This is a genomic window from Bacillus massiliglaciei, assembly GCF_900098925.1.
In the GTDB taxonomy this organism is placed as follows: domain Bacteria; phylum Bacillota; class Bacilli; order Bacillales; family DSM-1321; genus Peribacillus; species Peribacillus massiliglaciei.
Map to the genome: position 1 here is coordinate 1 of NZ_LT622352.1, position 115,343 is coordinate 115,343.

The 115,343-nt window shown below is 44.2% G+C and carries 103 protein-coding genes, 5 pseudogenes and 3 riboswitches (1 of these 111 running past the window's edge); of the genes and pseudogenes, 34 read left to right on the forward strand and 74 right to left on the reverse strand.

Annotated features, from left to right (window positions below):
- Window positions 1–6 precede the first annotated feature (6 nt).
- The 4 genes from ltrA to BQ4305_RS01500 all read right to left on the reverse strand — a co-directional run bounded on the left by ltrA (window position 7) and on the right by BQ4305_RS01500 (window position 3,497).
- Window positions 7–1,266, reverse strand: a complete 1,260-nt coding sequence (gene ltrA / locus BQ4305_RS01485; RefSeq protein WP_110926134.1) for a group II intron reverse transcriptase/maturase — start codon at window positions 1,264–1,266, stop codon at window positions 7–9.
- Window positions 1,267–1,424: 158 nt separating this feature from the next.
- A complete protein-coding gene (locus BQ4305_RS21190; protein ID WP_199880500.1) occupies window positions 1,425–1,595 on the reverse strand; it encodes a hypothetical protein in 171 nt (56 codons plus the stop codon).
- A 504-nt stretch (window positions 1,596–2,099) separates the two neighbouring features.
- Window positions 2,100–2,933 carry a YihY/virulence factor BrkB family protein gene (locus BQ4305_RS01495; protein ID WP_110926135.1) on the reverse strand — a complete coding sequence of 278 codons (834 nt, stop codon included), beginning with the start codon at window positions 2,931–2,933 and terminating at the stop codon, window positions 2,100–2,102.
- Between the two features lie 18 nt (window positions 2,934–2,951).
- Entirely contained in the window at window positions 2,952–3,497 is a 546-nt protein-coding gene (locus BQ4305_RS01500) for a YtxH domain-containing protein (RefSeq protein WP_110926136.1), read from the reverse strand.
- 224 nt (window positions 3,498–3,721) lie between these two features.
- On the opposite strand from BQ4305_RS01500, the gene BQ4305_RS01505 reads away from it, so the two are divergent.
- From BQ4305_RS01505 to BQ4305_RS01520, 4 genes are all read left to right on the forward strand, one after another.
- A complete protein-coding gene (locus BQ4305_RS01505; protein WP_110926137.1) occupies window positions 3,722–3,946 on the forward strand; it encodes a DUF1128 domain-containing protein in 225 nt (74 codons plus the stop codon).
- A 145-nt stretch (window positions 3,947–4,091) separates the two neighbouring features.
- Window positions 4,092–5,342 (forward strand): molybdopterin molybdotransferase MoeA, encoded by a 1,251-nt coding sequence (locus tag BQ4305_RS01510; RefSeq protein ID WP_110926138.1) that lies wholly within the window; start codon window positions 4,092–4,094, stop codon window positions 5,340–5,342.
- Window positions 5,336–5,863 carry a molybdopterin-guanine dinucleotide biosynthesis protein B gene (mobB, locus tag BQ4305_RS01515; protein WP_110926139.1) on the forward strand — a complete coding sequence of 176 codons (528 nt, stop codon included), beginning with the start codon at window positions 5,336–5,338 and terminating at the stop codon, window positions 5,861–5,863. Before BQ4305_RS01510 ends, mobB begins: the two co-directional genes overlap by 7 nt.
- Before the next feature lie 2 nt (window positions 5,864–5,865).
- A complete protein-coding gene (locus BQ4305_RS01520) occupies window positions 5,866–6,108 on the forward strand; it encodes a DUF2164 domain-containing protein (RefSeq protein WP_110926140.1) in 243 nt (80 codons plus the stop codon).
- A 119-nt stretch (window positions 6,109–6,227) separates the two neighbouring features.
- On the opposite strand, the gene map is transcribed toward BQ4305_RS01520, so the two are convergent.
- The 7 genes from map to BQ4305_RS01555 all read right to left on the reverse strand — a co-directional run bounded on the left by map (window position 6,228) and on the right by BQ4305_RS01555 (window position 12,749).
- Entirely contained in the window at window positions 6,228–6,977 is a 750-nt protein-coding gene (gene map / locus BQ4305_RS01525) for a type I methionyl aminopeptidase (protein WP_110926141.1), read from the reverse strand.
- A gap of 219 nt (window positions 6,978–7,196) precedes the next feature.
- Window positions 7,197–7,712 (reverse strand): type 1 glutamine amidotransferase domain-containing protein, encoded by a 516-nt coding sequence (locus BQ4305_RS01530; RefSeq protein WP_110926142.1) that lies wholly within the window; start codon window positions 7,710–7,712, stop codon window positions 7,197–7,199.
- Between the two features lie 72 nt (window positions 7,713–7,784).
- Window positions 7,785–8,108, reverse strand: coding sequence for a late competence development ComFB family protein (locus BQ4305_RS01535; protein WP_324611553.1), 324 nt, complete (start codon window positions 8,106–8,108; stop codon window positions 7,785–7,787).
- Between the two features lie 55 nt (window positions 8,109–8,163).
- Entirely contained in the window at window positions 8,164–8,931 is a 768-nt protein-coding gene (gene motB / locus BQ4305_RS01540; RefSeq protein ID WP_110926143.1) for a flagellar motor protein MotB, read from the reverse strand.
- The gene (gene motA, locus BQ4305_RS01545; RefSeq protein ID WP_110926144.1) at window positions 8,924–9,712 is read right to left on the reverse strand and encodes a flagellar motor stator protein MotA; all 789 of its coding nucleotides are present in this window, start codon (window positions 9,710–9,712) and stop codon (window positions 8,924–8,926) included. The genes motB and motA overlap by 8 nt, the downstream gene beginning before the upstream one ends.
- 274 nt (window positions 9,713–9,986) lie before the next feature.
- Window positions 9,987–11,639 carry a M20/M25/M40 family metallo-hydrolase gene (locus tag BQ4305_RS01550; protein WP_110926145.1) on the reverse strand — a complete coding sequence of 551 codons (1,653 nt, stop codon included), beginning with the start codon at window positions 11,637–11,639 and terminating at the stop codon, window positions 9,987–9,989.
- Window positions 11,640–11,663: 24 nt separating this feature from the next.
- Window positions 11,664–12,749 (reverse strand): AbrB family transcriptional regulator, encoded by a 1,086-nt coding sequence (locus tag BQ4305_RS01555; protein WP_110926146.1) that lies wholly within the window; start codon window positions 12,747–12,749, stop codon window positions 11,664–11,666.
- A gap of 266 nt (window positions 12,750–13,015) precedes the next feature.
- Here BQ4305_RS01555 and mreBH point away from each other — a divergent pair, with 266 nt between their 5' ends.
- Window positions 13,016–14,023, forward strand: coding sequence for a rod-share determining protein MreBH (gene mreBH, locus BQ4305_RS01560; protein WP_110926147.1), 1,008 nt, complete (start codon window positions 13,016–13,018; stop codon window positions 14,021–14,023).
- A gap of 227 nt (window positions 14,024–14,250) precedes the next feature.
- Window positions 14,251–15,129 (forward strand): YihY/virulence factor BrkB family protein, encoded by an 879-nt coding sequence (locus BQ4305_RS01565; RefSeq protein ID WP_234396843.1) that lies wholly within the window; start codon window positions 14,251–14,253, stop codon window positions 15,127–15,129.
- A 100-nt stretch (window positions 15,130–15,229) separates the two neighbouring features.
- On the opposite strand, the gene BQ4305_RS01570 is transcribed toward BQ4305_RS01565, so the two are convergent.
- The 8 genes and pseudogenes from BQ4305_RS01570 to BQ4305_RS01605 all read right to left on the reverse strand — a co-directional run bounded on the left by BQ4305_RS01570 (window position 15,230) and on the right by BQ4305_RS01605 (window position 23,527).
- The gene (locus BQ4305_RS01570) at window positions 15,230–16,393 is read right to left on the reverse strand and encodes a DHH family phosphoesterase (protein ID WP_110926149.1); all 1,164 of its coding nucleotides are present in this window, start codon (window positions 16,391–16,393) and stop codon (window positions 15,230–15,232) included.
- 230 nt (window positions 16,394–16,623) lie between these two features.
- A complete protein-coding gene (gene ribH / locus BQ4305_RS01575; RefSeq protein WP_110926150.1) occupies window positions 16,624–17,094 on the reverse strand; it encodes a 6,7-dimethyl-8-ribityllumazine synthase in 471 nt (156 codons plus the stop codon).
- 58 nt (window positions 17,095–17,152) lie between these two features.
- Window positions 17,153–17,779 (reverse strand): annotated as a pseudogene (gene ribB, locus BQ4305_RS01580) (3,4-dihydroxy-2-butanone-4-phosphate synthase); the annotation flags it as partial.
- A gap of 13 nt (window positions 17,780–17,792) precedes the next feature.
- Window positions 17,793–18,434: a riboflavin synthase gene (gene ribE / locus BQ4305_RS01585; RefSeq protein ID WP_110926152.1), complete on the reverse strand. Its 642-nt coding sequence runs from the start codon at window positions 18,432–18,434 to the stop codon at window positions 17,793–17,795.
- A 161-nt stretch (window positions 18,435–18,595) separates the two neighbouring features.
- Window positions 18,596–18,724, reverse strand: a riboswitch (FMN riboswitch).
- Between the two features lie 286 nt (window positions 18,725–19,010).
- A complete protein-coding gene (locus tag BQ4305_RS22065) occupies window positions 19,011–19,184 on the reverse strand; it encodes a polysaccharide deacetylase family protein (RefSeq protein ID WP_324611554.1) in 174 nt (57 codons plus the stop codon).
- 523 nt (window positions 19,185–19,707) lie between these two features.
- Window positions 19,708–20,886, reverse strand: coding sequence for a methionine gamma-lyase (gene megL, locus BQ4305_RS01595; RefSeq protein ID WP_110926359.1), 1,179 nt, complete (start codon window positions 20,884–20,886; stop codon window positions 19,708–19,710).
- Between the two features lie 131 nt (window positions 20,887–21,017).
- On the reverse strand, window positions 21,018–22,163 hold the full coding sequence (locus BQ4305_RS01600; RefSeq protein ID WP_110926153.1) for a DEAD/DEAH box helicase: 1,146 nt from the start codon (window positions 22,161–22,163) through the stop codon (window positions 21,018–21,020).
- Between the two features lie 77 nt (window positions 22,164–22,240).
- Window positions 22,241–23,527 (reverse strand): ATP-binding protein, encoded by a 1,287-nt coding sequence (locus tag BQ4305_RS01605; protein WP_110926154.1) that lies wholly within the window; start codon window positions 23,525–23,527, stop codon window positions 22,241–22,243.
- Between the two features lie 285 nt (window positions 23,528–23,812).
- Here BQ4305_RS01605 and BQ4305_RS01610 point away from each other — a divergent pair, with 285 nt between their 5' ends.
- The 4 genes and pseudogenes from BQ4305_RS01610 to BQ4305_RS01625 all read left to right on the forward strand — a co-directional run bounded on the left by BQ4305_RS01610 (window position 23,813) and on the right by BQ4305_RS01625 (window position 29,235).
- Window positions 23,813–25,861 (forward strand): molybdopterin oxidoreductase family protein, encoded by a 2,049-nt coding sequence (locus BQ4305_RS01610; protein WP_110926155.1) that lies wholly within the window; start codon window positions 23,813–23,815, stop codon window positions 25,859–25,861.
- Window positions 25,858–26,495 (forward strand): annotated as a pseudogene (locus BQ4305_RS01615) (pyridoxamine 5'-phosphate oxidase family protein). The gene BQ4305_RS01610 and the pseudogene BQ4305_RS01615 overlap by 4 nt, the downstream one beginning before the upstream one ends.
- Before the next feature lie 149 nt (window positions 26,496–26,644).
- Window positions 26,645–27,807 (forward strand): IS3 family transposase gene (locus BQ4305_RS01620; RefSeq protein WP_110926156.1). Its coding sequence is split into 2 segments (ribosomal slippage): window positions 26,645–26,921 and window positions 26,921–27,807, totalling 1,164 coding nucleotides; the frame shifts between segments, so codons are not numbered across the junction.
- Between the two features lie 99 nt (window positions 27,808–27,906).
- Entirely contained in the window at window positions 27,907–29,235 is a 1,329-nt protein-coding gene (locus BQ4305_RS01625; RefSeq protein WP_110926157.1) for an IS3 family transposase, read from the forward strand.
- Window positions 29,236–29,313: 78 nt separating this feature from the next.
- Here BQ4305_RS01625 and BQ4305_RS01630 read toward each other — a convergent pair whose 3' ends face one another.
- From BQ4305_RS01630 to dacB, 3 genes are all read right to left on the reverse strand, one after another.
- A complete protein-coding gene (locus tag BQ4305_RS01630) occupies window positions 29,314–30,750 on the reverse strand; it encodes an NAD(P)H-hydrate dehydratase (RefSeq protein ID WP_110926360.1) in 1,437 nt (478 codons plus the stop codon).
- Between the two features lie 167 nt (window positions 30,751–30,917).
- Window positions 30,918–31,463, reverse strand: a complete 546-nt coding sequence (lepB, locus tag BQ4305_RS01635) for a signal peptidase I (RefSeq protein WP_110926158.1) — start codon at window positions 31,461–31,463, stop codon at window positions 30,918–30,920.
- Window positions 31,464–31,567: 104 nt separating this feature from the next.
- Window positions 31,568–33,043: a D-alanyl-D-alanine carboxypeptidase/D-alanyl-D-alanine endopeptidase gene (gene dacB / locus BQ4305_RS01640; RefSeq protein ID WP_199880505.1), complete on the reverse strand. Its 1,476-nt coding sequence runs from the start codon at window positions 33,041–33,043 to the stop codon at window positions 31,568–31,570.
- Window positions 33,044–33,260: 217 nt separating this feature from the next.
- On the opposite strand from dacB, the pseudogene BQ4305_RS22150 reads away from it, so the two are divergent.
- From BQ4305_RS22150 to BQ4305_RS01665, 6 genes and pseudogenes are all read left to right on the forward strand, one after another.
- A pseudogene (locus BQ4305_RS22150) lies at window positions 33,261–34,307 on the forward strand (cache domain-containing protein); the annotation flags it as partial.
- Between the two features lie 123 nt (window positions 34,308–34,430).
- Window positions 34,431–35,249 carry a methyl-accepting chemotaxis protein gene (locus tag BQ4305_RS22155; RefSeq protein WP_407640127.1) on the forward strand — a complete coding sequence of 273 codons (819 nt, stop codon included), beginning with the start codon at window positions 34,431–34,433 and terminating at the stop codon, window positions 35,247–35,249.
- A 156-nt stretch (window positions 35,250–35,405) separates the two neighbouring features.
- A complete protein-coding gene (locus BQ4305_RS01650) occupies window positions 35,406–36,479 on the forward strand; it encodes a M20 family metallopeptidase (RefSeq protein ID WP_324611555.1) in 1,074 nt (357 codons plus the stop codon).
- Window positions 36,480–36,776: 297 nt separating this feature from the next.
- On the forward strand, window positions 36,777–37,358 hold the full coding sequence (locus BQ4305_RS01655; RefSeq protein ID WP_110926162.1) for a 3D domain-containing protein: 582 nt from the start codon (window positions 36,777–36,779) through the stop codon (window positions 37,356–37,358).
- Window positions 37,359–37,534: 176 nt separating this feature from the next.
- The gene (locus tag BQ4305_RS01660; RefSeq protein ID WP_110926163.1) at window positions 37,535–38,446 is read left to right on the forward strand and encodes a ketopantoate reductase family protein; all 912 of its coding nucleotides are present in this window, start codon (window positions 37,535–37,537) and stop codon (window positions 38,444–38,446) included.
- 125 nt (window positions 38,447–38,571) lie between these two features.
- Window positions 38,572–39,846: a dicarboxylate/amino acid:cation symporter gene (locus BQ4305_RS01665; protein WP_110926164.1), complete on the forward strand. Its 1,275-nt coding sequence runs from the start codon at window positions 38,572–38,574 to the stop codon at window positions 39,844–39,846.
- 198 nt (window positions 39,847–40,044) lie between these two features.
- Here BQ4305_RS01665 and BQ4305_RS01670 read toward each other — a convergent pair whose 3' ends face one another.
- Window positions 40,045–41,145, reverse strand: a complete 1,101-nt coding sequence (locus BQ4305_RS01670) for an AI-2E family transporter (RefSeq protein ID WP_110926165.1) — start codon at window positions 41,143–41,145, stop codon at window positions 40,045–40,047.
- Window positions 41,146–41,343: 198 nt separating this feature from the next.
- Between BQ4305_RS01670 and BQ4305_RS01675 the strand changes: the two genes are divergently transcribed.
- The gene (locus tag BQ4305_RS01675) at window positions 41,344–41,772 is read left to right on the forward strand and encodes a DUF5392 family protein (protein ID WP_110926166.1); all 429 of its coding nucleotides are present in this window, start codon (window positions 41,344–41,346) and stop codon (window positions 41,770–41,772) included.
- A gap of 41 nt (window positions 41,773–41,813) precedes the next feature.
- On the opposite strand, the gene BQ4305_RS01680 is transcribed toward BQ4305_RS01675, so the two are convergent.
- The 9 genes and pseudogenes from BQ4305_RS01680 to BQ4305_RS01720 all read right to left on the reverse strand — a co-directional run.
- Complete coding sequence (locus tag BQ4305_RS01680; protein WP_110926167.1) at window positions 41,814–43,346, reverse strand: acetyl-CoA hydrolase/transferase family protein; 1,533 nt, start codon at window positions 43,344–43,346, stop codon at window positions 41,814–41,816.
- A 131-nt stretch (window positions 43,347–43,477) separates the two neighbouring features.
- The gene (locus BQ4305_RS01685) at window positions 43,478–44,128 is read right to left on the reverse strand and encodes a LytTR family DNA-binding domain-containing protein (RefSeq protein ID WP_110926168.1); all 651 of its coding nucleotides are present in this window, start codon (window positions 44,126–44,128) and stop codon (window positions 43,478–43,480) included.
- A 514-nt stretch (window positions 44,129–44,642) separates the two neighbouring features.
- Window positions 44,643–45,113: an IS200/IS605 family transposase gene (tnpA, locus tag BQ4305_RS01695; protein ID WP_110926170.1), complete on the reverse strand. Its 471-nt coding sequence runs from the start codon at window positions 45,111–45,113 to the stop codon at window positions 44,643–44,645.
- Between the two features lie 181 nt (window positions 45,114–45,294).
- Window positions 45,295–45,468: a hypothetical protein gene (locus BQ4305_RS21195; RefSeq protein WP_199880506.1), complete on the reverse strand. Its 174-nt coding sequence runs from the start codon at window positions 45,466–45,468 to the stop codon at window positions 45,295–45,297.
- 44 nt (window positions 45,469–45,512) lie between these two features.
- Complete coding sequence (locus BQ4305_RS01700) at window positions 45,513–45,875, reverse strand: P-II family nitrogen regulator (protein WP_110926171.1); 363 nt, start codon at window positions 45,873–45,875, stop codon at window positions 45,513–45,515.
- 15 nt (window positions 45,876–45,890) lie between these two features.
- A complete protein-coding gene (locus tag BQ4305_RS01705; RefSeq protein WP_110926172.1) occupies window positions 45,891–47,105 on the reverse strand; it encodes an ammonium transporter in 1,215 nt (404 codons plus the stop codon).
- Window positions 47,106–47,302: 197 nt separating this feature from the next.
- Entirely contained in the window at window positions 47,303–47,506 is a 204-nt protein-coding gene (locus BQ4305_RS01710; RefSeq protein WP_110926173.1) for a YbdD/YjiX family protein, read from the reverse strand.
- A gap of 13 nt (window positions 47,507–47,519) precedes the next feature.
- A complete protein-coding gene (locus BQ4305_RS01715) occupies window positions 47,520–49,571 on the reverse strand; it encodes a carbon starvation CstA family protein (RefSeq protein WP_110926174.1) in 2,052 nt (683 codons plus the stop codon).
- Between the two features lie 266 nt (window positions 49,572–49,837).
- Window positions 49,838–51,406 (reverse strand): annotated as a pseudogene (locus BQ4305_RS01720) (ABC transporter ATP-binding protein); the annotation flags it as partial.
- Between the two features lie 87 nt (window positions 51,407–51,493).
- On the opposite strand from BQ4305_RS01720, the gene BQ4305_RS01725 reads away from it, so the two are divergent.
- A protein-coding gene (locus BQ4305_RS01725; RefSeq protein ID WP_110926156.1) for an IS3 family transposase occupies window positions 51,494–52,656 on the forward strand; the annotation gives its coding sequence in 2 pieces (ribosomal slippage) (window positions 51,494–51,770 and window positions 51,770–52,656; 1,164 coding nt in all).
- Between the two features lie 59 nt (window positions 52,657–52,715).
- Here BQ4305_RS01725 and BQ4305_RS01730 read toward each other — a convergent pair.
- The 6 genes from BQ4305_RS01730 to queF all read right to left on the reverse strand — a co-directional run bounded on the left by BQ4305_RS01730 (window position 52,716) and on the right by queF (window position 59,148).
- Entirely contained in the window at window positions 52,716–52,907 is a 192-nt protein-coding gene (locus BQ4305_RS01730) for a hypothetical protein (RefSeq protein WP_110926175.1), read from the reverse strand.
- Entirely contained in the window at window positions 52,879–54,636 is a 1,758-nt protein-coding gene (locus BQ4305_RS01735) for an ABC transporter ATP-binding protein (RefSeq protein ID WP_110926176.1), read from the reverse strand. Before BQ4305_RS01735 ends, BQ4305_RS01730 begins: the two co-directional genes overlap by 29 nt.
- Before the next feature lie 367 nt (window positions 54,637–55,003).
- Window positions 55,004–55,168 carry a hypothetical protein gene (locus BQ4305_RS21200; protein WP_199880507.1) on the reverse strand — a complete coding sequence of 55 codons (165 nt, stop codon included), beginning with the start codon at window positions 55,166–55,168 and terminating at the stop codon, window positions 55,004–55,006.
- A 141-nt stretch (window positions 55,169–55,309) separates the two neighbouring features.
- Window positions 55,310–56,761: a DHA2 family efflux MFS transporter permease subunit gene (locus BQ4305_RS01740; protein ID WP_110926177.1), complete on the reverse strand. Its 1,452-nt coding sequence runs from the start codon at window positions 56,759–56,761 to the stop codon at window positions 55,310–55,312.
- Between the two features lie 213 nt (window positions 56,762–56,974).
- The gene (locus tag BQ4305_RS01745; RefSeq protein ID WP_110926178.1) at window positions 56,975–58,321 is read right to left on the reverse strand and encodes an aspartate kinase; all 1,347 of its coding nucleotides are present in this window, start codon (window positions 58,319–58,321) and stop codon (window positions 56,975–56,977) included.
- A 329-nt stretch (window positions 58,322–58,650) separates the two neighbouring features.
- Window positions 58,651–59,148 (reverse strand): preQ(1) synthase, encoded by a 498-nt coding sequence (gene queF / locus BQ4305_RS01750; RefSeq protein ID WP_110926179.1) that lies wholly within the window; start codon window positions 59,146–59,148, stop codon window positions 58,651–58,653.
- A gap of 329 nt (window positions 59,149–59,477) precedes the next feature.
- On the opposite strand from queF, the gene BQ4305_RS01755 reads away from it, so the two are divergent.
- The 5 genes from BQ4305_RS01755 to qoxD all read left to right on the forward strand — a co-directional run bounded on the left by BQ4305_RS01755 (window position 59,478) and on the right by qoxD (window position 63,823).
- Window positions 59,478–59,618: a BA3454 family stress response protein gene (locus BQ4305_RS01755; RefSeq protein WP_234396844.1), complete on the forward strand. Its 141-nt coding sequence runs from the start codon at window positions 59,478–59,480 to the stop codon at window positions 59,616–59,618.
- Window positions 59,619–59,997: 379 nt separating this feature from the next.
- Complete coding sequence (gene qoxA / locus BQ4305_RS01760) at window positions 59,998–60,927, forward strand: cytochrome aa3 quinol oxidase subunit II (RefSeq protein ID WP_110926180.1); 930 nt, start codon at window positions 59,998–60,000, stop codon at window positions 60,925–60,927.
- Window positions 60,928–60,990: 63 nt separating this feature from the next.
- Window positions 60,991–62,937, forward strand: coding sequence for a cytochrome aa3 quinol oxidase subunit I (gene qoxB, locus BQ4305_RS01765; RefSeq protein WP_110926181.1), 1,947 nt, complete (start codon window positions 60,991–60,993; stop codon window positions 62,935–62,937).
- The gene (gene qoxC / locus BQ4305_RS01770; protein ID WP_110926182.1) at window positions 62,937–63,533 is read left to right on the forward strand and encodes a cytochrome aa3 quinol oxidase subunit III; all 597 of its coding nucleotides are present in this window, start codon (window positions 62,937–62,939) and stop codon (window positions 63,531–63,533) included. The genes qoxB and qoxC overlap by 1 nt, the downstream gene beginning before the upstream one ends.
- A gap of 2 nt (window positions 63,534–63,535) precedes the next feature.
- On the forward strand, window positions 63,536–63,823 hold the full coding sequence (qoxD, locus tag BQ4305_RS01775; protein ID WP_110926183.1) for a cytochrome aa3 quinol oxidase subunit IV: 288 nt from the start codon (window positions 63,536–63,538) through the stop codon (window positions 63,821–63,823).
- Between the two features lie 127 nt (window positions 63,824–63,950).
- Here the strand turns inward: qoxD and BQ4305_RS01780 are convergent, their stop codons facing one another.
- Window positions 63,951–64,187, reverse strand: a complete 237-nt coding sequence (locus BQ4305_RS01780; RefSeq protein WP_234396845.1) for a hypothetical protein — start codon at window positions 64,185–64,187, stop codon at window positions 63,951–63,953.
- Between the two features lie 305 nt (window positions 64,188–64,492).
- Here BQ4305_RS01780 and BQ4305_RS01785 point away from each other — a divergent pair, with 305 nt between their 5' ends.
- Complete coding sequence (locus tag BQ4305_RS01785) at window positions 64,493–65,821, forward strand: IS3 family transposase (protein ID WP_110926184.1); 1,329 nt, start codon at window positions 64,493–64,495, stop codon at window positions 65,819–65,821.
- Between the two features lie 54 nt (window positions 65,822–65,875).
- Here the strand turns inward: BQ4305_RS01785 and BQ4305_RS01790 are convergent, their stop codons facing one another.
- The gene (locus tag BQ4305_RS01790; protein WP_234396846.1) at window positions 65,876–67,117 is read right to left on the reverse strand and encodes a S1C family serine protease; all 1,242 of its coding nucleotides are present in this window, start codon (window positions 67,115–67,117) and stop codon (window positions 65,876–65,878) included.
- Between the two features lie 176 nt (window positions 67,118–67,293).
- Between BQ4305_RS01790 and BQ4305_RS01795 the strand changes: the two genes are divergently transcribed.
- Window positions 67,294–67,650, forward strand: a complete 357-nt coding sequence (locus BQ4305_RS01795) for a hydrolase (protein WP_110926186.1) — start codon at window positions 67,294–67,296, stop codon at window positions 67,648–67,650.
- 154 nt (window positions 67,651–67,804) lie between these two features.
- Here the strand turns inward: BQ4305_RS01795 and BQ4305_RS01800 are convergent, their stop codons facing one another.
- From BQ4305_RS01800 to BQ4305_RS21205, 8 genes are all read right to left on the reverse strand, one after another.
- Window positions 67,805–68,809: an ABC transporter permease gene (locus tag BQ4305_RS01800; RefSeq protein WP_110926187.1), complete on the reverse strand. Its 1,005-nt coding sequence runs from the start codon at window positions 68,807–68,809 to the stop codon at window positions 67,805–67,807.
- Window positions 68,757–70,313 carry a sugar ABC transporter ATP-binding protein gene (locus tag BQ4305_RS01805; protein WP_199880508.1) on the reverse strand — a complete coding sequence of 519 codons (1,557 nt, stop codon included), beginning with the start codon at window positions 70,311–70,313 and terminating at the stop codon, window positions 68,757–68,759. Before BQ4305_RS01805 ends, BQ4305_RS01800 begins: the two co-directional genes overlap by 53 nt.
- A 57-nt stretch (window positions 70,314–70,370) precedes the next feature.
- Entirely contained in the window at window positions 70,371–71,480 is a 1,110-nt protein-coding gene (locus BQ4305_RS01810) for a sugar ABC transporter substrate-binding protein (protein ID WP_110926188.1), read from the reverse strand.
- Between the two features lie 141 nt (window positions 71,481–71,621).
- Window positions 71,622–71,737, reverse strand: a riboswitch (SAM riboswitch).
- A 78-nt stretch (window positions 71,738–71,815) separates the two neighbouring features.
- Window positions 71,816–74,572, reverse strand: coding sequence for a P-loop NTPase family protein (locus BQ4305_RS01815; RefSeq protein ID WP_110926189.1), 2,757 nt, complete (start codon window positions 74,570–74,572; stop codon window positions 71,816–71,818).
- 586 nt (window positions 74,573–75,158) lie between these two features.
- Complete coding sequence (locus BQ4305_RS01820; protein WP_110926190.1) at window positions 75,159–76,127, reverse strand: DMT family transporter; 969 nt, start codon at window positions 76,125–76,127, stop codon at window positions 75,159–75,161.
- A 217-nt stretch (window positions 76,128–76,344) separates the two neighbouring features.
- Entirely contained in the window at window positions 76,345–79,458 is a 3,114-nt protein-coding gene (locus BQ4305_RS01825; protein ID WP_110926191.1) for an MMPL family transporter, read from the reverse strand.
- A 56-nt stretch (window positions 79,459–79,514) separates the two neighbouring features.
- Window positions 79,515–80,075 (reverse strand): TetR/AcrR family transcriptional regulator, encoded by a 561-nt coding sequence (locus tag BQ4305_RS01830; protein WP_110926192.1) that lies wholly within the window; start codon window positions 80,073–80,075, stop codon window positions 79,515–79,517.
- A gap of 276 nt (window positions 80,076–80,351) precedes the next feature.
- A complete protein-coding gene (locus tag BQ4305_RS21205) occupies window positions 80,352–80,525 on the reverse strand; it encodes a hypothetical protein (RefSeq protein WP_199880509.1) in 174 nt (57 codons plus the stop codon).
- A gap of 165 nt (window positions 80,526–80,690) precedes the next feature.
- On the opposite strand from BQ4305_RS21205, the gene BQ4305_RS01840 reads away from it, so the two are divergent.
- Window positions 80,691–81,629 carry an aldo/keto reductase gene (locus BQ4305_RS01840; RefSeq protein ID WP_110926194.1) on the forward strand — a complete coding sequence of 313 codons (939 nt, stop codon included), beginning with the start codon at window positions 80,691–80,693 and terminating at the stop codon, window positions 81,627–81,629.
- 200 nt (window positions 81,630–81,829) lie between these two features.
- Here the strand turns inward: BQ4305_RS01840 and BQ4305_RS01845 are convergent.
- Window positions 81,830–82,992 (reverse strand): IS3 family transposase gene (locus BQ4305_RS01845; protein WP_110926156.1). Its coding sequence is split into 2 segments (ribosomal slippage): window positions 81,830–82,716 and window positions 82,716–82,992, totalling 1,164 coding nucleotides; the frame shifts between segments, so codons are not numbered across the junction.
- A 199-nt stretch (window positions 82,993–83,191) separates the two neighbouring features.
- A complete protein-coding gene (locus tag BQ4305_RS01850) occupies window positions 83,192–83,602 on the reverse strand; it encodes a ClpX C4-type zinc finger protein (protein ID WP_110926364.1) in 411 nt (136 codons plus the stop codon).
- A gap of 174 nt (window positions 83,603–83,776) precedes the next feature.
- Here BQ4305_RS01850 and BQ4305_RS01855 point away from each other — a divergent pair, with 174 nt between their 5' ends.
- Window positions 83,777–84,679 carry a DMT family transporter gene (locus BQ4305_RS01855; protein ID WP_110926195.1) on the forward strand — a complete coding sequence of 301 codons (903 nt, stop codon included), beginning with the start codon at window positions 83,777–83,779 and terminating at the stop codon, window positions 84,677–84,679.
- Between the two features lie 109 nt (window positions 84,680–84,788).
- Window positions 84,789–85,496: a 23S rRNA pseudouridine(2604) synthase RluF gene (rluF, locus tag BQ4305_RS01860; protein ID WP_110926196.1), complete on the forward strand. Its 708-nt coding sequence runs from the start codon at window positions 84,789–84,791 to the stop codon at window positions 85,494–85,496.
- 35 nt (window positions 85,497–85,531) lie between these two features.
- Here the strand turns inward: rluF and BQ4305_RS01865 are convergent, their stop codons facing one another.
- The 3 genes from BQ4305_RS01865 to BQ4305_RS01875 all read right to left on the reverse strand — a co-directional run bounded on the left by BQ4305_RS01865 (window position 85,532) and on the right by BQ4305_RS01875 (window position 88,200).
- Window positions 85,532–86,353 carry a uroporphyrinogen-III synthase gene (locus BQ4305_RS01865; RefSeq protein ID WP_110926197.1) on the reverse strand — a complete coding sequence of 274 codons (822 nt, stop codon included), beginning with the start codon at window positions 86,351–86,353 and terminating at the stop codon, window positions 85,532–85,534.
- Between the two features lie 120 nt (window positions 86,354–86,473).
- Window positions 86,474–87,313 carry an SAM hydrolase/SAM-dependent halogenase family protein gene (locus BQ4305_RS01870; protein WP_110926198.1) on the reverse strand — a complete coding sequence of 280 codons (840 nt, stop codon included), beginning with the start codon at window positions 87,311–87,313 and terminating at the stop codon, window positions 86,474–86,476.
- Window positions 87,314–87,474: 161 nt separating this feature from the next.
- A complete protein-coding gene (locus tag BQ4305_RS01875) occupies window positions 87,475–88,200 on the reverse strand; it encodes a MerR family transcriptional regulator (RefSeq protein ID WP_110926199.1) in 726 nt (241 codons plus the stop codon).
- A 299-nt stretch (window positions 88,201–88,499) separates the two neighbouring features.
- Here BQ4305_RS01875 and BQ4305_RS01880 point away from each other — a divergent pair, with 299 nt between their 5' ends.
- Together BQ4305_RS01880 and BQ4305_RS01885 are read left to right on the forward strand one after the other, a co-directional pair.
- On the forward strand, window positions 88,500–88,769 hold the full coding sequence (locus BQ4305_RS01880; protein ID WP_110926200.1) for a CD3324 family protein: 270 nt from the start codon (window positions 88,500–88,502) through the stop codon (window positions 88,767–88,769).
- Window positions 88,770–88,951: 182 nt separating this feature from the next.
- Window positions 88,952–89,602, forward strand: coding sequence for a FusB/FusC family EF-G-binding protein (locus BQ4305_RS01885; protein WP_110926201.1), 651 nt, complete (start codon window positions 88,952–88,954; stop codon window positions 89,600–89,602).
- Between the two features lie 223 nt (window positions 89,603–89,825).
- On the opposite strand, the gene BQ4305_RS01890 is transcribed toward BQ4305_RS01885, so the two are convergent.
- The 12 genes and pseudogenes from BQ4305_RS01890 to gnd all read right to left on the reverse strand — a co-directional run bounded on the left by BQ4305_RS01890 (window position 89,826) and on the right by gnd (window position 102,570).
- Window positions 89,826–90,794, reverse strand: coding sequence for a sugar phosphate isomerase/epimerase family protein (locus BQ4305_RS01890; RefSeq protein ID WP_110926202.1), 969 nt, complete (start codon window positions 90,792–90,794; stop codon window positions 89,826–89,828).
- Window positions 90,795–90,836: 42 nt separating this feature from the next.
- Window positions 90,837–91,877, reverse strand: a complete 1,041-nt coding sequence (locus BQ4305_RS01895; protein WP_110926203.1) for a Gfo/Idh/MocA family protein — start codon at window positions 91,875–91,877, stop codon at window positions 90,837–90,839.
- Window positions 91,878–91,893: 16 nt separating this feature from the next.
- The gene (locus BQ4305_RS01900; protein WP_110926204.1) at window positions 91,894–92,916 is read right to left on the reverse strand and encodes a Gfo/Idh/MocA family protein; all 1,023 of its coding nucleotides are present in this window, start codon (window positions 92,914–92,916) and stop codon (window positions 91,894–91,896) included.
- Window positions 92,917–92,930: 14 nt separating this feature from the next.
- On the reverse strand, window positions 92,931–93,656 hold the full coding sequence (locus BQ4305_RS01905; RefSeq protein WP_110926205.1) for a ThuA domain-containing protein: 726 nt from the start codon (window positions 93,654–93,656) through the stop codon (window positions 92,931–92,933).
- 235 nt (window positions 93,657–93,891) lie between these two features.
- On the reverse strand, window positions 93,892–94,926 hold the full coding sequence (locus BQ4305_RS01910; RefSeq protein ID WP_110926206.1) for a LacI family DNA-binding transcriptional regulator: 1,035 nt from the start codon (window positions 94,924–94,926) through the stop codon (window positions 93,892–93,894).
- Between the two features lie 46 nt (window positions 94,927–94,972).
- Window positions 94,973–95,797: a carbohydrate ABC transporter permease gene (locus BQ4305_RS01915; protein WP_110926207.1), complete on the reverse strand. Its 825-nt coding sequence runs from the start codon at window positions 95,795–95,797 to the stop codon at window positions 94,973–94,975.
- Window positions 95,797–96,657 carry a carbohydrate ABC transporter permease gene (locus tag BQ4305_RS01920; RefSeq protein ID WP_110926208.1) on the reverse strand — a complete coding sequence of 287 codons (861 nt, stop codon included), beginning with the start codon at window positions 96,655–96,657 and terminating at the stop codon, window positions 95,797–95,799. Before BQ4305_RS01920 ends, BQ4305_RS01915 begins: the two co-directional genes overlap by 1 nt.
- A gap of 177 nt (window positions 96,658–96,834) precedes the next feature.
- Window positions 96,835–98,118 (reverse strand): ABC transporter substrate-binding protein, encoded by a 1,284-nt coding sequence (locus BQ4305_RS01925; protein ID WP_110926209.1) that lies wholly within the window; start codon window positions 98,116–98,118, stop codon window positions 96,835–96,837.
- 482 nt (window positions 98,119–98,600) lie between these two features.
- On the reverse strand, window positions 98,601–99,419 hold the full coding sequence (locus BQ4305_RS01935; RefSeq protein WP_110926211.1) for an SDR family oxidoreductase: 819 nt from the start codon (window positions 99,417–99,419) through the stop codon (window positions 98,601–98,603).
- On the reverse strand, window positions 99,416–99,895 hold the full coding sequence (locus BQ4305_RS01940) for a 2-thiouracil desulfurase family protein (protein ID WP_110926212.1): 480 nt from the start codon (window positions 99,893–99,895) through the stop codon (window positions 99,416–99,418). The genes BQ4305_RS01935 and BQ4305_RS01940 overlap by 4 nt, the downstream gene beginning before the upstream one ends.
- Window positions 99,896–100,039: 144 nt before the next feature.
- On the reverse strand, window positions 100,040–101,590 hold the full coding sequence (gene gntK, locus BQ4305_RS01945; RefSeq protein WP_110926213.1) for a gluconokinase: 1,551 nt from the start codon (window positions 101,588–101,590) through the stop codon (window positions 100,040–100,042).
- 83 nt (window positions 101,591–101,673) lie between these two features.
- Window positions 101,674–102,570: pseudogene (gnd, locus tag BQ4305_RS01950) on the reverse strand (phosphogluconate dehydrogenase (NAD(+)-dependent, decarboxylating)).
- Between the two features lie 201 nt (window positions 102,571–102,771).
- Here gnd and BQ4305_RS01955 point away from each other — a divergent pair.
- Entirely contained in the window at window positions 102,772–103,617 is an 846-nt protein-coding gene (locus BQ4305_RS01955; RefSeq protein ID WP_110926214.1) for a MurR/RpiR family transcriptional regulator, read from the forward strand.
- A gap of 296 nt (window positions 103,618–103,913) precedes the next feature.
- Here the strand turns inward: BQ4305_RS01955 and BQ4305_RS01960 are convergent, their stop codons facing one another.
- The 3 genes from BQ4305_RS01960 to BQ4305_RS01970 form a co-directional block, all read right to left on the reverse strand.
- A complete protein-coding gene (locus BQ4305_RS01960) occupies window positions 103,914–104,177 on the reverse strand; it encodes a hypothetical protein (protein ID WP_110926215.1) in 264 nt (87 codons plus the stop codon).
- 107 nt (window positions 104,178–104,284) lie between these two features.
- Entirely contained in the window at window positions 104,285–105,637 is a 1,353-nt protein-coding gene (locus BQ4305_RS01965; protein WP_110926216.1) for a GntP family permease, read from the reverse strand.
- Between the two features lie 305 nt (window positions 105,638–105,942).
- Window positions 105,943–106,737 (reverse strand): ABC transporter ATP-binding protein, encoded by a 795-nt coding sequence (locus BQ4305_RS01970; protein ID WP_110926217.1) that lies wholly within the window; start codon window positions 106,735–106,737, stop codon window positions 105,943–105,945.
- 238 nt (window positions 106,738–106,975) lie between these two features.
- Between BQ4305_RS01970 and BQ4305_RS01975 the strand changes: the two genes are divergently transcribed.
- Window positions 106,976–107,272: a DUF3892 domain-containing protein gene (locus BQ4305_RS01975; protein ID WP_110926218.1), complete on the forward strand. Its 297-nt coding sequence runs from the start codon at window positions 106,976–106,978 to the stop codon at window positions 107,270–107,272.
- A 94-nt stretch (window positions 107,273–107,366) separates the two neighbouring features.
- Here the strand turns inward: BQ4305_RS01975 and BQ4305_RS01980 are convergent, their stop codons facing one another.
- Window positions 107,367–107,882 (reverse strand): YbaK/EbsC family protein, encoded by a 516-nt coding sequence (locus BQ4305_RS01980; protein WP_110926219.1) that lies wholly within the window; start codon window positions 107,880–107,882, stop codon window positions 107,367–107,369.
- Between the two features lie 142 nt (window positions 107,883–108,024).
- Window positions 108,025–108,069, forward strand: a riboswitch (PreQ1 riboswitch).
- Window positions 108,070–108,074: 5 nt separating this feature from the next.
- Between BQ4305_RS01980 and BQ4305_RS01985 the strand changes: the two genes are divergently transcribed.
- A complete protein-coding gene (locus BQ4305_RS01985) occupies window positions 108,075–108,566 on the forward strand; it encodes a QueT transporter family protein (RefSeq protein WP_110926220.1) in 492 nt (163 codons plus the stop codon).
- Between the two features lie 105 nt (window positions 108,567–108,671).
- On the opposite strand, the gene BQ4305_RS01990 is transcribed toward BQ4305_RS01985, so the two are convergent.
- The 5 genes from BQ4305_RS01990 to gntK (BQ4305_RS02010) form a co-directional block, all read right to left on the reverse strand.
- The gene (locus BQ4305_RS01990; RefSeq protein ID WP_110926221.1) at window positions 108,672–109,112 is read right to left on the reverse strand and encodes a PH domain-containing protein; all 441 of its coding nucleotides are present in this window, start codon (window positions 109,110–109,112) and stop codon (window positions 108,672–108,674) included.
- Window positions 109,113–109,183: 71 nt separating this feature from the next.
- Window positions 109,184–110,617: a cadherin-like beta sandwich domain-containing protein gene (locus tag BQ4305_RS01995; RefSeq protein ID WP_199880510.1), complete on the reverse strand. Its 1,434-nt coding sequence runs from the start codon at window positions 110,615–110,617 to the stop codon at window positions 109,184–109,186.
- A gap of 124 nt (window positions 110,618–110,741) precedes the next feature.
- On the reverse strand, window positions 110,742–111,758 hold the full coding sequence (locus BQ4305_RS02000; RefSeq protein ID WP_110926223.1) for a S8 family peptidase: 1,017 nt from the start codon (window positions 111,756–111,758) through the stop codon (window positions 110,742–110,744).
- 256 nt (window positions 111,759–112,014) lie between these two features.
- Window positions 112,015–113,235 carry an MFS transporter gene (locus BQ4305_RS02005; RefSeq protein ID WP_110926224.1) on the reverse strand — a complete coding sequence of 407 codons (1,221 nt, stop codon included), beginning with the start codon at window positions 113,233–113,235 and terminating at the stop codon, window positions 112,015–112,017.
- Window positions 113,236–113,453: 218 nt separating this feature from the next.
- Entirely contained in the window at window positions 113,454–114,998 is a 1,545-nt protein-coding gene (gene gntK, locus BQ4305_RS02010; protein ID WP_110926225.1) for a gluconokinase, read from the reverse strand.
- A 251-nt stretch (window positions 114,999–115,249) separates the two neighbouring features.
- Between gntK (BQ4305_RS02010) and BQ4305_RS02015 the strand changes: the two genes are divergently transcribed.
- On the forward strand, window positions 115,250–115,343 hold the 5' end (the start) of the coding sequence (locus BQ4305_RS02015; RefSeq protein WP_110926226.1) for a BMP family lipoprotein. Its footprint extends 863 nt past the window's final position; 94 of the gene's 957 nt are visible here — the first part of the coding sequence; its start codon is at window positions 115,250–115,252; its stop codon lies beyond the right edge, outside the window.

A 115,343-nucleotide genomic window follows, 5' to 3' on the forward strand; every position in this document is an offset into this window, starting at 1 on the left:
GTTCCATTAAGTTTGACGCAGAAATTCATATCGATTATATAAACTTTTCAACCCTCGGTGACTCCAATACAAGTTATTGAGGGTTTTGTGTAAGATTGGACTACAGGCTATTCTCCAATATTTCTTTCTGGAGTTTCCCCATTCATATGCCTTTTGGTCAGGGACACCTAGACCTTTGAGTTTTCTTACTCTTGTCCTCGGTTTCTTCCATTGTTTCCATTCAAGCATACGGAGTCTCCGTCTAATCCACTCATCAAATTCTTTAAATTTACTTGGTGTATCAGCCAATGCAAAATATCCACACCATCCCGTTAGATATTGATTTAGTTTCTCGATTCTAACTTCCATAGGAATTTGTTTAGAACGGGAGGTTAACTCCCGTATTTTAGCCTTAAACCTTTTAATACTTTCATTGGCTATTCGAACCTTCGGTTTCTTATTGACCGTAAAGCTAAAGCCAAGAAACTTTCGTTTCCACGGGCGATCAACTGCTGACTTTTCTCTATTTACTTTGAGCTTTAATTTCTGCTCAATAAAGCATGTAATTGAGTTCATCACTCGTTCTCCAGCTTTCTTCGATTTCATGTAAATATTACAATCATCGGCGTAGCGGACAAACTTGTGACCTCTCCTTTCTAACTCTTTATCAAGTTTATCCAAAAGGATATTCGAAAGAAGGGGGCTCAGTGGACCTCCTTGTGGTGTTCCTTCTTCTGCATCATAGACTACACCATTCATCATAATTCCTGCTTGGAGATATTTCCGTATAAGTTTCAAGACCAGCCGGTCTTGGATTCTACTTGCTAATATCCCCATTAACTTATCATGATTGACTCTATCAAAGAATTTCTCCAAGTCCATGTCAATCACCCATCTATAACCTTCACTTATATATTCCCTTGCTTTACGAACCGCATCATGACCTCTTCTATTTGGTCTAAACCCATAACTATGTTCTGAGAAGGTTGGGTCAAGAAGTGGGGTTAGAACTTGGGCGATAGCCTGTTGAATGAACCGGTCTGTCACGGTAGGTATTCCTAGTAATCTTACTCCACCGTTCGGTTTCGGGATTTCGACTCGACGGACTGGGTTAGGTTGATAGGTACCTTCCCTTAATGAATCACAAAGAGTTTCCCAGTTCTCATAGAGATGTCTTCGTAGGGATTTTACGGACATTCCATCTATGCCGTGACTCCCTTTGTTCTTCTCCACACGTTTAAGTGCTTCTATTAAGTTTTCCCGTGACAGAATCAGATCCATTAACATGTGATATTTCCTTTCGACGTGAACGTAGAAATCTAATTATGTTATTCCTGCTCCACCCTCATGAAGTCCCCTGTGGAATTCACCACTTCCTCCTTCAAGTAAGTCCTTTCGGATTGTCTGCTTCTATACAGGAATTATATGCCTAGTTCTCGTTCTTCCTAATAGTTCAGTCCTTCCCATTCCATCTCGAGTTGGAATGGTACTATGACCTCGGCTGACTTCTGATTGTTCAGCTGTCCATCGCTGGATAGGTTACCAAGGGAACTTGGCGTTCCAATCAGACCTCCCCGGGTAAGAGTACAGTCTTTCCCTCCATCTATCTGCTTCATTTACTCTGTACCACCTTCGGCAGTAAGGACTTCGTTTTGTTGTGCAAACTCATCCAATGGTACCTAGCCTTATATGAAGTTCGTGTTCCTCAGACCGGAGGTTTGCCGCTCGCTTCCTTCAGATTCTGCGTCACCACAGACACCCTTGCGTTAAGCTAACCATTACTACTGCCTTCATGGTTCGGGACTCTCACCCTATAGACTGCACCCATGCCGGGCGCACACAGAAAGGCCTTCGGAAGGGATTCCTTCCGAAGGCCTTTTGTCGACAATCTGAAGCGGATCACATTTGCTGTGATCCGCTTTTTTTCATACAGCTGATAACCTAATGGTAGCCGTTCTTTCCGTTAGCAGAACCGGATGTTTTATGTTTGGAGCTTTTTTTGCCCTTTTGTTTTGTATTTCCGTTCCTGTTGCCCATTATTCATCCCTCCCTGAGATTATAACGTTCCCCCATAGTATCTCGCAGCTGAAGCAAGGATAATCTCGGGAATGACAGGGAAATCATCTGCAATTTGGTTTCGTTTTCTTCATATGCAGGGCATTGATTTCCCCGCCAATGATAATAATCAATCCGGAAAGATAGAACCAGATCATCAAGGCAATAATTCCGCCGAGACTCCCGTATGTCGTGGAATAATGGGCAATTCGGTCAACATAATAGGAAAACACAAAAGACGTGATCATCCATCCTGCGGTTGCAAATAAGGCACCGGGAAGAATGCTTAAACAGTTCAGCCGCAGATTGGGGGCCATCCAATAGAGCATCGCGAACACAATCACCAGAACGAGGAAACTGATTCCCCAACGGATTCCGTTCCAGATATCCAGGAAGGCTTCTGAAAAACCAAAGCCCGAAAATAAAGCAAAACCGATCTGCTTTCCAAAAACGGGAAGCAGCAGAGCCACAACAATCACAAACAGCATCGCCAGCGTGAGAATGACGGACATGCCCCTGGCAACAAAAAAAGAACGGCTCTCTTTCACTTCATACGCTCGGTTAAAGGCTTTGACGATTGCATTCAATCCATTCGAAGCAGACCATAATGTTCCGATAATTCCCAGAGACAGCAGGCGGCCGTCTCCTTTCAAAACCTCGCGGAGCTGGGACTCGATCATTTCCATGGATTCTTCCGGAGCAAAGGCCCGCAATGAATGCAATAATTCCTCATTCGAGAACGGCAAATACGCCATTAACGTGAATAACACGATTAACAGCGGAAAAAGGGACAATATAAAAAAGTAGGACAGCTGCGCGGCAAGACCGGCGATGTCATCCTGTTTAAAACGATGTATAAGATGTCTCAAAGAGGATAAATCGAGCCATTTAACCGTCATACCGCACCTCTGTCTGCATTATTGATATAAAGAGCTTTTTCTTTCAATCACTGGATATTCGTCCTCCAGATCATCTTCTGTCAACAGGGAATCATCGCTTTTGCCCGGAACAGAATCTTCATTCCGTAACGGAACCTGAATGCCTCTTCCTTTTCTGGAAGTATAGCTGTCCCTCTCATCGGCCTGTCTTCTGCTTGAATCGGGCACAGCATCATGTTCGTCTGAAGTGAAGGCTTCCTTCGTTTCCTTTACAACAGAAGCTACTTGCGGCGGAATATTTTTCATTTCCTCCATCCGCTCTGAGATGAAAGCGACATCGCTTGAAATTTTCTCGATGGTCGTCCTTACTTTGGCGGAAGTATCACGCATTTGATTCAAAAATTGGGTCGGATTTCCGGCAGCGTTCTTAATGCCTGCCAAACATTTCTGGCTGTTATTCCGGACAGTCTCCCGGGTTTCCTTATCAAACAGGCTGATGGCGGCCCCGGCAAAAGCTCCTAAAAAAACGGCCTGCATGAATTTGCTTCTCTTTTCGTCCTTATATTGTACGCTGTAATCTCTCATATATTCTCCTCCTCTACATATATTGAATTATGTGCTTGGCTATATTATACCCAAAATTCTCGGCTGTCTTAAATCGATATATCTTTTCCCTTCCAAAAGTTATTCAAAACCAGCAGAATCAACCTATTTCTGTTAGGCAAAGACCGGAAAATTGATTGACTTATAGAAGGAATCATGAAAAGATAAATTTAGTTATTATGAACGATGTGAAAGGATGAGGAAGATTGGATTTAACACAAAATACACCTGAAACTGTTTCTTACATGATTGATGCAATTACCGACAAATTAAGAATGATGAATATAGGAGCGATCAAGTCAACTGACTTCAACTCTGCCATGCACGCTGAGCTCCATGATATTTATAAGCTCGTGATGAAAAAATCCAGCTTCAGTCCAAATGAAATGCAGGCCATTGCTGAAGAACTCGGAAAACTGAGAAATATGTAACAGACAGGCAGTCCTGATTTTGGGGATTGCCTCTTTTTTATTTATTTTTCCTGTATCAGTAAAAAGCGGGCAATCCCTTTCATGTTAGGCCCGCGAACACTTTGTGGTATAGTGTTAATAGAATTTTTCTAAGGAGTGAGACGCAATGCTCGAGCGAAGAAAACCGATTCCTGTAGCCGAAGCGGTCAGCAGGGTCATGGAACATACATTATCTGGTGAAACGGAATGGGTGTCCATTGAAGATAGCCATCAGCGCTATTTAGCCCAGGATTTAAAGGCGACGAATGATGTCCCACCCTTCAATAGGTCCCCTTATGATGGATTTGCCTTACGGTCTGCAGATACAGAAACGGCCAACGAATTTGAAGTGATCGAAGAATTGGCGGCCGGCATGGTTCCAACCAAGCAAGTGCAGCCCTTCCAGGCTGTGCGCATCATGACAGGGGCACAAATCCCTGATGAATGCGACTGTGTAATCATGATGGAATTAGTGAAGGAAATCGAGAGAGACGGCAAGAATTACATACAGTTCACGCGAACCTTAAAGAAAGGGGATAACGTTTCTTATAAAGGAGAAGATGCCAAGGAAGGCGACATTCTTGTCAAAAAAGGCACTTTCATTAATCCCGGAATTCAGGGGGTGCTGGCTACTTTCGGCTATCACCGTGTGCCGGTAGCGAAAAAACCGATTGTCGGACTGTTTGCCACTGGCTCCGAGCTCCTCGATGTGGACGAGCCGCTTCAGCCCGGGAAAATCCGCAACAGCAATGCTTATGCCATGATGGCCCAAATCACCAGGGCAGGAGCGGAATACCGTTATTACGGTAAGCTCAAGGACGAGCTGGATGCAAGCTTCGAGGCGATTCGGAAAGCTTTGGATGAAGTAGATATTCTGATCACAACCGGCGGAGTTTCTGTCGGAGATTTCGACCTTCTTCCTGACATCTACAAAAGACTCGGCGCTGAAGTCCTATTCAATAAAATCGGTATGAGACCGGGCAGTGTCACAACGGTTGCGGCGATGGAAGGGAAAATCCTGTTCGGTCTTTCCGGCAACCCTTCTGCCTGCTATGTAGGCTTTGAGCTTTTGGCAAGACCTATCATCCGTCATGCCCTGTTTTCTGAACAGGTCCATTTGAAAAAGGAAGAAGCCATTTTAGAAGAGGATTTTCCAAAACCAAACCCCTTCACCCGTTTTGTAAGAGCGAAATTATATTATGAAAAAGGACAATTGAAGGTAGTGCCGAGCGGAAAAGATAAATCCAACATTGCCATGAGCCTTGCCGGAGCCAATTCCTTCGCCGTCCTCCCTGGCGGTACACGGGGATTCCAGAAAGGAGATAAAGTACAGATTCTTCTGCTGGAAGACCAGGAAGGAAGCAGCTGGCCATGGTAAAGCCGTTTATCTTTCAAATCTCCGGCTATCAAAACAGCGGAAAAACGACGCTTGTCTCAGAGCTGATTTCCTTTCTTCGCCAGTCAGGCTATGACGCCGCCGCCATCAAGCATCACGGGCACGGCGGAGAACCGGATCGGCTGGAAGGCAAAGATTCCAGTGCCTTTTACGGGGCTGGAGCCGCTGTCTCCATTGTGGAGGGCCAAGGATCGGTTGAACTGCATGGACGTCTGCCGGAAAAGAAACGCTCGCTGGATGACATGATTCAGCTGGCTTCCTTTTTCGAGCCTGATGTCCTCTTAGTCGAAGGCTTTAAAAAAGAAGCATACCCAAAAGCTGTAATCATCAGGGAGGAAAAAGATTTGGAGCTTGTGAATAAGCTGAGCCAGATACAGGCCGTCCTTTTCTGGCCGGCGATGGAGAAAAGAGTGCAAAGCCTGCATACCGGTCTCCCTTTCTTTTCCATCAAGACAAAGGATTTTCACCACTGGCTCCTATCCCTAATTCAAGAGGAGGAATGACCATGTTCGTATCTTTCGACTCCGCCAGAAAGCGGGCTATGATTGCAAGCATCCAGGAGTATGTTTCACGGGAAACAGGAGAGGAAATTGGCGAAATCGCAGCGGAAATTCATTTGGAATTCATCATGGATAAGATTGCCCCTTATATTTATAATGAAGCGATCAAAGATGCCCGGAAAACAGTAGAAGACCGTCTGGGCGCAGTGGAAGACGATTTATATGCCCTTGAACGCCCATTGAAATAAAGAAACAGAAACATTGATTTTTTAGAATCAATTGAAGTGAAAAGACACATGCGTCCGAAGTAAAAATTTATTTCATTAAAAACGAAGGAGGATTCCCAACCAGGAGTCCTCCTTCGTTTTTATTTTTGTTCTGTCAAAATAAGCGGGCCGTCTTTGGCGATGGCAATGGTGTGCTCATACTGTGCTGAATATTTCCCATCAGCAGTTGAAGCCGTCCATCCATTCGGATCCCGGGTGGCCTTGTATGTACCGACATTCACCATAGGTTCAATTGTAAAGACCATTCCCTCCTTAATCCGTGCGCCTTTATGGGGCAATCCATAATGCGGAACCTGCGGGTCTTCATGAATCACATTTCCAATTCCGTGACCGATAAAATCCCGGACAACGGAGAATCCTTCCGCCTCCACATAGGACTGGATGGCATGGCCGATATCGCCAATCCGATTTCCCGGAACCGACACTTCAATTGCTCTATACAGGGATTCCTTTGTCACCTCCAGCAATCGCTCCGTTTCTTTTGATACATTCCCTACCTTATAGGACCAGGCAGAATCCGCTAACGCGCCATTATAATTCACGACCATATCAATCGTTACGATATCTCCGTCTTTCAGCGGGGACTTTCGCGGAAACCCATGACAAATTTCTTCATTAATGCTGGCACAGGTTGCATATTCATAGCCTTTATAGCCCTTTTGTTCCGGCTTGGCTCCTCGTTCCTTCAAGAACCGGTCAACGAACTCTTCAATTTCCCAAGTCGTAATGCCGGGAACAATCATTTTGGCAATTTCTTTATGGCATGCAGCCAGGATTTTCCCGGATTCATGCATGGCTTTTATTTCTCTGTCAGACTTAAGCACGATCAAACCAAGACACTTCCTTCTTCTTTTTGTCTATTCTTATATTACTTGAAATTTCCGCAGATATGAATGATTAATACTTAAAGAAACGCCGTCCGGTTCTGTTCCTTGTAAAAAGACGTCCGCGGAGATTGGAAACACACAAAAAAGCGGAGAAGGGCATCTGCCTTTTCTCCGCTTGCTGTATGCAAGGCTGAAAAACGTCCTATACTCTTAAACCATTCTTTAGCCCAATAATCTCAAGGCTTCGCGGTTGAATGCCGGAAGATCGTCAGGCTGTCTGCTTGTCACAAGCTGATCGCCGCAGACAACCACTTCCTTGTCCTGAACATTTGCACCCGCATACTCCATATCCACTTGAATGGATTTATAGCCAGTAGCATTTCTGCCCTCCAGCGTTTTTGCCGTGATCAAGAGCTGAGGACCATGGCAGATAGCGAATACAGGTTTCTTTTCATCCATAAAAGATTTTGCAAACTGGACAAATCGATCGTCCGCACGCAGCTGATCCGGAGAAAAACCTCCCGGAATGAACAGAGCATCAAAGTCTGCCGGATTTACCGTATCAATGCTTTCATCAATGGAAACCTCTGCTTCACCCTGCTTGCCTTTAACGGATTTGCCTTTTTCTTTTTCAATCGTTGTAATTGTATGGCCGGCTTCTTTAAATGCCTTGGCAGGATCTGTGTACTCCACATCCTCAAACATGTCTGTAATCACACAAGCGATTTTCTTACTCATAATCAATCATCCTCCCAGTCATATAAATTAATCTCCCTTTATATGTTTCCCGTGAGGAACGATGCTAAACGTTCATTTTCCTGCTGCAAGCCCTGTATTTCCTTCTTTTTCATTCGATGTCACATGTTTTGGATACTTGCCGACAACATGGATGGAACTGATAATCCGCTTATTAATCCAGTTTCTGTTTTCCTGTGTGTTCAGCTGTGAAAATATCTTATCTCTTCCTTCAGCAGATGTAACATAATAGGCCGGCAAATTATTTAAGCTCAATGTGATGATATCGAGTCTGCATTTATCACATTTACAAAATGTTTGGTATTCCGTTCCTGTCATTAACACCTGAACCCACGCTGACACGATTTCTTCCATCACATTGATATATTCTTTCTCCAAAGTACTTCCTCTTTTCATTATCTATAAAATAGAAAACCTGTCTGATTGACAGGTTTCATTCCTCGGATTGTTCACGCGGCATAATCAAGATTTCTACCCGGCGATTTTTCGCACGGCCTTCTTTTGTACTGTTGCTCGCTACTGGTTTAAATTCCCCATAGCCTTTCGCACTGAACCACTCAGGATCAAGCTTTTTATTTTCAAGCAGCAATTTCATAAAATTGACAGACCTCATGACACTCAAATCCCAGTTTGAATCAAATTGATTCGTTTTGATCGGTACATTATCGGTATGGCCGCTGATTACAATGCCCCTTGGGGGATTCATGACAAGCAGATCAGAGATTTCCTTTGCCAGCTTCTCATCTTGTTTCCTGACACTGGCTGCCCCTGACTCAAATAATACGTTATCACGGATCATGACGTGCAGCCCGTCATCTGAAAGGGTCGTCTCCAATTTATTATCAAGCTTCTTCTCGTTGATGAACTGATTGACACGTTCTTGAATTTCCGTGAGCTCCTCTTTTTCAGAATCTCCAAGATTCGCTTGTCCATCAAGGTCTTCTGCCCCCTGTTTCTTTTCCGGGGAAGTAGGAAGTTCACTCGGATTATCACTTGGATATTCCATGAAACTGGATCCGCTGTTAAAGACCTGATTAAACACATTGGACAGCTGCTGGAACTTCACCGCATCTACGGAGCTTGAAGCAAACAGCACAATAAACAGGGCAAGCAGCAGCGTCAATATATCTGCATAAGGAACAAGCCAGGATTCATCTATATGCTCCTCATGCCTTTCTTTTTTTCTGCGCCGTTTAGCCATCTTCCCTCTCACCCTCCAGCCATTTTTTGCGGTCCTGCGCCGGCAAATACGAGGTTAACTTTTGTTCAATTGTCCTTGGTGCTTCTCCTTCTATAATCGACAGGATGCCTTCTATCATCATTTCCTTGATACGCACTTCCTCCATCGACTTTCGCTTTAGCTTATTGGCAAAGGGATGCCAGAGGACATACCCCGTATAAATCCCCAGCAGCGTCGCAACGAACGCAGCTGAAATCGCATGTCCCAGCTCTTCCGTATCCGCCATGTTGCCAAGTGCGGCAATCAAACCAATAACCGCTCCAAGCACCCCTAATGTCGGTGCATAGGTGCCAGCCTGTGTAAAAATGGCCGCTCCCGCTCTGTGTCTTTCTTCCATCGCATCAATTTCTTCCGATAAAATATCGCGTATATAATCTGCGCTCTGTCCCTCTACGGCCAGGTTCAGACCGTTTTTCAAAAATTGGTTGTCCAGCTGCTCAGAAACAGTTTCCAATGCCAGAAGGCCTTCCTTCCGGGCAATAACCGCCCACTCTGAAAACGTCTTGATGAGCTCTTCCGGCTTCATCAGCTTTTGCTCTGTAAAAAGGATTTTGAACAGTTTCGGTAATTTCTTAACCTCTGACATAGGCACTGCCGTCAGTACTGCTGCCATTGTTCCTACGATAATGATCATAATGGCTGCAGGGTTGATCAGCGCTGATAAACTGACGCCCTTCAATACCATTCCTACTAAAATGGCCGCTACCCCAAGCAGCACTCCTATAAAAGATGTTTTATCCATTTTATTCACCCACTAAATTAGAATCTCATTTGTCTATTTTATATATCGACAGTGCCTCCGAAAAAATGAGTCCATTTTCTTTATATTCTTCTAAACTGGGTAAAATGGCTCATAACGAAGTGAAATGGCAGCCCTTTTCTTTCATCCAAAACCGTTTTCTGTGGACAAAAAGAAAAACTATCAACCCCTGCAGAGAAGTTTGATAGTTTTTGGTGATGCGTATGAATTTCCGTTCCAGGGCCGCTTGCTTACCGGGGCCACAGATCGATGCAGCTCATTCTTTCCCTTCCTGCCATTTTTCGACCGCGTGTCTCAGCAGATCAGGAAGGATTCCGGTCGAAAAGGGAAGCTCCAGCCGTTCCGTGCGTTTATGGGCGTCCTTGCCGTACGGGCCGATATTGACGGTTGGGATATCCAGCTTCGCTATCTGTTCAAGCGGCAAATGGTACCGTCTGTTATATAAAGGCATTTCCGCCTCTATAGCGCCAATGACCTTATCGCCATCCATGAGCCGGCAGTAGCTTACGTCCGACAGGCCCATAAAAAATTGCTGCAGCTTGATTTCTGTTTGATAATCATGCAAAGCCTTAGCCTGTATGGTCTCCGTCAGGCGCAGCAAGAAGTCCTCTTTCTGATTTTCCTTATTAAGCGATACATGCGGATAATAAGGAGGAGCCAGCATGACGAGGTAAAAAGGAGCGAGATCGGTAAAATACCCCGCCATTTCTTTTGCCAGTTCCACCGTCAATTCCCGGTAATCAAACTCCACATCCGTCCACTTCAAAAACAGGTTCTCCATGTCTTCCTTAAACCTGTCCCCATACCTTTCTACGCCAAGTTCATACAGACTGGAATACGTGTATACACGGGGTTTTGGCGGCTGGGAAGCCACTCCGCCGGCGGCGTATACCGCTTTGAGCCGTGAATGAATTTCCTCAGCACTGTCCTCCGCCTTTTTCACAAGTCTTTTCATCGTTTCGTCAGGTGTCTGCTTGAGGGTCATAATATTATATAACCCATAGGCATAGGTCGGTGTCTGAACATTGTAGCGATCCTTCAGATCGGTCAACTTCAGACAGATGGGAAGGGGACCCTGCTCCCCTCTTGCCCGATCGGCAAATTCCGGCGACAGTTCCATCTGAGCCGTGAAAACAGCAGCCATCCAGGATGCATTGACCCCTTCAAGCGGCTCTCCTGCATGGGTCTCCTTCCCGGAACAGAAGACAAGCGGGAGCATCTTGCCGACAGAGCCTGCGTATATATATTTGGATTCATCACCAGGATAATTCGAAAAAGAAGGCTCTGAACAAATCGCAAATGAATAATCAAGCCCTTCCTGCTCCTTCAGCCTTAGCAGGAGATTGACAGCCGCAAGCATCCCCTCTGAATTCCGCTCTTCATCCGGCGTGGAGAGGAACAGAATATTTCCCTTGAATGAATCCTCACGGGCGGCCCATTCTGACAGGAGAGCCAAATGAAGCGCAATTCCCGCTTTCATGTCCATGCTTCCTCTGCCAAAAAGCCATTCCCCTGAGTCCAGTTCCTTCTGAAGGAGCGGATCAGACGTTTCTTCCTTCAGTTTTTCCAGATATGCATCCGGATCAAAGGCAAACTCCTGGAAATGACCGCAGTCATCGACTCCCACCACATCATAATGACTTAAGAGAATGAGCGTCCGCCTGTCTGCCGGATCCTTCCCCTTCAGCAGCGCGGCCACAGCTTCCCTTTCCAGAGAATCCCCCACAATCTTTTCACGAAAAATATTCGTCTGATGTTTCTGGAAGTAAGGGATTTCCATCAGAATGGCGGTCAGTTCATCCGCCATATCCTTTTCTTCTAAAGTACCTGAAATGCTCGGAATGCGGACAAGCCTTTTGACTAGTTCGACGATGGCTTCACTCGTATTCCAGTGTTGGCGCTTTTTCACTTTTTTCTGCCCCCTTTATTACAGTCACTGCTGTGCACGGCTGCCCGCCGTCTTATTGCCCATCCACTTAATCAGCGGCGTCAATAAGAAAAGAATGAACAAGATTCTGAATAGATGAAAGCTGGTCACGATCGATACATCAACATGAACAGAGAGAGCCGTAACAGACATTTCAGCCACTCCTCCGGGAGCAATGCTGAGAAAGAGCTCTTTCATCGGCACAGCCGTAGTCCATTGCCAAAAAAGGGCAAGTCCATAGCAGAAGCCAATTAAGAGAAGATTATGAAGAAAAACCATCCCAAACATTTTCCGGAACATCCCCGGTGTGTCGAGTTTCAGAGTAAAGCCGAGGTGGGCTCCAATCAGCAGCTGAGCAGCATTCAGCCAGAATGAAGGAATCTGCGGTGCCTCCGGTCCTGTAAGATTGAACAGGACCGCCGCCAGCAGCGGCCCCAGCAGGAAAGGCAGCGGCATTCTGATTTTGAGTCCTGTCCATAAAATAACCGCTGTTACCGCGATGAAGCCAAGAAAATGCCAGCCGCTGTACTGAAGGAAAAAAAAGCTCCCATCCCCAGACAGAACAGTGTCCCCTGACTCATGTGTCAGTACATGGGTTACCAGCCAAGGAACAATCGAAATCACAAGGACGATTCTCAGCGTCTGCATAAAGGCAACAGCAGAGGCATCCGTATCTTTCAATTCCTCACTCAGAACGACCATCTGGGTCAATCCCCCCGGGAAACTTCCAAGCATAGCCGTATTAAGGGAGATATTCATGGCCTTGGCCATAAGCCAGGCGCTTATCACTGTAAATAACACCGTCACGACCGTTGAAATAAGCATGACAGGCAAATGAGAAGCCATTTGCTGCAGAGCTTCCTTCGTAAAGGAGCTTCCGAGCTGGACTCCCAGTACGAGAAGACCGATGCTCCTGTAAATCCTCGGCCAATACAGGTATGGCCTCCATTTCATTTTGGCCAGCATAATGACGAAAAGCGGACCAAGCATCCACGGAAGAAAAATTCCAATCTGATCAAATAAATAGCCTCCGCCGAATGCAAGCATTGCAACTAAGAATATCTTGCTGAGAACGATTCCTTTATTTTTCATATGTTGACCTCTTTATGTATGTGTCTTCCATTCTATCATACTTGGATGATGCTTCTTTTTGTTTATTTCTGCCCGTTTTTCCCCTTATTTCCTGCTTTATTTCTCCTGGATCTGAGTCTATTCTCCCTATTTCACACCCTCATTTCAGGTAAAATGATTCATTTAGGAGTCTTCCATAAATTACATTCAATTTTGACCCCCAAAAATCGACATCTTTAAGTAGAATATATAGATGGGGGTCAAACTCTTAAGAAGGGGTGACTATAATGTTATCAAACAATGAAATTGGTATCGATTTAGGAACAGCAAATACATTAGTTTATAGTAAAAATAAAGGAATTGTACTTAACGAGCCTTCTGTGGTGGCCATTGATATAACGACGAATACCGTGCTCGCGGTTGGAACCGATGCAAAAAACATGATCGGGAAAACCCCAGGAAATATCGTCGCGGTCAGACCGCTGAAGGATGGCGTCATTGCCGATTTCGATATTACTTCGCAAATGCTGAAACAAATCATGAAAAAAGCCAGCAAAATTCTTGGATTGTCTCTTAGGAAGCCAACTGTTGTGGTCTGCACTCCATCCGGTTCCACTTCTGTTGAAAGACGGGCAATTGAAGATGCAGTGAAAAGCTGCGGGGCAAAGCATGTCCATTTAATCGAAGAACCTGTTGCTGCCGCAATCGGCGCAGATCTTCCAGTGTCCGAACCAATCGCCAACGTCGTCGTAGACATTGGAGGCGGAACAACCGAGGTTGCCATTATTTCCTTTGGCGGTGTCGTTTCATGCAATTCGATTCGAATCGGCGGAGATCAGCTGGATGAGGATATCGTTCAATTCATCCGCAAAAAGTATAATGTCTTGATTGGGGAAAGAACCGGAGAAATCATCAAAATGGAAATCGGCTATGGCTTAATTGAACATGAAGTGAAATCCATGGAAGTCAGAGGACGGGATTTAGTAACAGGCCTTCCGAAGACCATTACGGTTACTTCCGTTGAAATCCAGGAAGCGATCCGTGAATCTTTGCTTCACATTTTGGAAGCCATCCGGTCTACGCTTGAGGATTCCCCTCCTGAATTGAGCGGTGACATCGTGGATCAAGGTGTTGTCTTAACTGGAGGCGGAGCATTATTGAACGGAATGCAGGATTGGCTTGCAAGTGAAATTGTCGTCCCCGTTCACATCGCCCCCCAGCCGCTTGAAGCCGTGGCTATCGGAACGGGCCGTTCACTGGGTGTAATCAATAAGCTCCAAAAAGCAGTCTACTGATTTTTACATAGAAAAGCAGATGAAGAGATTTCCTCATCTGCTTTTTTATTTGGTTTTTTGTGCTCTTCTTATCGATATCCAGAAGCCTTCCTCTCTGCTTTTATCAATACGCCATGAATGCCGACTCCATAATCGGTAAGAGTCACAAATAGAAGAAACGGTTTATAGGTTACATTTTTCGGCAAAAGGGAATAAGACGGATAAGTAAATGTCAGGAGTGAATGCCCATGAAAAATAAACTGATTTCACTAGGAAAAGAGTTGAAGAAAGAGGTTAATGAGGACAGAGCAACCGGATTGGCTGCCGAGCAGGCTTATTACTATCTGCTTTCGCTTTTCCCTTTAATGATCCTGCTGCTGTCCATTCTCCCTTATTTGCAGATTGAACCGTCCGAAGCACTTAAATTTATGAATCAGCTGCTTCCGTCGGAAACAACTTCTGTCCTGGAGGAGAACATTGTTAAAATCTTGAGCAATCAGAATGGCGGATTATTGACTGTCGGAATTCTTGGTACTATTTGGTCCGCATCCAACGGTATGAACGCCTTCATCCATGCTCAGAATATCGCTTTCGATGTGGAGGAAAGCCGCGGATTCATCAAAGCAAGAGCCATGTCCGTCCTGCTTACCTTTTTACTGATTTTAGCCTTTATCGTTGTATTGGTTCTTCCTGTCTTCGGTTCAGTCATTATGAATATGATCAATCAAATCATCCCGGTTCCAAGCGGAATTCAGACATTAGTCGATGTCCTTCGCTGGGTCGTGGCAGTAGCGGTTCTTTCCATCGTGCTTGCTTTGCTTTACCGCTATGCGCCCAATAAAACATATCCATTTAAGCATGTTTTGCCCGGAGCCATTACAGCAACTGTTTCCTGGCTGATTATTTCATTAGGATTTTCCTTTTATGTCAGTAATTTCGGCAACTATTCTTCCACCTATGGCGGTCTGGGAGGCGTCATCATATTGATGATTTGGCTATATATGACTGGCTTAATCCTGGTCATCGGCGGGGAAATTAACGCCATGTACCATCGCCATCATTCCGTTCCCGAACAGGCGAAACCGAAAATTCCCAAGTCATCGGCTAACTCTACTTTTAATCGTTAAATGAAAAAATATCAAATTTCTCCTCACAGAGAAATTTGATATTTTTATGCTGTATGGATTTCCATTGCAGGACGTTCTCCATGCTGTTGTTCCATTTTCTTTATTTCTTTTTCAAATATTCTTCATGCTTATCATCATGCGCAAGCCATGCACTGTATTTCCTCTTAATATAGCGTTCAGCTTCTTTGAATGCCCCGAAACTTTTTGGCTGCTTCTTCCCGTTCAAGTCATAAACCCATGTCTCTTCTTCCGGCCGAATGAAGATTTCTTGTTTCGCTCTGTTGATATACAGATTTCCCTGCGGCGACTCTTTTACATGGACCTGGTTGCTTGGGGCATCCCGTTTAATCGGATCTGAAAAAAAGGTCTGTTCGACAAACTGCTTGAATGCTTTTTCTGTCATCGTACAGCCTGCCGCTTTTTGATGGCCCCCGCCTTCATACTTGGCCGCAACTTCTGACACGTCGATATCATCATGGACGGTCCGGAAGCTGATTCTTTTGCTGCCAACCATCGCAATGGCAATATAGTCTAAATGAGAGAACTCCTTCGAAAGTTCATTTCCCAATTCAGAATGATAAGATTCAGCATGAACAATACCAGCTACATGAGGTCCAATTCCAGCCTGATAGACTTCGCGCTTTTTCCTGTTTATGTATCTCTCCACCCTGCCTTCTTCCATTTCCAGCAGTGTATTCTCTAAATCATCAAAAGCAAAACTCTCCTCATTCTGGAGCTTAGACAGAATTTTGGTTTCGAAGTTTTCCATTGGAAACATATAATAAAGATCGTTCAGGCGTTTTGCCCTTACATTTTCATTTGCTTCCCATTCCCATGTATCATACTGACGAACCAATTCAACGAATTCCTCCACGGCTTTGGACCGCTTCAGACCGAAATGTTCCACAGCATACTCATAGAACAGGGAAGTCGCCGCTGTCTGTTTGCCGTCTTCCTGCAAAACCGTAACATGCGCCCAGCTGTTTTTATTCAAATGCAGCGCAGACTTATGATGATCGATCAGCAAGGCTCTGCCGCCTTCTGATATAAAATCATTGATTTTCTTTTCATTTTCTTCATTGACTGATAAATCTGTCACGACAATGATATCTTCCTTGGCTGCCCCCTCAAGAAAACCCGCTACTTGATCATTCAGCCTGCCAACGGAATTATAACTGACGGCGACTTCCTCGCCCAATGCGAGTTTGGCGACAATCCCGCAGCCAATCCCGTCCAAATCATTATGTGTAAAGAGATGGTACACACAAACCCCTCCTATTTCCGAATATATTTTAATGTTCCCTAAAGAATGAAATTCATAGGCGTTACTTGGTTTACCTCTGCTATTTTAACATGTTAAGGCCCATTCGTTCCCTTTTTTCGTCTGACGCTGCTAAAATATCCATTTTCATCCATACATTATATTTTTTCTATCCGTGTCCAGCTAATCTTTTTAAAAGGAAAAAGGGACCTTGACGGCCCCTTTTTACCTGTTTATTGTTCAATTAATTTCCCGAGATTAGCCATTTCAATCGCAGAAACAGCTGCCTCATAGCCTTTGTTTCCTGACTTAGTGCCAGCACGTTCAATCGCCTGTTCAATATTTTCGGTCGTCAGCACGCCAAAAATGACAGGAACTCCTGATTCGAGACTGACAGAAGCAATCCCTTTGGCACTTTCGTTACATACATAGTCATAATGAGTAGTAGAGCCTCTGATTACCGTCCCTAAACCAATGATGGCATCATATTTTCCTGTGTTCACCATTTTCTTGGCAATCAGCGGGATTTCAAAAGCTCCCGGCACCCATGCCACGTCAATTTCGGCTTCTTCCACGCCATGCCGCTTCAAACCATCAAGGGCACCGTCCAGCAGCTTGCTTGTAATAAATTCATTAAACCTTCCGACCACAATCCCCACTTTCAATCCTGATCCAATTAATTGCGCTTCAATTACATGATTCATCCTTATTTCCTCCTCAAAGATTCTCTTTTTTATAGTTTCTTATTCAAACGATTGGCTGTTTTGCTTCCCGCCTGACCGCTGCTTCGTTTTTCCGCCGGTAATCGGCAAGGTCTGCAATCGTGATAAATTTCAAATCAAACCTGGCAGCAATCTTTTCGAGATCTGGAACACGCGCCATTGTTCCGTCTTCCTTCATAATTTCACAGATGACGCCGGCAGGTTTAGCCCCGCAAAGCTTGGCCAGATCGACCGAAGCTTCCGTATGCCCTGTGCGCTCAAGGACACCGCCCTCTTTAGCCACAATCGGAAAAACATGGCCTGGCCGTTTAAAGTCCTCAGGAACAGAGCCTTCCGCAAGCAATTTCAGGATTGTCGCTGACCGTTCAAAAGCGCTGATTCCAGTCCGTGTGCTTTGATGGTCAACGCTGATGGTAAAAGCTGTCCCAAGCTGATCCGTGTTTTCAGCGGTCATAGGATGCAGATGAAGCTTTGCAGCCAATTCCCCGGTGATTGTCGTACAAATCAAGCCCCGGCCATGCGTAGCCATAAAATTAATCGCTTCCGGAGAAGCATGTTCCGCCAAAATGACAAAATCCCCTTCATTTTCGCGATTCTCATCATCTGCTACAATGACCATTTTACCGGCCTTCAAATCTTTTACTGCTTCTTCTATTGTATTGAACATCGTTTGCGCCCCCTCAAAAGAATCCATTTTCCGCTAAAAAACCGGCGGTCATTTCTTTTTTTCCATTTCCTGTTTCCAGCTGGTGCACAATATATTTTCCGATCATGTCTGCTTCAATATTGACAATGTCCCCGGCCTGTTTCTGTCCCAATACGGTATCTTGATGGGTCAGCGGAATTAAGGAAACCATTAGCCTGTCTCCCTCAATGCCAAAGATGGTAAGACTCGTCCCATCAACAGCAATGGATCCTTTTGGAATACAATAACGGCCAAGCCCTTTATCCAATTGGATGTGATAATAGACGGCATTGGCGGACCGTTCTGTTTTAATAATGGTTCCTGTCCCATCAATATGGCCCGAAACAAAATGCCCGCCGAATCTTCCCTGCGCACTCATCGCCCGTTCCAGATTGACAGACGAACCGGGCTTGAGCCGGCTGATCGATGAGGCCTTTACCGTTTCCGGCATCACATCGGCCGTAAACGAACGTTTGCTGAATGAGGTAACCGTCAAACAGACACCGTTCACAGCAATGCTGTCTCCAAGGTGAACATCCTCTGTAATTTTTTCAGAACCGATGTCCAGAACCAGACTGTTTTGGCCCTTCTTCACTGCTTTTACTATTCCGATTTCTTCTATGATTCCAGTAAACACACAACTCCCCCCCTCTTCTGTTTTTTATAAACAAAATCAAAAAACCCCTTAAGAACACCTAAGGGGTACGGGAGAATATGGCCAATACATGTATAACCAAATAAGCCTGCTGTTTTTTTAAAAAAAGTCAGACTGCTCCTTATACATAAAATTCAGCTTCATACGTCCTTCTCCCATCCAGACTTTACTGTCGGCTTTGGAATCTCACCAAATCCTGCCTTTACAGGCTCGCGGGCTAGAATTTCTTCATTACCGCCGGTTGGGATTTACACCCGACCCCGAAGGACAAAATATTACGTTTTGATTAATCCAGTCTGCCCAAGTCAGCTCCAAAATCCGACATGGGTGAATCATCTGGATACCCTATTTATATCACTCACGCCAAAAAAGGGCAAGAGAATACACTCCCTTGCCTTGCATATAGTATTTTTTCCTCAGCTTCCCGAGTTCAGCCTGCTCGGGTTCTTTTTGGTTAGCTGTTCCATACAACCATTATGCCATTACTGATTTTGCTGTTTCAGGTAACAAATGTATACCTTTCTTCTGACAGCGATTCAAGTTTTCCTTCAATGAATTTTAACTCTTCTCCCGTCTAATAAAAGAAGACGATTTAAACATCATGCGCTGATGCGAATACGTATGATTTCCCCCCTGATGACCGGCTTTGACGATTTTTTTTTCTGCCTCAGGATTTTTTTCCATCTCGTTTCCAATCAGAAAAAAAGTAGCTTTCGCATCATACTGCTCCAATAATGGTAAAATGCCGTCCGCATTTTACGTTGGGACGTCATCAAAATGCTGCCATTTTTCCCCTTCATCTCTACTTGATCAGTCAGCCCGCCGTCCAGCTGAAAACTTCTGGAATTCATAAGTTTATTGTTGCTCAGTAATGAAAAGATAACAACTGCAGCACTCCATGCCAGAAACCATTAATGTCTTTTTCATAAAATGGCCTTTCTTCTGAAAGTTATCTAAAGCATGCTGGATATGAAATGCGCTTTTGATTAGACCAGTCCAGTAAATATGGAACAATATCTGGACAGAATCTTACCCTCAGAGAAAAAGAGACCACTATAAAAATAAATAAAGCGAAATGGATTTTATTTCAGGGACCCTTCCTGGGGGACACGGTCCGAGCCTGCAGTCTCTTCCCTGTGCTGTTCCCCAGAAGTCGTCCATCACTTAAATTCAGTCATTTCTTAGCTACTTATATCCTAAGAATTCTCTGTTTCTGTCCAAGCCTTATTGCATCCATAAGACATCTCCTCTTTTTTTATCCATTCAGTGCCTGCTCGAGGTCTTCCCATATATCCTGCCACGCCTCAAGACCGACAGAAAGGCGGATCAATCCGTCGGATATGCCCATCTCCTGTCTCATATCAGCCGGAACTGCTGAATGGGTCATTGTAGCTGGATGCTGAATTAACGTTTCAGCATCTCCGAGAGAAACCGCAATCCGGATGAGTTTCAGCCTGTTCAGCATAGCCTGGGCATCCTCCTTCGTGCCCTTCAGCTCGAAAGAAATCAGACCGCCGCCTGCTTTCATTTGTTTTTTGGCAATCTCAAATTGCGGATGCCCTGTATCTCCCGGAAAATATACCCTTTTCACCCGAGGGTGGGCTGTCAGCTTTTTCACTATTTTTTCTGCATTTTCACTGTGCCGGTCCATGCGTACCGGGAGAGTTTTCAAGCCCCTTGCGAGCAGCCAGGCATCGAACGGGGACAGAATCCCGCCCACATCTTTTTGCACCGTGGCTGCCAAATTCTGAATATATGCCTTCTTGCCAACCACAAGCCCTGCCACCACATCTCCATGTCCGCCGATATATTTTGTGGCACTGTGGAGGACAATATCACAGCCTTTTTGAAGCGGCTGCTGTAAGTATGGAGTAGAGAATGTATTATCCACGACCGCCGGTATTTGATATTCCTTCGCAACCGTGGCGGCCATTTCCAGATCAATCAGCTGCATGGTCGGATTGATCGGCGTTTCGATAAAGATACAGGCTGTTTCAGGGCGAATTGCCTGGCGCAGTTCCTCCTCTGATCCCATATCACAAAAGTTATGCGAGATCCCGTACTTTTCTTTTAAAAGTTCCAGCAGCCCAAATGTGCACCCATACACACCTTTCGAACAGAGAATATGATCCCCTGATTTAGTCAGCGACAGTAGCACTGCAGATACGGCCGCCATCCCTGATCCAAAGGCAAGCCCCGCTTCTCCGCCTTCTAACAGTGCAATTTTCTCTTCTAAAACTCTAACGGTCGGATTGCCAAGCCTCGAATAGATATAGCCGTCTTCCTGTCCGGAAAATCTTTTTTCTCCCTGTTCGGCTGTATCAAATACAAAAGTGGATGTTTGAAAAATGGGCGGCACCAGGCTTCCCGCATACCGGGTATCACTGGCTCCATGGATGGCCGCCGTTTCTATATGCTGATACTTTTCCCCCATCTGTTTCCCTCCTCCGTCTCTCCCTGCATCATATGCCCAAGGGCGGGCTCCTGGAAGCGTCGGCAAAAAAAATATCAACCTCCTCTGTGAGAAAGTTGATATTTTAAACTTTTTGTCCCAGGCTCTTCTCTTTATCGTTCTTCCACTAAGCTTCCTTTATAAAAGGATTTTTTTGTAAGTTGGATATCGAGCGCGCGGGCTATTCGTTTCAAATCTTTTTCTTCCCGTTCATTCACGATAGAAATAACGGTTCCATCGGCACCTGCCCGTCCTGTCCTGCCTGAACGGTGCGTATACTGTTCAGCACTTTCAGCGACATCTACATGGACAACGGTCGTGAGCCCTTTCACATCCAGTCCTCTTGCGGCTACATCTGTTGCCAAAAGAAGCGGAGATTTACCCGACTTTAAATACCTGACGGCCTTTTGCCTCTCCATCTTGTTCGACTCTCCATGCAAGATTCCGACATTAAAGCCCTTATATTTCATTTTTTCCCCGATTACGGTTAGCTCTCCAATATCATTCAGGAAGGCTAATGCCTTGATTCCATCTATTCTTGCAATTTTTTCAAGCACCCCGAATTTTTCACGTCTTTCGGCAACAATGTAGATGTGCTCTACTTTCGACTCGATAGCCTTGCTTTGTTCTGAACGGTCAACTTTCACGGTTTCCGGATTTTCCATGAACTCGCGCGCACGCTGTTCCGTTTCTTCCGGCAGTGTAGCTGAAAACATCATGACCTGACGATCCTTCAGTGTTGATTTAATAATATTCCGGATTGTATCCAGATGTTCAGGCACAAGCAGCTGATCCCCCTCATCCAGAACAAGCATTTTCACTTCATGCATCTTTAATTTCTTTTGAGCGATCAGTTCATATATCCTGCCTGGAGTTCCGGCAATCACCTGCGGCCGTTTTTTTAATTTATCCAGCTGCCTTTTAACATTGGCTCCGCCGATAAAGGCTGCACCGGAAATGCCGCTTCCTTCGGACCAAATCCGGATTTCCTCATTGATCTGCATGACAAGCTCCCGGGATGAAGCCAGGATAAGTGCCTGCGGAGCGGTTTTTTCCGGATCTATTCGTTCAAGCAGGGGCAGCAGGTAAGCCAGTGTCTTCCCTGTCCCTGTCGGTGATTCTGCAAGCAGATCTCTGCCTTCCAGGATGGCAGGAATGGCCTTGGATTGGATCGGCATGGGCTGCATGTAACCCGATTTTTCCCAGGCCTTCTGTATAAACGGGCTCATCTCAGCCAGCATTGTTGGTATTTCGTTCATATCGTTCTCCTTCTTCAGTACGCAATTTAACAAGATTTCATTCTTCCATCTTCACACTGGAAGTTCACGTTCTTCATTTATAGTACCATTTGATCTGTCTCTGTGGCTAATGGAATTCTGATTGATACAGCTGTCCCTTGATTTTTTTCACTTTCTATGGTGATTTCACCCTTATGGCGATGAATAATTTTGAAGCTGACAGCCATCCCCAGGCCAGTCCCTTTTTCCTTTGTCGAATAAAATGGCTCCCCGACATGGCTCAGCCGGTCCGGCTCGATGCCTATTCCACTATCGGATATAGTCAGGAGGACATTTTCCTTATCTCTATCCAGCTTAATGTAAATCTCTCCGTGTCCAGTGATTGCTTCTATGCTGTTTTTTATAATATTAATTAAGACCTGTTTGATCTGAGTAGGATTTGCCAAAATAATGAGAGACTTGGCTGTTTCTTCATAAATTAATCCAATATTACTCAGGTTCGCCTGCGCTTTCATCAGCATGATCACCTGCCGGATGCATTCTCCGACATTCACGGCACTGTAAGTCTCATCCTGCTGCTTCGCCAGAACGAGCATCTCCCCGGAAATGACATTGATTTGTTCAATCTCATTTTTCATGATTTCCAGATGCTCGTCGTTTACCTCTTTTGTCATCTCCATCAGCTGCACGAACCCTTTCAGAGAGGTCAGCGGATTTCGGATTTCATGGGCAACCGCAGCAGCCATATGGCCGATGACCGAACGTTTTTCCGAGATAATCATTAATTCTTCATCACGCCTCATCTCGGTAATATCTCTGGCAGTCATATAGGCTCCTCTTACTTCGCCCTGAACAATGATCGGTATGAATGAACAGCGTGTCGTCTTCGTTTCCCCGTTAACAGCCACAATGTCAATTTCGAATTTCACAGCTTCTCCATTTAAGGATTGCTGTAAATAGACAGTCGTCCGTTCTTTTTCTTTTTCAGGAAACAGAAAAGCAACCGATTTTCCTTCAAAATATTCTTTTTCATACCCATACAAGTCTTCTGCTTCCTTATTGACCGTCACAATTTGCCCGATGCGATCAATTTCAAGGACCGCATCGGGATTTTCATTGAATAAAGAACGATATTGTTCATTCACCTTCAATAAATCAGTCTGGGAACGCAGCAGCTTCTCCATCATATTCCGGCTCAGCAGGAATAAGATTACGGAAGAAACCAGAATATAGATCCAGCCTTTTGATTGCTGGAATTCAGCAAATAAATCGATGTTCTCATGGGATAGATTTCTTGAAATGATATCTGTGCTAATAATCCAGGCGAGTGCCGCAGCAATATATAGAACCGTGATTTTTACTGCCATTTTATATGATTGTTTCATTTTTTACCTCAAAAAAGAAAGTTTATATTTATTATTTCCTTTAAAGCAATATTTTACTTAGAAAATCTCCAAATCCTCTGTATGATGCCGCTTTCCAAAAAATAGAAATCATTTATTCTATTTATACCATAATACCGGTCATTCTCTTTCTATTAATTGCAAAAAAGAAGAAAGGTAAAATTATACAAACACACACCAGCTTTTTTAACTTTTCTTTCAGTTCAAGAGTAAGAGTTGCTATAATAGGAGAAAAGTATTCAGACATGAAAAAAATGAGGTGACGACATGCAATCCTATACCGCTCAAAAAGACGGAATATTCCCATCTGTCTGTTCATTGGACTGTCCGGACCAGTGCGGTCTGCTGCTCCATAAAGAAAACGGAAAAATCGTCAAAGTGGAGGGAGACCCGAACCATCCCATGACAAAGGGAAAGATCTGCAATAAAGTACGGAATATGGCTTCCCGCCTATACGATCCGAAACGTTTGCAGCAGCCTCTGAAAAGAATTGGTGCAAAAGGCGAAGGCCAGTTTGAGCCGATCAGCTGGAAAGAAGCCATCGAGACCATCACTGCCCGTTTTAAAGACAACATAAGAAAGTACGGCCCTGAAAGCATCCTTCCCTACAGCTTCTATGGAAATATGGGGATTCTCAGTTCAGAAGGAATGGACCGGCGCTTCTTCCACCGTATCGGCGCAAGCAGACTTCAGCGATCTGTCTGCAACGCCGCCGGATCTGTCGGATACAAATATACGATGGGCGGTTCTTTCGGCACAAGTCCAGAAGATACAGCCCATACCAAGCTTTTCATCATGTGGGGAATCAACGCGGTCAGCACGAATATGCATCAAGTGATGATTGCCCAGCAGGCCCGAAAAAAAGGCGCCAAAATTGTCGTCATCGATGTTCATAAAAACCAGACCGGAAAGTGGGCCGACTGGTTCATTCCGATAAAGCCAGGGACAGATACAGCTCTTGCTCTTGGGCTGATGCACATCCTGTTTAAAGAACAGTTCGTTGATGAAAAATTCCTTCGTTCCTATACGGAAGGACATGAACAGCTTCGGGAGCATGTACGCGATATGTCGCCAGCCGCTGTCTCTCAAATAACCGGAGTCCCTGAGGAAAGCCTGTACAAACTGGCCCGCATGTATGGCCAAACTTCCCCTTCCTTTATTCGGATCGGAAACGGCCTCCAGCATCATGATAACGGCGGAATGGCCATTCGGACCATTGCGTGCCTTCCTGCCTTAACCGGCCAGTGGCTCCATCAGGGCGGCGGTGCCATGAAAGGGAATTCCGGATATCTTGCCTTTAATACACACGCACTGCAGCGGCCGGATTTCCTGAAAAACAAGAAAACGAGGATCATTAATATGAATCAGCTGGGGGAGGCACTGGCTGAGCGCCAAAATCCGGTGCAATCACTCTATGTGTATAATTCCAACCCGGCCGTGATTGCACCGAATGCGAACCTGGTCCGGGACGGCCTGCTGCGCGAAGATCTTTTTACCGTCGTGCATGACCTGTTTTTAACTGAAACCGCAAAATACGCGGATATCATCCTGCCGGCAGCCTCTTCATTTGAAACAGAGGATTTCCTTACTTCCTATTGGCATCATTATATCCAGATACAAAAGCCGGTGATGGAGCGTTACGGGGAATCAAAATCAAATATGGAGGTCTTCAAGCTTCTGGCTGAAGCAATGGGATTTGAGGAAAAAGAATTTCAGGATACAGAGCAAGACATGATCCGTCAGGCATTAGATTACCCTGAGAATCCAGGCATTTCACATATTACATATGAAGCATTGCTCGATCGTAATTACATCAAAGCAGAGGTTCAGCCTTTATTCCCCGGAAAGCTTTCGACGCCAAGCGGCAAAATCGAGCTCTATTCTGAACAAATGAAAAAAGAAGGCTATCCGCCGCTGCCGTCGTATACACCTATTGAAGATGACGGCGATCTGCCCTTTCTTTTCATACCGGGACCGAACCATAATTTCTTGAATTCTACCTTTTCTAACAATGACAAACATATCGCCCTGGAAAAAGAAGCGAAAATCCATATGAATATCCACGATGCAGAGGCATTGGAAATTCAGAATGGCGATATGGTCCATGTATTCAATCACCGCGGCGAGTGCCGGCTTAGAGCCGCTGTCGGGGAAAATGTTCTCCCCGGTGTTTTAGTCAGCCAAGGCTTATGGAGCGATGCTGAAGCAGGGCAGCTGGTGAACGCCCTCACCCCGGATCGTATTGCCGATATGGGAGGCGGAGCCGTCTTTTTCTCAGGACGGGTCGGAATCAAAAAAGAGAAAGTGGAGGAATGAGCATGACAGAAGCCCTTGGGACAACCATCCATTCGGCGGAGCAATTAAGGGCGCTGATTGGAGAGCCTAGTGAATTGGTTCAAAATAAAACCATCGATCATCTTGACCGGCATTGCAGGGAATTCATTGCCCGGTCTCCTTTTCTGACCGTTTCTTCTTCCGGAGAAGGCGGGCAATGCGATGTCTCTCCAAGAGGGGATCAGCCCGGTTTTGTCACTGTGTTACATGATAAGCAGCTGGTCATCCCGGAAAGGCCGGGAAACAAAAGAGCCATACACTGCTCAATATTCTCCATAATCCCCATATCGGCCTGCTGTTCTTTATCCCCGGCCTTGGGGAAACACTGAGGATTAACGGGAGAGCCTCCCTTATAGCGGGGGGCGATATATTGGAACAAATGGCTGTCAGAGGCCGGAGCCCTCTTCTCGGCATCTCCGTTAAAGTGGAAGAATGCTTTATTCATTGTGCGAAGGCCTTTAAACGGTCTGGTTTATGGGAACCCGATTCCTGACCCGAAAGAGATGCCCTTCCTTCCGCTGCCAAAATCCTGCTGGATCATGCGCGTCTGCCCAATTTAACGGAACAGGGGATAGAAAAACGGCTGCAGGACGGATACACGAACCGGCTATATTAGAAAAAAGGCGCCTCCATTAATATGGTACCTGTGGTTAAGACACTCAAAAAAGAGTGTTTTAACCTAGACTAACCTAAATTAATGAGACACTATAAAACACCTTCGAAATGGTACACTTAAACAAAGTACTAATTCGGAGGTGTTTTTGCATGGGCAAAAATGTATATTCAAATGAAGTTAAGTGGGCAGTTGTGAAAGATAAAATGAGTGGTCAGTTTTCGAACCGTGAAATCATGGAGAAGTATGAGATTAAAAATGTATCTCAAATCAAAACGTGGATGAAATGGTATCGAGATAATCAGGTTCATCGATTTAATCAACCAATAGGAAAACAATATTCCTATGGTCATGGACCAGACAGTTCGAGTCCTGAAGAGAAAAAAGAACGTCAATTGAATCATTTAAAACAGGAAAATGAAATCTTAAAAAAGTATTTGGAGATCGAAAAGGAGTTGAAAAAGAAATCGTTCTCCAATTAGTTCAGAATTTACGAAAGAAATATACAGTATCAGCTATTTTATCAGCTTTAAATGTTCCTAGATCCACCTATTATCGCTGGGCAAATGCGCAACCAGTTGAGTTGTCTAAGGAAGAAGAAGCGATTATTTACCTTTGCGAAAAAACTAAATACCGATATGGTCATCGAAAAATCAAGGAGCTTTTAAAACGTGACTATCATATCAAATTGAACCGTAATACTGTTCAACGAATCATGCAGAAATATCACCTTCAATGTAAAGTAAAACAAAAGAGAAGGTGGAAATCTCAAGGAGAATCTGTCGTTGTCGCGCCAAACTTATTACAGCGAGAGTTTCACGCAAGCAAACCTAACCATAAGTGGGTAACAGATATTACCTACATTCAATATGGGCCAGACACTTTATATTTATCAACGATCATGGACTTGTTTAATAATCAAATTGTTGCCTATAAACTTTATACTCATCAACAAATTCCTTTGGTGATTGATACCTTGAATGAAGCACTAGAAAAGCGAGGAAACCCTAAAGGAGTCATCATCCATTCAGATCAAGGAAGTGTCTATTCTTCTTATGCTTATCAGAATCGGATTAAAGAAAAGAATTTAGTTGGTAGTATGTCACGCAGGGGAAACTGTTGGGACAACGCAGTGATTGAGTCTTTCCACTCCAACCTTAAATCAGAAGAATTTCAGTTTGTTAAATTCCATTCTTTGTCGCTAGAAGAAGTAAAGGAACGTGTGGATCAATTTATGAGTTATTATAACGAAGAGCGTATCCAAGAAAAATTAGGCTACCACACACCAATAGAGTTTGGTGATATGGCAGCCTAAGAAGGTGTTTTATTACTGTCTCAAATGAATAGGTCAGTCTAACCACAGGTATTTTTTTATATACTTGAATTTCAAGATAAGGGGATTAGGTGAGATAACATGAGTAAGATTACATTTTCAGCTAAAGAGATCAAAGTACTTCAACAGAATCCAAATGTTCAACGTGTTAGTGAAAAAGCAATTACATATACTGACACCTTTAAAAATAGATTTATGGATGAGTATTTGTCTGGTAAACTTCCGCGTCAGATTTTTATGGAGAACGGCTTTGATATTGAGATTATAGGACAAAGCAGAATAGAACAAGCAGCTTGTAGGTGGAAGAAGGCATATGAAAAGAATGGAGTAATTGGACTTACAGATTCAAGGAAAGTAAGTTCTGGCAGACCATTAAAACGAGAGCTTACCCCTTCTGAGGTGATCGAAAGACAAAAAGCACAAATTAAGTTACTTGAGGGACAGGTAGAACTATTAAAAAAGCTAGAAGTGACAGAAAGGAGGCTGCTAAAAGGAAGAGAAAATCTAGCCCCGAGTAAAGTATATCAGTTGATTTATGATACCATTGAACAGAATCGTTTTAAAGGAATGACCTCGTATTTCTGTCAGCTATTAGATGTATCTCGTTCGGGATATTATAGCTACTTAAAGGCATCCAGCAGCCGAGATGCAAGAGAACTATTAGACCTAGAGGCAAAAAAGATTATATTAAAGGCATTTAATCATCGAGGATATAAGAAAGGGTCACGTTCTATAAAAATGATACTGGAAAAGAACGATGGCATTATCTTTAGTCGTAAAAAGATACAGAGAATCATGAGGAAATATGGAATTGTCTGCCCACATAGAAAATCGAATCCTTACAAAAAGATCGCTAAAGCAACTAAGGAACATCAGGTCGTGCCAAATAAATTAAACAGAGAATTCAAGCAAGGAGTTCCTGGAAAGGTATTATTAACCGATATTACCTATTTGCCATATAACAGAAATTGTATGGCTTATTTGTCGACCGTAAAAGATGCATCCACTAACGAAATCTTAGCTTATCATGTTTCCGATCGTATTACTTTAGACATCGCAACTAAGACGATACAGAAATTAATGAACAACAAGAAAGTAACTCTACATTCAGAAGCCTTCATTCACTCAGATCAAGGAAGTCATTACACTAGCCCAAGGTATCAAAAGCTATTAAACAAGTATGGTCTTGGTCAATCTATGTCTCGTAAAGGCAACTGTTGGGATAATGCTCCTCAGGAGTCATTCTTTGGTCATCTAAAAGATGATGTTGATTATAAATCCGCTAAAACGTTGAAAGAATTGAAGGCAAAAATAAATCATTATATGGTTTACTATAACAATTATCGATATCAGTGGAACTTAAAAAAGATGACCCCTATTCAATACAGGAATCATCTTCTAGTTGCTTAAGCTCTTTTTTTATAGTGTCCTTGACATAGGTGCCTGTTTACATTGGGCGCTTTTTTTTTTGCAATTTCCGCAGATTCTTCATTCAAATTTTTTCAAAACAGAAGGCAGACATTCGCTCAAATCGCTTGCGAGCATGCTGCTCATAGCTTTTTCTTCCTTCCACAGATCGGCACAGGCACCGTGAAGATAAACTGCGTTCGCGACTGCTGATTTTACATCCTCACTGAACGATAGGAAGGCAAGAATCATGCCCGTCAGTGTATCACCTGTCCCTCCCTTTGCAAGACCGGCATTCCCTGTCCGATTGACGATCAGATCACCGTCCGGAAAGGCGATGACAGTATTCCGTCCTTTCAAGACTAAAATCACACCCTGTTTCTCCGCATATCGCGATGCTGCGTCCAGACGATTTTGCTGGATGGCCTGCACCGCTTCACCTGTGATCCGGCTGAACTCCCCGGGATGGGGTGTCACGATAACAGGGCTCTTCCGTTCCGGATAAGTCCGTCTTCTGATGGCTCCGGCATCCAGAACCAACGGAAGGTCGCTCCGAAGCAAATGGCTGACTGCCCGTTCGATCAATTGTTCATCAGCCAAGCCCGGGCCGATGGCTGCCGCCCGAAAACCTTCTGGCAGGCTTCCTTCTGCAATCTGCTCCAGGCCGTCTTGCAGAAACGTACACTCCGGAACCCGGCCCGCAATAATGGAAGAGACAAACTTCGTTGTAGCCACCGTCATTTTTCCGATGCCGCTTCGCATGGCCCCAAGGCCAGCCAGCATCGCACTGCCGGGCATAGCATCCGTTCCGGCAATCAAAAGCCCATTCCCAAATGTTCCCTTATGCACATTCCCTGCCCGCTTCGGCATAGAGGCCCTGACATCCTCTTCCTGCCAAACCCTCAAGCGTGAATCATGCGGCAGTCCAATATCGAGCACTATAGTCTCTCCATAAAAGTCAGCACTGTCTTCCAAGAAGGCTGATGGCTTATATCCATGCAGACAAAATGTCACATTGGCTCGAAACGCCTCATATGTCTTGCCATGATCCGCTGCAGTTCCTGTTGGCAGATCAACGGCCCACCTTCTGGCTTTCTGTGCATTCGCCCATTTGACCTCTCCCAGAACTTCCTCACGAAGCGGGAGTCTAGTTCCTGCCCCAAGCATCGCATCTATTATAATGGAATAGGCGTCTCTTTTTTCAGTTGCAGGCTCATATCCCAGACTTTTAAAATAGGACAGATGCTCTTCTGCTGCTTCAGTCACCGGAAGTCCAAGGGGAAAATAGAGATCTGTGCAATAGCCCGCCTGTTTTAAATATCGGGCGAGCACAATTCCATCACCGCCATTATTCCCCCTTCCTGCCAAAATCAAAATCCGCTCTTCTCGGCCAAGCTTCCTTACTATGGCATCAAACAAAGCCTTTCCCGCATTCTCCATCAATGTCACCGTACGCAGTCCTCGCTTCTCTGCCAGACTGTCCATCTCGGCGATATCCGCTTTTCGGTAAATATACATACCCTCTCTCCCTTCAAATTCACGGTGTTTTTCTCTATTATAATACTGGTATATGAAAATCGAAAACGGAATCACCCTTCGCTTATTTCCGAGGAAATACTTCATTATTCGATTTTCTTCCACATCAAAAAGGCCATCCGTCACAGGAGCAAGGATGGCCTTACCTTCTATTTAATTAATTGAATGTCGTTCATCGGCCAATACAGAAATTCAGCCTGACCGGTTATTTTTTCTTTGGAAACGGTACCGATCATTCTGCTGTCTAAACTATTTCTTCGATTGTCTCCCATTACAAAATATTCATTTTCAGGGACTGTTTCCGCTCCTGTATAATCCTCCAGTTTAAAATCTTCCGTTAGATTTTCTTGTCCATATTCTTTTTTTTCATTATCTAAGTACGGTTCTTCATATTTCTTTCCGTTAATATACAGAACGTCATCTTTGTATTCAATATGATCCCCGGGCATGCCAATCACACGTTTAATATAATCCTTTTCTTTTGTTGCATGGAACACCACAATATCAAAGCGATCAATATCACTGCGTTTACTGAGAATAATCTTATCTTCATCCTGTAATGTCGGCATCATGGATTCACCATCGACGACAATAGGCGAAAATAGATACATTCTGATCACGCAGGAGAATAGAACGGCCGTTATTATCGCTTTAGTCCAAGAAAAAAGTTCTTTTGCAGCCTTTGATTTTCCCATCGATTCACTCCTATCGTTCCCGTTTATTCTTACTATACAATGGTTCTTACATGGATGGAAATTTCAAGCAGGGCAGAATGCCAATAAAAAAGACAGACCTTCAGTTAGTCTGTCCCTGTCTGTTCTGCCAGCAGAACTGCAATTTGATCCTGTACCTCTGTGATTCGGCTCTCTTCCAGAAAGTTGTTCAGCAGAATGGAAAAGATATACGTTTTCCCGTTCTTCCCTGTTACATAACCTGAAAGGGTGCTTACCCCGGTCAATGTCCCCGTTTTTGCACGGGCATTTCCCTCAGCTTCCGTTCCTTTCATCCGATTCCGAAGCGTACCTCCGACAAACTTTCCTTTTTCCCCAGCAATAGGCAGTGATTCTTCATAGGAGGAAAACCAAGTCTTATCCTGCACCTGAAATAATAGCTCTGACATTTGATTCGCTGTGACCAGGTTCATATGGGACATGCCGGAGCCATCTCGGATGTTCATGCTGTCCCGATGTAGGGAAAACGTCTTGAGTGTGTCATTCATCACTTCCAGGCCCTCTTCCCAGCTGCCTTCTCCGTGCTTGACTTTCCCCATTTCCTTTACAAGCACTTCTCCATGTCCGTTATTGCTCAATTTCATGAACGGCACCAGTAAATCTGACAGAGGAATCGACTCATGCTCTGCCGCTTTCTTCGCATCATTCGGAGTGATGCCTGCCGACACGTTCCCTGCCAGGTGAATCCCTTGAGTTTTCAATGATTTCACAAACATGGAGACAGTATAGTGGGAAGGATCGAGCACCGGCACCCGCTGCTTGACCCTATTTTGTGACAGCGGAATCGTTCCTGTCACATGAATCGTATTTTCCAGCCGTTCCCGTTTGATTTCAATCGCTTCTTTTCCATCAGTATCAACCGTTTTTGCTTGATTGACCACTCTCATATAATCGTTCCTTGGAATCAGTTCAACTCTTGCTGCCGTTCCAGGTTTGTCTCCCGGACGAATATCAACCCGGACCGTACCGGCGTCATATTGTCCATCAGGTGAAAGTGTCAGCGCGGAAATCGGTGCCCCGTAAGCCTCCAGCTTATCTGCTTCCTGCAAATCTGCCGAGTGCAGCTGACCATCATACCAGCTGCTGTCACCGATAATATCTCCAGAAATGAACTGAATGCCGCGAATGCGAAGAACGCCGGCCAGTCGATCCAAATCCTGTTTTCTCAATGTCGGATCCCCTTTTCCCTTTATGTATACATTTCCTTTCAAAAAGGGGCCGGCCTGAAGCCCATCCAAATAGATCTCTGTCTTGAAGCGAAATGTCTCACCGAGAACTTCCAAGGCGGAAGCCGCTGTCAAAAGTTTGAGATTGGAAGCCGGCCTAAGTCTCAAATCCCCATTATGGGTATAGAGAATCTTCCCTGTTTCCGCCTCGCGGATACTGACTCCCGCCAATGAGCCCTGTAATGAACCAGACCCCTCTATGATTTGATTGAGCTGACTTTTCAGCCCGGATTCCTGAGAGAAAATCTCTTTTCCCGGGGCCAGGAGAAGAATGAGGGCTAAAGTCCAGGAAAAAGAACGGCGGATACCTCTTTTCAATGCTGTCACCACCTCATTTAACTGATTATTCTTAAATTAAAACATTTCATTGCTAATTTCCTCCATCCATCCATTAACAATTTCGTTTTGCATCCGAAAATATACATAATAGAGAAACTAGGTCTTTCGGCCCTTCACCCCATTTTTGGGTCATACATACCGTTTCAGCCAGCCTGAAGGGTAAGCCTGTCTCATACGTTAGAAAGGAGAAGTCATTATGAAAAGTTTTTTATCATTTTGGACCAATTCCCTGCAAAAAAGAATACTGGTCCCTTTTTTATCTTTATTCCTTATTTCCTGCTTCCTATTAGGAATATTCGTTTATGAGTTCAGCCTGAAAGCCATCAAAGAGGATATGTCTTCCTCCCTGAAAAACCAGGTGGAAAGTATCCATACAGCCTATGATTTGTATCTTGACAATATTTATTCCTCTTTCGATCTCGTAGCTAATCGAGAAGAATTGATCCAGAACTATGATAAAAACCCCGAGCAAATTGAAAAACTGTTTGAACAGTCCATCACAGATACCAGTATGCAGCGCATGTACTATGGAATTGAGAAAACAGGTGAGACTCTCATTATTCCGCATGTCGAACTTCCGGCTGATTTTGATCCGAGAGAAAGAGGCTGGTATCAGGATGCCATAAAGGAAAAAGGGAAACCGGTCTGGTCAGACCCCTATCCGGATGCTACATCTGGAGAGATGTTCCTGACCTTATCCAAAGCCTTATATAAGGGAGATACTCTAACCGGGGTTGTTGCTGTGGATCTTCCTGTTTCCGTCCTGTCAGAACAAAACCAAAAAGCCAATTTAGGTAAGACCGGCATCCCAATGGTCACCAATCTTGACGGGGTCATTACGACCCATCCGGATGACAGCCTGATCGGCAAAAAGATTCCGGATGAAATCCTGAAGCAAATGAAAGGAACACAAGGCACTTTCGAAAATTCGTATGGCGGAACAGATCGATTATTCTCTTATTATCAAAATAAAGAAGGCGGTTTGATTGTCATCGGTATGATCAATGAAAGTGAGATCAGGGAAAGTGCGGAAGATATCGTCTTTCCAGTCCTCCTTGTCCTTGGCGCTGTTATTCTTTTGTCCATTGCCGTCTCTTATTGGATTTCACGGTCATTAACCCGGCCGATTAAAGAATTGGAAGCCGCCTCTGAAAAATTGGCTGATGGTGATTTTTCCGCTTCCCTTACAAGTGACCGGACAGATGAATTAGGGAATTTATTCAATGCCTTCAGCCGAATGAGCCAGCAATTAAAGCATTCCCTTGTAAAGGTGGATGAAATATCTGAAAAAGTGCAGGAATCTTCCATGACTCTTGTAGCAAGCGCAGAAGAAAACTCAGCCGCTTCCCTGCAAGTAGCTGCCACAATGGGACAGATTGCCTCGGGAGCCACAAGCCAGACGGAAAATATTCAAGAAAATGAATCCGATTTAAGCGAAATCGATAAGCAGGTCAGCCAGCTGTCTGTCAGTATCAGCGATATGCAAGAAGGATCTGACCAAATGTTCCATTCGTCTGAAAATGGCCGAAAAACAGTTCAATCGTTAAAAGAACAGTTCAATGAGACTGCGGGCATTGCCGGCAAAATGGGACACGCCGTCGATTCCCTGAATACTCGTTCTAATGAGATTAACGAAATCGTCAATACAATTACAGAAATTGCCGGGCAAACCAACCTTCTTGCATTAAATGCAGCCATTGAAGCTGCACGTGCCGGAGAACATGGCAAAGGATTTGCCGTTGTTGCCGATGAAGTAAGAAAGCTTGCCGAACAAACCGAAAACTCGTCCAAGGAAATTGCTTCATTGATTCAAACCATGCAGACCGACACGTCCCAGACGGTTTCCTTAATTGATCAGGTCAACCGTCAAATTGACAATCAAGGAAGCTCTGTGACGAAAACGGAACATGCCTTTGAAGAAATTTCTTCAGTCATCGGCCAAACCTTCAGTAATTTTGAAGGAATTATCCGAACCTTAAAAGTAATCAATGGCAAAATTGAAAACACAAAGAATAATGCCTCCGAGCTCAGCTCCATCAGCCAGGAAACTGCTGCCGGCACTCAAGAAGTATCTGCTTCCATGGAGCAGACCTCCGCTTCTATGGAGCAGCTTAACAAACTGGCCGGAGACCTGGAGAACTTCTCACAGGAATTACAGGCTGAATTGAAAAAATTCACCTTTTAACCCGAAGAACATGGCCGTACGCTCTAGGTCATGTTCTTTCTTTATTTTTCTTACAAAAACAAAAACTTTCCGGCTGTATACTGTAAATGGGGAATTCCCTGTTAAAAAGAACGGACTGCAGGGTAAAGAATCATAATAGAACGTTCGGAGGGGGATATGATGTTTGAACCATTGTTAAAAGAATTAGTGAAAATCGACAGTTCCAGAAGAAAGGGAGCGAATCAGGCTGTAGAATTTTGCGCGGAATGGCTCCAAGAACAGGGCCTTTCGGTCAAAATACTCGAAAATAACGGCTGCCTCATGCTCGTAAGTGAAATCGGCTCAGGGAACAAAACGATTATTTTAAACGGTCATGTGGATGTAGTCAGCGGAACCCCTGATCAATTTTTCCCAGAAGTCATCGAAGGAAAGCTCTATGGACGCGGATCCGCTGATATGAAGGCCGGTGTCGCTGCCTTGATGTGCACGATGGCAAAGCTCAAAGATTTGGATCTTCACGCAAACATTCAGCTTCAAATCGTCTCGGATGAAGAAACTGGCGGCTTCAATTGCTCGGGCTATCTAGCCGAACAGGGGTATTTAGGTGATTTTGTTATTTGTGCAGAGCCCACCCAGCTGGGTATCGGCCTTCAGGCGAAAGGCGTGCTGCAGCTCGATCTTGAAATCGACGGCTCGCCTGCACATGGAAGCCGCCCTTGGGAAGGCATCAATGCCATAGAAAAAGCGTATGAAATCTATCAGGCCATTTTACACCTGCCCTTCACCAAGGAAAGCACCTCCCTCTATGCCGGTCCTTCTGTCAATCTGGCAAAAATCAAGGCCGGCGATGCATATAACAAGGTTCCCGACAAATGCATGATCAGTCTTGATATCCGCTATCTTCCAGGCCAGTCGGCTGAAGATATTATAAGTGAGATTAAAGCAGTCATTGGGAATCAGCCTCTTCACCTCCATATGGCCAGCCAGCCGGTTCAGACAAAGGAAACAGACCCATTTATCACCATGCTGCGGTCGGCCATGAAAAAGAAAACCCAAAAGAAAGCCGCGATTTTTGGCCAGCATGGCTCGGCAGATACCGTCTATTTTGCCAAACATGGCATTTCTGCCATTGAATTCGGGCCAAGCGGCGGGAACTGGCACGGCAACCGGGAATATGCAGATCTTGAAAGTTGCGCTCAATACATAGACATTCTTTCTGCATTCCTATCCGATTTTACGCCTGATTCTTAAATGGGGGTTTAAAAAGAATTATCTGCATCCTGATTGGCAGGAAAAACTGCCGATTGCGGATGCAGATTTTTTTCCGGCCCTCTTTCCGTCTCGCTTTCTAGGTCTATCTCCCCCGCTGATTACTAAATTTTTTGCCTCTCTCTACCTTTTTTCTTCAGCCTTTTCTCATACCCAAATTACACTTTTTTATTACATTGTTATCCTTTTGTAACATAAATACCATTCCATAGAAACATGATTGTTACATTAACCTGTTATTCTATGAACACGATTTAATAGTAAAGGAGACTATTACTTTTGAAAAAATTACTAATACCAATGATTACTGCTTGTTTTCTAGTATTTGGTTTTTCCGGAGTCTCATCGGCCGCGGCAACTACATATAAGGTACAAAAGGGTGATTCCTTATGGAAGATTGCTTCTAAACATAAAGTTTCAGTCAGTCAGCTAAAAAGCTGGAACGGACTTAAGTCTGACACCATTCACCCTAAACAGGTTTTGAAAATTTCAAAGCCAAAAACTGCAGCAAAACAAACTGCAGTAAAGAAATCGACAGCAACAGCTAAGAAGGCTTCTGCCCCTGCTAAATATAAAACAATGACCGTTAAAACAACAGCTTACACTGCCAGCTGCAAAGGCTGCAGCGGAATTACTGCTACCGGAATCAACTTGAAGAAGAACCCGAATGCAAAAGTCATTTCCGTTGATCCTAAGAAGATTCCTCTTGGAACAAAAGTTTATGTGCCTGGTTACGGAACAGCGATCGCCGGTGATACTGGCGGCGCCATGCACGGAAATAAAATCGACTTATTCATGTCCTCTAAAAAGAAAGCTCTTAACTGGGGCGTGAAAACTGTTACCATTAAAGTCTATAAATAAGATATTCACCACTCCCGTCTGCTGCGTGCAGGCGGTTTTTTCTTTTCCAACGATCTATCTTCAAAACTATTTTTCTGAATATTCCTTCAGTGTTATGATAGAACAGTAAGGACAGCCGCTTTTAGAAACTGAGCGTTTTGGTTCCATTACTAATTAATTAATAAGGGGTGCTGGATATGAAGATTGTAATAATCGGAGCGGGTGCAGTAGGAGCTTATTTTGGCGCGAGACTTCAGCAAGCCGGACAAAAGGTAGAGTTTTTAGTCAGGAAACAGCGGGCTATACAGCTGAGCGAAGAAGGCATGTACATAACAAGCCCCCATGGCAATTATGTTTTCAATGATATGGAGTTCACAGATGATGTCCATACCATATCAGATCCAGATCTCGTCTTGCTTGCTGTAAAAGGCTATCATTTACAGTCAATCCTCGGAGACATCGAGATACTGGTTAATCAAGGAGCACGGGTACTGCCGTTATTGAATGGACTGGAGCATATTCATATTCTGCAGGACAAATTCGGAAAAGAAGCAGTCATCGGCGGAAGTGCCTATATCGTATCCACGCTCAATGAACGAGGACACGTGGTCCACTCGAACATTCAGCATGATTTCATCTACGGTCCCCTGCACCCTTCTCAGGAAGAAATCTGTACACAGCTTGAGGCCATTACAGAATCAGCTATAATGGGTGCCCAAAAATCTGAAGATATTTTAACGGCCTTATGGAATAAATATATGTTCATTACCGCCTTTTCCGGAGTAACTACCGCATCGAATCTGCCAATTGGAACCATTCGCAAATTCCCTGAAACATTTGAACTGGTTTACAAAGTACTGCTTGAGATGCAGACTCTTGCCGGGGCACACGACGTTACACTGAGTGATCAGCAGGTCAGCCAGGCTCTTGCGGCGATGAAGGACCTGCCGGAGGAAGCCACTTCTTCTATGCATCAAGACCGAAGAAAAAGCATGACCCTTGAAGTAGAACATCTCCAGGGAGGGGCCATCCGTCTCGCCCGGAAAGCGGCAATACAGCTTCCTGTCGTTGAATCCTTATACGCCTTAATCAAGCCGTTCGAAAATTAAGCTTCCATCCTGAAGACCAAAAAGACCAAAAAGACCAATATAAACAAAAAATCAAATCTCTCTCCCCTCTGTTATAATTTTATTAAGAATATATGAAGCTACTATATAACAAAGGGGAGTATAGCATGAAAATTCTCAAAAATCTAACTGTTCAAGTAATCATTGCTATAGTGCTTGGTGTATCAGTAGGACACTTTTTCCCTTCATTTGGGTCAGAGCTGAAATTCCTGGCTGACTGGTTTATCAAGTTAATAAAAATGGTCATTGCTCCTATCATTTTCTTCACCGTCGTCATCGGAATTGGCGGTATGGGAGATATGAAAAATATCGGCCGTATCGGCGGTAAAGCTCTATTGTATTTTGAAATCGTTTCCACAATTGCTTTAGCCATTGGTCTTCTGGTCGTTAATATTTGGGGACCAGGCCGTGGATTTAATGTAGACGGTGCAAGCAATGCAGACGTTTCACAATATACGAAAGCCGCTGAAGAGACAGAGCATGGTGTGCTCGCCTTCATCTCGAACATCATTCCTGAAAACGCTGTAGCGGCATTGGCCGGCGGGGACCTGCTTCCAATCCTATTATTCGCTGTCCTGTTCGGACTGGCACTGGCCAGGCTTGGAGAAAAAGGACAGCCCGTTGTTAAGCTGTTCCAAAATCTTGCTGATGTTTTCTTTGGAATTGTCGGAATAGTAATGAAGTTGTCGCCGCTTGCTGCTTTCGGGGCAATGTCTTTCACAATCGGCAACTTCGGGTTAGGCTCTTTAGGCAAACTCGGACAGCTGATGGGTGCTGTATATCTGACAATGTTCTTGTTCATTATTTTCGTCTTAGGAGCCATCGCCAAAGCATTCGGTTTTAACATTCTGAAATTCATTGCCTATTTAAAAGAAGAAATCCTGCTCGTGATCGGTACTTCTTCATCCGAATCAGCGCTTCCAAGTATGATGAACAAGCTTGAAAAGTATGGCTGTTCCAAATCAGTCGTTGGATTGGTCGTTCCAACAGGCTACTCCTTCAACCTGGACGGGACCTCCATTTATCTGTCCATGGCGGCGATGTTTATCGCCCAGGCGTATGGAGCAGACCTGACCATACTCCAAATGATTACTTTGCTTGGAATATTAATGCTGACATCAAAAGGAGCTGCCGGTGTAACTGGATCCGGTTTCATTACGCTTGCTGCCACACTGGCTGCCTTCCCGATGATTCCTGTGGAAGGAATGGCTCTTTTACTCGGGGTTGACCGTTTCATGTCTGAAGCCCGTGCCGTAACCAACCTGATTGGAAATGGCGTAGCAACGGTCGTTATCTCGAAATCAGAAAAAGAATTCCACCCAGGGAGAAAAGAAGATCTTTCAGAAGGCCAGGCTGCTGCATCCCTTGAACGTTTAGATTAATGCATAAAAAAAAACAGGCGGAGACAACTCCCCGCCTGTTTTTTTATGCCTTTTTCTGTTTCCCCGTCAAAACAAAAAAACGGGGACAAGGATAAAAGCCGCTCTTAACGGTCTGAACCGTGCCCTTGTCCAGGAAAGCGTCCTATAAATAACAAAATATCAAATTCCTCTGTGAGGAATTTGATATTTTGCATTTCTTTATTCCAGGATTTCTGAATTGTTCTCTTTCCTGATTCGTATGAATTTCACGATATTCAAGATGATCGTTTTGGCTACTGAATAAGTCGGAATCGCTAAAATCATTCCAAGTATCCCTGCAATATTGCCGGCAACCAGCAATAGAATAATAATTGTCAGCGGATGGGTATTCAGCTTTTTCCCGATCACAAGCGGAGAAATTAAATTCCCATCCAACTGCTGGATAACTGTTACCACAACCACGACAAGCAATGCCTGCGTCGGAGAATGGATTAAAGCAACAATGAAGGCCGGCGCCACCCCGATAAATGGCCCTACATACGGAATAATATTCGTAATGCCTCCGATTAAAGCAAACACAATCGCATAAGGGAGATCAATAATCAGATATCCAATGAAAGTCCCGACTCCGACAAACAGACAAACCAAGATTTGTCCTTGAATATATGTGGCAAGTGTTTCGTTTGTTTCCTTTAACATCGTATAGCTTGAAGTGCGGTAAGGAGCCGGTACAAAACGCAAAATCGCATTCTTCAGCTTATCCCCGTCTTTCAGCATATAAAAAAGAACAAAAGGAACGGTAACAATCACTAAAGTGATATTGGTCACCATGCCAATAACGGTAGAAAGACTGTTCGTCACGTTATTCGGCATCGCGGTTAAATAAGACTGCAAAGTATCTTCCACTTTTTCAATCGACACATAATCCTGTTCCATCGTCCACTTGAACCAGCCCGATTCAACCAGCCTGTCAAAGAAATCACGTGCCTGTCCAAAATACGTAGGAATATTCTCAATCAAATCCGTTACCTGCTTGGATAAGGAAGGCCCCACTGTACTGACCAGAAGACTGATGACGCCGATGAACACTATGTATATAAGCAAGATGGCGATTGTTTTAGGAACCCGATATTTGACTAAAAACCTGACAACCGGATTAAAAAGATAAAACAAAAAACCTGCAATGATAATCGGAAAAAACAAGGTTGATACGAACACCACGATCGGTTCGAATAAAAAAGAAATCTTCGTGCAAACATAAATCAAAATAGCAACTAATAGTAACTCAATAGTCCAATACTGCAGCTTTGACTTAGACAAGGCATCTCCCCCAATAGTTTAAAACCACTTCTCAATTGGTTTCCATAAGCGTTAATTTTTATTCCATTTTATCATTATCTCCCCTTTTTTTCACTGTCAATGTTCTGTATTCCCTTTTATTTCCCTTTTTACGCCTGAAACTTTTCCCGGGCTGAGCCGTATAGGTAAGAAAGGATTTTGTTCAGAAAGGATTAGATTATGAAAAGTACAAGTAATCAAACCGCAGCTATCCAAAAAGAACTTCTGGCAATGAAAAAGAAGCTGGAGCCTCTTACGAAAAAAAATAATCGCTACGCCTTCTTATCCAGCATGATGCTTGGGATTTCCATCATTAATCTTTATGATTTATTGTTTCTTAACAGGCAGGCGGAGGAAAGACTGCTGCTTCTGCTGTTCTTTGCTTTGATAGGGGCTTTTGGTATGGCGCTGTTTAAAGAAATGCGTCTTAGAAATAAGGAAATTAGAAAATTGACCCTGTCTTATATAGAGGAGCGTATACGAAACAGTTCTTCGCTTTCTGCTGAAAAAAAGGAACGGTATCTGACATCTATTGCGGCAACACCCATGCTTGCCCTCCAGCTTTTTAAAAATTTCCTGCTTGAAGAAGAAAAAAGCAGAACCCGCTGAGGCAGTTTGCCCCAGCGGGTATTTTAATCGTATGAAGATGATTATTTTTGTTCTTGAACTTCACGGGAAGAAGCAAGCATTGTCCCATTTTTAGCAAGATTCACATGCCAAGAGAAAGCTTTTTCAAGAATATGCGGCGTTTGGTGTCCGCCTGTTACAGCAAGCGCTTCATTGTAGTAGTCCCATAATTGATCACGATAATCTGGGTGAGCACAGTTGTTGATGATTAATTCAACGCGCTCTTTCGGTGCAAGTCCGCGAAGATCTGCATATCCCTGTTCTGTAACGATAACATCTACATCATGCTCTGTATGATCCACATGAGGGATCATTGGAACGATACTGGAGATTTTTCCGCCCTTCGCATAGGACTTCGTAACGAAGATGCCTAGACGTGCATTACGGGCAAAGTCTCCGGAACCGCCGATTCCATTCATCATTCTAGTACCGGAAACATGTGTAGAGTTTACATTTCCATAGATGTCCAGTTCAAGTGCTGTATTAATGGAAATCAATCCAAGTCGGCGGATGACTTCTGGGTGGTTCGAAATTTCCTGCGGACGAAGAACAAGCTTGTCAGCATATTTTTCTAACTCTCCATATACTAGCTTTCCTTTTTCTTCAGACAATGTAATAGAGCATCCGGATGCGAAATTCACTTTCCCTGCATCGATTAGATTGAAAACCGCGTCCTGAAGAACTTCAGAATATACTTCCAGATCTTCAAATTCAGAATCAATGAATCCTTCCAAAACGGCGTTGGCTACTGAACCAATACCTGATTGCAGCGGCGCAAGCTTATTTGTCAGGCGTCCAGCCTTTACTTCTTCACGAAGGAAATTTGTAAGATGTTCAGCCATAATCGCTGTTTCTTCATCTGGCTGTACAATGGTTGACGGCGCATCGACAGTTGTTGAAACGACAATACCGCGGATTTTCTCGATATCCACGTCAATGCCAGGAGTACCGATTCTGTCAGCTACAGCTGTCATTGGAATTGGCTCTCTCTCTCCCTGGTTGCCTGGAACATATACATCATGGATGCCTTCCAGTGCGTCCGGATGAGCGATATTTAATTCAATAATAATATTTTCTGCTTTCTGAGCAAAAATCGGTGAATTCCCTACGGAAGTCGTTGGAATGATTTTGCCGTCTTCGGTAATCGCAACCGCTTCAATGATCGCAAAATCAATCGGTCCGATAATTCCTTGTCTTACTTGTTCTGCTGTATGCGACAGATGCTGATCCATATAATGGATTTCATCTGCGTTAATTCTATTTCTGATTTCAGAGTCTGCCTGGAAAGGCGAACGTTTATTAATGATGCCGGCCTGTGCCATGTAACGGTCTACTTCAGGTCCTAATGAAGCTCCTGTGTACACGTCCACTTTAAATTTCTCTGTTTTGGCTCTTTCAACAAGTGCCATAGGAACAGCCTTAGCATCTCCTGCGCGAGTGAAACCGCTCATGCCAAGTTTCATTCCGTCTTTAATCCATGAAGCAGCTTCCTCCGCAGTAACAACCTTACCCCTAAGTTGTTCATTACGAATTTTATTGAAAACGCTTTCGTCCATGTAAAAGTCCCCCATTCCGCTTTTCTTACACTTCATTTTATCAAGGGAAGACCGAATATACATTCATTTCGGGATGAAAAGCCTTATATACATCCCGAAACAGAATTTTTTTAACATAAAGCAGAATTTGTTTAAAATCCTAATACTCTCCTGAATTGACTCGCATAGGTTTGACTGACTTGAATTTTAGATTGGTCCTTCATAACTAAGAGAAATGTGGAATGAAAATCAGGAAGAATCTCTGCAATATGATTGATATTAACGATATAAGAACGGTGAACCCGGATAAAAATATCTTCCGGCAGCACAAGCTCCAGCTCGCTCAAATTCAATTTATGGAAGCCTGAAATCCCGTTTGTCTGAATCTTCGTTTTCCTGTTTTGCGCTTCCAGATACATAATTTCCTCATAAGGGACCGGGATCCATCTGTCGCTCGTCTTGATTGTCAGTACAGATGTCGATTGCAGGAGCGGTTTGTAAGGAAGAATAGCCGTTACAGCCCCCTTGGGCATTCCTTCTTTTATAATCGGAATGGACATCCCATAATAAGGTACCCCAAAGCGATTGCCTTGGATGTATTCCGCAATTTTCCTTCCGTCATTCATGGCTTTGAATGTGACAGTATCTTCACTTAGTATATCCCCGGGCTGAATTTGCAAGTCTATTTGTTTGCTTGGCTGATAATAAATAAACTGTCTGTCATCCGCCACAGCCAGGGACGTTTCTTTTGAATTGATATCTCCAATAATATTAAGTAAGGATTTGACTGTAAAACGATCCATGAAAAATCACCTTTTTTTACTTTTTTTGTATACATAGTAATAAGTTTTTTTATTGAAAGGCTGCCTCCTCCATCATTTCAGCAAACTTTCTGTCTCAAGTTCATTAAAAAAATAATTCCAAATGCATAGGTAACCGCAGACAATCTAAACGATTGCCCCTCCGCTTCATTATAATCTGTCTGAACCAGAAATTCTATAGCAGAATAGAGAAAAAAGCATTCATGATACAGAAAAAAACTGAAAAATCTGCCAAGAAAACGCTTTCTTGAAAATAACATTCATTTAGTCATTGCTCAGGCTTTCCTTCCATAAAAAGATTCGTTTGAATGTCACCCCTGCATGCAGATCCCTTCCCGCCCTCCTAATTTAAATTAACAGTGAAATCAAAACCACCAGTGTGAACTGGTGGTTTGCTCTGCGGCTGAAAGCCTCTCTTTCCGGCCTCGGCCTTAAAGGCCCACTGAAAGGGTTTCCCTTCTGCACCACATTCACTCACTAATTCTAAAGAATTTCTTTATTTCTTCCGACTTTTTTCTCCTGCGAATGGATCAATTTCTTCGAACAACGTTAACTGATCAGCCACGTAGTCTTCTTTTAGCTGATTTCTTATATATTCTTGTATTTGCTTCTTATTTCTTCCCACGGTATCAACGTAGAAACCTCGACACCAGAATTTCCGATTTCCATAACGATATTTTAAATTCGCATGTCGATCAAATATCATCAGGCTACTTTTTCCTTTTAGGTACCCCATGAACTGAGATACACTTAATTTCGGTGGAATACTCACCAACATATGGATGTGATCTGGACAAGCATTTGCTTCATGTATGATTACGCCTTTTCTTTCACATAGGTCTCTTATGATCTGTCCAATACTCTTTCTGTATTTTCCATAGATCATTTGCCTTCTGTATTTTGGTGCAAAGACTATGTGATACTTACAATTCCGTGTTGTGTGTGCTAAACTGTTCATGTCCTTCATCTGGGCATACCTCCTTCGTGCGTGAGATAAAGTGGTCGGGAAACCAACTTTATCCTACCATGAAGTGAGGTTTTTTTGTTACCACGCTATAAGCTTTCTGGAACCCCCGGCATAGCCAGGGGTTTTCTAAACAACAAAAAAAAGTTCCTTCCAATAATGGAAGGAACTCAAAACACGATACTTACAGTTTTTCAGCACTCGATTTTTCTTTATGCAATCGTAAGATTTCTTCTAAGTTTTTAACAGGCAGTTCCTTTAGGAATGGATGTTCAGATGCAGGATAGATCCGGCCAGTTATCAGCCGGTGTATAATTTTTTGTTTTTTGGCATTTGCAAATGAAACTAGTCTTCCCATTCGTTCCCCATCTCTTTCACTTGTTTTCTGCTGTACGGTTTGCCTTAAAATTCGTTCTTCAGTGCATCGTGTCCTTCTTTTCCGGTCCTGATATTAATCACATTGGACAGCTCATACACAAAGATTTTTCCGTCTCCCGGTTTGCCCGTGCTTAAATATTTCCGTGCGACGTCGATTACATCCTGAACAGGAACCTCACAGACGACAATTTCAATTTTGATACGGTCGTGCAGAGACGTTTGCCGATTGACGCCTCTGTATGTTTCTACATAGCTTTTTTGCAGTCCGGTTCCTTTTGCATCCAATATCGTAAGGCCGCTGACGCCAATTTTTGCAAGCTCTTCTTTAAATTTCTCAAAGTTAATCGGACGTGTAACGATCTCGATCTTTGTCAGCACTTCACCCATAATACCACCCTTTTCTTATATTGATTCGTTATACGCTTTTTCGCCGTGCAAGGTTAAATCAAGGCCCAGAGATTCATCTTCCTCATTTACTCGAAGTGATACAAACAGGTTGACGACTTTAGCGATAATAAATGTAACGACAGCCACGAAAATATATGTGGCAATAATAGCGACCAGCTGTTTCCAGAAAAGATCGAATCCTCCGTAGAACAATCCGTTTGCCGCTCCTTCATTGACAGATGTTGTCGCAAATAATCCTGTAGCAATACCTCCCCATGTTCCGCCAATGCCGTGAAGTCCGAAAGCATCCAATGTGTCGTCATATCCGAACTTGGATTTTAAGGATGATACACCCCAGAAACAAGCAAGCCCGCCGATTAATCCAATAATGATGGATGCTGCAGGTGTGACGAAACCGCAGGCAGGAGTAATAGCAACCAAACCAGCAATGGCTCCAGAAAGGGCTCCGAGCATTGTCGGCTTTTTGTTCACGATATTTTCGATCAGAAGCCAGCCGATTACACCCGCTGCCGATGCCACAGCCGTATTCACGAAAACATTCATCGCCACTTCATCAATCGTTAACGCACTTCCTACGTTGAAACCATACCAGCCGAACCAAATCAGCGCTGCTCCCAAAAGAGTTAACGGCAGATTATGAGGAGAACTGCTATCTGCTGATTTCCTTTTGCCAAGAATAATGGAAAGCACAAGACCTGCCACACCTGACGAAATGTGAACGACGTTTCCTCCTGCGAAGTCCAATGTTCCCAGTTCAGCAAGCCAGCCGCCGCCCCATACCCAGTGAGCCACCGGTGCATATACGAACAAAGACCAAAGAATCGAAAAGATTAAGAATGCCGAAAACTTCATGCGTTCCGCTATGCCGCCTGCAATGATGGAAACCGTCAATACGGCGAAAGTCATTTGAAATAACATGAATAGATTATGAGGAATCGTATCACTGTAAGGTCCGGGTTCAAATCCTACTCCCTTCAGGCCGATCCAATCAAATCCTCCTAAAATCATATTCCCTGGGGAGAAGGATAATGAATATCCAATAACCACCCACAGAATTGAAATAACCGCCATTGGCATGATGCTGTGCATCGCGGTATTCAATACGTTCTTACTTCTTACCATTCCTCCATAAAATAGGGCAATCCCCGGAGTCATAAGCCAGACCAACATCGTAGCCACAAACATAAAAACTGAATCTGCTAACTGCATTTTCTTTTCCCCCTTTTAATTATGTTAAGTTTAGTAACATCATATGTTATATTTTCTATCATAATATGATTTTTCTAAAAATTCAATACAATTACCTAATAATTTTTTAGAAAATAGGGAAAAATGTTCATAAAAATAAAAAAAATAGATAAAAAAGCCTTCCCGAATGACTTCGGGAAGGCTTTTTTTAGTGATATTCAGCAACAGCGCGATACACTTCCATCCTTAGACTCGTATCGATTATCCTGAGCTTCGCAAAAAAACTGCTTTCTTGTTTTAATCGGCTGCCCCGGATGATGGCTCTTCATATGCTCGACATAGGTTTCATAGCTGGGCACACCGACCAGCAGGCTGATAAATTGTTTCCTGTAGCTGAGTGCATACGCAATTTTCTTGAACACATCGGTCACCCCTTTACGCTCGCTTCACGTATTCAGACTCATGAAGCTCGATTTTCTGATTCTTCAATACTTTAATCCAAAGATTAATAGATGCTATAAGAACAACTACGACTACAACCATAAAGATCAGACATAAGGCTGCATCAATATAGTCATTCATGATAACCCGCTTCATTTCTGCTAAATTCGCAGCAGGTTTCAAGATTTCCCCTTTTTCATATGCTTCTTTAAAGACTTTTGAATGAGAAAGGAAGCCTATAGCAGGATTGTCATGAAACAGCTTTTGCCAGCCTGCTGTCATGGTAACGACTAATAGAAATGTTGTCGGAACAAGGGTTACCCATGTATATACCTTTTTTCCCATTTTGAAGAGAATGGTTGTTCCGAGCAGCAAAGCAATCGCTGCAAGCATCTGGTTGGCGATCCCAAACAGCGGCCATAATGTGTTGATTCCTCCAAGCGGATCAATAACCCCCTGATAGAGGAAATAGCCCCAGCCCCCGACACAAAGTGCGGTCGCAATAATGTTCGGAATCCATTTATCTGTCCGTTTAAACGGTTTGTAAGCGGTGCCTATTAAATCCTGGATAAGGAACCTTCCGACCCGCGTCCCTGCATCGATTGTCGTTAATATAAATAAGGCTTCAAAAAGAATGGCGAAATGATACCAGAAGGCCATCATCGTATCGCCGCCGATGACTTGAGAGAAAATATGCGCCATTCCAATAGCGAAAGTAGGAGCGCCCCCCGTTCTCGACAGGATCGTATCCTCTCCCACCTTATCCGCTGTATCCGTCAGCATGTCCGGCGTGATCGTGTATCCCCATTCCGATATGGTCGATGCCACCTGAGCAGGCTCAGTCCCAATGACCGCTGCCGGAGAGTTAATGGCAAAATAAATGCCCGGCGTCAAAACAGTGGCCGCAATCATTGCCATAATGGCGACAAATGATTCCGCCAGCATCGCTCCGTATCCAATCGGACGTGCGTGCGATTCCCGCTCAATCATTTTAGGCGTCGTTCCAGAAGACACCAGCGCATGGAAGCCGGAAACCGCTCCGCATGCAATCGTTATAAATAGGAACGGGAACAGATTCCCGGAAAAAACCGGACCGGTACCGTCTACAAATTTTGTAACAGCAGGCATTTCTAAATTTGGTAGAACAAAAACAATCCCAAGGGCAAGGCCAATAATCGTCCCTATTTTTAAGAATGTGCTTAGATAATCCCTCGGCGCAAGCAAAAACCAAACAGGCAGAACAGATGCAATAAATCCATAACCAATCATCAAAAGGGCAATCGTCTCTCCGTCATACGTGAACAAAGGAGCCAATGTTTCGCTTTCGGCCACATATTGTCCTCCAAACAGGGCTGCAAGCAAAAGAATGATGCCGATTGCCGACCCTTCGCCGACCCGGCCTGGACGAATATACCGCATATACACTCCCATGAAAATGGCAATTGGAATGGTCGCCGCAATCGTAAACATTCCCCACGGACTCCCCACCAGGGCCTTCACGACTACCAGAGCAAGGACCGCCAATAAGATAATCATAATGCCAAGAATACCGACCATTGAAATTAAGCCGGTAACCGGTCCCATCTCTTCCTTAATCATTTCCCCCAGCGACTTTCCATCCCGCCGCATTGATCCGAACAAAACGACGAAGTCCTGAACGGCCCCCGCAAGAATGACACCTGCAATCAGCCAAAGGGTTCCGGGCAGATATCCCATCTGGGCAGCCAGGATCGGACCGACCAGCGGACCGGCCCCTGCAATCGCAGCGAAATGATGCCCGAATAAAACCCATTTATTTGTCGGAACATAATCCTTTCCATCATTCTTTGTATAAGCCGGTGTTTGTCGGCTGTCATCTAATTCAAACACTTTACGGGCTATAAATTTACTATAAAAACGGTACGTAACTGCATAGACACTAAGAGCGGCTACAACCAGCCAGATTGCGTTGACACTTTCACCGCGGTTCAATGCGATAAAACCAAACGCCACCGCGCCTAACGCAGAGACAATTCCCCAGATCACAATAGATTTAAGCGCTTTCATATTTCCCCTTCCTCCCTAGAAAGACTTTGCTTCTTCTCTTTCTCTCGTTTTTTCAGCGTTGATGCCGCCTCCTTGTTGTTTAAATTTTCATTCTATTCAAAATTATAAATTTTCAACAGGGAAAAGGCAATGTTTTTTCATAAATAAGGAACGGAATACAGCTCATTTCGGCAGAAAAGCGAAGGGCGTTTAAGCTGACTTTCTACTATTATATAAAAAAGAAGGCAAGCTCATTGTGCCCGCCTCCTGTCTCATCTTTCAGCTTCTCAGCCTGCCTGGCCTTTCAGCTGATTCTCATATAAGTCATAATAGAACCCTTTTTGCTTCAGCAGTTCATCATGTGTACCCGATTCGATGATGCTGCCTTCCATCAAAACAATGATTTTATCTGCTTTTTGTATCGTATTCAGCCGATGGGCAATGACAAAGCTAGTCCGCCCCTCCATTAAATGGTCAAGCGCTTCCTGGATTTTCACTTCCGTTATTGTATCGATGCTGCTCGTCGCCTCATCCAGGATCAATATTTTGGGATCGGCCAAAATCGCCCGGGCAATCGAAAGAAGCTGCCTCTGCCCCTGACTGATTCCGCTCCCGTCCTGACTCAGCACTGTTTCATACTGATTCGGAAGCTTCCGAATAAATGAGTCAGCATTAGCCAGCCGCGCAGCCCCGATTACTTCCTCATCATCCGCTTCCAGCCGTCCGTAGCGAATATTTTCCTTTATCGTTCCCTGAAACAAAAAGGAATCCTGCAGAACAAACCCCATCTGTTTTCTAAGGCTCTCTCTTGTCACTCTTTGAATATCCTGTCCGTCCACCAAAATTTTCCCTTCTTTTGGTTCATAAAAGCGCGACAGCAGATTAATAAGCGTGGTTTTGCCGGCTCCCGTCGGTCCGACGAAAGCGACTGTCTCACCTGCAGATGCTTCAAAACTGACATCGGTGATCGTCTCTTCTCCCGTTTCATAGGCAAAGAACACTCCCTCAAACCGCACATTCCCTTTAACTTCTTTGAGTGTTCCGGCGTCCTGTTCATCAGCTTCTTCCTTTTCCTTATCCAGGATTTCAAAGACCCGTTCCGCTCCTGCGACAGCTGATAGAATCGTATTAAATTGATTCGCCAAATCATTCAGCGGGCGCGTGAATTGACGGGCATATTCTGTGAAAATAACAATGACGCCAATCGAGATGGAGCCTTTTAGCGCCAAATATCCGCCTGCGGCTGCAATAATTGCAAAACTGAGGTTATTCAGCAGATTCATCAGCTTGGGAATCAGCCCCGAATAAGCCTGGGCATAATACCCCGCCTGCTTTAATTTTTCACTGCGGGCGATGAAATCCTTCATCACCTTGTCTTCCTGTGAAAAAGTCTTAATGATCCGCTGTCCTGAAATGGTTTCTTCCACAAATCCATTCAGTTCCCCCAAATTTCCCTGCTGTTCTTTAAATAGCCGTCCTGTCCGGCTTGTGATCCATTTCATCCCATAAAACATCAGCGGGACCACAACCAATGTAATGACCGTCAGCAGCGGACTCAGCCAAAGCATGACCGAAACCGTGCCGATTAGTGTCAGCCCGCTTGAAAAGATTTGAATCACCGAACTGTTCAGCGTGGTGCTTACATTTTCCATGTCATTCGTGATTCTGCTCATCAATTCCCCATGCTGCCTTTTGTCAAAAAAAGCGATTGGGAGATTGTGAAACTGTTTGAAAAGCTGGTTTCTCATCGAGAAAACGCTATCTTGGGAAATTCCGATCATCCAGTAATTTTGCAGCCAGGAAGCTGCTGAAAATCCCGCGTATACACATAAAAGCCCGCCCAGCAGATGAACAAGACTAGACTAACCTAAATTAATGAGACACTATAAAACACCTTCGAAATGGTACACTTAAACAAAGTACTAATTCGGAGGTGTTTTTGCATGGGCAAAAATGTATATTCAAATGAAGTTAAGTGGGCAGTTGTGAAAGATAAAATGAGTGGTCAGTTTTCGAACCGTGAAATCATGGAGAAGTATGAGATTAAAAATGTATCTCAAATCAAAACGTGGATGAAATGGTATCGAGATAATCAGGTTCATCGATTTAATCAACCAATAGGAAAACAATATTCCTATGGTCATGGACCAGACAGTTCGAGTCCTGAAGAGAAAAAAGAACGTCAATTGAATCATTTAAAACAGGAAAATGAAATCTTAAAAAAGTATTTGGAGATCGAAAAGGAGTTGAAAAAGAAATCGTTCTCCAATTAGTTCAGAATTTACGAAAGAAATATACAGTATCAGCTATTTTATCAGCTTTAAATGTTCCTAGATCCACCTATTATCGCTGGGCAAATGCGCAACCAGTTGAGTTGTCTAAGGAAGAAGAAGCGATTATTTACCTTTGCGAAAAAACTAAATACCGATATGGTCATCGAAAAATCAAGGAGCTTTTAAAACGTGACTATCATATCAAATTGAACCGTAATACTGTTCAACGAATCATGCAGAAATATCACCTTCAATGTAAAGTAAAACAAAAGAGAAGGTGGAAATCTCAAGGAGAATCTGTCGTTGTCGCGCCAAACTTATTACAGCGAGAGTTTCACGCAAGCAAACCTAACCATAAGTGGGTAACAGATATTACCTACATTCAATATGGGCCAGACACTTTATATTTATCAACGATCATGGACTTGTTTAATAATCAAATTGTTGCCTATAAACTTTATACTCATCAACAAATTCCTTTGGTGATTGATACCTTGAATGAAGCACTAGAAAAGCGAGGAAACCCTAAAGGAGTCATCATCCATTCAGATCAAGGAAGTGTCTATTCTTCTTATGCTTATCAGAATCGGATTAAAGAAAAGAATTTAGTTGGTAGTATGTCACGCAGGGGAAACTGTTGGGACAACGCAGTGATTGAGTCTTTCCACTCCAACCTTAAATCAGAAGAATTTCAGTTTGTTAAATTCCATTCTTTGTCGCTAGAAGAAGTAAAGGAACGTGTGGATCAATTTATGAGTTATTATAACGAAGAGCGTATCCAAGAAAAATTAGGCTACCACACACCAATAGAGTTTGGTGATATGGCAGCCTAAGAAGGTGTTTTATTACTGTCTCAAATGAATAGGTCAGTCTAGACCGCCGGCGTCTTTTGTCACAATATATTCGTCAACGGCATGCCGACAAGGAAAGGTCCCAAAAGCCCAAGCGCCGAACTGACTATCACCATCAGCAGCACCAGAAAAAGAAGGCCTTTCCTGACAGAGAGATAGCCCCAGATTCTCTTTATCGTTCCCAGCCAGTTTTGGGGCCGTTTTTCACCAGTTAGAGGTTTCGCTTGCGGCAAGCTCCAGCCCCTCCTTTCCAACTTGAGACTCCATGATTTCACGGTACAGTTTATTCGTTTGCAGAAGCTCAGCATGGCTTCCCTCTGCCGTCAAGCTTCCTTCTTCAAGCAGCAGAATTCTGTCTGCCTCCATTGCCGTACTTATCTTCTGTGTAATCAAAAGCGTTGTGCACGGATATCGCTTAATGGCTGCAAGCAGTTTTGCCTCCGTCTTCAAATCCAGGGCACTGGTGCTGTCATCCAACAGAAGAATCCCAGGGTTCCTGACGAGTGCCCTCGCAATCGACAGACGCTGCTTTTGTCCGCCTGACAGGTTAACCCCTTTTTGACCAAGCGGCGTATCATACTGCTTCGGCAGTCTCCTCACCGTATCATGGATTTGGGCGTCCTTGGCGGCCTTGACGATTTCTTCTTCTGCTGCATCCTCTTTTCCCCAGGAAATATTCTCCCGGATTGTTCCGGAAAACAGCAGCGCTTCCTGCGGAACAAAGCCAATCTGTTTCCGAAGAGATTCGAGTGGCAGCTCGGTAAGCCTGCGGCCATTCATCAGAATTTCTCCGCTCTGAATGTCATACAGCCGCGGAATAAGCTGGAATAAGGAAGATTTCCCTGAACCGGTTGCTCCCATAATCGCAATGGTTTCCCCCGCCTGTACTGTAAAAGAGATCCCTTTCAAGACATCCGAATCGGATCCCGGATAGCGAAGGAAGACATTGTTAAATTGAATCTTCCCTGGTCCTTGCTTTGTCTGTACGATTCCCGTTGTTTCAGCACTTTCCGTTAAATCAATTTCCGTATCAAAAATTTCATTCACCCTGTCCGATGATGCTTTCGCCCGGGAAATCACCATGATCAGCCAGGAAAAAACGGAAAGAGAAGCCGTAATTCTCGTTGCATAATTGACAATGGCCACAACCGATCCTACCTGCAGTTCACCAGCAGAGATATAGCGGCTCCCGAGCCAAAGGATGACCAGAATAGACAGATTCATCATGAGCATCAGCACCGGCATCGTCGTTTCGATCAGCCTTAGTGAAGCTGCTGTTTTCTTTCTCAGTTCATCATTTGCTCCGTCAAAGCGGCTGATCTCATGTTCTCTCCGTAAAAAGGCTTTAATCAGCCTCATCCCCATCAGATTCTCCCGCATGACCCCGTTCACATGATCCAGTTTTTGCTGTACGGACCGGAACAGCCGGATCGCAAGCTTCATCATGGCGATCAGAAAAAAAACAAGAAGCGGGATGGAAATGAGAAGAATGAGAGCCAGCTTAACATCAACCGTAAGTGCCATGACCGTTCCCAGAATGACAAGCAAGGGCGCCCTCATCATAATTCTCAGCGCCATGAAGACCGTATTTTGAAGTGTCGTAATATCATTTGTCATCCTTGTGATCAAAGATGAAGCAGAGAATTGATTCAAATTGGCAAAAGAAAAAGCCTGAACTTTTGCAAACAAGCTTTTTCGAATATCGTAGCCAAAATTTTGAGCAACATGGGAGGCTGCAAAGGAATTGACAATCCCCCCTGCAAAAGAAAGAAGCGACAGGCCGATCATTACGCTGCCCCAGAACATCACAACAGACTGATCGAGCTTTACAATTCCTTCGTCAATTATTTTAGCCATCAGCAATGGCTGCACAAGCTCCACACCCAATTCAAGAAGCATGAGAAAAAAGGCCAAGGCTGCCAGCAGCCAATAGGGCTTCAAAAAATAGAAGATTTTTTTCATGGCGACACCCTTTTGTCTAATAAGTTATTTAGTAAACCGTAAATCTTGAATAGTTTCTATTTTCATATTATACAGTTTATGTCATAATTTTGAAATCATTAAAATTTTTAGATTTTTGTTTTTACTTGAAGCGGCTCTCCTCTATTAAACGGCTTTCCGCGGGGCATCTGATGTCCTTCTCGGCATTAGTGCCTGCGAAGATCTCAACTGTCAGTCCGAACCCACAGGAGTATTGCCCCTCCCTTTCCTATATAACAGGTTTATAATTCGAAGGAAATGTTAAAATACTATTATCCTTTTATTCATCTTTTTAAAACCCAACATTTTTCAGAAAATAGACTATTTTTTTGATGAAAAGGGTTGACTTTTAGTCTTTTATCAGCGAGAATATAGTTAATTGATAATGATTTTCACTATCAATTATAAAAACCCATGAATTAGCGATTTCTTGAATCGCACCCAATTGACAGTGCCTAAAGGCATTGTCGCTCCGGCTGAACTGATGAAAGTTTTCTTTCTGAATGCGAGTCAAACGAATATTGCCCCCTCTTTATTCAAAGACATGTATTTTCCCCTATAGACTCAGGGCAGCCGGAGCTATTTTTCTAAAATAGACTTTATTATATAAGAAAAGAGAGGTCCCGCCAAATGGCGAAGGACCTCTCTTTTTTTGTTAATGCATTTGCTGCTTCACTTTCACTCGTTTCACGAAGAAAGACAGTACTAAACCAATGATGGAAACAACCAGCGCGAAAATGAAAGCGTCTTTGACACCCGCTGTGAATGCCAGCGGCAGCAAGGAAGGATCGGCAGGATTGCTTGCCCCTTTTAAATAATCCGTCTGACCTGCAGACATAATCGAAATGGCTACAGCGGTGCCGACTGCTCCGGCAACTTGCTGTAACGTGTTCATGATCGCCGTGCCATCCGGATATAATTCAGGCGGAAGCTGATTCAGGCCATTTGTTTGAGCCGGCATCATGATCATCGATACCCCGATCATCAGGAAGATATGGAGTACGATAATTTCCAAAGCGGAAGTATCCGCAGAAATATTGGCAAAGAATGATAATACAGTCACAATCACTATAAAACCTGGAATGACAAGCCACGTAGGACCAAACTTATCGAATAAACGGCCCATGACCGGCGAAAGAATTCCATTGATTACTCCGCCCGGCAGCAAAATCAGACCTGCTGTAAAGGTTGCAAGCATGAGTGATGTTTGCAAATAAAGCGGAAGCAGGATAACAGTGGACAGAATAATCATCATGCCTACCAAGATCAAAATAAGACCGAGCGTGAACATTGGGTAAGAGAATGCACGCAAGTTGATAACCGGATGCTCCATCTTAAACTGTCTCCAGCAAAAGAAGAAGAGGCCAATAACTCCAATGATCAGCGAAGTGATAACAACCGGGCTTCCCCAGCCGTCTCCCTCACCGGCATAGCTGAATCCGAACACAATGCCGCCAAAACCCAATGTCGATAAAATAATCGAAAGTAAATCGATTTTTGGCTTCGTAGGAGTAGAGACATTTTCCATATAGATGTATCCGAACAGCAACGCAGCTGCCAAAAACGGAAGCGTCACCCAAAAAATGCCATGCCAGGACATATGCTCTAAAATCAGACCTGAAATGGTAGGACCGACCGCTGGTGCAAACATGATAACCAGCCCGATGATCCCCATCGCTCCTCCTCTTTTATGAGGGGGAATGATAACCAGAATCGTGTTAAACATCAGCGGAAGAAGCAGCGCGGTTCCGACTGCCTGAACGACCCTCGCGACCATCAATACTTCAAAAGTCGGTGCCAGAGCTGCAATCAAGCTTCCAATGATGGAAAAGATGACAGACAGAATAAATAGCTGTCTCGTTGTAAACCACTGAAGAATCAAACCAGATACAGGCATCAGAACTCCCAATGTTAACAGGAAGCCCGTAGTCAGCCACTGACCTGTTGCGGGAGTAATCCCGAAAATCTCGATTAATTCCCTAAGGGCCATATTCAGGGCCGTTTCACTGAATAGCCCGATGAATCCCGCAATCAAAAAAGATGCAATAATCGGGACTGACTTATATTGTTTTGGCGGAATCTGAGTTCCGTCATTAGTTTTTTCCATAGTAACCCTCCTTAAATCTATGTATGGATTATGACGATAAGATGTATTGTACCATAATCTTCCCCTATTCAAGCAGTATTTAACAAATGAAATTAATGTATCCCATTTCATTTGTTTTCCGGTTCTAAATCGAATCATTGCCGCTTATTTTAATCCTATTAAGGCAAACTAAACAAAAAAAAATGCCCGAACAGGTTTCCGGACATAACTAGCTTAAAAAAATTCATGGTAAAGGGCCTGTACAGCTTTTTCTTCCGCTTCACCTTTAACAGCAAACATCATGCTTACCTCAGATGATCCCTGATTGATCATTTCAATATTGATTTTTGCCTCAGCAAGCGCTCTGGAAGCCCTGGCTGTTGTCCCTACATTATGACGCATGCCTTCTCCGACCACCATAATCAAAGCCAGGTCATGCTCGACAATGACTTCGTCTGCCTGAAGTTCTTCTGTAATCCGCCGGGTGATTTCCAGTTCGGCCATTTCATCCATCTGGCACTGGCGCAAAATCAGCGTTACATCATCGATACCTGATGGGATATGCTCGTAGGAAACGCCGTTATCCTCAAGAATATGTAACAGTCTTCTTCCAAAACCAAGCTCGCGGTTCATTAAATATTTGCTGATATAGATACTGCAGAAACCTGTATCACTCGCAATTCCGATGACCGGTCCATTGGTATTGTCCCGTTTATTCACGATTCTCGTTCCTTGGGCATCCGGATTGTTTGTATTTTTTATTTGAACGGGAATGCCTGCCCGAAAAGCCGGGATCAGCGCCTCATCATGAAAAACAGAAAAGCCTGCATAGGACAGCTCCCTCATTTCCCGATAGGTCAGTTCACGGATGGCCTTTGGCTGGGGCACGACCTGCGGATTTACTGCATAAACCGCATCTACATCCGTAAAGTTCTCATAGAGATCTGCTTTCGTACCATTAGCGAGAATCGAACCGGTAATGTCCGAACCGCTTCTCGAGAAAGTAAGCACTTCCCCATTTTCCGTATATCCGAAGAATCCCGGAAAAACAACGATACCCGTTTTTTCTCTTAGCGCATAAAGCCTTTGATAGGATTCAGGCAGCACCCTCGTAAAACCAGACTCATCCGTTACAATCAAGCCAGCTTCCTTCGGGTCTGCATATTCGGCTTCGATTCCCCTGCTTTCAAAATATGCAGCGACCAGCTTTGCATTATTGTCCTCTCCCCCGGCCTTCAGCGCATCAATATAGCGCTTCGGCTCCTCTTGGCCGGCATGTAAAAGAGAAAGGAAATTATTCCGAATTTCCTCTATAACATCCTCCTCTAATCCAAGCTCATCCGCAATCAGCGCATAGCGTTCCACCACTTCCTCCAGCAGGCTTTCGGCACTGCTTCCGGCCAGCTGCCTCTTTGCGCAGGCAATCAGCAGATCAGTCACCTTACTGTCTTCAGGGTTCCGTTTCCCCGGCGCCGATACAACGACAATCTTTCTCTGCGGATCCTCCGATACAATATGAAATACCTTCTTCAGCTGCTCACCGGAAGCCAAAGAACTGCCGCCAAACTTAACAACCTTCATTCAGACAACTCCCATAAGTAAAAATATTCAGTCAAATCATTTCCCTATTATTGCTCATTTAATAGAAAGATTCAAGAAAGAATTCTTCAGCGGGCGGACAAATATGCTTTTGTTCACCTTATCAGAGATTTCCGCTGCATGATGCTTACTTTCCGCAGGGCGTGCGCTGAGCCTCCTACGGGGTCTCGACTGCCGGCTCAGCCCGACTTTATATGAATAGAACCAAGACTCAGGGAACCACACATAGCAAACAAGATGCCTTTAGAAAAGGCACCTTGTTCATACTTTAAAATGTTAACGCAGTTTAATCACTTATGTGATAGCCTCACTCAGCGATTATCAACTTTCTCTGGATATAGATCATGGTTCATCATCCGGTGCTCAGCCATTTTTTCATATTTCGTGCCCGGTTTGCCGTAGTTGGTATACGGGTCAATGGATATCCCGCCTCTTGGCGTGAATTTGCCCCACACTTCGATATAGCGCGGGTCCATTAATTCAATTAAATCATTCATAATGATATTCATGCAGTCTTCATGGAAATCGCCGTGATTGCGGAAGCTGAATAAATAAAGCTTCAGCGATTTGCTTTCCACCATTTTCACATCAGGAATATAACTGATGTAAATCGTAGCAAAGTCAGGCTGTCCTGTCATCGGGCAAAGGCTTGTGAATTCAGGACAGTTAAATTTAACGAAATAGTCCCTGTTCTGATGCTTATTTTCAAACGTTTCAAGGATCGCAGGTGTGTATTCAAATAAATATTCAGTCCCCTGATTTCCAAGTAATGTGACATCCTTCAACTCTTCATCTGTTCTGCCGGCCATATTTAATTCCTCCCTTAGTTCATGATTAGCGGAGGTTCATCCATCAGGCTTAAAAAAGAAAAACCATATCTCTAAAAGATATGGTTGATTATTCGAATCAAAGCCATAGTTTTTTATAGAGGGTTAACTGCTATGAACCTCTCTCTGCAATAGAGATAGCTAATATATTGTCACACACTAATATAGGCGGTTAAGCCCCGGCTGTCAATCATTTTTAAGGACGGCTGCCGTCAGATCTGCATGATTTTTTTCGTTTTTTAGGTTTTCTTTGAAAAGCAAACGGGTATAACAGAGATACATCCCCAAAAAGAGAGAAATAGGAGGAGAATATGAAAATGGTTCAAGTAACTGTGAAGGTAGACTATGAAGGAAAGTCTTATATGACAAACGTATTAACCAAACACGGAGCGTCCAAGGAAGAAATCTTCAGCCAAGCGCTCGATCAAATAAAAAAACAAGTGCAAAGTTAAAGAGGCAGGTATCCCATTTAAAACCTGCCTCTTTTAATTTGCCATTTTTTACTATATTAACGTAATTTTCATTCGAAATTTTCACTTGCGAAGAATAAACCAAAATCCATTTTCCCTTAAATTCGTTTGAAAAAACACCGTCTTTTTACTTATTTATTTAATGTTGAATTATACCCCAAAATTATCATTAAATCCATAGTTCTGTTTCAATGCAAATCTTTTGCACTATCTTCATGAACTTTTTGTGACATTCGTAACTTTTAAATTGTATTTTTCTATATATGATACTAATATAGAGACGTCAGTTTGTGAATACTACCACTTATTCCGTTTAACGCATTTTTTCAGACTTCCAAAAAATATAGAAAGGGGTACTTTTATGAAAATGAAATGGGCTTTATTCACTATAATTTTTACGATCGCCACCGTACTTACTGGCTGCGATAACCCATTGATGGTCCTAGACCCTAAAGGTCCGGCAGCCCAAGAACAAGCCAATGTCATCATGATTTCGATCTGGACGATGGCCATCATTGTTCTAACTGTTATTGTACTCTACGTTATCATGCTTGTGAAATATCGGGCATCCAAACAAAGCGATGATTATGAACCGCCTCATATCGAGGGAAGCAAGGTTCTGGAAACAATCTGGGTTGTTATTCCGATTGTCATCGTTATCTTCCTTTCTGTTGTAACTGTTAAATCACTGAATACAGTTGAAGCAAAACCAGAAGGATACAAAAATCAAGAGCCATTAGTTATTTATGCTGCCTCATCAAATTGGAAGTGGCATTTCAGTTATCCGGAAGAAGATATCGAAACAGTTAACTACTTATTCATCCCAACAAACCGACCAATCGAATTTAAACTTTATTCCTATGGACCAATCTCAAGCTTCTGGATTCCTCAGCTTGGCGGACAAAAATACGCCATGAGCGATATGGTCAACACCCTTCATCTTGCAGCAGACGCACCGGGCGAATATATGGGCCGGAATGCTAACTTCAGCGGAGCAGGATTTGCACAGCATACGTTTAACGTAAAAGCTATGCCTGAAGCTGAATATGAAGAATGGGTAAGTGACATCAAGAAAACAGCTAAGCCTATCACAGAAGATACGTTTAACAAGCTATTAGAACCAGGCCATGTCGGACAGTCCACATACACTGGAACTCACCTGGACTTCTCTCCAGCTCCAGAAGGTGAACATGCAGGCCACAATCACGGTTCAAGTGATACTGAAGAAGATCATTCAGAACACGAAGAACACGCAGAGCATGAAGAACACTCTGAACACAATAATCACTAAGTTTTGACGAATCGTTAATATCGTTTGTATGCAGAATACATTCCGAAAGGAGTCACAAAGAGTATGGATTACTTTGATCGCTTTGCTGTCCCACATCCAAGTCCTGCAATTTATGCATCCATGGCGGCTATTGCCCTTACATCGATTGCCATTATTGTAGGAGTTACTTATTTCAAAAAATGGGGCTATTTATGGCGTGAGTGGCTGACTACTGTCGACCACAAACGTATCGGTATTATGTACATCCTGTCTGCCTTGCTTATGCTTTTCCGCGGCGGCGCAGACGCTATTATGATGCGTGCTCAGACAGCCGTTCCTGATAACGGTTTGCTTGACGGACAGCATTACAATGAAATTTTCACAACACACGGGGTTGTCATGATCCTCTTCATGGCGATGCCATTTATCATTGGTTTAATGAACGTTGTTGTTCCTCTTCAAATTGGAGCACGTGACGTTGCCTTCCCTCGATTGAATGCCATCAGTTTCTGGCTGTTCTTCATGGGAGCTATGCTTTTCAACATTTCATTCGTAGTCGGCGGTTCTCCTGATGCCGGCTGGACAGCGTACTTCCCGCTTGCCAGCACAGAGTTCAGTGAATCCGTTGGTAACAACTATTACGCAATTGCCATTCAGATTGCCGGTATCGGTACATTGGCCACAGGTATCAACTTTATCGTAACAATCCTTAAAATGCGTGCACCTGGCATGAAGCTTATGAAAATGCCAATGTTCACATGGTCTATTTTGATCACAAACTTGATCATCGTTTTCGCTTTCCCTGTATTAACAGTAGCTCTTGCGCTTATGACAATGGACCGTCTGTTCGGCACTCATTTCTTCACAATGGCTGACGGCGGAATGGACATGCTTTGGGCGAACTTGTTCTGGATTTGGGGACATCCTGAAGTATATATCGTTATCCTTCCTGCTTTCGGTATCTATAGTGAAATCATTTCAACTTTTGCAAGACGTAACCTTTACGGATACAAATCAATGGTTGTCTCCATGGTAGCCATCTCTGTTCTATCTTTCGTTGTATGGGCTCACCACTTCTATACAATGGGTCACGGTGTAATGGTTAACAGTATCTTCTCGATCACGACGATGGCAATTGCCGTACCGACTGGTGTTAAGATTTTCAACTGGCTGTTCACCCTTTGGAAAGGTAAGATTGTCTTTACCGTACCAATGCTTTACTCACTTGCTTTTATTCCGATTTTCACAATCGGCGGTGTAACTGGTGTCATGCTTGCGATGTCAAGTGCTGACTATCAGTACCACAATACAATGTTCTTAGTAGCTCACTTCCACTATGTATTGATCCCTGGTACAGTATTCGCTGTTCTTGCTGGTTTCACTTACTGGTGGCCAAAGATTTTCAACTTCCAATTGAGCGAAAAAATCGGGAAATGGGCGTTCTGGTTCATTGCAATCAGCTTTAACGTAACATTCTTCCCAATGTTCATCACTGGTTTAGACGGCCAAGCACGCCGTATGTACACATATTCTGAATCAACTGGCTTCGGTCCGTTGAACATGCTTTCTTTCATCGGTGCACTCGGACTATTAGTCGGATTTGCCCTATTGCTTTACAACATCTATTGGAGCACTCGTTATGCACCAAGAAACACAACAAACGACCCTTGGAATGCACGTTCACTAGAGTGGGCAACACACAGCCCAGTGCCGGAATATAACTTTGCTATTGTTCCGACTGTCAACTCTGTTGAAGCTTTCTGGGATTCTAAAACAAAAGGCGTGGAACTGTTTAAAGGCAAGATTGAAGAAATTCATATGCCAAACAACAGCGGTGTGCCATTTGTAATGGGTGTCATCTTCTTCATCTGGGGCTTTGCCATGGTATTCAGCATGTGGATCATTGCTATCCTTGCAACAATCGGTATCTTTGCTTGTATGGCCCACCGCTCATTCGAGCAAGACCATGGACACCATATCCATGTTGAAGAAATCGAAGAAACCGAAAAAAAATTGCGAGGTGCTAAATAATGAAGATAGATAACTCGCTGCCACTTGAATATAGCACTGAGGAAAATCGCTTAAAGATCTTAGGGTTCTGGATTTTCCTCGGCGCCGAGATTGCACTTTTCTCGACATTATTTGCGACTTACTTCACTCTGGTAGACCGCACTGGCAACGGTCCTGCCGGGTCTGAGATTTTTGAACTTTCACCAGTTCTAATTGAAACAATCGTTCTTTTAACTAGTAGTTTCACAATCGGTTTGGGAATCCACGCCATGCGTCTTGGCAACAAAAAAGCCATGATGGGATTCTTTATCGTCACGCTTTTATTAGGTGCAACCTTCTTGGCTGTAGAGGTTTTTGAGTTTATCCATTATGTTCACATCGGTGCCGGCCTTCAAACAAGTGCCTTCACATCGATTCTCTTAACGACATTAGGAACTCACGGAGCCCACGTAACTGTTGGTTTCTTCTGGGGCCTATTCATCGTCCTTCAAGTAAAGAAACGCGGTATTACGCCTCAAACGGCTAATAAAGCATTTATCTACTCTCTTTACTGGCATTTCCTAGATGTTGTCTGGATCTTCATCTTCAGCTTCATCTACCTGAAAGGAATGATGTAAACATGAAAGAATTATTTCCGCGCGGACATGTAATGGGATTCATATTCTCACTGGTTCTGACTGCCGTAGCCTTAGCCGTAGTGGTTTGGGATATGTCTTACGCTGTAGGGATGACCGTTCTTCTTGTTACAGCATTCATCCAGGCAGCCGTTCAGCTGGTTATGTTCATGCATGCCGGTGAATCAGAGGATAAAAAATCTGTATATACGAACATTTATTACGCCGTATTCATTGCTTTAGTTGTCGTTTTCGGTACACTATTGACAATGGTGTGGGGTTACCAATATTAAGAACAGCAAAAGAGCGCCATTCGGCGCTTTTTTTTATTTATCCCAAACAAAAAGGCCAGAGAATCGATCCTGTACGCTCCCCTGCCCTTCTATATCATCCATCAAGAAAGAATGGCCCTTCTCATTATCAAAGCCTGTTCCTTCTGCGGCTTGTCTTTTCTACCATTTCTTCTGAAGCAACTAAGACTACACTGATTATGAAAATGAATCCTGCACCCATGACTGTCCCAATACCAATACCAGTAATCGCACTGTAATCGCTTACAAAGAAACCGTAACAGAAAATGGCGAGTCCAAGGATTAACACAATTCCAGAAACTGTTCTAGCGGCATTCAGCATCGTCGCGTACCTTTTCATATCCATATAATCAGCCTCCTTACTATATACTATTAAATATTTTCACAAAATTGTCAAACTTTTTCGCTTTTTTTCAAAATTTTCTATTGACAATTTGTGAAGGCTTCTACGTTGTTTTTATATTACGATAATCATTTCCTTTTTCTGTTATCGTACCCAATATCTCAGCAGCCTATTCCCTTTCTAAAATAAAAAAAGCAGCTCTAAACTAATATGGTACCTGTGGTTAAGACACTCAAAAAAGAGTGTTTTAACCACAGGTATTTTTTTATATACTTGAATTTCAAGATAAGGGGATTAGGGGAGATAACATGAGTAAGATTACATTTTCAGCTAAAGAGATCAAAGTACTTCAACAGAATCCAAATGTTCAACGTGTTAGTGAAAAAGCAATTACATATACTGACACCTTTAAAAATAGATTTATGGATGAGTATTTGTCTGGTAAACTTCCGCGTCAGATTTTTATGGAGAACGGCTTTGATATTGAGATTATAGGACAAAGCAGAATAGAACAAGCAGCTTGTAGGTGGAAGAAGGCATATGAAAAGAATGGAGTAATTGGACTTACAGATTCAAGGAAAGTAAGTTCTGGCAGACCATTAAAACGAGAGCTCACCCCTTCTGAGGTGATCGAAAGACAAAAAGCACAAATTAAGTTACTTGAGGGACAGGTAGAACTATTAAAAAAGCTAGAAGTAACAGAAAGGAGGCTGCTAAAAGGAAGAGAAAATCTAGCCCCGAGTAAAGTATATCAGTTGATTTATGAGACCATTGAACAGAATCGTTTTAAAGGAATGACCTCGTATTTCTGCCAGCTATTAGATGTATCTCGTTCGGGATATTATAGCTACTTAAAGGCATCCAGCTGCCGAGATGCAAGAGAACTATTAGACCTAGAGGCAAAAAAGATTATATTAAAGGCATTTAATCATCGAGGATATAAGAAAGGGTCACGTTCTATAAAAATGATACTGGAAAAGAACGATGGCATTATCTTTAGTCGTAAAAAGATACAGAGAATCATGAGGAAATATGGAATTGTCTGCCCACATAGAAAATCGAATCCTTACAAAAAGATCGCTAAAGCAACTAAGGAACATCAGGTCGTGCCAAATAAATTAAACAGAGAATTCAAGCAAGGAGTTCCTGGAAAAGTATTATTAACCGATATTACCTATTTGCCATATAACAGAAATTGTATGGCTTATTTGTCGACCGTAAAAGATGCCTCCACTAACGAAATCTTAGCTTATCATGTTTCCGATCGTATTACTTTAGACATCGCAATTAAGACGCTACAGAAATTAATGAACAACAAGAAAGTAACTCTACATTCAGAAGCCTTCATTCACTCAGATCAAGGAAGTCATTACACTAGCCCAAGGTATCAAAAGCTATTAAACAAGTATGGTCTTGGTCAATCTATGTCTCGTAAAGGCAACTGTTGGGATAATGCTCCTCAGGAGTCATTCTTTGGTCATCTAAAAGATGATGTTGATTATAAATCCGCTAAAACGTTGAAAGAATTAAAGGCAAAAATAAATCATTATATGGTTTACTATAACAATTATCGATATCAGTGGAACTTAAAAAAGATGACCCCTATTCAATACAGGAATCATCTTCTAGTTGCTTAAGCTCTTTTTTTATAGTGTCCTTGACATAGGTGCCTGTTTAAACTGAGCTGCCTCTTATGATCTTGTTCCTAATGTAGCGGTTACTGTTTTTTGTTCCTGCCCGCGATAAATCTTGAAGACCACTTTCTCTCCTTCTTTTTTATTGCTGTATAACATCTTACGTAATGCGGCCGATGTGGTTATTTCTTTTCCATCCATAGAGACGATGATATCCTCCTGTCTGAGGCCTGCCTTTGCAGCAGCTGATCCAGTCTCCACACCTGTTACCATAATGCCTTTGCGTGCCTTTTCCGGTATATTCGTCACATATTGCTGCGGCAGTGAAGAAACATCAGAAAGCCCGACACCTAAATACGGTCTTTCAATCTTCCCTTTCTCAATCAGCTCCGTTATAATCGGGATCACCTGATTGCTCGGTATCGCGAAGCCAAGTCCTTCTACGCCTTCTTCTGAGATTTTCATACTGTTGATTCCGATGACTTCTCCATTTCCATTAATTAAAGCTCCTCCGCTGTTTCCAGGATTGATGGCAGCATCTGTTTGCAATACATCCAGCTCCCATTCTCCTTCTGCAGTATCCACGGCAATGGAACGGTCAGCGGAACTGATAATGCCCTGTGTAACGGAGCGGGAGAAATCCAGTCCAAGCGGGTTGCCGATCGCCAGCACTTCTTCCCCGGGGCGCACCTGATCAGAGTTTCCAAATGTGATAGGTTCCGGAGCCAGGTCGGCATCGATGGCCAGCACAGCCAAATCTGTCAGCGCATCCGCCCCGATGACCTCTGCCTTCGTGTTCTTTCCGTTATATAAAGAGATTTCTACGGAAGAGGCTCCCTCGATTACATGATTATTCGTAATAATATAGGCCTTGTCTTTCGTCTTCTTATAGACGACGCCCGATCCTGTTCCGCTTTCCACCGGATCCGAGCTATTGTTTTGGCTTTGCTGCATGAACGGATTCTGGCTTTGCGCCTGCTGATAATTGACAACACCGACAATGGACTTCGAAGATTTTTCCGCGATGTCCGCAATCGAACTGGAATTTTGGCTGGCTGTAGATACTTTTTCTGCTTTCACACTTTTGCCTGAATCAGCGCTTTCTGTCTGCGATTCTATGTTAGCTGTATCAGCCGGATTTGAAATAGGGTTTTGATGATCCACAAACAGGAAAACGGACGATGTAACGACAGAAGCAATGGTTCCAGAAATCAGCGAAGCTTTCCATATAGGCGGCCTTTTCGCTTTTTTTTGTTCCGCCCTTTCCGCGGCTTTTTCTTGTTCATTAAATGGATCCATCAGTGATTCCTCCTTATGTGTTTGAATGATCGATAGATTTATCATAAGGAAGAATTCTTAAGAAAAGCTTAACGGAAAAGAAATCGGAGGATTAGGGGCAGCCAGATCGTGGTAGAGTAATTCTATCAACTTCTGCCTTACACAATGACATTATGAAGGATGAAGGAGAGGATTTCGTGGAAGACGGCAAGCAGACCTATTATGTCGATTTGGTCAGCGGCGATGTCCTGGCGCAGCAGCTGTCGGGCGAGAATGCGAGTTTTCGGGTATTTGCAACAGATGAGGAACTTGCGGAGCTGAGACAATGTCTGGAAAAGGCTCATTCCTCCGATTTAAAGGCCTATGCCCGTTCCCATGTCCCCTATGAGCTCTATCATCATGACCGGGGCAATGATCAATATGATGAATCCATGGTTGAACTGTACCGAATGATTCACGAGCTCGGAGACGATGAAGCTAAAAAGCATATCGAGGAAATGGGGATTTTGGAATATCAATATGACAGCAATGAAAAAACGGAAAAGTTCAAGTGAAAACCGGAGTGCGATGGCACCCCGGTTTTTCTAGTAATATAGATTAGAGCGGAAAGCGAGCATCCTGCAGCGAAATCTTCCCCTTAAAGAAAACTGCCTAAAAAAGAGACTGTCCAAAAAGAATCTCTTTTTTGAGGACAGTCCTTCCTGCTCATCAATGTTTCTGCTTATAATACGTAATCGCAAGGGCGAGAGCCAAAACAGCGCCTTTTACAATGTCCATCGCATAATATGGCACAGACATCATAATCAGCCCATTTTGCAGAATCCCAATCAGCACGGCACCGATAAAGGTTCCAAATGCATTCGGCTTTCCTGCCCCAAGGACAGAAGAACCGATAAAGGCAGCGGCTACCGCATCCATCAAATAGGGCGATCCGGAATTAATTTCAGCCGTCATGACCCTTGAAGCAAGAACAATACCGCCAACAGCCGCCAGCAATGCGGAAATCATATAGGCAGCTACCTTATACTTATGAACGGCAATGCCGGAAAGCCTGGCTGCTTCTTTATTTCCGCCAATCATATACATATAACGGCCATGCTTCGAATACGTCAGAAAAACATGTGTGGCTATGACGATGGCCGCCATGATAAGGATAATCCATGGCACCTGCCCAATTTTCGCAAACAGCGGACTGATGAGCCCCTCCGCAAACGTACCGTCAGCCATTACCATGTTCTGTGAAACGGTTGCTCCTTTTGTATAAGTCAAGGCAATCCCCTGAATGATAAACATCATGGCCAGCGTTAAAAGCATATCGGGAATTTTCAGCTTCACAATCATGAATGAGTTGATTGCACCAACAATCAGCGCGGCTGCAATCGCAGCGAATATCGCAATAAATGTATTTTGTGAAAACCAGACAAACATCGAAATGACAATCGCATTCGCCAGGGAGGCAACAGAGCCAACCGACAGATCGAAGCCGTCCACCGTTAGAGAAATCGTGATCCCAATCGCAATAATGGTCACAATCGATATCGATCGGAGAATATTAATGACATTATCGGATTGGATAAAGGCCGGATTGGACCAGGCAAATACGGCAATCAAAATGAGAATGGTCAGGATGGTGCCATATTTATAAAGGAAGCTGAACCATTCAAATGATTTTTTCTTGGATGGTGCTTGGATTGCCGGACTGTTCATGCTCATCGTTTCGTCCTCCTGTTGAGTAATATAATAATTCTTCTTCATTCGTTTTGGCGGTCTCCAGTTCAGCGACCGTTCTTCCGTCATACAGCACATAGGTCCTATGAGTGATGCCGATGATTTCCGAAAGCTCGGATGAGGCATAGAGAACGGCTTTTCCATTTTTAGCAAGCTCAGCGATCAGTTCGAATATATCCTTCTTTGCCCCGATATCAACGCCCTTTGTCGGTTCATCGAACAGGTACACATCCGCATCTGCGATCAGCCATTTGCCGATTGCCACCTTTTGCTGGTTGCCTCCGGAAAGATGCTCGACCCTGCCTTCTTCGGAAGGAGTCTTGATTCCCAGGCTTTGAATCCATTCCTTTGCCTTTTTTCTTTCTGCTTTGCGGCTGATGAACTGAAATGCATTGCTGAAATTCTCCACGCTCGCTGCAGTCAGATTGACGGCTACGGATTCATGAACGAGTATGCCTTCCTTACGTCTTTCTTCCGGGACAAGGGCCATTCCGTTTTTTACTGCCTGATAAGGGCTCTTCAGCCTGCATGGTTTTCCGTGTAAACGAATTTCACCTGATGTCTGACGGGATTCGCCAAACAGTACTTTACAGAGCTCCGTCTTTCCGGCACCGACCAGTCCTGCCAGGCCGACTATTTCTCCCTGTCGGACATACAGCGCGGCCTCCTGCACCTTCTCTGAATCACTAAGACCGTCCACTTCCAGGACTTTGCCGCCAAACTTACTATCCAGAGAAGGAAACTGTTCATCAAGCTTCGCTCCAAGCATTTTCTCTACGGCTTCATTTTGACTGATCAGATCCGTTGTACCTGCCGCGACGGTTTCCCCGTTTCTCATGATGGTAATGTCCTCACAGACTGAATAAATTTCGGGAAAGCGGTGAGAAATAAAAATGATGCTTACTCCCCGTTCCTTCAGTTCTTCAACTACCCTGAACAGCTCCTTTGTTTCCGTATAACTGAGCGCTGCTGTCGGCTCATCAAGAATCAGCAGCTTACAATGGGTCGAAACCGCTCTGGCAATCAAAACCATTTGCTTTTCTGCAAGCGTCAGCTCTTGAACAAGCTTTTTAGGCGAAACACGGATGTTCATTTCCTGAAGGATGGCCGCGGCCCGTTTATACAGGGAACCCCACTTCATCCACTGCTTCTTACCCATATTCTGAACCGTTTCATTGAGCATAACGTTCTCCCCGACCGATAAAGACGGAATAAGAGCCGTATCTACCTCTTGATGAACAATCTGAATGCCGTTTGTCTGGGCATCCTTCGGAGAGCGAATATCGACCGGCTTCCCTTCCAGCCAAATTTCGCCTTCATAATGGGAATGGGCTCCTGACAGCACCTTCATCAGTGTCGACTTGCCCGCACCGTTCGCTCCGACCAGAGCATGCGCCCTTCCAGGCAAAGCTGAAAATTCCGCTTTGTTCAATGCTTTGACACCGGGAAATGCAATGGATATCTGTTTCATCTTTAATAACTCGCCCATGATCAGGAGCCCCTTTCTTATGCCGGCATTTCCCATGCTGAGAAAGCCGTATTCCCATTATTTTGTATAGTGATCTTTCAATGTCTTCATCCAGTCCTCTTCAAAGGCATCCGATGTTCCCCAGCCTTCAACTGTTTGAGAAAGATTGCCCATATTAACGGGCGTCTTTGATTTTTGAAGGTCTGACTGGGAAATGAGCGATGCCTCCAAGTCATATTTCTGCGGTGTCTCCTCTCCGGCAAGCTTTTTGGCAAGCAAGCGTAAATCCACAGCACCAATCAGCTTTGGATCGACTGCTGCTGTATACGCCCAAGAGCTTCCCTTTGCCTGAATTTCCTGAAGATCGGCATTTGACACATCAATTCCGTAAATCTTCACTTCATCGCGTCCAGCCTCTTTAATCGCCCGGGCTGCGCCAATGGCGAAGGCGTCCCATGTAGCAAAAATGGCGTCCAGCTTCCCTTTCGGATACTTATTCAGCATCGCAGCCACAGCATTTTGTGTCTGAACGGCTGTATCAGCGGATGCCACTCCGAACCTCTCCACCTCTTGGATGCCTGGGTTTTCTTTTAATTTCTTCTGATATACGGCATTCCTGCGGACCATTGGCGGGAAACCGTCGACCCACAGGTACGCAATATTTGCTTTTCCATCCTGCTCTTCGATTAACTTATCAATCGCCTGCGCTGCCAGTGCTTCATCATCCTGGGATGTCAGTGTGACACCGTCAATATTCGCCAAATCGCCATTGGAGTCGAACGTCACAACACTTTTTCCGGCATCCACTAGTTTTTGAACATCCTTGACAGTTGCCGCATCATCACCGTGAGAAATGATATATCCGTCATAATCCTCTTGAAGAGACTGAGCAATCGCATCATGGAATTTGGCTGTATCTCCGTTTGCGGTGTATGTATCAACCTGGAAGCCCAGGGATTCTCCTTCTTCCTTAGCTCCTGCTAAAAACTGTGCTGTATGATCATCGCCGCCAATTTTACGGATGACCTTAATTTTCGCTCCCTGCCCCTCTGCAAAGCGCTCAGGGACATTTTCAAACGAAACCTTTTCTTCCTTTTTCGCTTCTGATGTCGATGATGAGCAGCCCGTTAGCAGTAAAGCCGAAGCAATCGCAGCGACTGCAGCCCTTTTAAAAATGGTTTTTCTCATTGTTTTTCCCCCTCGATAATTTTAACTATTCGGATAGGAAAGGTGTGTTTTAAGAACAAAATAAACAGCCAGCTCATTTTCCTATTAAAAAAACCTCTCCAGAAAAGAGAGGTTTCATCGCATGTTCAGCTGACTGTGCCTCTCTTATCTTTCAAAACACATACATGTTTTGCAGGAATTAGCACCAATTTCAAATCGTAATTTGAAACGGTTGCCGGGCATCATCGGGCCAGTCCCTCCGCCGCTCTTGATAAGAGAATCATATTCAATTTATAATTCCTACTTTAAAGGGGCGTCAGCCGTATGTCAATTTTTTTTTTGAAAATTGGGTAAGATCAAATATTCTTCTGCAGATGAGCAAGCCGTCTTTTATCAATTTTCTCCAGGCGTTCCAGCTGACGAAGCTTTACTTCAAACAGTGTAATCGGATCGCGCTGTACTTCCGGATGTTCATTCAGCTGGCTCAGGGTTTCCTGATATTCCATCGTTTCCGCTTTCGTTTCCTCTACTTTTTTCTCAAGATCAGCAAGCGAACTTCTGAAGAAGAGACTGATATCCCGGTCCAAAGATTTTTCAAACAATTCAAATTGGGTCAGGAAGCGTTCTGTAATCATATCCGCTATGTCCTGGAAGTCTTCCGTTTCGATAAACTTCTTATAGCGATTGTAGACATTCGCCTTGTTTTGCTGAAAGGCGCCAAGCAGTTTGCCGGCTCCTTTTAACAGCAATTGCGACGGTGTCCTTCGGAGCAGAATGTTCACTTCGTCGATTCGAATGCTGCTGGTCATCCTGTCTGCATCGCGGCGCCAGTCATCCAGCACCCGGAAATCCCCTTTCAGGTTAATCCTTTCCTCACGATAAAGTTCATTGAATCCAGCACTCATCTCGTCCATAAATTCCTGGCTTTGCTTGAATTCCAGCTCCGAGGCGGCAATCCAATCCTGAAGCGAGCGATAATAGTGAGGCAGAACTGAATCCATCACATAGCTTTGGATCTGCTCATTCATCCGTTGATTCAATTCAATATGAATCTGGCTGAAATCGCTGTCCTCTGAAATCAGCTTCGAAGAATCACGCAGCAGTTCCGGAATTTTCACGGACAGTTCATTTTTGATCTCATCCTTCAGATTGCGGTAGCCTTTCGTGATTGTCTCCATCTTTTCGCTCTTCAGATCGGCAATCTGATTGATTGCTCCGTTCAGCTTCACTTCCATTTCCTCATTCCAGGAAATCGCCAATTCCATTTTCCGTTCGTTGGCTGTCTGTTTTTCCAGCAGGGTTTTCAATGTCATTCTGATAAAGGCCAGTGATTTTTCTGCTCTTTTTTCCTGCCAGCTGGAGCCCTGATAATTGGCCTGAAGGAAAGCAGCGAAGTCTCTTAATTGCGCTCTTTTTTCATAATGCTTCGAGAAGGCAAAGACTTTGGCATTCGGGAAATAGGCGTTCACCTTATCCCATGTTTCATCCTCCATCCTGACAGCGACCTGATCACTGTATATCGTATCCATTTTATTTAACAGGAAGTGGATGGGAAGCTTCGGTGCCATCTGCTGAATCTCCATTAATAAGTCCCGTTCATTGCCGGTAAAAGGCGTACGCGCATCCAGAATGAATAGCAGACCGTCACTGACCAGTGTATAATCACGGAACTCAGGGCTGATATTTTTTTCGCCATTAAAGCCCGGCATATCAAGAAACGATACTTGTTGATTGCGGAGATAATCACTCGGAAGGCTGACATCAATAATCGTCCCTCTCTGTCTTCTCGTTTCATCCAGCTCCTCCAGCCCGCTGATTTCTTTACGGGCTGTATCTGTCAGTTCATAGATTTCCAGCTCATCGCCGTCCCGCACACTGATGAGGGAGGAATGATCTTCGGATGCAATGCTCTCTCCGACAATTGTTTCGATGAACGAAGTCTTGCCATTTCCTGTGCTGCCTGCCAGCAGCAAATGATAGGAACTCTTGTCCATCAGCTCAGCCATCATCCATCTGAGCTTATTGCCGACTTCCAGTTCATGACGGGATGCCCAATCTGCAATCGCATGGAACAGCGAATCCGCCGCTTCCAGACCGCCCTGCATTTTTTGTGACTGGCTCAGCATTCTTTCCGCTTCCTGCGTCACCATAATATTCACGCTTTCCGGAAATACTTCATTCCATGCCAGGACGGAAGAAGCCGCTAACATAGACTGCAGATGAATTCCATTCGCTAGCTTCAGCCAGTTTTCCAGCAAAGCCGGAATAATCGGGCTTAAAACGCGGATCAGATACTGCCCTTCCAAAAGATCGGTATAGGTTTCTTCATACTGTGCCGCCAGATCAGACCAGGAGTCCCCCTGCTGTATATCGATTCTCGCAATCAATTCATTGATTGTTTCCAGCCATTCAAAATAGAAATCAGTTAATTTATAATTCTTCCATAAAATAACCGCCATCTGTTCAAAGCGGGTTTGGTCCAGATTTGAAAGTGATTCAAGCACCTCCGTGAAATATCCCGGTTTGATAGTCTGAACGATGCCTTCTTCCATGTACGTTTTCAATACATCGAACCAAACCATTGATTCCGTGCGGATTGATTCCTTCACTGCCAGCTCGACCGCATTATCCCAATCCTTCTGATCTTCAAAAAAGGCACGCGCCATCTTCGTGACATTCGGATAATCCGGCTGATCGGCAACAGCTTCCTTGATGACTGCTGAAGCAGCATCATGCTTGGCTTCCAAAATATAAAGGGAAAACAGCTGAAGCCAGATCTCAGCCTTCAATGCCGGGTCATCTGTTTTAATCCCCTTGTAGATCTCCTCAGCTGTTGAATAGAGTTCCACTTCAAAATAGGCATCTGCTGTATTTTTTTTAGCCCAGGCTGCAAGCTCGCCTGTAATGCTTTCCCATTTAAAAATCGCTGCCTCAAAATCATGATGGCGGAAATACACTTCTCCCTGTGCGAAGCGGATCTCTGTCAGATCAGCCACTTCCTTCTTCTGCTCCGTCAGGAAGAGCTCGCCCAAGGCTTGAATCGGATGCATATCTATAGCTGCAGATTCTATCAGTGTTTCATAATATTGTTTTCGAATGAGCCGGTCTTCCATTCTAATTCCTCCATATTTCATATTTGGTATGAAAAGTAATTAAGTACAACATGTCAAGGTCATTACTAAACTGTTATTTTATCAAAGCAATATGCTAAACAGATATCAGCATTTTTACATTTTAGACACACACAGGAATGTTTTTGTAATACATGAAAAGTATGAGGAATTTTTTGTATGAAAGGAGCACATGGCCGGGAATCCTTATACCTATTTCATCATTCTTTTCGATAAAAGACAATAAATCTCCTCTTTCCTTATCATAAATCCAGCCTGCACCATACGCAGAATCTTGCCCCCTTCTATTCCCTTGTATCCTTTTTCACTGAACCGCTAAACCTGTCCGCAAGAAACAAAAAAGAACGCCGAAATACGGCGCTCCCAGACTGTTGACAAACCAGATGAAAATCGAGTTTTGTCTGCAGTCTTCTTTTTTTCTTCTTAAATGGGTGTTGATTTCCGTTCCAGGCGGTGAGCCTCCCGGAGTCATTGCTCCCTCCGCTCCAGTCAATCAATCGTTCAAGCCTTTAAAAAAACAGCCTATGCCTTCCCAGCAGCTGATCAGACGGAATACTAACATACTTTTTTACAGGCTGGCGGCTTTTTCTGTTTTTTTCGGTTTCGGATGGGAGAAAAGGCTGTGCATAATCATCCCGATGGCCACGACACAGATGCCTGCCCAGGAAAGGGAAGACGGGAGGGCGATGGAGAGCACAATTACTTCGCCGGCCAGTGCAAAGAGGACTTCCATCGACTGGGTTGCTTCAACGGAGGCAAGTTTCTGCATATCGCCCCTGACCATATCGGTGGCTTTAAAGAAAAGGACAGTCGCAATGACACCCGAGCTGACGGCGACAAGCAGGGACTGTGCTGTCTGCCCCATGGACGGCAGCCCATCCTTCCAAATTCCATAGATTGATAGAAGGAACCAAAACGGAAGACTGGCCAGCGTCATCCCCAGCACCCTTTGATAGGCATCCAAACTTCCGTCCGTGAGAGCCATCATCTTTCGGTTGCCGAGAGGATAGGCAATCGAAGCGGCCAGGACCGGAATGATGCCGAGCCATAAATCGTTCAGCGCCGCTCCTTCCGCATGCTCCCATTGCATCATCAGAATACCTGCTAAAATGACGAATGACATGCCGAGCCCTTTAAAGGCGATTTTCCCCCGGATTTCAACGGGGCCATTTTTAGTCATGATTTTTTCTATGAATAAAGGGGCCAGAAGCGCTCCCGAAATAATCGTAATCTGCCATGTTCCGGCAATGAGCCATCCCGGTGCATAAGAAGCTGCAAAGCAGAGCGGTGCATAAAACAGAACAAAGCCTACAAAGCTCCACAACAGCCACTTGCCCGGCCGGCTGAGCATTTCTCTAAACACTTCACGCAGATTTCCCCTTGCCCATACAATGCACAGCAAAAAAGGGACCATGAACATATACCGGAGCGAAGCACTCCATATCCAGCTTCCTCCCGAAAGCTCCATTGCCGCATTTAAAACAAAAGTGAAAGCAAAAAAGAATGCGGCTAAAATTCCAAGTACAATTGGTCGCATGGCTGACAAACTCCTTCCAGATACACCGTATCGGACTGATCACCGGGTGTATAAAATAGATTTCCGAACGGTCTCCCTTTTAACAGGAAGATCTTTATATCACCCACTATATCGCAGTTTAATCAACAGAAAAAGGGTTTATTTACCAAAAGGTTTATGCACTATTTTTATCAAAAAAAGCTTATAGATAAGACGCCCCTATCTATAAGCTTTTGCCTTACGGCTTCTTGCTGAATTTATTCAGTTTATCCGTAACTGAAATCAATGCGGGCACTAAGATTGGCATCGCAATCAAACTCAGCAGGATGAGAGCTATAATTACAACCGTGGCCACTTCAATCAGCGTAAGCACTCCTGATGGAATAAGCGCGGCAAAGGTACCGCCCAAAATAATGGCTGCCGACAGAACGACTCCGCCAATGTGCCGGGAAGCCTCGACAATCCGGCTGACCGGAGTTCCTTCCAATTCATTGTAGCGCATCATCAAGAAGATGCTGTAGTCCACGCCTAATGCCACAATCATGATGAAGCTGAAGAAAGGAACATTCCAGCTTAAAATGTCTGTGTTCAAAAGATGCGAACTGATCCATTCCCCTATGCCAAGAGAAGTGAAATAAACCAATACTAAAGAACCGACAATGTAAATCGAATGAAACACGGAACGGGTGATGAACATGAGAACAAGCAGAATTCCAATCAGCATGATACTCGCTGTCCGCAAGAAGTCGCTTTGTGTGACTTTCTTCAAATCGGCATTTCTGGCGGTTGTCCCCGCTATCGCAATTTTTGCCTTTTCCAAATTAGTTCCTTTCAGCATGGCCTCCGCCTGTTCATTCATCTCCTGAATGATTGGCATTGCTTGCTGGGAGTAAGGATTCACATCCAAAATAATTGTCATGGATGCTGTTTTTCGATCATCGGACATATACCTGTCTAAGGATTTTTGGAAATCTCTCCCCTCTAATGCCTTTTCCGGAATATAGAATTTTTCAGAGCTGTCTGACTCACTTAGGCCGCCTAAATAGCTGCGGGCCTCTTTAAGTCCGCTGCCGACCTGGCTTAATCCTTCGGTGCTCTCCGATAAACCCGACTGCAATTCCGACATTTGCTCTTGCAGGTCTTGAAGGCCTGTCAGTAATTCTTCCTGTCCATGATTAATTTGGGAAACACCGGATTTTAGATCATTTGTTTTAGCAGCGATTTGGTCAGAACCGGCCGCACCGTCAGCCAATCCATTTTTCAGATTGGCAGCGCCTTTTTCTAATTGAGCTGTCCCCTCTTCCATTTGGTCTAAGCCATCATTCACTTTTGCCAGGGACTGGTTCGCTTTTTTAAATGTATTCATGGCACTCTCATGCTGTTCTCTCAAATGATCCAGCTGGCTTTGAAGTTTTTCCAGCTGTCCTTGGGAAGATCTCGCGATGTCCAGTGTTTGCTGAACATCCGGATCATCGGCCAATTCGGGATTGGTTTCCAGCAAACTGTTCATGAGCGATTCAATCTGCTCGTAGCTGTAGCCATTTGACACTTGATCAATTGTTTGAGAAGCCTGGTCTAAATAATCCGTATACGAACTTAACCCTTTCTCTAACTGACTGTAAACCGAATAAAGCTGGGACGTGCTGTTGGACAGGACAGCCGTATTTGCTTTTAAAGCAGCCAGGCCGTCCTCGATCTCTTCAGCACCGGAAGCACCGTCATGGATTCCGTCCGTTAACTGATTCATCGCTTTTCCTAATTCCGACAGGCCGCCTTCTACTTCGTCTGTTCCGTCCATTAACTTCTGGACATTGGCCATTCCATTTGCATCATTCTGCCCCATCTGGTCCTTCTCTGATGTGAGCCCTTTCGTAATTTCGTCAATTCCGCCATTGGCATCGCCAAGGCCGTCATTCACTTCATCGGTCTGTTCCTTCATATAAAAATCTCTTATTTTATCTCCTGATGGGCGTGTTGGGGAGTATACTTCTGAAACCCCGTCCACTTTGGAGATTTTTTCTGCTAATTCGTCCAGCGTCTGCAATGTGCCGGCGCTGTCCAGCGCCTTATTGGAGTGAAGGACGAACGTTGCCGGGGAAGAAAAGCCTGCCGGAAAATGAGCCTCTATTACATTAATGCCTTGTTTGGACTCATACTGATCGCTGACTTCCCATAAATCGTTATAATTCAGCTGGCCTGAATACATCACAATAAAAGGCACCGATATCACCGCTGTAAGCAGCAGCGCGATGATCGGCCTGCCGACAGAGTGCCTGGCAAGGAAACTCCAAATCCTGCTGTCACCATGGCCTTTGAAGTTCTTAACAGGGAAGAACATCCTTTTCCCCAGCAATACCATGAAAAAGGGATTTAATGTGAGCAAAACGAGCAGAAGAATGATAATTCCAATCGCCACACCGGAAGTTGCCTGGTAAAATGTGAAACGGGCCAAAAATAAAGAAATAAACCCGATGAAGACAGCTAACCCGCTATATAAAACCGTTTTACCCGCTGACTTGAACGTAGCTTTGGCAGCAAGAAGCGGATCCTCCTGCCTGCTTAATTCCTCTTTAAAACGCGTATATAATAAGATGTTGTAATCCGTTCCCACACCGAATAACACCACAACTAAAAAGACTTGAGTGAAATTCGAAAAAGGAAAATCAAAGTGATCGACAATCTGGGTCAGGATTCCCATTGATACTAAGTAAGAAACACCAACAGTCAGTAAGGAAACAATAGGAACGACAGGAGATCTGAACACGATGATTAAAACCGCCAAAATGAAAATAACGGCGATGACTTCGGTCTTTTTCACACCGTTCTGCGTCGTGTTGGCAAAATCCTCTTGGATTAAATCGCTGCCCGTTAAATACGTATCCATACTTCCTGTTTCCATGACCTCATGAATTTCTTTCGAAGTCTCTGACAGTTTCCCATGATCTTTATCAATCGACAGCTGAGTCAAAATGGTCGTCTGATCCTTAGAAACAAGCTGCTTTTCTAAATTTTCATTATCCAGATGGGAAGATATTTTGGTGATGCCCAATTCCTTTTCTTTACTTTTTAAGTTCTTTACAATCGACGCAATTTGTTCTTGATCTTTCTCTGTGAGGGCGGCGTCGCTCCCGCTGTTAAAAACGGCAATGAGGTCATACGTATCACCTTGGCCGCCGCGGTCCATTTCTTTCAGCATCTTGTCTGCAGCAGCGCTTTGTGCAGTATCCAGAATGGTCACTTGCCCTTTTTCTTTCACAAGTCTGTCTAAATCTGGCATGGCCATGACTAAAACAACGGTCAGCAAGACCCATACCGCTAATGAGATGCTCCTCCAGTTTTTCAGCTTATTCATTCTCTCACCCTTCTTTTCTCCCGGAATGAATATTCATTCCGCAACTATCAATGGCATTAAATCTTTCGAATGGCATCCCAGAAACTTTCTCTCAGCTTTTCCAACAGCTCTTCGGAATAGCTCAGCTCCCCTGCCTCCATCAATTTCACCAGCATCTCGGTTGGCTTATAAACAATCGCAATTAAAGCCTTAGCCGGCAATGGCCTGATTACGCCATTTTGTTTTCCTTCATCAATGACTTGGATAATGAACGCTAAAAATTCATGAAAGGTTTGATTGCTCGCATCATCTAAATAATACCCATCATAATGGGAGTTGATAAATACAAAAGCCGTTCCATGCTGCCTCGCAAATTCAAATAATCGATGAAAAATATGAGTAAATTGCTGGTGAATGCTTGAATGATAAGGAAAGTCAGATTTGATTGCTTCAGAGAACTGAAGCACACATCTTTTAAATAACTCATTCAAAAGAGACTCTTTATTTTGGAAATAGCGATAGATCGTGCCGGCACCCACTTTTGCCCTGTCGGCAATCATCGGAACAGTCGTCCCGTCGTACCCTCTCTCAGCAAATAGCTGCATCGCTGCTTCATAAATATGATCTTGTTTCGTCATTCCCTCTTTTCACCCCTTCCGAATGAATGAATATTTCTTCCAAATTATAATAGATTTTTCCAAATTGTAAAGACCTCTTTTATCCCCTGCATTTTTCAATAAAATTCCTCAAAAACTGAAAGAAACGAATGGAGGATCTGAACTGTCTTTATCTGTTCGCCGTCCTCCTGCACAGCCTTTGTTTTATCGTTCACAGACTTATTCTGATAAAAAATGGCTGAAGACACACTCACATCATGTGAGGCAGTCTTCAGCCAGAAAGTCTTTAAATTGTTGTTACACACCCGTGCGCTTTCGCTGGTTATTCGGCTTTTTGGTCAGCTGGTTTTTCAGCGGCTTTGTTTTTTTGACAACGCCGGTTTCTTTTTGGCTCTGGGCCGCTCCTGCCTTTTGGGAGGCAAGCTTTTGCTTGACGGCTTCCGCCAAAGTCATTTTCTTAGGTTCAGACATGGTCTCGTCTCCTTCAATGTTGATTCTTCATTATAATACAGATTGCTGGATTAGGGAAATCGCCCCGGACATGATATTTAGTAATCTGAAAGTTTGCGTAACTTTGGAAATTTATTGGCATAATTGATATGATGAAAGCATCTTGGAAAAGGAGATGACTTGTGAATGATGAAGGAAACACGAATTGGTAAAACAGACCTTTATGTAAACCCGATCGGCCTTGGAACGAATGCAGTCGGCGGGCATAATATTTATCCGAATCTGAATGAAGAAACAGGAAGAGAAATCATCCGAACTGCCATGGAAAATGGCGTTAACTTCTTAGATACTGCCTTTATTTACGGACCTGAACGGTCAGAGGAGCTGATTGGCGAGGTACTGAAAGAGTCAGGAAACCGGGATAAAGCTGTCATTGCCACCAAGGGCGCTCATAAATTCGTCGGCGGCAAAGTCGTGTTCGATAACTCCCCCGCTTTCTTAAAGGAAGCGGTAGAAGGAAGCCTGAAACGCCTTCAAACAGATTATATCGACTTATTTTACATTCATTTTCCTGATGAGGACACTCCGAAAGATGAAGCGGTCGGCGCTTTGAAGGAATTGAAGGACCAAGGAAAAATCCGGGCAATCGGCGTTTCGAACTTCTCTCTTGTTCAGCTGAAGGAAGCGAATAAAGACGGGTATGTCGACGTGATTCAGTCCGAATATAACTTGCTGAAGCGGGAAGCAGAGGACAAGCTCCTTCCATATACAGCAGAGCATCAGATTTCCTTTGTCCCTTATTTTCCGCTTGCTTCCGGATTGCTTGGCGGTAAATATACGAAGGATACCACCTTTGATGACGATGACATCCGGGCAAAATCTCCTCTGTATCAGGGACAAACCTACATCCGCAATCTTCAGCGGGTTGAGGAAGTCCGGAAAATAGCGGACCGGAAAAACGCCGAAGTGGCCGATGTCGTTTTAGCCTGGTATTTAACACGCAGCTCCATTGATGTGCTTATTCCCGGAGCCAAAAAACCGGAACAGGTAGTACGGAACCTGCAGACACTTGACGTCGACCTGACCATTGATGAAGTAGCAGAGATCAGCGCGATTTTCCGCTGAATCCTTTAAAGTGAAGCGGTTGAACTGAAGCAAAAAAATGACAAATTGGGAATTAAGTAAAAAAACAAATTTCTCTGAGAGGAATTTGTTTTTTTTACTTTTAACGTACTACTGAATACTAACATCATGACACTCAGAAAAAAGAAAAAGAGTGATAGCTAGACTGACCTATTCATTTGAGACAGTAATAAAACACCTTCTTAGGCTGCCATATCACCAAACTCTATTGGTGTGTGGTAGCCTAATTTTTCTTGGATACGCTCTTCGTTATAATAACTCATAAATTGATCCACACGTTCCTTTACTTCTTCTAGCGACAAAGAATGGAATTTAACAAACTGAAATTCTTCTGATTTAAGGTTGGAGTGGAAAGACTCAATCACTGCGTTGTCCCAACAGTTTCCCCTGCGTGACATACTACCAACTAAATTCTTTTCTTTAATCCGATTCTGATAAGCATAAGAAGAATAGACACTTCCTTGATCTGAATGGATGATGACTCCTTTAGGGTTTCCTCGCTTTTCTAGTGCTTCATTCAAGGTATCAATCACCAAAGGAATTTGTTGATGAGTATAAAGTTTATAGGCAACAATTTGATTATTAAACAAGTCCATGATCGTTGATAAATATAAAGTGTCTGGCCCATATTGAATGTAGGTAATATCTGTTACCCACTTATGGTTAGGTTTGCTTGCGTGAAACTCTCGCTGTAATAAGTTTGGCGCGACAACGACAGATTCTCCTTGAGATTTCCACCTTCTCTTTTGTTTTACTTTACATTGAAGGTGATATTTCTGCATGATTCGTTGAACAGTATTACGGTTCAATTTGATATGATAGTCACGTTTTAAAAGCTCCTTGATTTTTCGATGACCATATCGGTATTTAGTTTTTTCGCAAAGGTAAATAATCGCTTCTTCTTCCTTAGACAACTCAACTGGTTGCGCATTTGCCCAGCGATAATAGGTGGATCTAGGAACATTTAAAGCTGATAAAATAGCTGATACTGTATATTTCTTTCGTAAATTCTGAACTAATTGGAGAACGATTTCTTTTTCAACTCCTTTTCGATCTCCAAATACTTTTTTAAGATTTCATTTTCCTGTTTTAAATGATTCAATTGACGTTCTTTTTTCTCTTCAGGACTCGAACTGTCTGGTCCATGACCATAGGAATATTGTTTTCCTATTGGTTGATTAAATCGATGAACCTGATTATCTCGATACCATTTCATCCACGTTTTGATTTGAGATACATTTTTAATCTCATACTTCTCCATGATTTCACGGTTCGAAAACTGACCACTCATTTTATCTTTCACAACTGCCCACTTAACTTCATTTGAATATACATTTTTGCCCATGCAAAAACACCTCCGAATTAGTACTTTGTTTAAGTGTACCATTTCGAAGGTGTTTTATAGTGTCTCATTAATTTAGGTTAGTCTAAGCCCCGTAATGGTTTTTTTCATCATTTCCTCCTCTTTCGATATAATATATATAATGCGGCTTCATGAATATGAATTCCTTTAAAAAGGGAAAATGCCCATTTAACTGTCCGCATTACACTTCTTCAGAATGAGAGTTAATCACATCTCTCCCAAATTCTAAGCATTCCATGCAGATTGATACACCAGGACCCATCGCTAAGTCTCCAGCCTCTTCTTTACTTCTAAGGCAAAAAGAACAGACTGACACATGCTCTGAAGGACCTGAAGGATTAGGATTCGAGGTTTTCTCCAGGGCAACGTACAGTTCTTCAATGACCTTGGGTTCAATGTAATCAAAGTCCCCTTTTAGTTTCACCGCAATGGTTGTATAGGCCACGGCCATCCCTTCATAGAAGCGCTGTCTCTCTAATTGGTCGCTCCCTTTTGATTTCTCTTCACATAATGAAGACAATTTCTCCGTTTCCAAAATGATATTTTCAATTTTTGCTCCTCGAAAAGTTTTTTTGCGGAACTTCTCGTCCATTTTCTTCACTCCTTCCCTTTTTTCATGTACACATTTGTACACATTATGATATTTATTCACCAAGCCCGCTCTTCACTCCTTCCATTTTCAGTAAACAAACTCCTTTTCCCGGTATTGCCGAAAGTTTTACAGTTTGATATAGTGAGTGAAATATAAGAAAGAAGGCAGAATAGTATGAAAAAATCGCATGTACTCTTATTCCTGATCCTGGCCAATGTGTTCTGGGCAGGAAATTATGTTGTCGGCCAGTTCGTCGTACAGGAAATGACTCCGTTGGAAATGACATTTATCCGCTGGGCGATCGCCATTTTCCTTTTATTCCCGCTCGCTCACTGGATTGAGAAGCCTGATTGGAAATCCGTGTGGAAACAATGGAAGCTGCTTGCCATTCTTGGAATTCTGGGCATCCTTGGCTATAATTTCACCTTATACTGGGCGCTGCAGTATACAACAGCAATGAATGCTTCGCTTGTCAATTCCATGAATCCAGCCCTTATTTTTCTCTTTTCTGCATTCTTGTTAAAAGAAAGAGTCTCTTTGCTGAAAGGAGCCGGCATCTGTATTTCCCTGATTGGCGTTCTTCTTGTTCTGACAAAAGGCAGCCTTCTGCAAATCCTTCATCTCGATTTCAATCAAGGGGATTTGCTGATGCTTATCGCGATTACAATCTGGACCTTCTACTCCATCATCGGGCGAAAAATGAAAAATACGCCCCCTGTTTCTGCCACTGCGGTCTCAGCCTTTATCGCTGTTTTATTTCTGCTGCCATTCGTTCTAACATCAGGCATGTCCTTTCATTGGAGCGGGCAGGCAGGAGCCGGTATTCTCTATATCGCTATATTCCCGTCCGTTTGTTCATTTGTTTTCTGGAATATTTCCCTGAGATCGATAGAGGCCAGTCAGGCTGGGGTTTATTTAAACCTCATCGCCGTTTTCACAGCCGTGCTGACCCTTTTGCTCGGCCAGCACATTACCGCTTTCCAGGTGATTGGCGGTCTCCTTGTCTTCATTGGTGTCTACTTAACAAGCAAGCCCGAGGCCAAAAAAGTGCCCCACTCCTTCACTCAAACCGGCTAAAGCTTGTGCTGCCCCGCCAATTGGCCGGGGTTTTCTTTCTTTATCTTGTCATCATGGGTTCCATTAGGGTATCTTTAAGGCATGAAAACTGAAATTGAGGTGTACTTTTTTGAGAATCAATAAATATATCAGCGAGTCGGGCATTACCTCGAGACGCGGGGCAGATAAATGGATCCAAGAAGGACGGGTAACCATTAACGGAAAAACGGCGGAGCTTGGCAGCCAGGCTGAGCCGGGAGACGATGTCCGGGTGGACGGAAAGCCGATTAAAGCGGAACAGCAATATGTCTATCTGGCATTAAATAAGCCGGTTGGCATTACCAGCACAACGGAACGGCATATCGAAGGAAATATCGTGGATTTCGTCAATCATCCGCTTCGGATCTTCCATGTCGGACGGCTTGATAAAGACTCAGAGGGGCTTATTCTCCTCACAAATGACGGGGATATCGTCAATGAAATCCTGCGCAGTGAAGGCCGGCATGAGAAGGAATATATCGTGACGGTGAACGAGCCGATTACCGACGAATTTATTCAAATGATGGGTTCAGGTGTCGAGATCCTCGATACCGTCACACTTCCCTGCAAAGTAGAGAAGCTTTCTAAATATGTCTTTAAAATTATCCTAACACAGGGTCTTAACCGCCAGATTCGCCGCATGTGCGCAGCCTTAGGCTATTCCATTCGGACCCTTCAGCGAATCCGCATCATGAATATCCGCATCGACGGCCTGAAAACAGGAGAATGGCGCGATTTGACAGAGAGCGAGCAGAAGGAACTGTTCACCGAACTCAACTATACGCCAAGAAAACGATAAGAAAAGGTCCCGACACCGGGACCTTCTTTTTATCCTTAGAGGGAATGGCTCCCTTTCTTTTCGTAAAACTTCACAAGTTCTACCAAGGCGCTTCCCATTCGCTGATCCTCCGGATAGATGACTCTGTCGATTCCGAGCTCATGCAGTGACTGGGCCGTCACTTTTCCGACAGACAAAGCAGCCGTCTTTTGTTCAAAAGCCTGAATGACCTCTTGTTCCTTTCCCTGTTCCCGGGCGAACTGCAGAAGATTCCTGCCTTGAGGCCCGCTTGTGAAGACCGCTGCATCTATTTCTCCGGCAAGCAGTTCATCTGTCAGCTGCTGCATGACTTCCGCTTCCGGCGGAATATGCACGTAAGGAAGGACTTCTTTGTGGACTACTCTTTGTTCATCCAGCATGTGAATCAATAACGGAGCTGGATCGCCGTGCAGCTGAAGGGCTGCCTTTTTCCCTGTAAAAGAATATTTCTGAAGCGCCCTGATTAATCCGGCTGTGCTTCCGTCATCATCGCGGGCGATCGGTTCAAGTCCCAGTTTTTTTAGCATATTCGCCGTCTTATAGCCGCGGATCGCCAGCTTCATCTTTTTCAGTGCGGCTAAAAACTCGTCTCCGCGTCCCATTTTGACAGCAGCCTGATATAAAATATCCGTCCCGATCCCAGTCGTCAGAATCATCCAGTCATACTTTCCCTCGATTAGATCTTCAATATCGTTCTCTAATTGAGATTGATCCGGATATACCGTTCCCTGTGCCGGCCTGATCAGCGGGATACCGCCTAAGTTTGTAATGATTTTGCTGATTTCCTCAGCCTTCCTCGGTCCAAGCACCGCAATTTTCTTTCCTTCGAGCTTTGCCATCTGCACCCCTCCAAAACGAATCGCTGTTTATATCCGTTTGAAATCCAAACTGGAAACAGCCAGTTTTTACTATAGCCTCATTATACTATAGTGGTCCTTGTTAGTGGGATTCGTATCCCTTTATTCCTTTCGGATGGTGATCTTCCAGTCGCTCCCAGTCCCGATCTTATGTATTGAGGCGAATGACCGCTGATTGATGGCCGCTGCCAGATTATCCAATGAATTTATGTAAAGAAGCGGCTTCCCTACCGGACTGTCCGCAAAGGAGCGGCCGTATTTCATGATGCCGCCATAAACCTCCCTGCCCTGATGCTCGATGATGACCTGAAAGGAATCCCCATGTTCTGCTCCCATGCTTCGAAAAAGGGTCCGCGGAATATTCGTCCATAGGTTTCCAAACCGGACATCGAGAATCTCGATGGTCCCGGCAGCCTGGTTCCGCTCCCGCACCGCTTCCTCCAGCGGAAGTTCCACAATCGAGTCGGGGCTGATTTCAGGACCAGCTTCTTCAAAGGAAATAACACCTGAAGCAAGCCGGGCTCCTGTAAAGGCATAGACATCCCTTCCGTGAAACGTATAAGACTCTCCCGAACGCGGCAGGCGATTGACGGTTTCGTCGATGATCCTGGCTGCCACAATGCCGGTTCTTTTTTTCAGATGTGTCAGTGTTCCATTATCCGGGGTGATGATATATTGTCCTGCTGCCGTTTGAGCGACAATGCTTCTGCGATCTGATCCCACTCCAGGATCTACTACAGAAACAAATACGGCCCCTTCCGGCCAATAAGACACGGTTTGAAACAGCCGGTAGGATGCCTCCCAAATGCTGAAAGGCGGGATATCATGGGTGATGTCGCTGATTGTAAGAGTTTTTTCCACCGAAAGTGCCACACCGTACATGGCACTGACCGCTCCGTCGCTTAAGCCAAAATCCGATTGTAAAACCAATATGTTTTTCATGAATGCCCTCCGCCTTCCCATATTCTGCTTTCAAATCAAAGTCCTTACTATATTTCGATGTCGATTGGCTCTTTTCCTATATGCCGCTGATGAAAATCTTCCATAGCTCGGTGACCACATAAAAAAACCTATCAAGGCAGCCTTAATAGGTTCTTCACTCATTATTGGTGTGTATCTGCGTAAACAGCCATAGCCTTCCGCATAAAAGACGCTAACCCTTCACCGTATTTATCAATGGTTTTAGTGAATCGTTCGTCATCTGTGTATATTTCTCCTAACCCTTTAAAAGCCTGAAGGGAATAATTCCCTATCTGGTTTAAGAACTGATACCACTCCTCGATCCCTTCTTGAGCCTCTTTTGAATCAGGCGGAAGATGGCGGAGTGCGGCAAGGTTTCGGTAGATTTGATTCCATTTTTCCTGATCGGAAACCGTCATGTTTTTCGCTTTGTCATTTGCTTCTTCGACCGCTCGATCCCCCCATTTTTCCCTTGCTTCTTTTTCATAGGGATTGCTGCTGAAATCAAAGCCTTCGAATTTCTCTTGGTTGGACATGTGGATGTCTCCTTTCAAATGATGAATCGATTTTTCGATGGACACAATCATCTTATCGAGCCTCCTCTTTTTTTCCAGAAGGATTTTATGCTGCAGTTCCAGCGCTTCCTTCCTGTTAAAGGCGGGACTGTCCATAATCTCCATGATTTTCTTTAAAGGGAAGCCAAGTTCTTTAAAATATAAAATTTGCTGCAGGGTCTCCAGGTTTTCTTCCGAATATACCCGGTAGCCAGCCTCAGTTGTTTCCTTGGGACGTAACAAACCAATTTCATCATAATGATGCAGGGTCCTTACACTGACCCCCGCTAAATCAGCAACTTCCTTCACTTTCATCCTGTTCCCCCCTTCACCCATTACTTTAAAGGATCACGCAGCGTGAGAGTCAATCCTCCAAAAACTATTCCATTGCATAATCTATCCGATATAATGATAACTATATCAAAGGGGGTGCTTACAGTTGGAGAATCATAGAAGATTGTCTGGTACTTCTGCCACTCATGCAAAGCCTATTATTGGAAAGGCGATACTTTGCATGGGGCGAAACATTTCATTTTATCGCTGAACAAGCTTTTTTTCTAATAGTGTGGCTTTGCACCTTATTTTTTCAAAATCAAAATAAGGAGCGGGCACAAATGAAATATACGAATGCAAGTCATGTTTTACCTGAAAAGCTCATCATGGAAATCCAAAAGTATGTTCAGGGGGAAACCCTTTATATCCCTAAGCCAGAAACGGCATATAAGAAATGGGGATCGTCAAGTGGAGGAAGGCAAATTCTTGACCGCCGTAATGCCGCCATCCGAGAGTCCTTTCAAAACGGCAGCACGATTGATCAGCTGGCTGATGAATATTACCTTTCAGCTGAGACGATTAAAAAAATTGTTTATACACATAAAAGATAGACAGAGGACCGTTTAGAAATTTTCTCTTTTATAATCAAAAGCCAAGAAGAGCCTTTCCATAGTGGGAAGCTCTTCTTTTTAGATGGGGATGTATGTAAAAAACGGTTCTAACTCATTTTAGTTATATTAGAGATTCACGGTATGGTTTAAAATAAGGACAAAAATGATAGGAGCTAACTGGGATGACTGAACCATTCATAAAAAATGAACAGCTGAATTTTATTGGGAAACAGATTGCTTCGATAAAAGACAGCGCTAAAAAGAACGTGCCTCCAAACGTATTGGCGGCTGTAATCGATTTAGCTAATGCCAATATCCTGGAACTCTTTCCCGATGCCACACCGGCTCAACAAGACATGCTTGATGCTGCCGGACTGAAAACAGATAAAGAGTTTGAACAATATATGCAGCGCCTTTCCGATTATTTGCTGCCTTTTCCAAGGCTTACTGAGCAGCAGCTGAAAAAAATGTTTCCCAAACAAAAAAAATTAAAGCTGCCTGATTTAACAACTATAGACCATAACCGGCTGACCTATTTAAGCTGGAATGATCTCAGATCAAATAAGAAATTTATCGTATATGAGCTGGAAGGAAAGCTCGTTGGCATTGAATGTGTATTTTCACCAACCAGCAAAAAAAATTTTTGTTCCTTCTGTCATAGCTTTGGCGAGGTTTCCTATTTTTCTACCGTCACAAAGGCAAAAAAAGCAAAAAATCCGGATTATTACAAAGCCATCGGCAATCTGATTTGCACGGACAGCATCGAATGCAACAAAAAAATAACCAGTACAGAGTATATAACAGCCTTTCTTAAAGACTCACTGGCGATGTGACCATTTACACTTTATGGGCTCCAACAGTGTATTTACAAACAATTATAAAGGTGCATTCCGGTATCATGGAATGCACCTTTTTTCCTCCGTGTAAAGTTTTATATACATTTTGTCAGGTTATATTTACATTTTTGAAAAATTTGGTGTTAGCGCCAATTATCATTAAAAAGCTGTAAAAAAAATAGGCCCTGTGTCAGGACCTAATCGAAATATTGAACTTGTCCTATACCCACCATAATTCTGTCGGATTATCTTTGATCAAAATCGAATTTAGATTTTTCACGGCCCGCTGGAATCCTTCTTCTATCGACATTAAAGGATCCTCATGTTCAATGCTGACAACATAATCATAGCCATACGTTCTAAGAGCGCTCATCATGTCCGACCATTCCTGAAGACTGTGTCCGCATCCAACCGACCGGAAATTCCAGGCACGTGTCTGAATTTTCCCATATGGCTGCATGTCTGTCAGGCCGTACATATTGATATTGTCCTGATCGAGAAATGTGTCCTTTGCATGGAAGTGATACAGGGCACCTGCTTTACCCAATATTTTAATGGCGCCGACCGGTTCAATCCCCTGCCACCACATATGGCTTGGATCCAGGTTGGCTCCGATGGCATCGGATGTAGCCTCCCTCAGTTTCAGCAGTGTATATGGCGTATGAACCAGAAAACCGCCATGCAGTTCCAGGCCAATCTTAATATGATGCTGTTCCGCAAGCGCCGCAATCTCTTTCCAGTATGGAATCAGCTTTTCTTCCCACTGCCATTTCAACACATCGCCGTATTCATTCGGCCAAGGGGCAACCGGCCAATTCGGATATTTGGCTCCTTCATGGTCTCCTGCTGTGCCTGAAAAAGTGTTCACAACCGGAACTCCCATCAGGGCAGCCAGCTTAATGGTTTTGACTAATGTTTCATGGGATTCTTTTGCAAATGCTTTGTCAGGTGAAATGGGGTTGCCATGGCAGCTGAACGCACTGATGGACAGCCCCCTTGATTCAACAGCTTCCAGATAGGTCTTTCTTTTCTCTTCGCTTTCCAGCAATTCATCCAGCGGACAATGCGCATTGCCCGGATAGCCGCCCGTACCGATTTCTACTGTATTCAGTCCTGATTTTGCTACATAATCCAGCATATCCTCAAAGGATTTCTGGGAAAAAAGGACGGTAAAGACTCCTAGCTTCATACTGTCACCTCATCTATTTTGTCTAATATCGGGCAGAATCAGTCAGTTCATGCTGACGACGCTGCCGCTGGCGGAACTTTGATAGATCGCTTCAATGATTCTGGATACTTTCATGGCTTCCTGAGGTTTGACGAGCGGATCTGCATAGCCTAAGCAGCTGTCAATGAAATTCTCGGCCTGCTGCAGGTCCGGTGTATCTTCTCCCGGCATCCAGACGGCTTCACTGTTCAGGAGCATGCCATGCTTTGCCTGGTTAAGAACCAATGGAAACACGTCAAGACCGCCCTGAGTTCCTGAAAGGCTGAGCACGGTTGCTTCTTCCCGGATATTGGCCGCCCAGGATGTTTCAAACAGAAGGGAAGCCCCGTTTTTGAACTTAATGTACGCTGTGGCATGGTCATCCACTTCAAACACCGATGCGTCGAAATTGCCCCAGAGGTTGACCTGGTCTACACCTTTACTGACATAATTATATGTCGAGCCTACGACTTCAATCGGTTCCGGATCATCCATCAGCCACAAGGCTAAATCGAGCAAGTGGCAGCCATAGTCAATGACGCTTCCGCCGCCTTGCAGTTCTTTGTTGGTGAATACTCCCCAGTTCGGAACCTTGCGGCGGCGCAAAGCCTGAACCCGGGCTACATACGGTTCACCAATTTCATTCGCCAGGATCATTCGTTTGGCAGACTGCGCTTCCTTCATGAACCGGTAATGATAGGCAATCGATAAGACTTTGCCTGATTGGTTTGCCGCCCTTGTGATCGCTTCACACTCTTCGGCGGTAATGGCCATCGGTTTTTCACAGAGAACATGAACGCCGGCCTGCAGCGCAGCAATGGAGATTTCGGCATGGAATTTATTCGGGGTCGTAATGGTCACCGCATCGACCTCCGCAAACATATCCTGATAATTCGTAAACACTTTCTCAATATGGTACTTCCGGGCAACTTCTTTGGCTTTTGCTTGATCAATATCATGGACGGCATACAGCACAACTTTATCCTGCAGCTTCTGGAAAGCAGGAATATGTCTTTTCTGAGCGATTCCTCCAGCGCCAATGATACCCATTTTCAATTTATACATGATGATTTAAACCCCTTTATAAGCGGACATTTTTTCCTGCTGCATTGGATTCCAATGCACCAAGAATGACCTTCAACGATTTCATTCCTTCTTCACCTGATACCGGCGGAACAGTATCTTCCAATACGCTGCTGACAAAATGGCTAATGACTTCTGAATCAAATTGCCCGCCTGTCTCATTCGTTTGAATGCCACCCAGCTTAAACGTCTCTGTTTTACCATCTTTATGATGGACAATCAGCGAGTATTCAGGATCATCTTCGAGCCGCAACGTTGCTTTTTCGGCAAAAATTACGGTTGCATTGTCTTCTCTTACATAAGACCAGCTGGCGGCCAGCGTTCCGATAATGCCTGAAGCTGTACGAAGCAGGCATACAGCATTATCATCGACAGTGGCATTCTCCTTGGCACTTGTCTCGATGAAAGCGGAAACCTCGGTGAATTCCTCGCCAAGCAAGTAACGCAGCAAATCTGCTTTATGAACGCCCAGGTCTCCCATTGAGCCAATGATGGCCTGATCCTTCTTGAAGAACCAGCTGTCCTTTCCGTCTACACTCCAGGTTTCCGGCCCTGAATGGCCAAAGGTTGTGCGAAAACTGTAAACCTTGCCTGCCTTCCCGCTTTCAATCAGTTCTTTTGCTTTTTGATGGGACGGCACAAAACGCTGATTGTGGCCAATCATCAATTTCTTCCCGTTTCTCTCGGCGGCTTCTATCATTTTCTTCGCATCCTCCACAGTCGCGGCCATCGGTTTTTCGCAAAGAACGTGTTTCCCTGCGTCCAAAGCGGCAATGGTCATCTCCGCATGGAGGTAATTCGGTGTACATACACTGACTGCTTCGATGTCTGGATCTTTCAGTAATTCCCTATAATCAGTATATGCCTTGGCATGATATCTTCGTGCTGCTGCATCCGCCCGATCGGCGACAATATCAGCAACAGCAATGATTTCTGCCTCTTTGTGAAATTCATACTCCGGGAGGTGCCTGTTATTGGCGATGCTCCCGCATCCAATCACGCCAACTTTCAATGTACGCATTGCATTCTCTCCTTTTATTCATCTCTTGCTGACAGAGATTCTAATGGTGATGAGTTTCCATAATACGGACGGGCTTTATCCGCAGGCTTCGCCCATTCCACTGCATTTTCAATCACTTTCTGTATATGAACATGATGGTAAGTCGGATACGTTTCATGGCCCGGCCTGAAGTAAAAGATTTTTCCGTTTCCGCGCCGGTACGTAAAACCGCTCCGGAACACTTCCCCGCCTTCAAACCAGCTGACGAAAATCAGTTCATCCGGCGCGGGGACATCGAAATGCTCGCCGTACATTTCTTCGTGCTCCAGTTCGATGTATTCCCCGATCCCTTCTGCAATAGGATGGCTTGGATCAACGACCCACAGCCTTTCCTTTTCTCCTTCTTCCCGCCATTTCAGGTCACAGGTGGTGCCTGTCAGTTTCTTAAAAAGCTTCGAGAAATGTCCTGAGTGAAGAACAATCAGTCCCATCCCCTCCAGGACGCGCTGATGAACGCGGTCGACAATTTCATCGCGCACTTCCTCATGAGCCATATGCCCCCACCAAAGAAGGACATCTGTCTCTTTCAAAACTTCTTCCGGCAGGCCGTGCTCCGGTTCATCCAGAGTAGCTGTCCTAACCTCATGCCCTTTTTCCTTCAAAAAGCCCGCAATTGTTCCATGAATGCCATTTGGATAAACTTCTGCCACTTTAGGATGTGTTTTCTCGTGCCGGTTTTCATTCCATACTGTCACTTTCATTAAGTAAGCACCTCGCCTAATTTAGTCCTATGAAAGAATATCTATAGTTAGTTATACCTCTTTTATCCCAACGCAAACGTTTGCGTTTTCACACATGGCTTATTATGAAAAAAAGGAAGGGGCATGCATATCTGCTCCACACTTCCAGTTATTGTTTATGAAAATGGATTCCACTCTATTGTAAATTGATAGATTTGAAAATCAAGACATTTTTTACAAAAACTTTCAACAAAATTCATTTCGATTGTGAGATGACTGTCTGATGGGATTCTCTTTTGATGATTTTTGTTGGGATTCGGACACTTTTCTCCATGATTTTCGGGTCCAGAATCAATTCGCACACGCATTTTGCTGCTTCATAGCCTAATTGATAGGTGTGGACATCCATCGTTGTTACCGGCGGACTGGTCAGCTCGGCAATCTCCGAATTGTTAAAACAGACGACGCTGACCTGTTCAGGCACTTTGATCCCTTTCTCCGTCAAGGCTCCTAACAGGATAACGGCATACAAAATATCCACCGCTACGAAAGCGGTAGGGAATTCAGGCAGAACCAGCAGCTCCTCCAAAGCCTGAATCCCCTCCTCGCGGTTTAAGGAAAGCAGCTTCACGTACCCCTCCGGCAATGAAATTTTCGATTTTTCCAGTGCCTCATGATAGCCCCTTAGCCGGTCGCTCACGACTTCATAGTCCAGACTCCCTCCAAAATAAGCAATCTTTCTGTGACCGAGTCCGATCATAAAATGGGTCAGGTCCCTGGCCGCCTTCACATTTTCATTATCAATAAAGGTAATGCCGCCCGTTTCCGTACCCGGTTTCCCAATCAGGACAAAAGGAAATTGCTGCTCCAGCAGATAAGGGACGACTTTATCATCTTTTTTCGAATATAAGACAATCATGCCGTCCACCCGCCTGCCCTGCACCATTTTCACGACATCTTCATAAATCGCTTCTTCCGATTCCCCGGTCGTCAGTGACAGGCTGTACCCTTCCATATGGCAAAAGGCGCCGATCCCCCTGATCACTTCCGGGAAAAAGGGGTTCCGCAGTGACTCTTTTGCTGAGTTTTTCATGACGATTCCAATGGTCTTGGTGGACTTGGTCACTAAATTGCGGGCATTTGCATTCATATGGTACCCCAATTCCTGCATGACCTTTCGGACTTTCCGCTTTGTCCTTTCACTGATGCTCGGACTGTCATGTATGACCCGCGAAACCGTCGAGGGAGCAACGTTCGCTTTTTTGGCAACATCCTTTATGGTGATTGACATATTTCCTCTACACTCCTTGCCGTGTTTCTCTAAAATCGTAATAGGCTTATTTTACAGCACCGTCTGCAATCCCTTTAATAATTTGTTTCTGTGCAAAGAAATAGCCGACGATCACCGGGATGATGGAAAGAGTCAGACCGGCAAGGGCCAAGTGCCACTGTTTCGTATACTGCCCGAAGAAATAGAATAATTTTAGCGGAATCGTTTCGGCCCCGTCCGCTGTGCCCAGCACGAGTGAAGGAAGAAGGTAATCATTCCAGATCCAGATGACATTCAGGATGCCTACGGTTATGGACATCGGTTTCAGGAGCGGGAAAATGATGTACCAAAAAATTTGGAATCGGTTGGCACCGTCGATTTTAGCTGCTTCATCCAGTGACTGCGGAATTCCTTTAAGTGTCCCATGATACAGAAAAATGGACAGGCTGCAGCCAAATCCGAGATACATGAAGATAAGTCCCGCCTTATTCAGCATTCCAAACTGCCCGAATTGCGCGACAAGCGGAATCATTACAGACTGGAAAGGGATCAGCATTGCCGCCACGAAAATAAAGAACAGCAGGGAACTGATTTTGCTTTTATTCCGGGACAGCGCATACGCGGCCATCGCCGAGAACACAATAATCAGGGCGACACTGACAATTGAGATCAACAGAGAATTGAACAGAGTTCTCAGAAAATCCAATTGCTCAAAGGCCTGTGTGAAATTTTCAAATGTGAATTCTTTCGGAAGCCCGAGTGTATCAGCAAAAATATCCTGCTTTGTTTTAAACGCATTGGCAATCATCAAGTAAAAGGGGGTAATCCACACTAATGCCAGTACAATGCCGATCAGTTCGATAAGACGCAGTTTCCACCACTTTCTCCTCATTACAATTCGACCTCCCTTTTCTTATTGAAGTACACCTGAAGCAGAGAGACAATCGCAACGATGACAAAGAAGATAACCGCTTTGGCCTGGGCATAGGCCATTTCATTATCGGTAAAAGCTGTTCTGACAATATTCATGGCCACCATTTCCGTAGAGTTATACGGTGCCCCGTTTGTCAGTGACAGGTTTTGGTCATAGATTTTAAAGGAATGGGACAGTGTCAGAAATAGACTGACGGTAAAGGCGGGCGCAACAAGCGGAAACGTGATATGGCGGAAGCGCTGGAATCCATTCGCCCCGTCGATTTCGGCCGCTTCAAGCAAATCTTCCGGAACCGCCTGCAAATATGCGATATAAATGATCATGATGTATCCCGCCATCTGCCAAGAAGTCAGGATCACGAGTCCCCAAAAGCCGGTGCCTGTCGTCGAAAGCCAGCCGTTCAAGCCTTCAATGCCCGTCACATCTCCAATAGCTCCAAACACTTTGATGAAAATAAACTGCCAGATAAATCCTAAAATCAAACCGCCAATCAGGTTCGGCATGAAAAAGACAGTCCTGAGCCAGCTGCTCGTTTTTATTTTCGAAGTTACAATCAGGGCCAGGCCAAGGCCAATCACGTTGATCATGACAATAGCCGCCACGGAAAATTTAATCGTAAACCAGAAGGAACTCATAAATCGCTTATCTTCAAACAGATCGATGAAATTCTGCATGCCGACAAAGTCAAGCCGTCCCAGTCCATTCCAATTCGTAAAAGAATAATAGAAACCGAATAATAAAGGGATGATGACAACCAGAATGAGAGCGGCAAGCACTGGGGTTAAAAACAGCCAGTAGGCCCAATCACGATTTCGCAAAGAAAACGCCCTCCTTATGATGTAATAAACAGCTATTTATAAATCATTGTTCTTGATTCTGCAAAATCTTACAAAATACGAAGCCAAGCTTTTAAAAAGGGCAGCCAACCATCCGGGCAGGGACCTCCCCTTTTCCCCAGCGGTTAGCTGCCTCCTCCCTTGCCTGCTGTCGTTCTTTTATTCTTCTGCTTTCTTCTCCCATGTATCTATATTCTCCTGCACCAATTCATCCCAAGTGGATTCACCGGATACATACTTTTGGACAGTAGCCCCTAAATCTTCATTCCAGCCGACTGGATAGCCCATCAATACCCATCCAAGTGTATTTCCTTCTTGTGAGTATTTATAGATTTCCTTGGAAAGCGGATCGGCAATTTTTTCTGAATCATAGCCCTCATAAGCCGGGATGAATTTGAACTCTTCAAGGACAGCCTTTTTCCCTTCATCAGAGGTATACAGCCAGTCAAGGAATTTCTTTGCTTCATCCTGAACCTCTTTATCTACCTTGCTGTTGACCGCCCAGTAGTATGGAACCCCGACAGGCATGGCTGATTGATCGCCATTCGGGATCGGGATGATGCCGATTCCTTTTTCCGCAAGCTCCGGATCCATGTCATAGATTGTATTGTAAACCCAGTTTCCCTGCTGGATGAAAGCCACCTTCTCTAACGAAAACAGTTCTTCCACCTGCTGGGAATAATCAAGACTTGCCGTTGGCTGGACAGAATATTTGTTTTGGAGATCGACCATCTGCTTGAAACGGTCACTATTCGTAAATTTAACCGTTTTTGCTTCGCTTGCCTTCATGACATCCCCATCAAATTCAGGAGCAAGGAATACATTGGATAAATGATTGCCTGTCACCCATTTTTCCTTTACCGGGTACGCGAATACTGCATCAATCTTCAATTTCTTTTTCTCTGCATCAAGTTTCTTGACCGCTGCTTCCAAGGCGTCATAGCTTGTAAGCGTTTTAGGATCAATTCCTGCTTCTTTCAAAATCCGTTTATTATAAATAAAGCCGTATCCTTCCTGGTTGAACGGCAGGCCGAGAACCTCGCCATCCATGGATACGCCGTCCAATGTTCCGTCCAGCGCTGCATCGGCCGCTTTTGTATCCTTCAAATCGATCAGCCGGTCTCTAAATTGCTTGACATCTGTCGGTCCTCCAATATTAAAGATGGCCGGTTCTTCACCTGAGGAGAATTTGGCCGTAATGGCCGACTTATAATCATTCCCTCCGCCTACAGTCGTTATTTTCAAATCGACATCCGGATGCTCTTTTTCATATTGCTCGGCAACCGCTTCAAATTGCTGTTTGAACTCTACTTTAAATTGGAAAATTTCGAGCGTTGTCTTATCTCCGCCATTTCCTCCGGTCGAAGAAGAACAGCCCGCCAATAATAGACTTGATACCAATGCAGTGGACAATATCCCTTTTACTAGCTTGCTTCCTTTCATCCTCTCACTCTCCCAATCTTATTTTCTTATGCAACTTTAAGAAAACGTTTGCGTGTACTAAGGAAAAATAAGGCCCTAATCATGCCCTAACAAAGTGTTAAGTCTAGGTCCTCCTTCACCTCCTGAAAAGCTCGTTTGAAATCGCTTACAATCACTTTCATTCCTATATTACCATTATTGTAAAAAAGAAACAATTGAGAAATGTATGAATTTTACATATTTAGGAGGAAAGGACCACATGCAAAAAAGACGAAAACTGTTGCATGTTTTCGTCCTTCCGCTGAATTCCGCCGCCTGCATCCTTTATGAGAAAATGATTATAAAACAATTTTTCCGCAAATCGTTGCGCAGAAAAACAGCTGATATTTTGCTTTTAGGGATTCCCTATTACGCGGTGCAATGCTTGCGGAAGCCTCCTGAATCGGCTTGAAATCGTTGGCAAACACAAGCCTTTAGACCTAGGTTTCAGCAAAGCCGCTCCCCTATTCCATCTTTTTAATGGCGATCCGTTCAATCAGACTCCAGGGAATGAACCGTTTGAGGATGGAAAGCTGACGCGCTCCCTTCCCGACTGGATAGCGCAATTTAGGAGAGCTTTCTTCCGCTATCTTCGCCACGAGCCGGGCAACCTCTTCTGGATTGCCGGCACCAAGCGCTGACGCCTTTGCCTGCTCGATAATGTTCCGTTTGAAAGCATCTTCCCCTGCCTCAATTCCGCCCAGTCCCTTTTCCCATATATTTGTTTTATAAGAGGACGGCTGGATCACAGATACATACACTTGTCTTGGCAAAAGCTCCAAACGAAGGCTTTCGCTGAGTCCTTCGACGGCGAATTTAGAGGATGAATAGGCGGACAGGCCAGGGAAGCCAATGATGCCGCTGACGCTTCCCATATTGATAATCTTTGAAGGGGCCGCTGCCTCTAATAAGGGCAGAAAAGCCTTCGTCACCTGAAACATTCCGAGAACATTCGTATCATGCTGGGCCCTCCAATCCTCCGAAGTGAGATCCGTCACAAATCCCCCTTGGGCAAATCCCGCATTATTGACCAATACCGAAAGACGGCCATATTTCCCCGTCACATAAGCAGCCGCTTCCCTGACCTGCTGCAGATCAGTTACATCCAGCTGTACAATGTCCAGTTCGCCGGACAGGCCCCTTTCAGACAGGGCCTTTTGCAGAGCTGCCTGATTATCCGGGTTTCTCATGGCCGCGAGAACCCGATATCCTTCTTCTGCTAAACGCACGGCCGCCAGCATGCCAAAACCGCTGTTAGCGCCGGTGACAAGTGCAAGTTTCATAGTATTTCTCCTTTGGTGTTATGTAATGAAGCTATAAATTGTTCTTCCGAGATGACCTGAAAACCGTTTATTTTGAGTAAGGCAGACGTCACACCATTTCCCGCAATTTTACGCCCGTTAAAGGTACCATTATAAATCACGGAACTACCGCATGAGGGACTATTTTCTTTGAGTACGACAAGGGAAGCGTGAATTTCATTCGCTATTTTTAAGGCAGCATACGCCCCTTTTATGTAAAGTTCCGTTACATCCTTCCCGGATTGTTCAATCACTTGAGCTTTCCCATTCAGGACATCCTCTCCATCTCCTCCTGCGATTTCTGCAGGTTCCCTCGGAGTAGTAAAACCGCCAAGCAATTCAGGACAAATCATTGCCGCTTTTTGTTCTTCAACTAACTTCTTAATCCGATCATCTAAACGATGTGTGCCATTATACCTTACTTCCAATCCAGCTAAACAGGAACTGACTAAAATCATTACAAGCATCCCTCCCATAATCCAGACTTTTATCTTATATGTATTATACTAAACTGTTATCTTTTATCTCCTATTATCACACTGTTTTCTGCCCACAGAAGGCATAAAAAAACCCACAGAATAACATCCTGTGGGTTCCGTGTTTCAAGACTTTTTTTGCACCCGCTTCTGCTGGAATGAGGCAATGCTTTCGTACTCTTCTTCCAGAAGCCGTGAAAGCCTGATATAAATCGGGATTAACTCCTGATACACTTCTACACAGCTTTCATTCGGCTGATGATGATGGTTCGCTCCGACCATTCCTGCTACTACATCGAGTGATTCTACTTCACCAAGGCCGTACAGTCCTAGAATCGCTGCGCCTAAGCAAGAGCTTTCATGGCTTTCCGGAACATACACTTCTTGGTTGAAAATATCAGCCATCATCTGCCTCCAAAGTTCAGAGCGGGCAAATCCTCCCGTTGCCTGAATCTTAACCGGTTCCCCGATCAGCTCTTTCAGGGCAAGCAGTACGGTATACAGATTGTAAATGACACCTTCGAGCACCGCGCGGATCAAATGTTCCTTCTTATGATGAAGTCCGAGTCCAAAGAAAGAGCCGCGCGCATTGGAGTCCCATAACGGAGCCCGTTCCCCGGCCAGATAAGGATGGAAAAGCAGGCCGTCCGATCCCGGGTTAACCCTCGCCGCAATTTCCGTCAGGATTTCATAAGGGTCCCGTCCTAGCCGAAGGGCTGTTTCGACTTCAGAAGAACCCAGTTCGTCACGCGCCCATCTGAAAATCATTCCGCCATTGTTGGTCGGTCCCCCAATGACCCAGTGATTCTCCGTCAGCGCATAACAGAAAATCCGTCCTTTCGGATCGGTTACCGGCTTATCCGTCACTGCCCTGATTGCACCGCTCGTACCGATTGTCACAGCAACGACTCCCGGTTCAATCGCATTCACTCCAAGATTAGAAAGAACACCGTCGCTCGCTCCAACTACGAAAGGCGTTTGCTCGGAAAGCATCATTTCCTTGGCAAATACCGGGTTGATCCCTTTCAGGCTGTATGTAGTCGGCACCGGTTCAGAAAGCCGTTCTGCTGTAACGCCAGCGACTTTGAGCGCCTCCTCATCCCAGGACAGCGTCTGGAGATTGAACATCCCGGTTGCTGAAGCAATCGAGTGATCGATGACATACGCATTAAACAGCTTCAAGAAAACATATTCTTTGATGGAAATAAACTTATATGTCTGGCTGAACAGCTCCTGCTGTTCATGACGCAACCATGTCAGCTTGGAAAGCGGTGACATCGGATGGATCGGCGTACCTGTTCTCAGGTAAATCTCATGGCCGTTCCATTCATTTTTGATTTTCTCAGTCCAGGCGGCACTTCGGTTATCAGCCCAAGTGATGCATCTCGTCAGCGGCATTCCCTCTGCATCGACCGCAATCACACTGTGCATGGCTGAACTGAAAGATACGCACAGCACATCTTCAGGAGCGATGCCGCTCTCTTTCATAATGTTTCTGATTGATCCAACAACTGCAGAGAAAATCTCATCCGGATCCTGTTCTGCCGTTCCCGGAACAGGGGCATACAAAGGGTATTCAATGCCTGAACTGGCTGCAATCTCTCCATTTTTCCGAAACAATACGGACTTCGTGCTGGTTGTGCCAATATCCACACCAATTACATATGCTTCCTTCATCTCTGTTTTCTCCTCTCAGCAAGCAGGCCTTAAATGCCGGCAGAATCGGTCTCCGCTGTCATTTAAAGCCGCTTTTTTGTTATTTATTTTTTTGTGACGCCGTGACCGCCGAATTCGTTCCGCAATGCGGCTACCACTTTCCCTGTAAACGTATCATCTTCCAATGATCGATATCTCATCATCAAGGACAATGCAATGACCGGTGTAGCCATTTGAAGGTCAAGCGCGGTTTCGACCGTCCACTTTCCTTCTCCGGAAGACTGCATGATCCCGCGAATTCCGTCAAGCTTCGGATCCTTCGAGAACGCATTTTCCGTCAATTCCATCAGCCATGACCGGATGACTGAGCCATTGTTCCACACTCGGGCCACCTTTTCATAATCGAAGTCAAACGGACTTTTTTCCAGCAAATCAAAGCCTTCGGCAATAGATTGCATCATTCCGTACTCTACACCATTATGAACCATTTTCAGGAAGTGGCCGCTGCCGCTTTCCCCGGCATATAAGTATCCATTTTCCACACAGATATCCTTGAAGATCGGTTCAATCGTCTCGAATACTTCCGCATTTCCGCCAATCATCGTACAAGCGCCATTACGGGCTCCTTCCATGCCGCCGCTTGTACCGACGTCAAAGAAATAAATGCCCTTTTCCGCAAATTCACCGGCTCGCTGAACGGACTCTTTATAATGCGAGTTACCGCCTTCGATGACGATATCGCCTTCCTCTTAAAGCCCTTTTAATTCCTCAAGCACACTTTCCGTTACTTTCCCGGCCGGAACCATGACCCAGACAACCCTTGGCGTTGGAAGCTTTTCGACAAGCTCCTGAATCGTATGGGCGCCCGCTGCTCCCTTTTCCGCAATGTCCTTAACAGCCTGTTCATTTACATCAAATGCTGTCACTTCATGCTGATGATCCAGCAAATTCATAGATAAATTAAAACCCATTTTCCCTAAACCAATTAATCCTATATTCATGAAGGAAACCCCTTTGTTGAAAAAATTTTTCACAATAAATAAATTATACGAAAAATATTTTCTTTTTGCAATCGTTTTCAACTTCATTCTTTCACTACTTTTCTTATGATATACTTCAGATACATATAGAAAGTGAAACCGCCGGCAGACAGGGGTAAACCCGTCTGAACAGGTGATTATTCGGACAAAGGGGTAAATTTCATGGTACAAAATTGCCTGGGTAAAATACGGAGCTATTATGCGCGGTTTAGTGAAAAAGAAAAAAAGATTGCCGATTACATCCTGAATTCTCCGGACAAAATCATCCACAGTACAATCAATGAAGTGGCAGAAGACCTGAACGTCGCCGATGCTACCGTATTCAGATTTTGCAAGCGCCTCGGGTTCAAAGGCTATCAGGCCATGAAAATTGCGCTCGCTTCAGAAATTATCTCACCGATTCAGGAGATCCATGAAGAAATCAGCGAAACAGATGATGAAATCACAGTCGCCAAAAAGATTTTCAAATCCAATATCCGGACATTGGAAAACACACTGCAAATTTTGCATGAACCTGCTTTTCAAGAAGCGGTCCGCATCATCCGGCAGGCGGAAAAGCTGAACTTCTTCGGCACTGGCGGCTCAGCAGTCATCGCGATGGATGCCTACCATAAATTTGTAAGAACAGGCATTCCTTCCTTTGCCTTTCTCGATTCGCATTTTCAATTGATGGCCGCTTCCCAGCTGACAGACAGAGATGCGGCGATTGTCATTTCGCATTCAGGTACCAACAAAGACACTCATAATATTTTACAGGTAGCAAAAGAAAACGGAGCCAAAACGATCGGGATTTCCAGCTTTCCCAAATCCCCGATCAGCACGGATTCTGATGTCGCCCTGTTCACAAGCTCTGAAGAAACCGAATACCGCTCAGAAGCCCTCGCTTCCCGAATCGGCCAGCTCAGTCTGATTGATGCCCTGTATGTCAACATCATGAAACACAACAAAGAAAAGGCGCAGGAATCCCTGAGCAAGGTGCGTGACGCCATATCAGGAACAAGAGTATAAATCTATTAAAAAAGGCTGACAGATTCTTCTTCAGCCTTTTTTTACATCACTGATATAGATTTATAGTAAATTTCACAGGCTCCTAAAATTCTAAGATTCCAACTATTATTAATGATAAAACCATACTTAATAACAAAGATACAATCCAATCTCTTTTGGCTGTCATTTTAAACATTATATTCCAAAAGGAACTGATCACGATTACGATCAGAAAAACAAATAAAAGCTCAACAAATTTGATCTATCTAAAATCTCCCCTATTTGTTTATTCCTTCTTAACTGCCACTGTTTGTATTTTACCTTCCTAAAAAAAAGATAAAACAGAAATAATAAACCGCTGTAACCGCCAGTTTCCCTTTCGAATGTCTGCTTTTCCAGCCCATCGAAAGACAGATAATCGTGAAGATTCCCCATGCTCCAGCATCTAATAACTGCTCACCGACCATATGATACTCTCTAAGCAAAAGAATCGTGATTGCCATCCCCGTCAGAATCATGAAAAAAATATTTTCTGTTCCTTTGAAATGTTTGGCGAAAAGGCTGCTCTCTTCTGTGTTCATAAAGCAAACTCCTTTTTACATAATTTTACCATAAAATTAAAAACCTTTTATACCAGAAATAAAAAAAAGTCTGCCGGAACAGCCGGCAGACTTCTAGTAAGCATGGGTTATACAAATAGGTCAAGAACCATAATCAGGGCAAGTGCTGCGACAGAGATAATCGTTTCAAGCGCAGTCCAGGTCAGCAAGGTCTCCTTAACAGACATGCCAAAGTATTCTTTGATCATCCAGAAGCCTGAGTCATTGACATGGGAAAGGATCAGAGAGCCCGCTCCTGTCGCCAATACAAGAAGCTCCAGGTTTGCTCCAGGCATAACTGCTGCAATCGGCGCGACGATACCTGCTGCTGTCATCATGGAAACAGTGGCAGAACCGGTAGCGACTCGGATCATCGCTGCAATTCCCCAGCCAAGCAAGATCGGAGAAACATTGGAATGCTGTGCCAAATCAGCAATATAATCACCAATTCCGGAATCAAGCAAAACTTTGTTGAAGGCTCCGCCCGCTCCGATAACCAGCAAGATCGATGCTGTCGGTCCAAGACAGTCATTCGTGAATTTCAAAATAGTTTCACGGTTCAAGCCTCTGAAGAAACCAAGGCTGAAGAAGGAATAAACCGTCGCAATCAAAAGGGCAACCACAGGGTCCCCTGTGAACTTCAGCGTTTTATAAAGACCGCTGCCGCTGTCCAGTGCAAGGTCAGCAACAGATGCCGCAAGCATGAGAATAACCGGAACAAGCACGGTAAATAAAGTGTTGAAGAAACCAGGAAGTTCAGAGCGGTCTTTTGGTTCTGTCAGCTGTTCGCCCATTTCTTTCGGAACATTTTTATGAATCCGTTTTCCAATCCAGCTTCCATATAGAGGACCGGCAATGATTGCTGTCGGAATACCGACAATCAAGGAATAAAGAATCGTTCTGCCGACATCGGCATTAAAGATTCCAACCGCTGCCATTGCAGCCGGATGCGGAGGTACAAGGCCATGGACGACAGAAAGCCCGGCCACCAGCGGCACCCCGATTTTGACAAGTGATACGCCAGTTTGTCTGGCAATTGTGAACACTAATGGAATTAACAGCACAAAGCCAACTTGGAAGAATACCGGAATCCCCACAATAAAGCCAACGAACATCATCGCCCAATGGACATTCTTCTCTCCGAAACGGCCTATCAGGGTCTGGGCAATCCGTTCTGCCCCGCCTGATTCTGCCATCATCTTTCCAAGCATTGTTCCTAAAGCCAAGACAATAGCCAGGAATCCAAGGGTGTTGCCCATTCCGGCTTTTATAGAATCAATGATTCCCGGAGTTTCGGCCGGGTTATCTGAAATAAGCGGCATTCCTGTCGCAAGACCGACACCGATCGCCGTGATAATCAGCGCAACAAACGGATTAAGTTTGGCTACTGTAATCAATAAGAGCAATACAATAACTGCTGCCAGTACAATTAGTAGTAACATAATAATTCCTCCTGTATGTATTATATCGTTCTATTTCTTAAATGAATCTCACATTGAAAGCACTTACAATTGAATCGATGTCTAAATTATATGAAATATTTTTTCTTAAATCAATATAAATAGAAAAATATTTTTTAAATTTAAGTGAACATAGAGTGAATGAATGCTATTTTTCCAGCAAGAAAAAGTAAAAGATGCCGGATTCCCCCACTCTTAGCCTATCTCTTACAATGACAGACCAAAACTTGCCTCGAAAAGAAAAAGACTGCCAGCACAGCTGACAGCCTCCAGAAATCTTCTCTATTTCAGACCGTTTCCTTTAAGAGATTATAGGTCACACACATCGGTTTATTTGTCCGGGGATCCCGCCCGATTTCAGCATCAATTTGAAAGACCTCCCGTAATACTTCCTGCTGCATGACTTCCTCACAGCTGCCGGCTTTCACAATTTCGCCTTCCTTCATCGCAATGAGATAATCGGCAAAGCGGGCAGCCTGGTTCAAATCATGCAGGACCATAACAATGGTCCTTTGCTGTTCGCGATTGAGCTTTTGGAGCAATTCAAGCACTTCCAGCTGGTGGGCCATATCCAAATAGGTAGTCGGCTCGTCCAGGAAGATGATATCCGTTTCCTGTGCAAGGGACATCGCAATCCATACACGCTGCCTTTGTCCCCCTGACAGAGAGTCCACTGGACGCAGTTTGTAATCCATGGTCCCCGTCACCTCGAGCGCCCAGTCAATGACATCATAATCCTCTTTCCCCAAGCGTCCGAAGCCTTTTTGATAAGGAAACCGTCCATATGAAACAAGTTCTCCGACCGTTAATCCGCTTGCGCTTTCCGGGGTTTGCGGCAGGATGGCCATTTTCCTTGCCAGCCGCTTCGTGCTTTCTTTGGAGATATTTTCGCCATCCAGAACGACTGTACCGGATTGCGGGGCGATGATTCTCGTGATGGCCTTTAACAGCGTCGATTTCCCGCAGCCATTGGAGCCGATGATTGTGGTAATTTTTTTATCCGGAATCGATACATTGAGGTTCTTCACAATCGTCTGTTCCCCATATCCAATGCTTAACTCCTCCGTGTACAGGCGAACCATTTGGCTTCCTCCATTTCTTATCTATATTCCTATCTTTAGCGTCTAATTTTGATAATGATTCTCAGTTCCAAACATTCTAATGATATAATCACTTCGTCCTATTGTCAATCCTTTTGCTGTCTATCGACTCTTCAAAGGACAGCCCTGAAACAGCTTAAAAACGAATCAGATCTGCGAACTCCAGCCTGATGAATGATTTTCAGAGACTGGTTCAAGCTATAGAGGGAGGTGAATGAAGATGGACCGATTTGATGAAGCCTATGAACAATACAGGAACCAAGCTTCTCCCGAGGCCAATGCTGCAGGAGAATCCGGACAGGAAGAAATCATCGCTGTGAGAAAAAATGATGATGACAATATCATTGCCGTCAAAACAAGCAGCGGAAGCGAACTCGATTATCCAACCGCCTTATCAGAAGCAAAAGCCGGCCACCTGGCCAACGTGGATGTTTTTCACAGATATGAAAGGGAAATTCTCAGAAGCGAGCCAGACGGCATTAAGGAAAATAACCTGGATGAACTCCCGCCGTTTTAGAGAAAACTGTAACTGTGACCAAATATCAAATTTCTCTGTGAGAAATTTGATATTTTTTTTACTTATGACCAGGGATTTACTTTCAAGCCTTCTTTCAGTTCTTTTCCCCCACAGACACAGCATCAGCCTGCTCTTTCTCCTGCCAGTCTTTGCAGACATCGACCCAGGCAGCTGCTTCCGAATATTTCTCCAGCTCCTCCAGGTTCAGCTCAATCGCCGAATTTGTACTTCCGCAGGCGGGAAATACCGTTTCAAAGCGCTTCATCGACTCATCCAGAAAGACGTTAAGCTCCTTCGCCAGTCCAAATGGGCAGACGCCGCCTATGGCATGTCCTGTCTGGCTGAGAACTTCATCCGGGCTTAGCATTCTTGCCTTCAAGCCAAAACAGCTGCGGAATTTCTTATTGTCTATTTTCGCATCTCCGGCAGTGACCACTAAAATGGCCAAATCCCCCTCTCCCCGAAAGGACAGTGTTTTGGCAATGCGCGCCGGCTCCACTCCGATTGTTTCAGCCGCTTCATTTACTGTTGCACTGGACGTCGCGAATTCCATTACATCGCCGGCTCTTCCCCACCTTTTAAAATGCTCCTTCACACTTTCGATTGACATATCTCCCACCCTCTCTTTTTTTCTTATGTGAAAAGGATATCAACTCCAATCAGAGGAAGCAAATCCCCACGAATGGAAAACAGTGAGGATTGACTCTCCGGCCTGCTATGTATTATCATATTTATTTGGGCCATCTTGCCCGTGAAACGTGGTTCGGAACCATCCCACGATAAAAAACTAGGAGAGATCATCATGAATACAAAAACCGCTGTTACTAACGGCATCCTGGCTGCCTTATATATTGCCGTTTCCTATGTCATTCAGCCGATTGGATTTTCAGTGTTCCAGTTTCGGGTGCCTGAAATATTCAACCATCTGATTGTGTTTAACAAGAAATATATATACGGGATCGTAGCCGGTGTCTTTATTTCCAATTTACTTTTTTCACCGATGAAAGCTTATGACCTGGTGTTTGGGGTTGCCCATTCCCTTTTGTCGTTGCTGATCATCCTTTTTGTTTCTAAATACGTGAAGAGCATTAAAGCCCGCATGGCCATTACGACAGTGACATTCACCATTATGATCTTCCTCGTTGCCATCGAGCTTCACTTAGCCTTTGGACTTCCATTCTGGTTCAGCTGGGCAACGACCGCTGCCGGCGAATTTGCCGTATTAGCAATTGGGGCGCCAATCATTTACTTCATGAACAAGCGCATCCGTTTTGACCAGATGCTTGAAAAATAACTATAAAAACGAGGCGGGTTTCTGCCTATCAATGAAAGAGCCGGTGAAATATTGCGATAAGCAGCATTTCACCGGCTCTTTTCTTTTTGTTTCATCCCAATTTACTTATACATCCACCCGCACATTGGGACAGCGTGCTTTTAATTCAGAAATAAAACGCTCTCTTTCATTCGGCGAGATTTTCACACTGCCTAATGAAGCAGATGTATAGAATAGTTCCAGCCCGTTCTTTGCGGATAACAGCCTGTATCCGGTAAATACTTCTTTCACAGGAGATACTTTGATTATGTCCTGATATGGTATGCGGCTTCTAAAGAAACCGCCTTTCACCAATAAATAATCTTGGAAGAACACATATTTAATCGAACATACAATCCACCAAAGAAATCCAACCGCAAGGACACAAAGGGTCAGAACAAGAATAATATCGAAAGGCGATCGGCTCTTATCGAAGACCAGCGGAAGCAAAGATACAGCGAGTATCACCAATGAGGTGACGGTTAGAATGAGTGCAAAAAAACGATCCATTTTTGAACGAAACTCCATGGCGATTCCTCCTCCGCCTTTTTATACGTCCTTCCTTATAAAAAGTTCCGAAAATATGAACGGTTTTCCTGTTAAAGAAGGGATTGAAAAAAGTCAGCAATCTTCCGCCAAACAGAAGCAGACTCCTCCGTCCCCTGGTCTGGCCTCGTTTCCGAGACAGCTTTTACGTCTGACTCATCCCCCTTTGGGAAAACAGTTTTGACCTCTTCTTCCTCATCCATCAGCACTTCGATATCTTTTTCAAATACTAATACATATGTCCTGCGGGCATTGTCCGAAGACACTGTAACCGCGACAGTATTCTTCGCCCGGTCCTCTAGCTTCACCGAACGGCTTTCTTTTTTATTGTAGGTAATATCTGTTCCCGCTTCGCTTGCGTCAGCATGGATTGTAACAGAGCTCGTATCCTTATCCACAGTGATATGATATGTATGCTCAGCGGATTGGAACTTCTTGTTCCAGCTACCCGCTGAAACGGTCAAGGATTCTAGCATCGGTGCTTGTTTCTCTGTCTGTCCCTTCGTCTGTTGAGTCGGCTGTGAAGCAAGCTGTATCCCATTTTTTTGAATAGCAGCTTCCCCTTTTCCTGCTGATACAGATTTGTCAGACTGCCTCCCAGCATTCGGTCCGGCCACAGCGTCCTTTTCTTTCTCTTTTACGTCTGTCATCACGGGTTCTGCTTTTTCTTTCTTGGATACGTTCTCTTTCTTAGCTTTCGCTTTTTCTTCCTGCTTCTTTTCTGGATCTTTCACTTTCTCCGCTGCCGGGCTTTCCTTTTGTGCCTCTTCTCCTCCCCCGCCGCTGTCAGTCTTTGCTTCTGTTGGCTTTCTTGTGACGGTCAGTGTATAGAATGCCTTCTTACCATTTTCAGCTGTGCTCACTATGTCGATTTTGGTTTGTCCAGCCTTAATAGGCACCGTGACCCCATTACCGGAATCCATTTTCCCGTTCACCGTTATATTCGTCACATCTTGATTAGTGATTGGATGAACGGTAAGGGCAGCTGCCTCCTGATCGACAGCTATCTGGTAATTTTTCACGGATGGATCAAATGTTATGTTTCCATTCGACAGTTCAATTCCTTTTAAAGAAGGATCCCCGTTTTCTTCCCGGGTTACCGTCACAGTATAGACGGATGATTGATTATCTTCATCACTTACGATAATCGTGAAAATATTGCTCCCCGTTTTCAGCGTATAGCTTTCGGCCTGTTTCCCGGCCTCTTTGCCATTGACCGTAACATGGGCTCCCTCTGTTTCACTTGCAGCCAACAGCTGAATAGATTCCGTCTCATTTCCGACCGTTGCTGTATAAGCAGCGGTGTCCGCTGCAAATTCCTTGCTGAACTTGACTCCCTCGATCTCCAATTTAGCCAGCACTGGTTTATCCTCATGAACGGACGTTTCCGCTGAATCAGATTCTGCCTGGATCGCCGGCGCATAGGACAGCAAGAGCGTTCCGCTCAGCAGAACATGTATGCCTGCCTTACGCGACTTTTGAAACATGTCCATGCTCCCCTCCATTCTTCACACGTTTTTTTACAGAGTAATAGGACATTCTTAACTTTTGCTTAAGCTCATAAGAAAGAGGCCGTTCCCTTCCTGGGAATGACCTCTCACAATGGTATCTTTATTCATATTTCACTACAACGGTCTTGCTTGGCAGCTGCAGACTTTCCGATTCAATGGTGATGGTAATTTCCTTACCTGAAGCAGGCGGCTCAGCACCGGAGCCTGAGACCTTCAGATCAAGAAAACCGTTGCCCTGGGCCCTTTTATCAATACCAAGATCCTCCGTATGTTTCACAACCTGGGCATATAATTCGGCTTCGGTCAGTTCACGCCCAAATTCCTTTTCAGAAATGATTTTCAATAAAGCAGCCGCTCCGCTCACATGCGGTGTCGCCATGGATGTTCCGCTTAATTTGGCATACTTGCCGCCTGGGTATGTCGATAAGATCTGGACGCCTGGAGCAACCAGGTCGATTTCTTCATTAGTATTGGAGAAGTCTGCGAGGTTCTTGTTCAAATCAACGGCACCGACAGCCACGACTTCCGGATAGGCTCCCGGATAATCCATTTCGTCCGTATCTTCCCGACCGTCACCGCTGTTCCCTGCCGCACACACCACCAGGATATTGTTCTGGACAGCCTGCTGAATAAGTTTATGCTCTGAATCATCTTCAGGTCCGCCAAGAGATAAGGAAATAATCGATACCTTCTCCCCATTCGGCCCCCTCCAATTAATGGCATACTCCAAGGCTCCATTGATCCAGTCCAGGTTGCCCTGTCCCTGCCCATTCAGGGCTTTTAACGCAAGAATGCTTGCTTTCGGCGCTACACCGACCACCCCTACATCATTAATGGAGGCAAGCACAGTCCCGCTGACATGCGTTCCATGTCCATTATCATCCTGGTAATCTCCGGTTCCTGTAAAATCCTTTCCATCTATGATGCGGTCCTTCAAATCAGGATGTGTCTTATCGATTCCTGTATCAATAACCGCAACCACAATTCCTTCACCGTGTCCCGCATTTTCCCAAACAGCCGGCGCCTGAATCAGCTCAACGCCCGGCGGTACACTCTCGCTCACCGTATCCATTACTTCCAGTACTTTAAAAGGTATCAGGCATTTTTGTTTTTCCATTTAAGTTCCCCTCCATCTCTATTTATAAGGACCTTATTGCTCTTTTGGCGGCCATATCTTACACAGTGAAAATAAAGAGAAAAATTCAATCATCAAAGATCATTTTTTTTAGAAATGCCGGCCAAGCACTCCATCACCATCCATTATATACCAAAAATTTTCTGCCAGCCTTAAGAATTCTGTTTTTTCTGACTTTTTATAATGAGCATTATTCGTGAAGGATCAAAGTGAGAATTAAACGTCAATGCCAGCTGCCTTACCCTGCACTGTGTTCTGCAAAAACCTTTGAATTTTTTTTATAAACAATTGTTATGGAAAGCATAAGCGAGAAAAGGATCGAAACAGATGAAAAGATTAAGCACACCGCCTGCAAAGAAAACCATTCAGCCATTAAACCCAACAGCAAAGTCAATATAATCTGCAATACCCCCTGTATCATTTCAGCTGCACTTCCAAAACGGCCCATTATTTCCACCGGTACGTTATTCTGAAAAAAAGTAGCATACCCCGCATTCGCAAATGACATAAAAAATCCCAATAATAAAAAAGAGAAAGAGGCAAGAATAAAAGCTGAGGCTGAGTAAAAACAAAAATACCCAATGCCGCTCAGTAACATACCTGCTCCCATATAGAAGCGAAGAGAGAGTTTATTACTTAAAGCAGCAGCTGCTGCTGCACCGGCCAAAGCTCCGATTCCCGATACACTTACAAGCAGACCATATTTTTGGTCTGAAAGATTTAAATTCTGCTTTATATACGTAACTTCCTGGGAATCTAATACAAAACCTATTAACATGGCACATTGGAATAATACATAAATGACCATAAAATAGTTGGCTTTTTTTATAAAGTGAAAAACCTTCTGCCAATCTTTCTTTATAGTAACTAGCTGCACAGGTACACGGCGAGCAGCAAGAGGCTCTTCTGCATCCGGGAGAAAGTAAATAAACCATGCACAGACGAAAAACGAAACTGCATTAATAAAAATTGCGATATCCGTTGTAAAATGAAGAATGAGGAAACCTGAAAGGGCCGGACCAATTAAAAAGGAACCTGAATTCACCATACTCATTAAAGAATTAAACGTTTTCCGGTTTTCTGGCGAAACCAATTTAGTGATCATGACGGAGGAACTTGGGCCAAAAAAAGCTCCTGCAATATTCACAAGGAATACAACTAGATATATTATCCAAACAGAAGATATAAAAGGGATGATTAAGATAAGCCCCCCTCTGATCATATCGATGGCAATCATTAACTTCCGCTTATTGACACGGTCTATCACACTGCCAGCCCAAGGATTCGTAATGAGCAATGAGAGCGGCTTAATGATAAATAAACCAGCTACGGCTGCTGCCGACCCTGTTACATTTAATATGGCAACGTTTAAAGCAATAAGATAAATCCACGCACCTAAATTAGAAATTCCTATCCCCATTATTAACAGGATCGGATTGCGCCAATTTGTTTTATTCATCCTTCCCTCCTCTATAATCACTCTTTAACTTTTTCAAATATTTTACAAAATCACACCTGTTATTCTATTTTTTGAATAGGTTCTTTATAGATGACAAGAGTATGAGAGCAGCAAACAGTATTCCTGAACATCGAGACAGCCGCGGCTAGAGACGAAAAAACTGGTAATCAACTATAAAAAGGAAAACAGGCAGAATATCACCTGTTTTCCTTTTCATTCTAGCCTAAATATTTTCTTTGCAGCTCCGCAATGTTTCGGTATTCCTGTTCATACAGACGGGAAAGCCTAATATAAATCGGCACGATTTCCCGGTAGATTTCCGCATCTGCTTCATTCGGCTTGTGACTGTAAGTCGCTCCAACCATTTCAGAGACCGCGTTCAAATCTTCAATTTCGCCGAGGGCATACATGCCTAAGACAGCTGCTCCGAGGCAGGAACTTTCATAACTGATCGGCACAACGACCTCCTGATTGAAAATGTCCGCCATCATCTGCCTCCACAGCTCTGACCGTGCAAACCCGCCGGTCGCCTGAATGTATCCCGGCTGGCCGATCAGTTCTTCGAGTGCGAGCATAACTGTATATAAATTGTAGATAACCCCTTCCAGGACAGAACGGATCATATGCTCCTTCTTATGATGAAGGCTGAGCCCGAAGAAAGAGCCTTTTGCATCCGCATTCCAGAGCGGTGCACGCTCCCCAGTCATATAAGGATGGAAAATCAGTCCGTCGGAACCGGCTGCAACGCCCGAAGCAATTTTTGTCAGCACATCATATGGATCGATGCCAAGGCGCTTCGCCGTTTCCACCTCTGCGGCCGCAAATTCATCCCGCACCCAGCGGAACAGCATGCCGCCATTATTGACCGGACCGCCGATAACCCATTTATCTTCTGTCAGTGCATAACAGAATGTCCGGCCTTTCGGATCGGTCAGCGGCTTATCGGCAACCGCCCGGATGGCGCCGCTTGTCCCGATTGTGACCGCTACAACACCCGGTTTAATCGCATTGACGCCAAGATTGGAAAGGACACCGTCACTGGCTCCCACGACGAATGGCGTATCCTCAGCAAGCCCTGTCTGCAAAGCATAGCTCCGGTCCAGCCCTGTCAGGACATACGTGGTCGGCACCGGTTTTGAAAGCCTGTCCGGAGTTACGCAGGCAATCTTCAGCGCTTCCTCGTCCCAGTCTAAGTTTTTTAGATTGAACATACCGGTTGCAGAGGCAATCGAAATATCGATGACATATTCCCCGAACAATCGGTAACATACATATTCCTTAATGGAGATGAATTTAGATGCCCGGCTGAACAGCTCTTCCTGTTCATTCCGCAGCCAAAGCAATTTAGAAAGCGGCGACATCGGGTGAATCGGCGTGCCCGTCCGCATATAAATCTCATGTCCGTTCATTTCGTTCTTCAGTTTTTCCGCCCATTTTGCACTGCGGTTATCCGCCCAGGTAATGCTCCTTGTCAGCGGCTTTCCGGACGCGTCGACAGCAATGACGCTGTGCATCGCCGAACTGAAGGACACACAGGCGATTTCATCGTTTTTTATATGTACTGTGCTGAGACAGCCTTTAATAGAAGCAAGAACGGCCTGGAAGATTTCCTCCGGATCCTGTTCTGCTGTGGATGGATTTGGTGTATATAAAGGATACTCCGCAAGAGATTTAGAAATGACATGCCCCTTCATATCGAATAAAACGGCTTTCGTGCTCGTGGTGCCGATATCAATTCCCATCATATATTTTTCTTTTGACATAATGCCCCTCCTAAACAGGCGAATGCGCTCAGGTTTCCCCCAGCATATTAATAATTTTCGTTTGTTCCTTTCTATCATATCAATGAAAGAAAGCATCCTGCCAGTTATTATGCAGAAAGTCGTAAAAAAGCAATAATTTCACTTTTCTATAATTTCCCCATAATTCCTCATTTTCCTATAACAATCGCTTCATTTAAGCCGATAAAAAGCGTAGCTTAACTTATCTCGATCTTGAAGGAGTGTCATTTTAGATGAAAAAACGAACAGCTAGTTTGCTCGCATGCTTGATGATCCTTGCCACTTTCGTCAGCGGATGCGGCGTGCAGGAGAGCGATCCGCTGAAAG

What these genes read in the sequence shown, in the direction of transcription:
- BQ4305_RS01700 (WP_110926171.1), bottom strand. Translation starts at nt 45,875, where the DNA reads ATGGGTGAAGTGCTGACAAAGATCGAGATCGTTACACGTCCGATTAAC.
- BQ4305_RS01995 (WP_199880510.1), bottom strand. Translation starts at nt 110,617, where the DNA reads ATGTTTCAAAAGTCGCGTAAGGCAGGCATACATGTTCTGCTGAGCGGA.
- motA (WP_110926144.1), bottom strand. Translation starts at nt 9,712, where the DNA reads ATGGATAAAACATCTTTTATAGGAGTGCTGCTTGGGGTAGCGGCCATT.
- BQ4305_RS01885 (WP_110926201.1), top strand. Translation starts at nt 88,952, where the DNA reads ATGACTGAACCATTCATAAAAAATGAACAGCTGAATTTTATTGGGAAA.
- BQ4305_RS01665 (WP_110926164.1), top strand. Translation starts at nt 38,572, where the DNA reads ATGAAAATTCTCAAAAATCTAACTGTTCAAGTAATCATTGCTATAGTG.
- ltrA (WP_110926134.1), bottom strand. Translation starts at nt 1,266, where the DNA reads ATGTTAATGGATCTGATTCTGTCACGGGAAAACTTAATAGAAGCACTT.
- BQ4305_RS21205 (WP_199880509.1), bottom strand. Translation starts at nt 80,525, where the DNA reads ATGTCTGAACCTAAGAAAATGACTTTGGCGGAAGCCGTCAAGCAAAAG.
- BQ4305_RS01870 (WP_110926198.1), bottom strand. Translation starts at nt 87,313, where the DNA reads ATGAAAAACATATTGGTTTTACAATCGGATTTTGGCTTAAGCGACGGA.
- queF (WP_110926179.1), bottom strand. Translation starts at nt 59,148, where the DNA reads ATGGCCGGCAGAACAGATGAAGAGTTGAAGGATGTCACATTACTTGGA.
- BQ4305_RS01955 (WP_110926214.1), top strand. Translation starts at nt 102,772, where the DNA reads ATGGTACAAAATTGCCTGGGTAAAATACGGAGCTATTATGCGCGGTTT.
- megL (WP_110926359.1), bottom strand. Translation starts at nt 20,886, where the DNA reads ATGGGGGAAAAGTATCAGCATATAGAAACGGCGGCCATCCATGGAGCC.
- BQ4305_RS01875 (WP_110926199.1), bottom strand. Translation starts at nt 88,200, where the DNA reads ATGAAAGTGAAGGAAGTTGCTGATTTAGCGGGGGTCAGTGTAAGGACC.
- BQ4305_RS01715 (WP_110926174.1), bottom strand. Translation starts at nt 49,571, where the DNA reads ATGAAAGCGCTTAAATCTATTGTGATCTGGGGAATTGTCTCTGCGTTA.
- BQ4305_RS01965 (WP_110926216.1), bottom strand. Translation starts at nt 105,637, where the DNA reads ATGTTACTACTAATTGTACTGGCAGCAGTTATTGTATTGCTCTTATTG.
- BQ4305_RS01975 (WP_110926218.1), top strand. Translation starts at nt 106,976, where the DNA reads ATGGACCGATTTGATGAAGCCTATGAACAATACAGGAACCAAGCTTCT.
- lepB (WP_110926158.1), bottom strand. Translation starts at nt 31,463, where the DNA reads ATGGGAAAATCAAAGGCTGCAAAAGAACTTTTTTCTTGGACTAAAGCG.
- BQ4305_RS01815 (WP_110926189.1), bottom strand. Translation starts at nt 74,572, where the DNA reads ATGGAAGACCGGCTCATTCGAAAACAATATTATGAAACACTGATAGAA.
- BQ4305_RS01840 (WP_110926194.1), top strand. Translation starts at nt 80,691, where the DNA reads ATGATGAAGGAAACACGAATTGGTAAAACAGACCTTTATGTAAACCCG.
- BQ4305_RS01605 (WP_110926154.1), bottom strand. Translation starts at nt 23,527, where the DNA reads ATGAAACAATCATATAAAATGGCAGTAAAAATCACGGTTCTATATATT.
- BQ4305_RS01705 (WP_110926172.1), bottom strand. Translation starts at nt 47,105, where the DNA reads ATGCAGTTAGCAGATTCAGTTTTTATGTTTGTGGCTACGATGTTGGTC.
- BQ4305_RS01680 (WP_110926167.1), bottom strand. Translation starts at nt 43,346, where the DNA reads ATGGACGAAAGCGTTTTCAATAAAATTCGTAATGAACAACTTAGGGGT.
- BQ4305_RS02000 (WP_110926223.1), bottom strand. Translation starts at nt 111,758, where the DNA reads ATGGAAAAACAAAAATGCCTGATACCTTTTAAAGTACTGGAAGTAATG.
- BQ4305_RS21190 (WP_199880500.1), bottom strand. Translation starts at nt 1,595, where the DNA reads ATGAAGCAGATAGATGGAGGGAAAGACTGTACTCTTACCCGGGGAGGT.
- mobB (WP_110926139.1), top strand. Translation starts at nt 5,336, where the DNA reads ATGGTAAAGCCGTTTATCTTTCAAATCTCCGGCTATCAAAACAGCGGA.
- BQ4305_RS01925 (WP_110926209.1), bottom strand. Translation starts at nt 98,118, where the DNA reads ATGAAAGGAAGCAAGCTAGTAAAAGGGATATTGTCCACTGCATTGGTA.
- BQ4305_RS01970 (WP_110926217.1), bottom strand. Translation starts at nt 106,737, where the DNA reads ATGGTTCGCCTGTACACGGAGGAGTTAAGCATTGGATATGGGGAACAG.
- qoxC (WP_110926182.1), top strand. Translation starts at nt 62,937, where the DNA reads ATGAAGATAGATAACTCGCTGCCACTTGAATATAGCACTGAGGAAAAT.
- BQ4305_RS01850 (WP_110926364.1), bottom strand. Translation starts at nt 83,602, where the DNA reads ATGGACGAGAAGTTCCGCAAAAAAACTTTTCGAGGAGCAAAAATTGAA.
- qoxD (WP_110926183.1), top strand. Translation starts at nt 63,536, where the DNA reads ATGAAAGAATTATTTCCGCGCGGACATGTAATGGGATTCATATTCTCA.
- BQ4305_RS21195 (WP_199880506.1), bottom strand. Translation starts at nt 45,468, where the DNA reads ATGGGAAGACTAGTTTCATTTGCAAATGCCAAAAAACAAAAAATTATA.
- BQ4305_RS01910 (WP_110926206.1), bottom strand. Translation starts at nt 94,926, where the DNA reads ATGTCAATCACCATAAAGGATGTTGCCAAAAAAGCGAACGTTGCTCCC.
- BQ4305_RS01780 (WP_234396845.1), bottom strand. Translation starts at nt 64,187, where the DNA reads ATGGATATGAAAAGGTACGCGACGATGCTGAATGCCGCTAGAACAGTT.
- BQ4305_RS01785 (WP_110926184.1), top strand. Translation starts at nt 64,493, where the DNA reads ATGAGTAAGATTACATTTTCAGCTAAAGAGATCAAAGTACTTCAACAG.
- qoxA (WP_110926180.1), top strand. Translation starts at nt 59,998, where the DNA reads ATGAAAATGAAATGGGCTTTATTCACTATAATTTTTACGATCGCCACC.
- tnpA (WP_110926170.1), bottom strand. Translation starts at nt 45,113, where the DNA reads ATGAAGGACATGAACAGTTTAGCACACACAACACGGAATTGTAAGTAT.
- BQ4305_RS01800 (WP_110926187.1), bottom strand. Translation starts at nt 68,809, where the DNA reads ATGAGCATGAACAGTCCGGCAATCCAAGCACCATCCAAGAAAAAATCA.
- BQ4305_RS01960 (WP_110926215.1), bottom strand. Translation starts at nt 104,177, where the DNA reads ATGAACACAGAAGAGAGCAGCCTTTTCGCCAAACATTTCAAAGGAACA.
- BQ4305_RS01880 (WP_110926200.1), top strand. Translation starts at nt 88,500, where the DNA reads ATGAAATATACGAATGCAAGTCATGTTTTACCTGAAAAGCTCATCATG.
- BQ4305_RS01825 (WP_110926191.1), bottom strand. Translation starts at nt 79,458, where the DNA reads ATGAATAAGCTGAAAAACTGGAGGAGCATCTCATTAGCGGTATGGGTC.
- BQ4305_RS01735 (WP_110926176.1), bottom strand. Translation starts at nt 54,636, where the DNA reads ATGAAAAAAATCTTCTATTTTTTGAAGCCCTATTGGCTGCTGGCAGCC.
- BQ4305_RS01630 (WP_110926360.1), bottom strand. Translation starts at nt 30,750, where the DNA reads ATGTATATTTACCGAAAAGCGGATATCGCCGAGATGGACAGTCTGGCA.
- gntK (WP_110926213.1), bottom strand. Translation starts at nt 101,590, where the DNA reads ATGAAGGAAGCATATGTAATTGGTGTGGATATTGGCACAACCAGCACG.
- BQ4305_RS01740 (WP_110926177.1), bottom strand. Translation starts at nt 56,761, where the DNA reads ATGGAAAAAACTAATGACGGAACTCAGATTCCGCCAAAACAATATAAG.
- BQ4305_RS01980 (WP_110926219.1), bottom strand. Translation starts at nt 107,882, where the DNA reads ATGTCAATCGAAAGTGTGAAGGAGCATTTTAAAAGGTGGGGAAGAGCC.
- BQ4305_RS01895 (WP_110926203.1), bottom strand. Translation starts at nt 91,877, where the DNA reads ATGTATAAATTGAAAATGGGTATCATTGGCGCTGGAGGAATCGCTCAG.
- BQ4305_RS01675 (WP_110926166.1), top strand. Translation starts at nt 41,344, where the DNA reads ATGAAAAGTACAAGTAATCAAACCGCAGCTATCCAAAAAGAACTTCTG.
- BQ4305_RS01940 (WP_110926212.1), bottom strand. Translation starts at nt 99,895, where the DNA reads ATGATTTTAGTCAGTTCCTGTTTAGCTGGATTGGAAGTAAGGTATAAT.
- BQ4305_RS01990 (WP_110926221.1), bottom strand. Translation starts at nt 109,112, where the DNA reads ATGGAGTTTCGTTCAAAAATGGATCGTTTTTTTGCACTCATTCTAACC.
- BQ4305_RS01755 (WP_234396844.1), top strand. Translation starts at nt 59,478, where the DNA reads ATGAAAATGGTTCAAGTAACTGTGAAGGTAGACTATGAAGGAAAGTCT.
- BQ4305_RS01530 (WP_110926142.1), bottom strand. Translation starts at nt 7,712, where the DNA reads ATGAGTAAGAAAATCGCTTGTGTGATTACAGACATGTTTGAGGATGTG.
- ribH (WP_110926150.1), bottom strand. Translation starts at nt 17,094, where the DNA reads ATGAATCATGTAATTGAAGCGCAATTAATTGGATCAGGATTGAAAGTG.
- BQ4305_RS01820 (WP_110926190.1), bottom strand. Translation starts at nt 76,127, where the DNA reads ATGCGACCAATTGTACTTGGAATTTTAGCCGCATTCTTTTTTGCTTTC.
- BQ4305_RS01805 (WP_199880508.1), bottom strand. Translation starts at nt 70,313, where the DNA reads ATGGGCGAGTTATTAAAGATGAAACAGATATCCATTGCATTTCCCGGT.
- BQ4305_RS01650 (WP_324611555.1), top strand. Translation starts at nt 35,406, where the DNA reads ATGATGTTTGAACCATTGTTAAAAGAATTAGTGAAAATCGACAGTTCC.
- BQ4305_RS01495 (WP_110926135.1), bottom strand. Translation starts at nt 2,933, where the DNA reads ATGACGGTTAAATGGCTCGATTTATCCTCTTTGAGACATCTTATACAT.
- BQ4305_RS01865 (WP_110926197.1), bottom strand. Translation starts at nt 86,353, where the DNA reads ATGGCAAAGCTCGAAGGAAAGAAAATTGCGGTGCTTGGACCGAGGAAG.
- BQ4305_RS02005 (WP_110926224.1), bottom strand. Translation starts at nt 113,235, where the DNA reads ATGAATAAAACAAATTGGCGCAATCCGATCCTGTTAATAATGGGGATA.
- BQ4305_RS01915 (WP_110926207.1), bottom strand. Translation starts at nt 95,797, where the DNA reads ATGAGGAGAAAGTGGTGGAAACTGCGTCTTATCGAACTGATCGGCATT.
- qoxB (WP_110926181.1), top strand. Translation starts at nt 60,991, where the DNA reads ATGGATTACTTTGATCGCTTTGCTGTCCCACATCCAAGTCCTGCAATT.
- BQ4305_RS01555 (WP_110926146.1), bottom strand. Translation starts at nt 12,749, where the DNA reads ATGAAAAATAAAGGAATCGTTCTCAGCAAGATATTCTTAGTTGCAATG.
- BQ4305_RS01565 (WP_234396843.1), top strand. Translation starts at nt 14,251, where the DNA reads ATGAAAAATAAACTGATTTCACTAGGAAAAGAGTTGAAGAAAGAGGTT.
- BQ4305_RS01790 (WP_234396846.1), bottom strand. Translation starts at nt 67,117, where the DNA reads ATGGATCCATTTAATGAACAAGAAAAAGCCGCGGAAAGGGCGGAACAA.
- BQ4305_RS01685 (WP_110926168.1), bottom strand. Translation starts at nt 44,128, where the DNA reads ATGGATCGTTTTACAGTCAAATCCTTACTTAATATTATTGGAGATATC.
- BQ4305_RS01985 (WP_110926220.1), top strand. Translation starts at nt 108,075, where the DNA reads ATGAATACAAAAACCGCTGTTACTAACGGCATCCTGGCTGCCTTATAT.
- BQ4305_RS01520 (WP_110926140.1), top strand. Translation starts at nt 5,866, where the DNA reads ATGTTCGTATCTTTCGACTCCGCCAGAAAGCGGGCTATGATTGCAAGC.
- BQ4305_RS01745 (WP_110926178.1), bottom strand. Translation starts at nt 58,321, where the DNA reads ATGAAGGTTGTTAAGTTTGGCGGCAGTTCTTTGGCTTCCGGTGAGCAG.
- BQ4305_RS01810 (WP_110926188.1), bottom strand. Translation starts at nt 71,480, where the DNA reads ATGAGAAAAACCATTTTTAAAAGGGCTGCAGTCGCTGCGATTGCTTCG.
- mreBH (WP_110926147.1), top strand. Translation starts at nt 13,016, where the DNA reads ATGTTATCAAACAATGAAATTGGTATCGATTTAGGAACAGCAAATACA.
- BQ4305_RS01905 (WP_110926205.1), bottom strand. Translation starts at nt 93,656, where the DNA reads ATGAAAGTGACAGTATGGAATGAAAACCGGCACGAGAAAACACATCCT.
- BQ4305_RS01510 (WP_110926138.1), top strand. Translation starts at nt 4,092, where the DNA reads ATGCTCGAGCGAAGAAAACCGATTCCTGTAGCCGAAGCGGTCAGCAGG.
- gntK (WP_110926225.1), bottom strand. Translation starts at nt 114,998, where the DNA reads ATGTCAAAAGAAAAATATATGATGGGAATTGATATCGGCACCACGAGC.
- BQ4305_RS01660 (WP_110926163.1), top strand. Translation starts at nt 37,535, where the DNA reads ATGAAGATTGTAATAATCGGAGCGGGTGCAGTAGGAGCTTATTTTGGC.
- BQ4305_RS01900 (WP_110926204.1), bottom strand. Translation starts at nt 92,916, where the DNA reads ATGCGTACATTGAAAGTTGGCGTGATTGGATGCGGGAGCATCGCCAAT.
- motB (WP_110926143.1), bottom strand. Translation starts at nt 8,931, where the DNA reads ATGGCTAAACGGCGCAGAAAAAAAGAAAGGCATGAGGAGCATATAGAT.
- BQ4305_RS22155 (WP_407640127.1), top strand. Translation starts at nt 34,431, where the DNA reads ATGGGACAGATTGCCTCGGGAGCCACAAGCCAGACGGAAAATATTCAA.
- BQ4305_RS01610 (WP_110926155.1), top strand. Translation starts at nt 23,813, where the DNA reads ATGCAATCCTATACCGCTCAAAAAGACGGAATATTCCCATCTGTCTGT.
- BQ4305_RS01625 (WP_110926157.1), top strand. Translation starts at nt 27,907, where the DNA reads ATGAGTAAGATTACATTTTCAGCTAAAGAGATCAAAGTACTTCAACAG.
- BQ4305_RS01830 (WP_110926192.1), bottom strand. Translation starts at nt 80,075, where the DNA reads ATGACGAAACAAGATCATATTTATGAAGCAGCGATGCAGCTATTTGCT.
- BQ4305_RS01855 (WP_110926195.1), top strand. Translation starts at nt 83,777, where the DNA reads ATGAAAAAATCGCATGTACTCTTATTCCTGATCCTGGCCAATGTGTTC.
- BQ4305_RS01600 (WP_110926153.1), bottom strand. Translation starts at nt 22,163, where the DNA reads ATGAACGAAATACCAACAATGCTGGCTGAGATGAGCCCGTTTATACAG.
- BQ4305_RS01500 (WP_110926136.1), bottom strand. Translation starts at nt 3,497, where the DNA reads ATGAGAGATTACAGCGTACAATATAAGGACGAAAAGAGAAGCAAATTC.
- BQ4305_RS01935 (WP_110926211.1), bottom strand. Translation starts at nt 99,419, where the DNA reads ATGAAACTTGCACTTGTCACCGGCGCTAACAGCGGTTTTGGCATGCTG.
- BQ4305_RS01890 (WP_110926202.1), bottom strand. Translation starts at nt 90,794, where the DNA reads ATGAAGCTAGGAGTCTTTACCGTCCTTTTTTCCCAGAAATCCTTTGAG.